This is a genomic window from Mycobacterium sp. NTMscope_MAC_269 (assembly GCF_976985695.1).
The window spans coordinates 2,379,034-2,494,376 of sequence record NZ_OZ335668.1 but is presented as its reverse complement, the minus strand read 5'-3'; the positions used below and the strand labels follow the sequence as shown (position 1 = coordinate 2,494,376).

Annotated in this window: 97 protein-coding genes, 1 tRNA gene and 1 pseudogene (2 of these 99 only partly in view); 51 read left to right on the top strand and 48 right to left on the bottom strand. The window is 67.5% G+C overall.

What is annotated here, in order from left to right:
- Positions 1-55, bottom strand: partial view of an acetyl-CoA acetyltransferase gene (locus tag ACZ50Z_RS11640; RefSeq protein ID WP_464483690.1) — the 5' end (the start) only. 1,091 nt of this gene lie to the left of the window's left edge; only the first 55 of its 1,146 coding nucleotides appear in the window; the start codon lies at positions 53-55; the stop codon falls past the left edge of the window.
- Positions 56-90: 35 nt separating this feature from the next.
- Here ACZ50Z_RS11640 and ACZ50Z_RS11635 point away from each other — a divergent pair, with 35 nt between their 5' ends.
- From ACZ50Z_RS11635 to ACZ50Z_RS11620, 4 genes are read left to right on the top strand one after another with little or no spacing between them, the layout of a single operon-like run.
- The gene (locus ACZ50Z_RS11635; RefSeq protein ID WP_464483689.1) at positions 91-930 is read left to right on the top strand and encodes an HpcH/HpaI aldolase family protein; all 840 of its coding nucleotides are present in this window, start codon (positions 91-93) and stop codon (positions 928-930) included.
- 59 nt (positions 931-989) lie between these two features.
- Positions 990-2,105, top strand: a complete 1,116-nt coding sequence (locus ACZ50Z_RS11630) for a TauD/TfdA family dioxygenase (protein WP_464483688.1) — start codon at positions 990-992, stop codon at positions 2,103-2,105.
- A gap of 28 nt (positions 2,106-2,133) precedes the next feature.
- Complete coding sequence (locus tag ACZ50Z_RS11625) at positions 2,134-3,225, top strand: hydroxyacid dehydrogenase (RefSeq protein WP_464483687.1); 1,092 nt, start codon at positions 2,134-2,136, stop codon at positions 3,223-3,225.
- Entirely contained in the window at positions 3,222-4,046 is an 825-nt protein-coding gene (locus tag ACZ50Z_RS11620) for an enoyl-CoA hydratase/isomerase family protein (protein WP_464483686.1), read from the top strand. The genes ACZ50Z_RS11625 and ACZ50Z_RS11620 overlap by 4 nt, the downstream gene beginning before the upstream one ends.
- Positions 4,047-4,062: 16 nt before the next feature.
- On the opposite strand, the gene ACZ50Z_RS11615 is transcribed toward ACZ50Z_RS11620, so the two are convergent.
- Positions 4,063-5,250, bottom strand: a complete 1,188-nt coding sequence (locus ACZ50Z_RS11615) for an amidohydrolase family protein (protein WP_464483685.1) — start codon at positions 5,248-5,250, stop codon at positions 4,063-4,065.
- Positions 5,251-5,497: 247 nt separating this feature from the next.
- Between ACZ50Z_RS11615 and ACZ50Z_RS11610 the strand changes: the two genes are divergently transcribed.
- The gene (locus ACZ50Z_RS11610; protein WP_464483684.1) at positions 5,498-6,295 is read left to right on the top strand and encodes a TetR/AcrR family transcriptional regulator; all 798 of its coding nucleotides are present in this window, start codon (positions 5,498-5,500) and stop codon (positions 6,293-6,295) included.
- On the opposite strand, the gene ACZ50Z_RS11605 is transcribed toward ACZ50Z_RS11610, so the two are convergent.
- Positions 6,284-7,444, bottom strand: coding sequence for an acyl-CoA dehydrogenase family protein (locus tag ACZ50Z_RS11605; protein WP_464483683.1), 1,161 nt, complete (start codon positions 7,442-7,444; stop codon positions 6,284-6,286). The two genes, ACZ50Z_RS11610 and ACZ50Z_RS11605, sit on opposite strands and share 12 nt — an antisense overlap.
- Before the next feature lie 105 nt (positions 7,445-7,549).
- On the opposite strand from ACZ50Z_RS11605, the gene ACZ50Z_RS11600 reads away from it, so the two are divergent.
- Complete coding sequence (locus tag ACZ50Z_RS11600) at positions 7,550-8,569, top strand: acyl-CoA dehydrogenase family protein (protein WP_464483682.1); 1,020 nt, start codon at positions 7,550-7,552, stop codon at positions 8,567-8,569.
- On the opposite strand, the gene ACZ50Z_RS11595 is transcribed toward ACZ50Z_RS11600, so the two are convergent.
- Both ACZ50Z_RS11595 and ACZ50Z_RS11590 read right to left on the bottom strand, forming a co-directional pair.
- A complete protein-coding gene (locus ACZ50Z_RS11595) occupies positions 8,548-8,964 on the bottom strand; it encodes a PaaI family thioesterase (RefSeq protein ID WP_464486193.1) in 417 nt (138 codons plus the stop codon). The genes ACZ50Z_RS11600 and ACZ50Z_RS11595 overlap by 22 nt on opposite strands.
- 43 nt (positions 8,965-9,007) lie before the next feature.
- On the bottom strand, positions 9,008-9,916 hold the full coding sequence (locus ACZ50Z_RS11590) for an enoyl-CoA hydratase (protein ID WP_464483681.1): 909 nt from the start codon (positions 9,914-9,916) through the stop codon (positions 9,008-9,010).
- A 94-nt stretch (positions 9,917-10,010) separates the two neighbouring features.
- Between ACZ50Z_RS11590 and ACZ50Z_RS11585 the strand changes: the two genes are divergently transcribed.
- From ACZ50Z_RS11585 to ACZ50Z_RS11570, 4 genes are all read left to right on the top strand, one after another.
- Positions 10,011-11,123: an NAD(P)H-dependent amine dehydrogenase family protein gene (locus tag ACZ50Z_RS11585; protein WP_464483680.1), complete on the top strand. Its 1,113-nt coding sequence runs from the start codon at positions 10,011-10,013 to the stop codon at positions 11,121-11,123.
- 44 nt (positions 11,124-11,167) lie between these two features.
- Positions 11,168-11,779 (top strand): nitroreductase family protein, encoded by a 612-nt coding sequence (locus ACZ50Z_RS11580; protein WP_464486192.1) that lies wholly within the window; start codon positions 11,168-11,170, stop codon positions 11,777-11,779.
- A complete protein-coding gene (locus ACZ50Z_RS11575; protein ID WP_464486191.1) occupies positions 11,755-12,714 on the top strand; it encodes a TIGR03619 family F420-dependent LLM class oxidoreductase in 960 nt (319 codons plus the stop codon). The genes ACZ50Z_RS11580 and ACZ50Z_RS11575 overlap by 25 nt, the downstream gene beginning before the upstream one ends.
- Before the next feature lie 379 nt (positions 12,715-13,093).
- Entirely contained in the window at positions 13,094-14,290 is a 1,197-nt protein-coding gene (locus ACZ50Z_RS11570; protein ID WP_464483679.1) for a cytochrome P450, read from the top strand.
- On the opposite strand, the gene ACZ50Z_RS11565 is transcribed toward ACZ50Z_RS11570, so the two are convergent.
- Entirely contained in the window at positions 14,287-15,333 is a 1,047-nt protein-coding gene (locus ACZ50Z_RS11565; RefSeq protein WP_464483678.1) for an Acg family FMN-binding oxidoreductase, read from the bottom strand. The genes ACZ50Z_RS11570 and ACZ50Z_RS11565 overlap by 4 nt on opposite strands.
- A 311-nt stretch (positions 15,334-15,644) precedes the next feature.
- On the opposite strand from ACZ50Z_RS11565, the gene ACZ50Z_RS11560 reads away from it, so the two are divergent.
- The gene (locus tag ACZ50Z_RS11560; protein ID WP_464483677.1) at positions 15,645-17,054 is read left to right on the top strand and encodes a WS/DGAT/MGAT family O-acyltransferase; all 1,410 of its coding nucleotides are present in this window, start codon (positions 15,645-15,647) and stop codon (positions 17,052-17,054) included.
- Positions 17,055-17,081: 27 nt separating this feature from the next.
- On the opposite strand, the gene ACZ50Z_RS11555 is transcribed toward ACZ50Z_RS11560, so the two are convergent.
- Positions 17,082-17,792: a helix-turn-helix transcriptional regulator gene (locus ACZ50Z_RS11555; RefSeq protein WP_464483676.1), complete on the bottom strand. Its 711-nt coding sequence runs from the start codon at positions 17,790-17,792 to the stop codon at positions 17,082-17,084.
- 84 nt (positions 17,793-17,876) lie between these two features.
- On the opposite strand from ACZ50Z_RS11555, the gene ACZ50Z_RS11550 reads away from it, so the two are divergent.
- Entirely contained in the window at positions 17,877-18,644 is a 768-nt protein-coding gene (locus tag ACZ50Z_RS11550; protein WP_464483675.1) for a DUF2249 domain-containing protein, read from the top strand.
- A gap of 93 nt (positions 18,645-18,737) precedes the next feature.
- On the opposite strand, the gene ACZ50Z_RS11545 is transcribed toward ACZ50Z_RS11550, so the two are convergent.
- The 7 genes from ACZ50Z_RS11545 to ACZ50Z_RS11515 form a co-directional block, all read right to left on the bottom strand.
- Positions 18,738-18,929, bottom strand: a complete 192-nt coding sequence (locus ACZ50Z_RS11545; protein WP_464483674.1) for a ferredoxin — start codon at positions 18,927-18,929, stop codon at positions 18,738-18,740.
- A 38-nt stretch (positions 18,930-18,967) separates the two neighbouring features.
- Positions 18,968-19,441, bottom strand: coding sequence for a hemerythrin domain-containing protein (locus tag ACZ50Z_RS11540; protein WP_464483673.1), 474 nt, complete (start codon positions 19,439-19,441; stop codon positions 18,968-18,970).
- A 32-nt stretch (positions 19,442-19,473) separates the two neighbouring features.
- Positions 19,474-19,914, bottom strand: coding sequence for an OsmC family peroxiredoxin (locus ACZ50Z_RS11535; RefSeq protein WP_464483672.1), 441 nt, complete (start codon positions 19,912-19,914; stop codon positions 19,474-19,476).
- A 94-nt stretch (positions 19,915-20,008) separates the two neighbouring features.
- A complete protein-coding gene (locus ACZ50Z_RS11530) occupies positions 20,009-21,130 on the bottom strand; it encodes a mandelate racemase/muconate lactonizing enzyme family protein (protein ID WP_464483671.1) in 1,122 nt (373 codons plus the stop codon).
- A gap of 4 nt (positions 21,131-21,134) precedes the next feature.
- Entirely contained in the window at positions 21,135-21,461 is a 327-nt protein-coding gene (locus ACZ50Z_RS11525) for a carboxymuconolactone decarboxylase family protein (RefSeq protein ID WP_464483670.1), read from the bottom strand.
- A 43-nt stretch (positions 21,462-21,504) separates the two neighbouring features.
- Positions 21,505-24,300, bottom strand: coding sequence for an aconitate hydratase AcnA (gene acnA / locus ACZ50Z_RS11520; RefSeq protein ID WP_464483669.1), 2,796 nt, complete (start codon positions 24,298-24,300; stop codon positions 21,505-21,507).
- 85 nt (positions 24,301-24,385) lie between these two features.
- Positions 24,386-25,366 carry an Acg family FMN-binding oxidoreductase gene (locus ACZ50Z_RS11515; RefSeq protein ID WP_464483668.1) on the bottom strand — a complete coding sequence of 327 codons (981 nt, stop codon included), beginning with the start codon at positions 25,364-25,366 and terminating at the stop codon, positions 24,386-24,388.
- Between the two features lie 130 nt (positions 25,367-25,496).
- Here ACZ50Z_RS11515 and ACZ50Z_RS11510 point away from each other — a divergent pair, with 130 nt between their 5' ends.
- Positions 25,497-26,231 (top strand): helix-turn-helix transcriptional regulator, encoded by a 735-nt coding sequence (locus ACZ50Z_RS11510; RefSeq protein WP_464483667.1) that lies wholly within the window; start codon positions 25,497-25,499, stop codon positions 26,229-26,231.
- Entirely contained in the window at positions 26,224-26,661 is a 438-nt protein-coding gene (locus tag ACZ50Z_RS11505) for a group III truncated hemoglobin (protein ID WP_464483666.1), read from the top strand. Before ACZ50Z_RS11510 ends, ACZ50Z_RS11505 begins: the two co-directional genes overlap by 8 nt.
- 77 nt (positions 26,662-26,738) lie before the next feature.
- Here ACZ50Z_RS11505 and ACZ50Z_RS11500 read toward each other — a convergent pair whose 3' ends face one another.
- Positions 26,739-27,062, bottom strand: coding sequence for a hypothetical protein (locus ACZ50Z_RS11500; RefSeq protein ID WP_464483665.1), 324 nt, complete (start codon positions 27,060-27,062; stop codon positions 26,739-26,741).
- A 52-nt stretch (positions 27,063-27,114) separates the two neighbouring features.
- Here ACZ50Z_RS11500 and fdxA point away from each other — a divergent pair, with 52 nt between their 5' ends.
- Both fdxA and ACZ50Z_RS11490 read left to right on the top strand, forming a co-directional pair.
- Positions 27,115-27,468 (top strand): ferredoxin, encoded by a 354-nt coding sequence (gene fdxA / locus ACZ50Z_RS11495; protein WP_464483664.1) that lies wholly within the window; start codon positions 27,115-27,117, stop codon positions 27,466-27,468.
- A gap of 43 nt (positions 27,469-27,511) precedes the next feature.
- Entirely contained in the window at positions 27,512-27,940 is a 429-nt protein-coding gene (locus tag ACZ50Z_RS11490) for a hypothetical protein (RefSeq protein WP_464483663.1), read from the top strand.
- A gap of 160 nt (positions 27,941-28,100) precedes the next feature.
- On the opposite strand, the gene ACZ50Z_RS11485 is transcribed toward ACZ50Z_RS11490, so the two are convergent.
- The 4 genes from ACZ50Z_RS11485 to ACZ50Z_RS11470 form a co-directional block, all read right to left on the bottom strand.
- Positions 28,101-28,568: a GreA/GreB family elongation factor gene (locus tag ACZ50Z_RS11485; protein ID WP_464483662.1), complete on the bottom strand. Its 468-nt coding sequence runs from the start codon at positions 28,566-28,568 to the stop codon at positions 28,101-28,103.
- 105 nt (positions 28,569-28,673) lie between these two features.
- Entirely contained in the window at positions 28,674-29,945 is a 1,272-nt protein-coding gene (locus tag ACZ50Z_RS11480) for an NAD(P)/FAD-dependent oxidoreductase (RefSeq protein WP_464483661.1), read from the bottom strand.
- Positions 29,946-30,077: 132 nt separating this feature from the next.
- Positions 30,078-30,704: an Rv1733c family protein gene (locus tag ACZ50Z_RS11475; protein ID WP_464483660.1), complete on the bottom strand. Its 627-nt coding sequence runs from the start codon at positions 30,702-30,704 to the stop codon at positions 30,078-30,080.
- A gap of 182 nt (positions 30,705-30,886) precedes the next feature.
- Positions 30,887-32,410, bottom strand: coding sequence for a PucR family transcriptional regulator (locus ACZ50Z_RS11470; RefSeq protein WP_464483659.1), 1,524 nt, complete (start codon positions 32,408-32,410; stop codon positions 30,887-30,889).
- A gap of 221 nt (positions 32,411-32,631) precedes the next feature.
- On the opposite strand from ACZ50Z_RS11470, the gene ACZ50Z_RS11465 reads away from it, so the two are divergent.
- On the top strand, positions 32,632-33,729 hold the full coding sequence (locus ACZ50Z_RS11465; protein ID WP_464483658.1) for a 3-keto-5-aminohexanoate cleavage protein: 1,098 nt from the start codon (positions 32,632-32,634) through the stop codon (positions 33,727-33,729).
- Positions 33,730-33,763: 34 nt separating this feature from the next.
- Here ACZ50Z_RS11465 and ACZ50Z_RS11460 read toward each other — a convergent pair whose 3' ends face one another.
- The 10 genes from ACZ50Z_RS11460 to ACZ50Z_RS11415 form a co-directional block, all read right to left on the bottom strand.
- Positions 33,764-34,534 (bottom strand): slipin family protein, encoded by a 771-nt coding sequence (locus ACZ50Z_RS11460; RefSeq protein ID WP_464483657.1) that lies wholly within the window; start codon positions 34,532-34,534, stop codon positions 33,764-33,766.
- Positions 34,531-35,157, bottom strand: coding sequence for a hypothetical protein (locus ACZ50Z_RS11455; RefSeq protein ID WP_464483656.1), 627 nt, complete (start codon positions 35,155-35,157; stop codon positions 34,531-34,533). The genes ACZ50Z_RS11460 and ACZ50Z_RS11455 overlap by 4 nt, the downstream gene beginning before the upstream one ends.
- 2 nt (positions 35,158-35,159) lie before the next feature.
- Positions 35,160-37,484 carry a nitric-oxide reductase large subunit gene (locus ACZ50Z_RS11450; RefSeq protein ID WP_464483655.1) on the bottom strand — a complete coding sequence of 775 codons (2,325 nt, stop codon included), beginning with the start codon at positions 37,482-37,484 and terminating at the stop codon, positions 35,160-35,162.
- 143 nt (positions 37,485-37,627) lie between these two features.
- Positions 37,628-38,113: a hemerythrin domain-containing protein gene (locus ACZ50Z_RS11445; RefSeq protein ID WP_464483654.1), complete on the bottom strand. Its 486-nt coding sequence runs from the start codon at positions 38,111-38,113 to the stop codon at positions 37,628-37,630.
- A gap of 443 nt (positions 38,114-38,556) precedes the next feature.
- Positions 38,557-39,948, bottom strand: a complete 1,392-nt coding sequence (locus tag ACZ50Z_RS11440; RefSeq protein WP_464483653.1) for a PPE family protein — start codon at positions 39,946-39,948, stop codon at positions 38,557-38,559.
- A gap of 308 nt (positions 39,949-40,256) precedes the next feature.
- Positions 40,257-40,652 carry a hypothetical protein gene (locus ACZ50Z_RS11435; RefSeq protein WP_464483652.1) on the bottom strand — a complete coding sequence of 132 codons (396 nt, stop codon included), beginning with the start codon at positions 40,650-40,652 and terminating at the stop codon, positions 40,257-40,259.
- A 161-nt stretch (positions 40,653-40,813) separates the two neighbouring features.
- Complete coding sequence (locus ACZ50Z_RS11430) at positions 40,814-42,061, bottom strand: hypothetical protein (protein WP_464483651.1); 1,248 nt, start codon at positions 42,059-42,061, stop codon at positions 40,814-40,816.
- Entirely contained in the window at positions 42,061-43,401 is a 1,341-nt protein-coding gene (locus ACZ50Z_RS11425; protein WP_464483650.1) for a condensation domain-containing protein, read from the bottom strand. Before ACZ50Z_RS11425 ends, ACZ50Z_RS11430 begins: the two co-directional genes overlap by 1 nt.
- Positions 43,401-45,047 (bottom strand): ABC transporter permease, encoded by a 1,647-nt coding sequence (locus tag ACZ50Z_RS11420; protein WP_464483649.1) that lies wholly within the window; start codon positions 45,045-45,047, stop codon positions 43,401-43,403. The genes ACZ50Z_RS11425 and ACZ50Z_RS11420 overlap by 1 nt, the downstream gene beginning before the upstream one ends.
- A gap of 33 nt (positions 45,048-45,080) precedes the next feature.
- Positions 45,081-46,472 carry a condensation domain-containing protein gene (locus ACZ50Z_RS11415; RefSeq protein ID WP_464483648.1) on the bottom strand — a complete coding sequence of 464 codons (1,392 nt, stop codon included), beginning with the start codon at positions 46,470-46,472 and terminating at the stop codon, positions 45,081-45,083.
- An 890-nt stretch (positions 46,473-47,362) separates the two neighbouring features.
- On the opposite strand from ACZ50Z_RS11415, the gene ACZ50Z_RS11410 reads away from it, so the two are divergent.
- Complete coding sequence (locus tag ACZ50Z_RS11410; RefSeq protein ID WP_464483647.1) at positions 47,363-49,021, top strand: NAD-dependent malic enzyme; 1,659 nt, start codon at positions 47,363-47,365, stop codon at positions 49,019-49,021.
- Between the two features lie 10 nt (positions 49,022-49,031).
- On the opposite strand, the gene ACZ50Z_RS11405 is transcribed toward ACZ50Z_RS11410, so the two are convergent.
- Complete coding sequence (locus ACZ50Z_RS11405) at positions 49,032-50,663, bottom strand: diflavin oxidoreductase (protein ID WP_464483646.1); 1,632 nt, start codon at positions 50,661-50,663, stop codon at positions 49,032-49,034.
- Positions 50,664-50,773: 110 nt separating this feature from the next.
- On the opposite strand from ACZ50Z_RS11405, the gene ACZ50Z_RS11400 reads away from it, so the two are divergent.
- Together ACZ50Z_RS11400 and ACZ50Z_RS11395 are read left to right on the top strand one after the other, a co-directional pair.
- Positions 50,774-51,565 carry an iron reductase gene (locus ACZ50Z_RS11400; RefSeq protein ID WP_464483645.1) on the top strand — a complete coding sequence of 264 codons (792 nt, stop codon included), beginning with the start codon at positions 50,774-50,776 and terminating at the stop codon, positions 51,563-51,565.
- Positions 51,566-51,821: 256 nt separating this feature from the next.
- Positions 51,822-53,129, top strand: coding sequence for a PPE family protein, SVP subgroup (locus ACZ50Z_RS11395; RefSeq protein WP_464483644.1), 1,308 nt, complete (start codon positions 51,822-51,824; stop codon positions 53,127-53,129).
- A gap of 17 nt (positions 53,130-53,146) precedes the next feature.
- On the opposite strand, the gene ACZ50Z_RS11390 is transcribed toward ACZ50Z_RS11395, so the two are convergent.
- Together ACZ50Z_RS11390 and ACZ50Z_RS11385 are read right to left on the bottom strand one after the other, a co-directional pair.
- Positions 53,147-53,512 (bottom strand): cupin domain-containing protein, encoded by a 366-nt coding sequence (locus tag ACZ50Z_RS11390; RefSeq protein ID WP_464483643.1) that lies wholly within the window; start codon positions 53,510-53,512, stop codon positions 53,147-53,149.
- A 41-nt stretch (positions 53,513-53,553) separates the two neighbouring features.
- On the bottom strand, positions 53,554-54,264 hold the full coding sequence (locus ACZ50Z_RS11385) for an SDR family oxidoreductase (protein ID WP_464483642.1): 711 nt from the start codon (positions 54,262-54,264) through the stop codon (positions 53,554-53,556).
- A gap of 108 nt (positions 54,265-54,372) precedes the next feature.
- Between ACZ50Z_RS11385 and ACZ50Z_RS11380 the strand changes: the two genes are divergently transcribed.
- On the top strand, positions 54,373-55,233 hold the full coding sequence (locus ACZ50Z_RS11380; RefSeq protein ID WP_464483641.1) for a LysR family transcriptional regulator: 861 nt from the start codon (positions 54,373-54,375) through the stop codon (positions 55,231-55,233).
- Positions 55,234-55,541: 308 nt separating this feature from the next.
- Complete coding sequence (locus ACZ50Z_RS11375) at positions 55,542-56,600, top strand: 3-deoxy-7-phosphoheptulonate synthase (protein ID WP_464483640.1); 1,059 nt, start codon at positions 55,542-55,544, stop codon at positions 56,598-56,600.
- A 30-nt stretch (positions 56,601-56,630) separates the two neighbouring features.
- Here ACZ50Z_RS11375 and ACZ50Z_RS11370 read toward each other — a convergent pair whose 3' ends face one another.
- Positions 56,631-58,274 carry a (2,3-dihydroxybenzoyl)adenylate synthase gene (locus ACZ50Z_RS11370; protein ID WP_464483639.1) on the bottom strand — a complete coding sequence of 548 codons (1,644 nt, stop codon included), beginning with the start codon at positions 58,272-58,274 and terminating at the stop codon, positions 56,631-56,633.
- A gap of 95 nt (positions 58,275-58,369) precedes the next feature.
- On the opposite strand from ACZ50Z_RS11370, the gene ACZ50Z_RS11365 reads away from it, so the two are divergent.
- The 10 genes from ACZ50Z_RS11365 to ACZ50Z_RS11320 all read left to right on the top strand — a co-directional run bounded on the left by ACZ50Z_RS11365 (position 58,370) and on the right by ACZ50Z_RS11320 (position 81,043).
- Positions 58,370-61,873, top strand: coding sequence for a non-ribosomal peptide synthetase (locus ACZ50Z_RS11365; RefSeq protein WP_464483638.1), 3,504 nt, complete (start codon positions 58,370-58,372; stop codon positions 61,871-61,873).
- 8 nt (positions 61,874-61,881) lie between these two features.
- Complete coding sequence (locus ACZ50Z_RS11360; RefSeq protein ID WP_464483637.1) at positions 61,882-62,640, top strand: thioesterase II family protein; 759 nt, start codon at positions 61,882-61,884, stop codon at positions 62,638-62,640.
- On the top strand, positions 62,637-63,977 hold the full coding sequence (locus tag ACZ50Z_RS11355; RefSeq protein WP_464483636.1) for a beta-ketoacyl [acyl carrier protein] synthase domain-containing protein: 1,341 nt from the start codon (positions 62,637-62,639) through the stop codon (positions 63,975-63,977). The genes ACZ50Z_RS11360 and ACZ50Z_RS11355 overlap by 4 nt, the downstream gene beginning before the upstream one ends.
- On the top strand, positions 63,977-67,018 hold the full coding sequence (gene mbtD, locus ACZ50Z_RS11350; RefSeq protein ID WP_464483635.1) for a mycobactin polyketide synthase MbtD: 3,042 nt from the start codon (positions 63,977-63,979) through the stop codon (positions 67,016-67,018). Before ACZ50Z_RS11355 ends, mbtD begins: the two co-directional genes overlap by 1 nt.
- 1 nt (position 67,019) lies before the next feature.
- Positions 67,020-73,595 (top strand): amino acid adenylation domain-containing protein, encoded by a 6,576-nt coding sequence (locus ACZ50Z_RS11345; RefSeq protein ID WP_464483634.1) that lies wholly within the window; start codon positions 67,020-67,022, stop codon positions 73,593-73,595.
- Complete coding sequence (locus ACZ50Z_RS11340; RefSeq protein ID WP_464483633.1) at positions 73,592-78,022, top strand: amino acid adenylation domain-containing protein; 4,431 nt, start codon at positions 73,592-73,594, stop codon at positions 78,020-78,022. The genes ACZ50Z_RS11345 and ACZ50Z_RS11340 overlap by 4 nt, the downstream gene beginning before the upstream one ends.
- Positions 78,019-79,305 carry an NADPH-dependent L-lysine N(6)-monooxygenase MbtG gene (gene mbtG / locus ACZ50Z_RS11335; RefSeq protein ID WP_464483632.1) on the top strand — a complete coding sequence of 429 codons (1,287 nt, stop codon included), beginning with the start codon at positions 78,019-78,021 and terminating at the stop codon, positions 79,303-79,305. The genes ACZ50Z_RS11340 and mbtG overlap by 4 nt, the downstream gene beginning before the upstream one ends.
- On the top strand, positions 79,286-79,501 hold the full coding sequence (locus ACZ50Z_RS11330) for an MbtH family protein (protein ID WP_464483631.1): 216 nt from the start codon (positions 79,286-79,288) through the stop codon (positions 79,499-79,501). The genes mbtG and ACZ50Z_RS11330 overlap by 20 nt, the downstream gene beginning before the upstream one ends.
- Positions 79,502-79,724: 223 nt before the next feature.
- On the top strand, positions 79,725-80,258 hold the full coding sequence (locus tag ACZ50Z_RS11325) for an MTB12 family secreted protein (protein ID WP_464483630.1): 534 nt from the start codon (positions 79,725-79,727) through the stop codon (positions 80,256-80,258).
- A 260-nt stretch (positions 80,259-80,518) separates the two neighbouring features.
- Positions 80,519-81,043, top strand: coding sequence for an MTB12 family secreted protein (locus tag ACZ50Z_RS11320; RefSeq protein ID WP_464483629.1), 525 nt, complete (start codon positions 80,519-80,521; stop codon positions 81,041-81,043).
- Here the strand turns inward: ACZ50Z_RS11320 and ACZ50Z_RS11315 are convergent.
- The 3 genes from ACZ50Z_RS11315 to ACZ50Z_RS11305 all read right to left on the bottom strand — a co-directional run bounded on the left by ACZ50Z_RS11315 (position 81,037) and on the right by ACZ50Z_RS11305 (position 82,915).
- A complete protein-coding gene (locus tag ACZ50Z_RS11315; RefSeq protein ID WP_464483628.1) occupies positions 81,037-81,924 on the bottom strand; it encodes a sigma-70 family RNA polymerase sigma factor in 888 nt (295 codons plus the stop codon). The genes ACZ50Z_RS11320 and ACZ50Z_RS11315 overlap by 7 nt on opposite strands.
- Entirely contained in the window at positions 81,921-82,517 is a 597-nt protein-coding gene (locus ACZ50Z_RS11310) for a carboxymuconolactone decarboxylase family protein (RefSeq protein WP_464483627.1), read from the bottom strand. The genes ACZ50Z_RS11315 and ACZ50Z_RS11310 overlap by 4 nt, the downstream gene beginning before the upstream one ends.
- Positions 82,518-82,600: 83 nt before the next feature.
- Complete coding sequence (locus ACZ50Z_RS11305) at positions 82,601-82,915, bottom strand: type II toxin-antitoxin system VapB family antitoxin (protein WP_064933122.1); 315 nt, start codon at positions 82,913-82,915, stop codon at positions 82,601-82,603.
- 215 nt (positions 82,916-83,130) lie between these two features.
- Here ACZ50Z_RS11305 and hrcA point away from each other — a divergent pair, with 215 nt between their 5' ends.
- From hrcA to era, 8 genes are all read left to right on the top strand, one after another.
- Positions 83,131-84,162: a heat-inducible transcriptional repressor HrcA gene (gene hrcA / locus ACZ50Z_RS11300; protein ID WP_464483626.1), complete on the top strand. Its 1,032-nt coding sequence runs from the start codon at positions 83,131-83,133 to the stop codon at positions 84,160-84,162.
- A 56-nt stretch (positions 84,163-84,218) separates the two neighbouring features.
- Complete coding sequence (dnaJ, locus tag ACZ50Z_RS11295; RefSeq protein ID WP_464483625.1) at positions 84,219-85,367, top strand: molecular chaperone DnaJ; 1,149 nt, start codon at positions 84,219-84,221, stop codon at positions 85,365-85,367.
- A 13-nt stretch (positions 85,368-85,380) separates the two neighbouring features.
- Positions 85,381-86,142, top strand: coding sequence for a 16S rRNA (uracil(1498)-N(3))-methyltransferase (locus tag ACZ50Z_RS11290; protein ID WP_464483624.1), 762 nt, complete (start codon positions 85,381-85,383; stop codon positions 86,140-86,142).
- Positions 86,143-86,255: 113 nt separating this feature from the next.
- Entirely contained in the window at positions 86,256-87,314 is a 1,059-nt protein-coding gene (locus ACZ50Z_RS11285; RefSeq protein ID WP_464483623.1) for a PhoH family protein, read from the top strand.
- Positions 87,315-87,334: 20 nt separating this feature from the next.
- Positions 87,335-87,868: an rRNA maturation RNase YbeY gene (gene ybeY / locus ACZ50Z_RS11280; protein ID WP_464483622.1), complete on the top strand. Its 534-nt coding sequence runs from the start codon at positions 87,335-87,337 to the stop codon at positions 87,866-87,868.
- A gap of 50 nt (positions 87,869-87,918) precedes the next feature.
- Positions 87,919-89,136, top strand: coding sequence for a hypothetical protein (locus ACZ50Z_RS11275; protein WP_464486190.1), 1,218 nt, complete (start codon positions 87,919-87,921; stop codon positions 89,134-89,136).
- A 42-nt stretch (positions 89,137-89,178) separates the two neighbouring features.
- Positions 89,179-90,489, top strand: a complete 1,311-nt coding sequence (locus tag ACZ50Z_RS11270; protein WP_464483621.1) for a hemolysin family protein — start codon at positions 89,179-89,181, stop codon at positions 90,487-90,489.
- Positions 90,482-91,381, top strand: a complete 900-nt coding sequence (era, locus tag ACZ50Z_RS11265; protein WP_464483620.1) for a GTPase Era — start codon at positions 90,482-90,484, stop codon at positions 91,379-91,381. Before ACZ50Z_RS11270 ends, era begins: the two co-directional genes overlap by 8 nt.
- 22 nt (positions 91,382-91,403) lie before the next feature.
- Here the strand turns inward: era and ACZ50Z_RS11260 are convergent, their stop codons facing one another.
- Entirely contained in the window at positions 91,404-92,864 is a 1,461-nt protein-coding gene (locus tag ACZ50Z_RS11260; protein WP_464483619.1) for an aminotransferase class I/II-fold pyridoxal phosphate-dependent enzyme, read from the bottom strand.
- Between the two features lie 78 nt (positions 92,865-92,942).
- Positions 92,943-94,445: an amidase gene (locus tag ACZ50Z_RS11255; RefSeq protein ID WP_464483618.1), complete on the bottom strand. Its 1,503-nt coding sequence runs from the start codon at positions 94,443-94,445 to the stop codon at positions 92,943-92,945.
- A 61-nt stretch (positions 94,446-94,506) separates the two neighbouring features.
- Between ACZ50Z_RS11255 and recO the strand changes: the two genes are divergently transcribed.
- From recO to ACZ50Z_RS11240, 3 genes are all read left to right on the top strand, one after another.
- Positions 94,507-95,304, top strand: a complete 798-nt coding sequence (gene recO, locus ACZ50Z_RS11250) for a DNA repair protein RecO (RefSeq protein ID WP_464483617.1) — start codon at positions 94,507-94,509, stop codon at positions 95,302-95,304.
- A 161-nt stretch (positions 95,305-95,465) separates the two neighbouring features.
- Complete coding sequence (locus ACZ50Z_RS11245) at positions 95,466-96,335, top strand: decaprenyl diphosphate synthase (protein ID WP_464483616.1); 870 nt, start codon at positions 95,466-95,468, stop codon at positions 96,333-96,335.
- Positions 96,335-96,763, top strand: a complete 429-nt coding sequence (locus ACZ50Z_RS11240; protein ID WP_464483615.1) for a hypothetical protein — start codon at positions 96,335-96,337, stop codon at positions 96,761-96,763. Before ACZ50Z_RS11245 ends, ACZ50Z_RS11240 begins: the two co-directional genes overlap by 1 nt.
- Positions 96,764-96,766: 3 nt before the next feature.
- On the opposite strand, the gene ACZ50Z_RS11235 is transcribed toward ACZ50Z_RS11240, so the two are convergent.
- Together ACZ50Z_RS11235 and ACZ50Z_RS11230 are read right to left on the bottom strand one after the other, a co-directional pair.
- Positions 96,767-97,159, bottom strand: a complete 393-nt coding sequence (locus ACZ50Z_RS11235) for a Fur family transcriptional regulator (RefSeq protein ID WP_464483614.1) — start codon at positions 97,157-97,159, stop codon at positions 96,767-96,769.
- The gene (locus ACZ50Z_RS11230) at positions 97,156-97,536 is read right to left on the bottom strand and encodes an ArsR/SmtB family transcription factor (RefSeq protein WP_464486189.1); all 381 of its coding nucleotides are present in this window, start codon (positions 97,534-97,536) and stop codon (positions 97,156-97,158) included. Before ACZ50Z_RS11230 ends, ACZ50Z_RS11235 begins: the two co-directional genes overlap by 4 nt.
- Positions 97,537-97,766: 230 nt before the next feature.
- On the opposite strand from ACZ50Z_RS11230, the gene ACZ50Z_RS11225 reads away from it, so the two are divergent.
- From ACZ50Z_RS11225 to ACZ50Z_RS11215, 3 genes are all read left to right on the top strand, one after another.
- Positions 97,767-99,158: a glycine--tRNA ligase gene (locus ACZ50Z_RS11225; RefSeq protein ID WP_464483613.1), complete on the top strand. Its 1,392-nt coding sequence runs from the start codon at positions 97,767-97,769 to the stop codon at positions 99,156-99,158.
- 251 nt (positions 99,159-99,409) lie between these two features.
- Entirely contained in the window at positions 99,410-100,639 is a 1,230-nt protein-coding gene (locus ACZ50Z_RS11220; RefSeq protein WP_464483612.1) for a PPE family protein, read from the top strand.
- Positions 100,640-101,197: 558 nt separating this feature from the next.
- Positions 101,198-101,419, top strand: a complete 222-nt coding sequence (locus ACZ50Z_RS11215) for a hypothetical protein (RefSeq protein WP_464486188.1) — start codon at positions 101,198-101,200, stop codon at positions 101,417-101,419.
- A gap of 49 nt (positions 101,420-101,468) precedes the next feature.
- Here ACZ50Z_RS11215 and ACZ50Z_RS11210 read toward each other — a convergent pair whose 3' ends face one another.
- Positions 101,469-103,445 carry a TPM domain-containing protein gene (locus ACZ50Z_RS11210; RefSeq protein WP_464483611.1) on the bottom strand — a complete coding sequence of 659 codons (1,977 nt, stop codon included), beginning with the start codon at positions 103,443-103,445 and terminating at the stop codon, positions 101,469-101,471.
- 132 nt (positions 103,446-103,577) lie between these two features.
- On the opposite strand from ACZ50Z_RS11210, the gene ACZ50Z_RS11205 reads away from it, so the two are divergent.
- The 3 genes from ACZ50Z_RS11205 (at position 103,578) to dnaG (ending at position 107,504) form a co-directional block, all read left to right on the top strand.
- Positions 103,578-104,843 carry a deoxyguanosinetriphosphate triphosphohydrolase gene (locus ACZ50Z_RS11205; RefSeq protein ID WP_464483610.1) on the top strand — a complete coding sequence of 422 codons (1,266 nt, stop codon included), beginning with the start codon at positions 103,578-103,580 and terminating at the stop codon, positions 104,841-104,843.
- 67 nt (positions 104,844-104,910) lie between these two features.
- On the top strand, positions 104,911-105,528 hold the full coding sequence (gene sodC / locus ACZ50Z_RS11200) for a superoxide dismutase[Cu-Zn] (protein ID WP_464483609.1): 618 nt from the start codon (positions 104,911-104,913) through the stop codon (positions 105,526-105,528).
- 29 nt (positions 105,529-105,557) lie between these two features.
- Entirely contained in the window at positions 105,558-107,504 is a 1,947-nt protein-coding gene (gene dnaG / locus ACZ50Z_RS11195) for a DNA primase (RefSeq protein ID WP_464483608.1), read from the top strand.
- On the opposite strand, the gene ACZ50Z_RS11190 is transcribed toward dnaG, so the two are convergent.
- Positions 107,488-107,766 (bottom strand): hypothetical protein, encoded by a 279-nt coding sequence (locus ACZ50Z_RS11190; protein WP_464483607.1) that lies wholly within the window; start codon positions 107,764-107,766, stop codon positions 107,488-107,490. The genes dnaG and ACZ50Z_RS11190 overlap by 17 nt on opposite strands.
- 143 nt (positions 107,767-107,909) lie before the next feature.
- On the opposite strand from ACZ50Z_RS11190, the gene ACZ50Z_RS11185 reads away from it, so the two are divergent.
- Positions 107,910-107,982: transfer RNA gene (locus ACZ50Z_RS11185), tRNA-Asn, on the top strand.
- Between the two features lie 15 nt (positions 107,983-107,997).
- Here ACZ50Z_RS11185 and ACZ50Z_RS11180 read toward each other — a convergent pair.
- Positions 107,998-108,720 carry an SDR family NAD(P)-dependent oxidoreductase gene (locus tag ACZ50Z_RS11180; RefSeq protein ID WP_464483606.1) on the bottom strand — a complete coding sequence of 241 codons (723 nt, stop codon included), beginning with the start codon at positions 108,718-108,720 and terminating at the stop codon, positions 107,998-108,000.
- Positions 108,721-108,830: 110 nt separating this feature from the next.
- Between ACZ50Z_RS11180 and ACZ50Z_RS11175 the strand changes: the two are divergent.
- Positions 108,831-109,112: pseudogene (locus tag ACZ50Z_RS11175) on the top strand (muconolactone Delta-isomerase family protein); the annotation flags it as partial.
- A 64-nt stretch (positions 109,113-109,176) separates the two neighbouring features.
- Here the strand turns inward: ACZ50Z_RS11175 and cysE are convergent.
- The 5 genes from cysE to ACZ50Z_RS11150 form a co-directional block, all read right to left on the bottom strand.
- Positions 109,177-109,860, bottom strand: coding sequence for a serine O-acetyltransferase (cysE, locus tag ACZ50Z_RS11170; protein ID WP_464483605.1), 684 nt, complete (start codon positions 109,858-109,860; stop codon positions 109,177-109,179).
- 2 nt (positions 109,861-109,862) lie between these two features.
- A complete protein-coding gene (gene cysK / locus ACZ50Z_RS11165; protein WP_464483604.1) occupies positions 109,863-110,795 on the bottom strand; it encodes a cysteine synthase A in 933 nt (310 codons plus the stop codon).
- Between the two features lie 581 nt (positions 110,796-111,376).
- Positions 111,377-112,180, bottom strand: coding sequence for a trehalose 2-sulfotransferase (gene stf0 / locus ACZ50Z_RS11160; RefSeq protein WP_464483603.1), 804 nt, complete (start codon positions 112,178-112,180; stop codon positions 111,377-111,379).
- Between the two features lie 213 nt (positions 112,181-112,393).
- The gene (locus ACZ50Z_RS11155) at positions 112,394-112,693 is read right to left on the bottom strand and encodes a hypothetical protein (protein ID WP_464483602.1); all 300 of its coding nucleotides are present in this window, start codon (positions 112,691-112,693) and stop codon (positions 112,394-112,396) included.
- A gap of 117 nt (positions 112,694-112,810) precedes the next feature.
- Positions 112,811-115,343, bottom strand: the 3' portion of a protein-coding gene (locus ACZ50Z_RS11150; protein ID WP_464486187.1) for a molybdopterin-dependent oxidoreductase. The gene runs 1,709 nt beyond the window's last position; 2,533 of the gene's 4,242 nt are visible here — the last part of the coding sequence; its start codon lies off the right edge, out of view — the gene reads right to left on this strand; it ends in the stop codon at positions 112,811-112,813.

The window sequence follows — 115,343 nt, the reverse complement described above, 5'->3', positions numbered from 1 at the left end:
CCCGGCCGCACTCGGACAGGGCTGCCCCCACGATGGCGACGCGGTTCGACGACATAGCTAATGGTTATCACATTGACATCGCGCCCGATAATGGCCATTGACGATATTGTGGAAACGTTATTCTCGGTCGGCTACCGTGTGCCTATGACAACGGCGCTGCGGGACGCGTTGCGGGGTGAGGGGCTGGTGCTGTGCCTGGCGCTGCTCAATTCGCGCACCCCTGATGTTCCCGCGGTCGCGGCCGCGTGCGGCTACGACGCCATTTACGTCGATCTCGAGCACACGCCCACGTCGCTGGACACCGCGCAGATGCTTTGTGTGAGCGCTCTCGGTGCGGGAATTTCGGCCTTGGTGCGGGTCCCGTCCCACGATCCCAGTGTCATCGCGCGCGTGTTAGATGGCGGGGCGGTAGGAATCATTGTGCCGCACGTTAATTCGAAGGAAGAGGCGGAAGGGATCGTGCGGGCCGCACGCTTCCCGCCGATAGGCAACCGGTCGATCTCGGGCCCCAATGCGGTCAGCGGATACGCGCCGCGGGGAGCGCCGCAATTGGTGGGGCTGCTCGAACGGCGCACCGTCGTGGCGGTGATGATCGAAACGCCGGACGCGGTCGAGGCATCCGACTCCATCGCCTCGGTCGACGGGGTCGACATGATCCTCCTCGGGCCGAGCGATCTGACGGCCGAAATGGGCATCCACGGACAGTATGAGAATGAGGATTTTCATCGTGCGGTAGAATCGGTCGCGGCGGCTTGTCGTAGTCACGGCGTGGCGTTCGGTATCGCCGGAATCAAGTCGGTTGACCTGCTGAATCGGTTCGTGGGATTGGGATTGCGTTTCATCTCGGCGGGCACTGACATCGGGATGATGACCGAGGCGGCGACGACTCGTGCGCAAGCGCTTCGCGGACTGCGAAGCCCCCCGCGATGACCAGTGCGCCGAATGACACCGAGTAGCCGAAAGCGACGCCAACCCAACAGGAGGACCGGATGCCGACAGCCATCTACACCGAACGTGTCACCGACCCCATGGCGTGGACAGGCGCGGACTTCGCGAGCAAGGATGCGTTCGCCTTCGACCTGTCCGCACGCAATGTGGCTGCGCTGGAATCGATCCTGGCCAAGACCGCGAATAAGGACCGCGACGACATCACACCGCAGGACGCGCGACACCCGGACCTCGACGACGATCTGGCACGGCTTTACCAGGACCTCATGTTCGGCAAAGGCCTGGCCTGCGTGCGTGGCTTCCCGGTCGAGCGGCATTCGATCGAAGACCTCGAACGCATCTACTGGGCGTTCTGCACGCACCTCGGCTATCTGGTGTCGAACAACTCCTTTGGCCACCGCATGGTGCGCGTCCAGGAAGAGATCCTGCCCGGCGGAGTCCAACCCGCTCGCGGCACGAAGTCGCGCGCCGAACTCGCCATGCACAACGACGCCGCCGACATCTTGTCGCTGCTTTGCGTCTACCCGGCGGCCCAGGGCGGTGAAAGCCAGTTCGCCAGCGGCCCCGCCGCGCACAATCGGATCCTGGTCGAACGCCCCGACCTACTCGACGTGCTCTATCAAGGCTTTCCACACCACCGGCGCAGCGAACAGCCCGACGACCAGCCCGATATCACCCCCTACGATGTTCCGGTCTTCTCGCAGATCAACGGGCGGATCTGCATCAACTTCACCTACAGCAGCATCTTGCCGGCGATGAAGACCCTTGGCCGTGAGTTCACCCCGAGACAAGAAGAGGCCATCGAGCTGCTCCGCAACATCCTCGTCGACCAACAGGTCGAATTCCGTTTGGAATCCGGGGAAGCGGCCGTGGCCAATAACTTCGCGATGTGCCACTCCCGGTCGGACTTCGTCAGCAGCGACGACCCCAAGAAGGCCCGTTGCTTCCTGCGCGCCTGGATGGAGGTCCCGCGCGAGGATCGCCGGCTGCCGATCGGTCGCGAGTACTTCCACATGGAGAACAAGGATCTGCGCCTCGGATACGACGTGGTGCCCGGACGTGACGGCGCGATCGCGCGTAACGACTACCGCAACGTCGACGCCGCGCTGGCCGACATGTTCAAAGCGGCGCAGGCCAAGCCCAAGGCTCGGCCATGACGGCCGGTGCGAAAGGCGCCCCGAGGAGATGACCGACGCGCCACGGCCGCGGTTGGTCGTCGAGCGGTGGACTGACCCCGCCGCAGGGGACATCCTGGAAGGCTCCGGCATCGACATCGTCAAACTCGATCTCGTCGCGCCGGCCGAACGAGCTTGGGCGGCACTCGAGTCCGCACACGGCTACCAAGTCGCCACGCGAACCGACGTTGCTTCGGTCGCCGACGGGGCGCAGTGGTTGGCCGGCAAGGAATTGGTGGCGCGCTGTTCGTCCCTGCTCGCCGTCTGCTCGGCGGGAGCCGGATATGACGTGATCGATGTCGATGCGTGCACCCGCGCGGGGATAGCGGTGTGCAACAACTCCGGTCCGGGCGCCGAGGCGGTGGCCGAGCACGCGCTGGGATTCATGCTCGACCTCGCCAAGAAGATCACCGTCTCCGACCGGGCGCTGCGAAGTGGTCCGCTGGGCGATCGGCAGTCCCTGCGTGGAAGTCAGCTGCTCGGCAAGACGCTCGGCGTCGTCGGGCTGGGCGCCATCGGCGGCCGTCTCGTCGAGCTGTGCGCGCCGCTGGGCATGGAGGTGCTGGTCTTCGACCCGTATCTCGACGAGGCGGCCGCACAGTCCCGCGGCGTGCAACGGGTGACGCTCGGCGAGCTGGTCGAGCGGGCGGACTTCGTCCAGGTGACCTGCCCGTTGACCAGCGAGACGCACGGACTCATCGGCAGGACGCAGTTCGCCGCGATGAAGCCGACCGCCTTTTTCATCACCACGGCGCGCGGGCCCGTCCATGACGAGGCGGCGTTGTTCGACGCGCTGGTCAACGGCCGGATCGCCGGGGCGGGTCTCGATGTGTTCCACGAAGAGCCGCCGCGCCAGGACAACCCCCTGTTGCAGCTCGACAACGTCGTGGCCACACCGCACACGGCGGGCATCACGGTGGAGGCCGCGCGCGACATCGCCGTGGCGACCGCCACGCAGTGGCAGACCATATTCGAAGGACGGATGCCGCCTCGCCTGCTGAATCCGGATGTCTGGCCTCGCTACTGCGACAGATTCCGTGACATATTCGGATTCAGCCCGAGTGCCACAACGGTTTTGGAGAATGGGAGCCGCGTCAGGTGACACACTACGACACGATCGAGGTCGAGGTCAGGGGACATACCGCCTGTGTGACCCTCAATCGTCCTGAGGTGCTCAACGCGATCAACGACGAAATGATCGCCGAGTTGGCGGTTGCTTATGCGGAAATCGAACGGTCGCAGGATATCTGGACCGTCATCATCACGGGAGCCGGCCGTGCGTTGTGCGTCGGGGCGGATGTCAACAAGGCCGCCGACCACGACATGGAGAACGCGGCGGGGATCGATAACCAGGGCGAGCCCGTTCTCAGTTCGATGCGGCAGTGGGACGCGCCGCAGGAGGCGACGCCGCCGTGGCTTCAGATGACCAAGCCGATCATCTGCGCGGTGAACGGCATCGCCTGTGGTGCCGGAATGGACCTCGTCACAACGGCGGACATCACCGTCGCCTCCGAGCGTGCGACGTTGATGGACCCGCATGTCAGCATCGGCGTGACATCCGGCCGTGAAGGGGTCAGGCTCGCCCGGATACTTCCGCTACCGGTGGCCATGCGGCTGATCTTGATGGGCAAGCACGAAAAGCTCGATGCGCAGCGCGCTTACGACTTGGGTATCTTTACCGAGGTGGTCGCGCACGAGGCGCTCATGGCACGCGCCTGGGAGATCGCCGACGTCGTGAATTCGAATGCGCCACTGGCGGTGCGGGGTTCACGAATGGCCGTCCGCAAGGGGCTGACGATGCCCATCTACGAGGCGGAACTGCTCGCCGAGAACTACCGGATGAAGGTGGCCCTGACGAAAGATGCCGTCGAGGGCCCGCGTGCGTTCCTCGAGAAGCGCAAGCCGGACTGGCAAGCACGGTAGCGCTCGGGCCGGCGCGCTACACCATCCCGAAGAAGTTCTTCGCGTTGGTGGACAGGACCTTTCGCTTGGTCGCCTCGTCCAGGCCTTCCGTCGCCTTGTTGGCGACCTCGGTGCTGTGCGGCCAGTTCGTGTCGTTGTGCGGATAGTCGGTTTCGAACATGAGCTGGTCCTCACCGACCAGATCCAGGATGCGGAAGGCGACCGGATCGCCGAAGGTGGAGAACCACACTCGACCGGGTACCTGGGTGCTGGGCGGTTCGGTCAACAGAGGGTGTATCCCGCCCCATGCCCGCCGGTCCTCCCAAACCTCGTCGACGCGCTGCAGGTAGTAGGGGATCCAACCCGCTTGCGCCTCGGCGAACGCCAGCTTGAGGTCGGGGAACTGCATGAGCTTGCCGGAGAACAGCCAGTCGACCAGAGCGATAGTGCAATTGACCGCCATCAGCGCGCTCGTCACGACATGGGGGGAGTCGGGGGAGGACTTGGTGAGCGACGAACTCGACCCGATGTGCAGCATGATGCCGACCTGGCTTCGTTCACATGCGGCGAAGAACGGGTCCCAGTAGCCGCTGTGAATGGACGGCAGATCGAGACGAGCGGGCAGCTCGGAGAAGCACACGGCGTGCATGCCCTTGGCGGCGACCCTGTCGACCTCCTTCGCGGCGAGTTCGACATCCCAGAGCGGGATGATGCCGAGGGGGATCAGCCGACCGTTCGAGCTGCCGCCCCACTCGTCGATCTGGAAGTCGTTGTAGGCCTCGACGCAAAGCCGCGCGAGCTCTTTGTCCTTGCCGTACAGGAAGCGCTGACCGCAGAAACGGACGAGGGTATTGGGGAAGCATGCCGATGCCTCGATGCCGGCAATGTCCATGTCCGCGAGTCGATCCGCCGCACGATAGCAGCCGGGACGCATCTCGTCGTAGGTGATCGGATCGGTGGTGAGTTCGTCGATTTCGTAGCCGGCGGCCGCGCTGATGAGCGGGATCGGGATCACCGCGTCCTCGTAGCGCCAGATGTCCGCGTCTCGGCCGCCGTCGTCCTCGACAAACGCGACGTCGGATGTCACGGAGGGATCCATGCGCCCGCGGGTGCGAACGATCCGCGGTCCGATGTCGCGATAGCGCTCGGGCAGGCGGCTGGTCCAGAGATCGGCCGGCTCGACGAGATGGTCGTCCGGCGAGACGATTAGGATATCTGCGCTCAACGCTGCACTCCTTCGGGAACGGCCCGTGGCTTCAATTCGCGGCACACCGATACAGAAATGAGAATGACCGTTTCCACGGTACCGCATCAGGTCGGTCTCGCGCGCGGGGCGTCGCCGCCAGCAGCACTCAGGGTCGTCGACAGGCGCGGTCAAAGCCGGCAACAAGCACTTACGGCCAGTGAGAATCAACATACACGTGTAGGTAGATCGCACATTTTCCGTACCGGGCGCGTATTCTTACCGCATTATGCCTACGAAGAAGCCCGCCGGTTCCGACTTCGAAACCGGCTTAGAACTAGTCGATACCGAGGTCGAGGCGCCAGGTACATGGCAGCAGCGCACGATCGAGCGGCGGTTGAGCACTGCCAGAGCGCGCGCCCTCGCCCGCAGTTCGAGGTTTTTGGCCACCGCGCTCGAATTGGTGGAGGAGTCGGGCAAGGCCGACTTCACGATCCAGACGCTCATCGACAGGTCGAATCTGAGTCTGCGGGCCTTCTACCAACATTTCGCGGGCAAAGAAGAACTGATGTTGGCGCTCTACGAGAACGTGACAAGTCAGTTCACCGAGGACATCCGGCAGGATGTCGCCGCGGCCAATGGTCCGATGGAGCAACTCGAGGCCTTCTGCCGCGGCGTGCTGTCGCGCGCCGAGTCGTCGGAAGCGGTCGGCGGCCGGGTCATGACGATCTACAACCTGAGCCTGGAAATCGAGCGGCCCGACGACTTCGCCAAAGTCTGGGAACCGCACCTGAAACTGCTGACGAAGATCATCACGTCGTGCGCTCGGGCCGGACTGGTACGCACCGACCTGACCCCCGCGCAGCTGACCACGTTGCTGAACACCACGCTTACCGCGCTCGCGCAGATCGGTGTTTTTCATCTGGGCGGCAAGGGGTCCAAGCTGACCGAGGACCAATTGTGGGCGTGGTGCAAGCAAGCTGTCACACCGCCTGTCGTGGATGCCAAGACCAAGGCCGCGCGCAAGGCCACCCCGCGTTCGGCGTCGGCCGGTCGGGCCGGGCGGCCGAAGAAACTAACGGGGTAGGCCGAGCCCGCGTTGGGCGATGATCGTGCGCTGGACCTCGCTGGTACCCGCGTAGATCGTGGTGCCCAACGAGAACCGCAGTGAGTGGTCGAACCGCCCGCGTTCGGGGGCGGTCGGCTCGAGGTAGCTGCGTAAGCCGTCGGCGCCGACGAGTTCGACCACGTCCTGGCTGGCGCGTTCGAGCGCCTCGGTGCTGAAGACCTTGGACATCGGCCCCTCGGCCACCGGCGCCTCACCCCGTTCGACCATCCACACGCACCGCCGCTGCAACAGCATCGACACCTCGGCCTCCATTGCGATGCGAGCGAGCCGGCGTCGGACATCGGTTTTCACGATGGGCGGGGAGCCGTCGTCGGCGCGACTGGTGGTGGCCCAATGCTCGGCATGTTCGAGCAACCGAATGAGGTGCGGGCCCCACCCGGATGCGTGCTCGTCCTGCAACGACAGGCCGAGCACCTGCCACCCGCCGTCGACGTCGCCGATCCGCCATTCGTCGCCGATGCGGACATCGCTGTAGAAGGTGATGTTTGTGCGTTCTCCGGAAAGGGTCCACACGGCCTGTGCCGCAAAGCCATCGGAGTCACACGGCACCAGAAACATGGTCAGGCCCTGGTGCTTGGGTTTGTCGGGATTCGTGCGCGCGAGTAAGAACACAAAATCGGCGATGTGCCCGTTGGTGGTGAACATCTTGGAGCCGTTGATCACCCAGTCGTCACCGTCGCGCACGGCCTTGGTGGCAGCCGCCGCGACATCGGACCCACACTCCGGCTCGGTGAAGCCGAGAGCGATGGTGATGTCGCCGCTGATCGCACCGGCCAGGATGCGATCCTTCAACGCCGCGCTGCCGACCTCGCGAATGATCGATGCCACCATCCTGGTCGTCTCGGAGAGGTACACCGGCGCGTCAAAGCGCATAAGTTCCTCTTTGACGACCTGGTCGTCCCACGCGTTGCGGTCCTGCCCACCGAACTCGACGGGCCACGCCGGCGCGAAGTAGCCCTTCTCGACCAGGCTCCTGGCGAACGCGTCGTCGTGCGCGACGCCGCTCCGATAGATGCGTTCCTCGAATTCGGGAGTCAACGTGTCCTGAAGGTGGGCACGGATCCCGTCGCGGTAGGTCGCGGTATCTGCGGCGAGCTGAAAATGCATGTCTACACGCCAATCTGTCGTCGGACGGGCCGGGCGGTGTCACTAGCGGGAATGTTAATCTCAATTTTGAGAGTAACCATATTCGCACGTGATGGGACGACAATCGTGGACCTGAGCCTGACGGGCGAACAGACGCAGTTGGTGGATTCATTCGCCGCCCTGTTTGCGCGTGAGTCGACCTCGCAGCGAGTCCGGGCGGCCGAGCCATCGGGCTTCGATCCCAAGCTATGGAAAGCGTTGCGCGAGACCGGGATAGTGGAGATGGCGGTCGGCGAGGCCGCGGGCGGATGGGGCGCCTCCGAGCTGGAACTCGCGCTGATTGCCGAGCAGTTCGGCCGGGCGGTCGGGTCCGCACCCGTCATCGAAGCCCAGGTCGCCGCCCGACTGCTGACCGAGTCCGGCGAGGCCGCCGCGGGGCTGTTGGGCGCGGCCGTCGCCGGTGATCAGCTGGTCTCGTTCGCGCCACGCGCCGGGCGCGGTGGGCAGCTGAAACTGGTACCCGCCGGGGCCGTGGCGGACCATGTCATCGCCCTTGCGGATGGGCGACTGCTGGCGGTGCCGATCACGAACAACCGCACTGCGGTGGGAAACCTCGCGTCAATGCCGCTGGCGGACATATCTATTGAGAACGAGCCGATCGTCCTCGCCGAGGGCGCTCGGGCGCGCGACCTGTTCGACGCCGCGCTGGACCTCTGGCTCACGCTGACGGCCGCCGCGTTGGTGGGTGCGGCCGCGAAGGCCGTCGAGATCGGCGTCGAGTACGCCAAACAACGTCACGCGTTCGGCGCCGCGATCGGCAGCTTCCAGGCGGTGTCCCACCCACTGGCCGCCAGCGCCACCGCCGCCGGCGGAGCGCGGTTGCTGGGGCTCAAGGCGGCGTGCACATTTGCCGATGAGCCCGGTCGCGTTCGCGAATTGGCCGCCATGGCGTTCGCTTTCGCCTATGAGGCGGCCCGCGACGCCACTCGGTGTAGTCTGCACATCCACGGCGGATACGGGTTCGGCATGGAGGGCGACATCCAGCTGTACTATCGCCGGGTTCGGGGGTGGGCCATGGTGTTCGGCGAACCCGCCGTCGCCTTGGACCGGGTGGCCGACGCGCGCTATGGAGTCGCCGCGGAGTGAACAGCATCGCGACGTTCGAGGATCGCGAAGCTCAGCGTCGCGCGCGCCGCAAGCCGGTCTCGGCCCACGTCGACGACGTCGACGCCGACAACGATCGTGCGTTTTCCCGCGCGGACCAACGTGGCGGTCGCGCGCGCGGGGCCCTCGACGATCGGCGCCAGGAAATGGATGGACATGTCCGCGGTTCCCGCGCCGTCGCCGTCACCGGCATATTTGACCGCCAGGCGCCCCGCGGCGACATCGATGAGCGTGGCTACGAGTCCACCCTGCAGCGCGCCGCGAAGGTTCCGCAGGTCCGGCCGGTTATGCAGGTCAACGACGACCGATTCATCGGTGTCGACGACGTCATAGAACGGCAGCTGGGCGAAGAGATGCCCCGGAACGGTGACGCTCATAGGGCGCGACGCCGCGGGTGAGTTAGTGGTCATCCGCGCAACGTTAGACGTCGGAGCGGACCTGATCTTTGACGGCCAAGGCAACCGGGGAAGCGGTCCGCCAGTTCGGTACCCCTTGCTCCTCGCCCGCGGTCGGCATCTTGTCCTCGCGGATCTGGGCCCAGTGCGAGTGATTCAATTGGTGCAACGCGAAACACGATTGCAGCGCATTGTAAAAACCCATGTTGTCGACCGACTGGTTGACCGACTCCTTGATGAGCAGCGCCGCCATCGTGGGCACCGTCGTGATGCGCCGCGCCAACTCGAGCGTGCGCTCGGCGAGTTCGTCGCGCTTGAAGATCTTGCTGACCATGCCGAGCCGGTAGGCCTCGTCGATCCCGATCGCGTCACCGGTGAGCATGAGTTCCTTGGTGCGCCGCGGCCCGAATTCCCAGGGATGGCCGAAGTATTCCATGCCGCACATGCCCAGGCGCGTGCCCACCACATCGGCGAAGCGCACCTCTTCGCTTCCCACGATGAGGTCGCAGGCCCAGATCAACATGAGCCCTGCCGAGAACACGTCGCCGTGCACCTGGGCGATGGTGATCTTGCGTAGGTTGCGCCAGCGCAGGTTGTTCTGAAAGAAGTAGTGCCATTCCTGCAGCATGGTCCGCTCCGCGCCATCGCGCGTGCCGCCGTTGACGGTCACGGTGGGGTGCTGTCCCGCTCCCGGGCTGAACTCGGCGCGCGCCTGCTCGGAGCCGATGTCGTGTCCGGACGAGAACATCGGGCCCTCGCCGGCGAGGACGACGACGCGGACGGTGTCATCGGATTCGGCGCGCGCAAACGCCTCATCGAGTTCGACCAGCATGCCCCGATTCTGGGCGTTGCGTTGGTCGGGGCGGTTCAGCGAAATCCGGACGATCATGCCGTCGTCGAAAGTCTCCCACTTCAAGAATTCGTATTCGCTCACCGTTTTCCCCTTACGTCTGCATCCGGTAATGGTGTTATCAATATATGAGAAGGTATGTTCTCACGGTCACCGGTGATGACCGGAAGGGGTGCAGATGGCGGAAGGTCAAGGCAGGCCACGAGTAGTCCTGTGGGGTCCGGGCCAGGTCGGCGTCGGTGCGTTGCGTGCCCTCATCGCGCACCCGGGCCTGGAGCTGGCCGGCGTGGTGGTGCATGCCGAAGCCAAGGAGGGCAAGGACGCCGGCGACCTGTGCGGAATGCCCGCGACCGGCGTCATCGCCACACGGGACATCGGTGCCGCACTGTCGATGGACGCCGACGTGGTGGCGTACTTCGCGTCGGGTGACTATCGCTACCACGAGGCGGCGCAGGACATCGCGCGCTGCCTGCGCGCGGGCAAGCATGTGGTGTGTACTTCGTTGGTGCCGATGTGCTATCCGCCCGCTGCCGACACGGAAACGGCCGAACTGCTCGAGGCCGCGTGCGCGGAGGGCGGCACCAGCTTCTTCAACAGCGGCGTCGACCCGGGCTGGGCGAACGACGTGATCGCACTGACGATGACGGGCTTCAGCAGTCGTGTCGATCGCATCACCATGCTCGAGATACTCGACTACGGCCCCATCGATCAACCCGACATCATGTTCGAGTTCATGGGGTTCGGGCATGCCCCAGACCACCCCGCGCCGCTATTCGACCCCGAGCGGCTGGCCGCGTTGTGGGCTCCCACCGTGCACCTGGTTGCCGACGGCGTCGGGCTCCCGCTCGACCGCGTTGACACGTCCATCGAAAAGTGGTTGGCCACAGAGCGATACGAGGTTGCATCGGGCTGGATCGAACCGGGCACCATGGGAGGTATGCGCTTCAAGCTCGCCGGCATCGCGGACGGTGAGGAGCGCGTCGTCCTCGAACACGTCACTCGCATGGGCGATGGTTCCGCGCCGGATTGGCCGCGGCATCCCTCACCGCACGGGGGTTATCGGGTCATCGTTGACGGCCTGCCCACCTACACCGTCGATATCGAGATGCACGGGCGCGGGAACAACATGCGCGGCCTGACCTACGCGACCGTGATGCGTGAACTCAACGCCATCCCCGCCGTGATGGCCGCCCCCACCGGGTTGCTGTCCACCCTCGATCTGCCCTTGGTCACCGGTCCGGTGCGCGGCGGTACATGGCACGGCGTGCTACCCGCGAAGGCGAAGCGGTGAACGGGCGACCGGTCCCGCAGACGTCGGCGGATCTGTGGGAAGTCATGCGGACCGCGTCGGCGGTGCGGCGCTACCGCGACGAGCCCGTCTCGGACGAGGCGATCGACATGTGTCTGCGCGCGGCGAGCTGGGCTCCGTCCGGAGGCAATCAGCAGCCGTGGAGGTTCGTCGTACTGGAATCGAGCAGTTTGCGCGAGGTGGTCACCGCGGCCGCCCACACGACGTGGGATGTGATGACCGAGTTCTATCGGCTTTCGATGCCTGAGCACGAGGCTGACGACCCGAAATCGCGGGTGCTGCGAGCGATGGCTGAGCATATGAGCGTCGGTGGCGCGGCGCCTGTGCTGGTGCTTTTCTGTGTCCAGCCACAGCGGGGGACCACCGAACTACAGCAGGGAGGGTCGATTTTTCCCGCCGTTCAGAACTTCCTATTGGCGGCCCGCGCGCAAGGACTCGGAGCGGCGATCACCCTGTGGCACGGGTCTTGCGAGGATCAGCTGCGGTCCATGGTCGGAATTCCTGACGACTGGAAGATCGCGTCCCTACTGACGGTAGGGTGGCCCAAGGGCAGGCACCACCCGGTGCGACGCAAACCCCTCGGCGAGGTAGCGGCCATCGACACGTGGGATCAATGCTGGCGGAAGACAACCCCATGACGACGCGCAATCCGGAAATTTCCCTGTATCTCCGGACGTTCACCGACGGCCCTCACCACGATTGGCGCGCGACGCTGGCATCGGCGCGGGCCATGGACATCGCGGGCATCGACCGTGTCGTGGTTTCCGACCATGTGGTGTTCGGCGAGAACCTCGAGGCCTACGCCGATCCGTCCGTGGGTGGGTCCTCCGGCGGCCGCCAGCCCACCGGGCCCGACGGAAGCTGGCTGGAGCCCCTTACCGTCCTGACGGCGATCGCGGTCACCACCGAGCGGATCCGGCTCGGGACGTCGATACTGCTGGCCGCCCTGCGGCGGCCGGCCGTCCTGGCCAAACAACTCGCGACACTCGACGTGCTCTCCGAGGGTCGCGTCGATCTCGGCGTCGGGGTGGGTTGGCAGCGAGAGGAATACGACGCGGCCGGACTCTCGTTCGCCCATCGCGGTCGGCTGCTCGACCACACCCTGGACGTTTGCAAGACGTTGTGGACCGAGCAGCGCGCTTCCTATGACTCACCCGAGCTGTCCTTCGACGGGATCCACCAAATGCCGAAGCCGGTGCAATCGGGCGGCGTGCCGTGTTGGATCAGCGGCACGGTGAACGATGCGGTCGCGCGGCGAATCGCGAGATTCGGCAGCGGGTGGATTCCCTGGGGCTCTGCGTTCGCTGACCTTCCCGGCGCAATAAAAGCCATGAAAGACAAGGTAATTGCGCACGGCGGCGACCCCAGTGATCTACAAGTTCAAGGCGCCACGCGTGCCGTCAAGGGCGATGATGGATCAATCGACTACGCGGCGTCGACCGCCCCGGTACCGGCTCTGGTCGAAGCCGGAGTCACCGATATTCGTTTCACCCTGGCAATACCTGCGGACGGCGATCGGGCAGTCGAGGTGCTCTCGCCGCTCGTGGACACGTTCCGCGACGTCACGCGGTGATTCAGCGTCCGTGCCCTTCATCGCCGCGTCGTCGCGCTGTCATACGGATGTCGAATACGATATGACTCGAGGAACTACCTCGGCGAGGCTTCTGCCGACCTCGAAATCGCTTGGACGAGTGCGCTATCCGTTGCCTCGTCGAGGCGGCGTCTGATCTCCGGGGGCACATACGCGACCGTCGATTACGGCGCTCGAGCAAGCCGGCTGGCGTTACATTTGTCTGTGCTAGTGTAACCGCGTTGTCGCAACGGGCCGACGGGAAAGTGATGACCGCTGAGGAAGTCGTGCGTTCCGGGATCCCCGCATGGATCCGCAACGATGCCGACGCCGGCAATGGCCCCAACCAGCTCAACAGCCCCGCAGTCCCGATGGAGTTTTGATGACCGTACCGACCGCCCCGGCGGAATCTGACCTGTACTACGACCCGTACAACATCGACCTCAACATGAATCCCTATCCGGTGTTCGCCAGGATTCGGGAAGAGGCGCCGCTCTACTACAACGAACAGCACGACTTTTACGCGCTGAGCCGCTACGACGACGTCAACAAGGGTGTCATCGACCACGAGACGTTCATCTCCGGGCGCGGGGCACTGCTCGAGATCATCAAGTCGGGCATGGAAATACCGCCGGGCACACTGATTTTCGAGGATCCACCGATCCACAACATCCACCGCAACCTGCTGTCGCGGGTTTTCACACCGCGCAAGGTGCTTGCGCTCGAGCCGCAGATCCGCGAGTTCACCGCGCGGTGCCTCGATCCGCTGGTCGGGTCGGATCGGTTCGACTTCGTCAACGACCTGGGAGAGCAGATGCCGATGCGCGTCATCGGCATGCTGCTGGGGCTCCCCGAAGACCGGCAGCGCCAGATCACCGACCACGGTGAGGAAACCCTGCAGGGCAAGACGGTCGACGCGCTGGCCACCGGTGAGGTGTTCGCGGAGTTCATCGATTGGCGCGCCGAGCACCCGTCCGACGACATCATGACCGACCTGCTCAACGCCGAGTTCGAGGACGAGAACGGCACGGTGCGCAAGCTGCGCCGCGACGAGCTGTTGATGTATTTGACGGTCATCGCCACGGCCGGCTCCGAAACCACCACGCGGCTGATTGGCTGGGCCGGTAAGACGCTGGCCGACTATCCGGACCAGCGCCGTGATCTGGTGGAGAACCCGAACCTGATTCCGCAGGCGATTGAGGAGATCCTGCGGTGGGAACCGCCGGCGCTACAGATGGCCCGCTACGTCACCCGTGATGTCGAGTACTACGGACAAATCGTGCCGGAGGGTTCGGCGATGCTCATGCTGGTCGGAGCGGCCAATCGCGACCACCGTCGGTTCGCACCGGACGGTGACGTCTTCGACATTCACCGGGAACAGCGCTCGCACATGACCTTTGGCGCCGGCACGCATTTCTGCATGGGCAACGCGCTGGCCCGGCTGGAGGGCCGCATCGCGCTGGAAGAGATCCTCAAGCGCTTCCCGGCCTGGGAGGTCGACTGGGCCAACGCGGTGCCGTCGGAGACCGCCGCTGTCCGTGGCTGGGCGGCCATGCCCACGTTGGTTTCCCGTCCCTAACGTGGAGTGCATGTCGCTCGCGCGTCTGACCATTGCACGACGTCGGAGAGCGCGCGCCGCGGCGTGGGCGGCAAGGCGGCTGCGCTGTCCGCAGCCCAACCCACCCGCAGCAGCATCTGTGGATAGCCCCGCGCGCCCCACACGTCGTCGCGGACGGCGTCGCGCGTTTCCGGGATTTCCAGGGGCTCGGTGATCGGGCAAGACGCCAGTCCCATCGCCGTCGCCGTGAGCAGCAGCGCGCTGGTGGCCTCACCGACGCGGAGTTGAGCCAGACGGTCGTCGGCCTCGCTGCCGAGCACCAGGATGACGGCATTGTCGTCGGCGGGTGAGGTGCCCGGCGGCTGCGCCAGGCCTGGTCCGGCGAAGATGCGGCCGGGTATCGGCGCGCCGCAATCGTGTTCGGGGATGTTGCGGGCCGGCACGCCGGCCCGCGACTCGTATCGACCGCTCCACCTGGCTAGTTCGACGAGGTAATCGCGGTCGGTCGCGTGGGCCAGCGCGGCTTGCTTGACGATCTCGTGCAGCCTGTCCCGGGCGTCAACGACGCGCAGCGTCACTCCCATCCGAGCGGCCACGGCAGCCATCGCGACGATTTCACTTGCCGTCACCGGGCGCGCGCTGTAGGTTCGCCGATCTGTTCGGCGCCGCGGGATTGTGTCCGCCAGGATGATCTCGGTGCGATCGGGGGAGTGCGGGGACACCTCGATGGCGGCGAGGTGGCTGGGATCGGCCGGATCGGGTAGGCGGTGCACGTCGGCGCGCCAACCCAGCGCCGCCAAAGCGACCACGCAATGATGAAGTGCTGCACCGCAACTCAAGATCAGGTCCCGGCCGTCTGGGTCGGTGTTGGGTAACTGCATGCCCGGATCGGCGTAGAGGTGCAGGCTCGTGCGGTCCACGCGCCACCGCCACGGCTGCGTGTTGTCGATGGAAGGGGCCCGCGTGGCCAGCGTAAGGACCGCCTCGATGTCCTGAGCGTCGGGGAAAAGCCGAAGGGCGCCGCCGCTTTGCCGATGATCTTGTTCTCTGACCGTGTCCCACACGACTGCCTCCGGGTTTTCGGCGAGCGATCCCTCTTGCGTTCGGGATATATAAATGAATAATATCCTCTAAATAGACGGCGAGCAACTGGTGAAGGGTGTCCGGCACAGATGGTCACCGAGACGGCAATGGCGTCTGAGCGAAAGTCGCTGAGCGCTAATGCGCGGCGCCAGAACATCTTTGACCGGCAATGCCGCCACACCGTTCGGGGGCGACCGCCTCGTTTTGGGGACTTTTGACCCTGCCGTCGCGGCCGCGCCCGGCGGAGAATGGTGTTACGACTAGTTGCAGATAAAGATGGGAGGTGGCGGCCGTGGATCAACTGACAACGCTTGACGCCGGCTTTCTCAAGGCGGAAGACGCCGACCGGCACGTGAGCTTGGCGATCGGCGGCCTGGCGGTGATCGAGGGACCGATCCCGGACCGTGATGCGCTGATGGCGACCCTCGCCGAGCGGATCCGCTTGTGCCCGCGGTTTAAACAGCGCCTACGAACGCGCCCCTTTGACCTCGGTGCACCCGTATGGGTGGACGATCCGGACTTTGATCTCGGTCGTCACGTGCGGCACATCGCCCTACCGCGACCCGGCGACGACCGAGAGTTGTTGCAGCTGGCCGCGGACGTGATCTCCCGCCGCCTCGACCGGGATCGCCCCCTGTGGGAAATCTGGATCATCGAGGGCCTCAGCGACAACCGGTGGGCGATGCTCACCAAGATCCACCACTGCATGGCCGACGGTATCGCCGCCACCCACATGCTTGCCGGTCTGTGCGATGACGGCATCGGCGAGAGCTTCGCAAGTCATATCCGCGGCGCCAAAGAATCTGAACGACAAGGGGTCTCACGCACCAGACAGGGAATCAATCCGTTGAGCATCCTCGGCGGACTGTGGAACACATCGACCGCGATCACGGCCGCCACCGCCCGCACGGCGTTGGGTGCCGCGGAGATTGCTGCCGGTTTGTTGCGTCCCACGACGACGTCGCTGAACGGACCGATAACCACGTTGCGCCGCTACGGGGTCGCGCGGGTTCCCCTGGCCGACATCGCGCAGGTGTGCCAAACCTTCGATGTCACCATCAATGACGTTGCGCTGGCCGCCGTTACGGAGAGTTTCCGCAACATCCTTGTTCAGCGGGGTGAGGCGCCGTTGCCGGACGCGCTGCGTGCGCTCGTGCCGGTGTCGATGCGGTCGGTCGACGCGTTGGACAGGGCGGACAACCGCGTCTCGGTGATGCTGCCGTACCTGCCGGTCGACGAGGAGCACCCGATAGAGCGGCTGCGGGCCGTGCATTCCCGCTTGGGCCGCACGAAGTCTCACGGGCAGAGCCAGGCGGGCCACGCATTCGTGTCGATGGCCAATCGCATTCCATTTCCGCTCACGGCGTGGGCCGTCCGGCTGTTGACCCAGCTGCCGCAGCGCGGCGTCACCACCCTGGCGACGAATGTCCCCGGCCCCCGCCGGCCGCTGCAGCTCATGGGCCGGCGGGTGCTCAGCGTGTTCCCCGTCCCGCCGATCGCCATGCAATTGCGAACCGGGGTGGCGATGCTGAGCTATGCCGAGGATCTGTTCTTCGGCGTCCTGGCCGACTATGAAACCGTCGCCGACATCGATGCGCTGGCCCGCGGGATCGAGCTGGCGGTGGCGCGGCTGGTAGCGATCAGCAAGCAACGCAAACGAACACGCGGTCGCCGGGGACTATCGCTGGTCGTCAACGTCTAGCCCGCACCCGGGGACGGGAACGCACGGTCAGTCGCGATGCCGCACAACCGGATCAGGAAGGAACAAACGGCAGGCACCGGGTTCCGCGAACGGAATGAGGTCCAGGCCCGGCATGTCGGTGACGCCGAGCCGCTCCAGCATTCCCTCGACGATCCCGAGATGGACCTGACAGACGATGGTCGGGTAGCGACGGGCCGCGTCCAGCAGCGGACAGCGGCGCAGCGCGATGCCGCGGCGCGCGTCCGAGGCGCCGGGGTCGTCGTCGGGCGCGAAGCCGAGGCGGGCCAACGCCTCGAGCACCCTCTGCCGCGCATCGCCGCCTGCGTGGCTGCGCTCGTCGAGGAGTTCGCGTCCCCACTCGACGCCTGCGGCGCGCGCGTCGCGCTCGGGCTGGGCACTGGTGCGAGCCAGCTGCCCGGCCAGCGCGGTCGCCAAACCGGCGTAGTCCCGCACCGCCACGGCGGGGTCGGCGGCCGACACCCGATACAACGTGGCCGGACGTCCACGTCCAGCCGTATTGGCGGTGGAGCGTTCGACGAGCCCAAGGGTGACGACCGCGTCGAGATGTTCGCGAACGGTGTTGGCGTGCAAGCCAAGAGCCGCGGCAACCTCAGTGACCCGGACGGGGGAGCGCGCCCGCACGTAGTCGAGCACGCGTAGCCGCTGCCCGGACAGCGCCACGGGCGCCTCCAGCACCGGCGTCGAGCGGGGGCCCAGGACGGCCGGCTCTTTTTTCACGGGATTTATTGTAGTAAATTATTGTGCGTCGCACATTGCAACGAGCTCAGCGCAGCGATCGGGCTCGACGGAGAGGAACCAAACATGCCGGCCAACGATGTGATCGTGGCGTCCACAGCTGCCGATGCCGGCGCCGTCGAAGCCATCACCAGCCACCACGCGCAGCTCGCCGGGCAGCTCGCGGTGCATACCGACGCGATCGTGTCGGCCGCCGAGCGGGGTGCGGGCTTCGAATCGGCGCGGGCCACGGCCCTGGGGTTCCTGGCCGGTGAGCTGCTGCCCCACATCGCTGCCGCGGAGGAAAGGCTGTACCCGGCCGCGACCCGCACCCCACGCGCGCGGCCCCTGATCGAATCGATGATCGCGGCGCACCGCATCATCGGCTCCCTCGTCGACGGCATCCGCACGGAACCGCCGGTGCGCGCGGCCGGTTCCGCCCAAGCCCTGCGGGTGCTGTTCGACGCACACCTGGTCGACGAGAACGAGCGGATCCTGCCGATCGTCGCCGCCGACCCGGATGTATCCCTGGTGGAGGTGACCGAGGGCATCCATGAACTCCTCGGCCACACGCATGCCGCCAACGGCGCCGAGCCATCGCACAATTGCGGCTGCGGCGAAAACGATTCCGACGATCCCGTGCTCGACGTCCGCGAGGTGCCGCATTCGATCCGGCACGCGACGGTGTTCGGCGCGTTCGACGCGGTTCCGGCCGGCGGCGCCCTGGTGCTGGTGGCGCCGCATGACCCGATCCCACTGCTGCACCAACTCAACGACCGGGTTTCGGGGCGGCTCGATGTTTACTACGAGCAGCGCGGGCCGGAGGCGTGGCGGCTGCGGCTGATCAAGCGGTGAGGGGCGACACATTCGAAACGCGGCCCGAATCCCGTTGTTATCAGGTCAATTCGTTAGCCGCGCCTGGACGAGTTAGGCCACGCCTCGAGACCCCTAGTCTTCGCGCGATAGCGCCGCGCGGGGGCACGCGGCGATAGCCTGCTCGGCGAGCGCTTCCTGCCCGGCGGGAACGGGGTCGGTTTTGACCACGGCGTACTCGTCGTCGTCGAGCTCGAACACCTCGGGTGCGATGTTCACACAGAAGGCATTGCCCTCACAGCGATCACGGTCCACTAACACGCGCATTGAGAATCCTCCTTGGGTACTTCAGCGGGCTGAAATCCTCACGCACTGGCCTGCTGACACACCCATCCCTCGGGAGTGCGTCCGGTCTCGATGAACCGGGTCAGCTCCGCGCTCGTGTGCGGCGGCAGGTCGGTGTCGGCGCTCGGATAGATGACCGGCTCCTCTTTGGAGTTGTGCCGGTGAAGCTGGTCCAGCAGCTGCGTGCACGTATCCCTCAGCCGCTGACTGTCTTTCCCGTCAGCGAGCAGCTCGGTCAACTCGCCCATGGTGTGCCACAGCTCGCCGTGCTCACGCATCATCACGAAGATCGGCATCACTATCCCGGCCTCCCGCAGCGGCGGGAACAGGAACACCTCCTCGAGGTAGATGTGCCGGCGCAGCGCATCGAGCGTGTCGGTCATCAGTTCACGCTGCACGCTGCCACAGTCGAGCTTTTCGATGAAAGCCTCAATCGCGTCATCGATTTCGCGGTGTTCTCGCGTCAGTTCGCCAGATAGCGTCAGGCTGGTCATTCGTGGCTCCTCTGCGTCAGGCAGGTTCAGTTCTAGTCAAGTTCGGCGTCGACACTGATCGTGGCGCCGGCGAACAATCGCGACACCGGGCACAGGGCTGCGGCCTGATCGACCACGGCGGCAAACGATTCGGCGTCCAGCCCCGGAACGCTTGCGGTGACTTTCAACTGCGACGTGGTGATGGTCGGAACGCCATCGACCGCGTCCAGGGTCACGGTGGCCGTGACCTCGAGTCGCTGTGGCGGCGTGTTGTTCTCACCTAGCTTCAAGGCCAATGCCATCGAGAAGCACGACGAGTGCGCGGCCGCGGCCAGTTCTTCCGGGCTCGTCTTGCCGCCGGGCTGTTCGGTACGCGACGCCCACGTCAGCGGCAGGCCGTCCAGGGCTCCGCTGCTGCCCTGCGACAGCTTGCCTTCGCCGGAGGCCAGCGCGCCCTCCCACGTGGTCCGCGCGGCGCGTTCTGCGATGCTCATATTTGTCGACCTCTTTCTCTGGTTGGCTGGCATTTATACAAGTCGTACTTGTGTAAACTCTAGACCGTCCCGTCGTGCGTTGGCCAGAGCGTCGTCATGGTGTTGTGCGCCGACGGTAGGCGCTGATGACGTCGGGATCGGGGTCCAGTCCCAGGCCCGGCCCCTGCGGGACCGAAATCCGGCCCGCTTGCGGGATCAGGGCGTCGCCGTAGACCGACGCTTCCAGTTCGAACCAGCGCCACTCGATCATGGAGTCGACGCTGCCCAGCGCAGCGGTCGCATGTAGCGCCGCGAGCAAGCCGGGACCGTCGTAGAAGGAGTGCGTCATCACCGGGATGTTGTGGACGGCCGCCAGGGGAAAGACCTTGCACAACTCGGTGATGCCGCCCATCTTGGCCGGGCTTGGCTGAACAAAATCCACCGCGCCCACGGCGAGCATTCGCTCGAATTCCAGCAGGGTGGAAGCATTCTCGCCGGATGAGATCGGGATCCCGGTGGTGCGTCGCAGTTCGGCGAGACCGTCGAAATTCTCCGGTGGCCACAGTGGCTCCTCGAGAAACTTGAGCCGAATCGTTCTGAGTTCTCCAGCGACAGCACCGGCCTCGGTCAAGGACCAGGGGCAGCCGGCGTCCACGATCAGCTCGACGCCGGGCCCGCCTTCTTCGCGGGCGGCGCGGATCGCCGGCACACCCGCCTCGTGCAGCTTGACCACCTGAAAGCCGGCGTCAACGGCGAGTCGAACCACGACGCGCACCAGCGAGGGGTCGGAATAGCAGGCGAGGCTCGCATAGCACGGCATGGTGGTCGCTCCGCCACCGAGCAGCCCACAGACGGGAGTGTTGGCGAGCTTGCCGGCGATGTCCCATAGGGCGATGTCGACCGCGGAGAGCCCGTAGGTCAACGGACCGCCGCGCCCGAATACGTGCAGCTTCTTTTGAATCTCCAGCATCAGGGGCCCGATTCGCGTGGCGTCCTGGCCAATGCAGAGCGGTGTAATCAGTTGTTCGACAGCGAGTTTGGCCGAGTCGACGGCGCGAAAGCCGAAGGCTTCCCCCCAACCTTCCGTCCCGTCGCGGGTGGTCACCTTGACGAGCAACGAGTCCGCCGCGGACAGCGTGTCTCCCCACAGGGACGCTCCGGGCGTGCTGTCCGCCTTGAGCGGGATACGCAGCGGAATGGTCTCGATCTTGGCGATGACTGCGGCGGGGGAAGGCATGCGGCTATTTGGCGAGTTCCTCGAGGGCCAGTGTGGAGTGGGCGTAGGCGCCGCCGGCCCGCATTTCGGCCGCCACCCAGATGGCTTCCATAATCTCTTCGTCGCTGGCGCCTTTGCGATGGGCGAGCTTGGTGTGGCCCTGAATGCAGTACGGGCACTGGGTGGTGTGTGCCACCGCTACGGCAATGAGTTGTTTGGTTTTCTCCGCCAGGGCGCCCTCGGCGAACACCGCGCGCGAAAACGCCTCGAAAGCCTCGTGGGTGTGTGGGGCGAGTTCCTTGCGACGGTCGTAGATCTCCTGTGTGGCCCGTGGGTATATGCCGTCTGACATGAGCGTCTCCTCGTCGAATTATTGTGTCCGGCAAGCGGTTGGATCACGTTTTGCTGAGCAATTTTCGCAGCACGTACTGCATGATGCCGCCGTGCCGGTAGTAGCCGGCTTCACCGGGTGTGTCGATGCGTACCCTGGCTTCGAACTCGATGTCGCCGGCCTTGACGCGAACGCTGCGTGGCAGCTCATCGTTGAATGCGCTCACCCCGGTGATGTCGAAGGTTTCCTCACCGGTCAAACCCAGCGAGTCGGCATCTTGTCCGTCCGGGAACTGCAGCGGTAACACTCCCATCCCGATCAGGTTGGAGCGGTGGATGCGCTCGTAGGACACCGCCAACACCGCGTGCACACCCAGCAGCAGGGTGCCTTTGGCGGCCCAGTCCCGCGATGAGCCCGAGCCGTACTCTTTGCCGGCCAGGATCACCAGCGGGGTATTGGCGGCGATGTAGTTCACCGAGGCGTCGTAAATGGTGGTGACGGGACCATCAGTTTGGGTGAAGTCACGGGTGAAACCACCCTCGGTGCCCGGGGCAAGTGTGTTGCGCAACCGAATGTTGGCGAAGGTGCCGCGAATCATCACCTCGTGGTTGCCACGCCGCGAGCCGTAGGAGTTGAAGTCCTTGCGCTCAATCCCATGCTGCGACAGGTACTTTCCGGCCGGTGAATCGAACCTGATCGACCCTGCCGGACTGATGTGGTCGGTGGTGACCGAGTCACCCAGCTTGGCCAGCACCCGCGCGCCGGTGATGTCACCGACCGGTTGGGGTTCGGGTGTCATGCCGTCGAAGTAGGGCGGCTGGCGCACGTAGGTGGAGTCGACGTCCCATTGGAAGGTGTCGCTGTCGGGCACCGGAAGCGAACGCCAGTTCTCGTCGCCGGCAAAAACGTCGGCGTAGCTTTCCGCGAACATCTCGGCCTGTAGGTTGTCCCCGACCACGGCGGCGACCTCTTCCGCCGAAGGCCAGATGTCCCGTAGGTATACCGGCTCGCCGTCACTGCCGGTGCCGATCGGGTCGCTCAGCAGGTTGGTGTGCAAGGTGCCCGCCAATGCATACGCCACCACCAATGGGGGAGAGGCCAGGAAATTCATCCGGGTCTCCGGGTGGATGCGGCCCTCGAAGTTGCGGTTGCCCGACAGCACCGAGCACACCGTCAGGTCGTTGTCGGTCACCGCCCGACTCACCTCGGGGATCAGCGGCCCCGAATTGCCTATGCAGGTGGTGCAGCCGTAGCCCACCAGGTTGAACCCGAGTTTGTCCAAATACGGTGTCAGCCCGGACTTTTCGTAGTAGTCGGTGACCACCCGTGAACCGGGGGCGAGTGAGGTCTTGACCCAGGGTTTGCGGGTGAGCCCCTTCTGGACCGCCTTCTTGGCCAGCAGTGCCGCGCCCACCATCACCGACGGGTTGGAGGTGTTGGTGCACGATGTGATCGCCGCGATCACCACGTGACCGTTGTCGACTTCGGTGCTGGTGCCGTCGGACAATTCGACGGCTACGGCGGTCGACGGCCACTCACCCTCGACGCAGTCGGTGTCCGGGGTGCGCGGTCTGCCCGCAGGGCTGCTGGTGTTGCCGAACGCGATCGGGTCACTGGCCGGGAACGAGTCCGCCGAGGCCTCATCGAGTTCGGACAAGGCCTCTTCGGTTGTCTTCGCGCCGCCGAGCAGCGCACCCACGGTCTGCGGCGCCAACCGCAGCGGGATGCGATCCTGCGGCCGTTTCGGCCCGGCGATCGACGGCTCGATGCTGCCCAGGTCCAACTCGAGGACTTGCGAGTAAGTCGGCTCGCGGTCGGGGTCGTGCCACATGCCCTGCTCTTTGGTGTAGGCCTCCACCAGTTTGATCTGATGTTCGGAGCGGCCGGTGAGCCGCAGGTAGTCCAGCGTGACGTGGTCGACGGGGAAGATCGCGCAGGTCGCGCCGTACTCCGGGCTCATGTTGCCGATCGTCGCCCGGTTGGCAAGGGGCACGTTGGCCACCCCGGGACCGAAGAACTCGACGAACTTGCCCACCACACCGGTGCGACGCAGCAGCTCGGCCACGGTCAACACGAGGTCGGTGGCGGTGGTGCCGGCCGGCAGTTCGCCGCTGAGCTTGAGGCCGACGACCGGCGGGACCAACATGCTCATCGGCTGGCCGAGCATGGCCGCCTCAGCCTCGATACCGCCCACGCCCCAGCCCAACACACCCAGCCCGTTGACCATCGGGGTGTGCGAGTCGGTGCCGACCAGGGTGTCGGGATAGGCCAGTGGTCCGGCCGCACTGTCGCGGGTGAACACCACTCGGGCGAGGTACTCCAGGTTGACCTGGTGGCAGATGCCGGTGTCCGGGGGCACCACGGAGAAGTCATCGAACGCCTGCTGTGCCCAGCGCAGCAACTGGTAGCGCTCGGCGTTGCGCTCGAACTCCAGCTCCGCGTTGATCTTGAACGCGTCCGCGCGCCCGAAGACATCGGCGATCACCGAGTGGTCGATCACCAGCTCGGTCGGGCACAGCGGGTTGATCCTCTTCGTGTCGCCGCCCAGCGCGGTGATGGCGTCGCGCATCGCGACCAGGTCGACCACACATGGCACACCGGTGAAGTCCTGCATCAAGACCCGGGCGGGGGTGTAGGCGATCTCCCGGCCGTATTCGGCGGCCGGATCCCAGTCCGCCACTGCCTGGACTTGCCCGGCGGTCACCAGGTGGCCATCTTCATTGCGCAGCAGATCTTCCAGCACAACCTTCAGGCCGTATGGCAGCCGGGCCGAACCGTCAATTCGATCAAGGCGGTGGATGAGGTACGTCTGCTTGTCGACCGTGAGCCGGTCCAGGGTCCCAAAACTGTTCGATGCCATTGCATTCACCTCACCGGTCGTAGGCGATCCTTCACCACCGTAATCAAAGGAAGCCGATCAAAGCGCAGCGGTCGCAGGGCGAGACTCAACTCGTCAGCCGCAATACGTCGGCGAGCGCGCGCCGCGGCGTGGGCGGTGGTGGTGCGTCGAGTGCCGGTGCGACACCTGCCCGGATCAACACCTGCGGGAGGTCGGTGTGGCCCGTGAGTGCCGCGAGCAGCTCACGGCTGACCGATAGCTCGGTCAATTGCGATACGGGGCAGGTGGCCAAGCCGGCCATCGTGCATTCCAAAAGGACGCTCGACAGGACTTCGCCGCACGCCAGCGCGTTGGCGTGGCTGTCGTCTTCGGTGGACAGCATCAGGATCTTCGAGAAATCCCGTGTCACCCTGGCGCGCCTGTCCAGATTGTGGGTGAACGGGAAGTGGCGATTGACGCCCACCCGCTCCGACTCGGCGGCTGATATCAACGAGCTATAGGGGATCCCCTCCGATGTTTCGAACGGCGCTGTCCACCAGTCGAGTTCGAGATGGTACGAGGAGTCGTACAGGCGCAGCGACTCGGTGAACTCGGCGGCTTCGGCCAGGCCCGGGCGCATCTCTTCCGGCAGCACGTCCAACCGCACCGGGCCGGTGTCGATGTTGCGGCGGAGCGAGGCCTCCAACGGGTCCCAGTCGACCGGTGCGAGGAACGGGAGTCGGTCGGTCCGGCGTCGCAGGATCGCGTCGGCGCGGCGACGCTGCTCGTCGGTCACGCCGTCCGCGGGGGCGAATGTCACCCTGGCCAGGTGCGCACGATTGGCCGGATCGGGAAATCGGTCGATTTCGGCGATCCAGCCCGCGGCGGCCATCGCCACCCGAAGATGTTCGAGCGCACCGCCGCAACCGATGTGGGCCTCGCGCATCGATCGATCCGCGTGCACGACGCGGTTCGCGTCGAGAAACAGGTCCAGCCGAGGGCCGTCGGCCACCCACCGCCACGGTTGGGTGTTGTACAGCGACGGGGCGCGGCAGGCCAACTCGACCGCGTTCTCGATGAGCTTGGTTTCCACCATGGCGTCCAACACGGCGCACCTCCGGTTCCTCTGCTGCCCCAATGCCGTTCGCTACTGGCGACATCTGTGGCGTGCGGTGCTATTATTAATGAATAATATCCTCGAAATAGCTGGAAGGCAACCGAACGAGAGGGCGGACGGGGTGGACGAGCACAACGGAGACGAGGCCGGTCGGCCGCACCGCGCGGCGCAGACCCGGCAGCGTCAACGGGTTCTTGAACTGGTGCGCGAGCATGACGAGCCGGTCGATGCGGCCGAACTCGCCGCGCGGATCGGGCTGCACACGACGACGGTGCGTTTCCACCTTGACGCGTTGTGTGCTGAGGGACTAGTCGAGCGGACGCGGATCACGCGAACCGGTGTGGGCCGTCCCCGGACCGGTTACCGCGCGGTGCGCGAGCGGCTGGACTACCGAATACTGGCCGAGATATTGGCCCTGGAACTCGGCGATACCGCCGACAAGAGGCGCCGCCGCGCCGAAGCCGCGGGCCGACGCTGGGCTGAGCGGATCACCGACGACGTGCCACACGAAGACGCTGCGGGACAACGTGTTCCAGCCGGTGCGGCACCGAAGAAGGCCGCTGAGGAGCGCTCGGCGATGATCACGACGGTGTTCGACAGGATGGGATTCGGTCCCGAGCCGGTTCCGGCTCAAAAATCGACCCGTAGCAACCGGCGAACGATTCGCCTGCACAGCTGCCCGGTCCGCGATCTGGCGCGTGACCACCCCGAGGTGGCGTGCGCGTTGCACCGCGGCCTGCTACAGGGCTTGGCCGGCCCGACGAAGCCGGTCGGTTCGGCGCCGGGGATGCACGTCGAGCTGGAGCCGTTCGTCGAACCCGAATTGTGCCTCGCCACGGTGATCGCGCATGACTGAGTTGTGTGTTCCCGTTGGCCAGGCGGACGCAGATCTGGTCACCCGCGCGGACGTCGAGGCGCTGTTGCGCCGGTTTTACGGGAGGGTGATGGTCGACGACATCCTCGCCGAACCCTTCTCGGAGTTGCGCAGCAAGGGCCTTGAGTCGCACATCCCGGTGATGGCCGACTTCTGGGAGACGGCGCTCTTTCGCGCCGGACTGTACCGGGGCAGCGCATTGCACGCCCACCGGCACGTCCATCAACGAATCCCGTTGGGCGACAGTCACTTTGTCCGCTGGCTGACCGTATGGAACCACACCGTCGATGAGATGTTCCGGGGACCCATCGCCGAGCGGGCGAAGATCCAGGGCGCCCGGATCGCCTGGGCGATGCACCGACGGCTGACGGGCGCGGACTCGCCGGAACTTGACAGCCTCGTTCCGCGCTGAACCCGGATAAGACCTACCTCCGGCGAAAGATACTGCGCCCCAGGTGAGTTGTCGTTGGCGCGCTCCTTGCCCGTGATCTACGGGGGCAGGATTCCCCACTTCTGGTTCACAGTCACATAGCGAAGTCCGTCCGCGCCGGCGATGAACTGCGGATGCGCCCGACCGGGCAGCCATAGCACGGTGCCGGGCGCCAGTTGGATCGTGCCCTCGGCGGTGATGAGCCGACCGCTGCCGGACAGCACATGGATCACGGCGTCGACTTCGGTTCCGGTGGTGTCGATTTCGCGATGGGGCGGAAGCGTGACGATGTTCCAGTCCAGGCCGCGTTCGCGCATGCCGGACTTGGGCAGCCGCGCGGCGTCGAGTTCGTTGTCGGCCAGGGGTTTCATGTTCTCGGTCATCGGAGCCCACTCCATCTGGTTTATACAATCGCACTTGTGTAAACTCTACGGCATGGCATATGTGATAGGGAAGCCATGCGTGGACGTGATGGATCGGGCCTGCGTCGAGGAGTGCCCGGTCGACTGCATCTACGAGGGTGGCCGCGCGCTGTACATTCATCCCGACGAGTGCGTGGATTGCGGGGCGTGCGAACCCGTTTGCCCCGTCGAGGCGATCTACTACGAAGACGACCTGCCCGAGGAGTTGCAGCCGTATCAGGCGGACAACGCGGCCTTCTTTTCCGAAACGCTGGAAGGCCGCGACGAGCCCCTCGGGTCGCCGGGTGGGGCCGCCAAGATCGGCCCCCTCGGCGTCGACACACCGCTGGTGGCCAACCTGCCCAAGCAGGAACCCGAGCAAGCGTGAGCGCGGTCGTCATGCCACGCGAGGAGCCGCTGGGAATCTCGGGGTGAACGCCGAGAGCGCAATCGCCGTCGGCTTGACCTTCGTGTGGTTGGGAATGGTGCTGGCGATCTCTTTTCTGGAGGCGCCGTTGAAGTTCCGGGCGCCCAATGTGACGAGGCAGATCGGGCTCGGGATCGGGCGACTGGTCTTCCGCGCACTCAACAGCGTCGAGGTCATCTTCGCCATCGTGCTCGCGGCGCTGATTCTGGCCAAGCCGCCGCCGGCGGGCGTTATCGCGGCACTCCTGACCGCCGTCGCGATGCTCGCCGCGCAGTTGATGGTCGTGCGACCATTTTTGAACCAGCGCTCCGCCAAGGTCCTCGCCGGCCTGAATGCACCGCGCTCACGCGGTCACTATGCCTACGTGGGCCTGGAGACGGTCAAGGCGATCGCCTTGGTAGTCGCGGGCGTGCTTCTCCTTGTCGCCTCGTGACGTGAATCCTCGCCTCGGAGCGAGGTTTTGACAGGCGCACGGACGCTGCCCCGGGTCTCACATCCGCCCGTACGCCACGGCCATCAGGAGGAAGATTCCCGCGACCAGAAGAAACATCGTCGCCAGCGGGTCGATCACATCGAAAATCATGGGATCGCCGTCAGCTGAGGCCCGCGAGGTGAACACCGTAGGGGACGGCCTTCAGGAGGGTGACGCTGAGCGCGACACCGCTGGGCAGGGTGTAGGTGCGCTGCTCGCCGGGACGCGCACCGGCGATGGCGGCGCCCAGCGGTGATCGGATCGAATAGACCTCCATGCCACCGTATTCGGCGCCCCGCACGCTGAACAGAAACGTTTCGACCTCGCCGGTGTCGTCGTAGCGGATGGTCAAGACCATGCCGGGCTCGGCGATCCCGTCGTCGGGTGGATCCTCACCGACGACTGCGTCGACCAACAACTCGTGAATCCGTCGAATGCGCACCTGCCACGCACGTTGGACAGCGATCGAATTGTCGTCATTGGCACTGCCGACGGCGTTGGTGTCACACAACTCCCGCAGCGTCGCCAGTTCCCGTTGGAGCCGCTCGTAGGCCTGCGGCGAAATCCATGCGGGTTGAGTGCTGGTCATATCTTTTCCCTTTCTTCTGACAGCGTTCGAGTGCGCAAGAATGTGGGGCCGGTCCCGACGACGCGGCGCTCTCGCGGGTGAGCCGCGGAAGGGTTGATGTCGGGGCTATCGGGCGGCGTTGCGGAGCGTTCTGTTCCGCGGGTCGAACTCGGCGAGAGCTTGGGGCTGCTTGCCGGTGGTGATTTGTTCCGCCAGCAGCCGCCCGGTCACCGGCCCGTGCGCCAAACCCCACATGCCGTGCCCGCCGGCCACGTAGACGCCACGCGCCAGCTCACCGATCAGTGGGCGGCCATCGGGGGTGACGGTGCAGGCACCGACCCACACGTTGCTGCGCGCGGCCCAATCCACTCCATCCAGCAGGGAACTGGCGGCGGTGGCGATGGCCTCCACCCGCTCGCGCGGGTGCGGCTGGTTGCGGCGGCGGAATTCCAGGGCACCTGAAACGCGCAGCGCGCCTTTGTAGGGCGTACACGCCACCCGGATGTCCGGCAGGTAGATGGGCGCCAGTATCGGGCGTTTTACGGGCGCGGTGAACGAGTAGCCGTTCTGGGCCTGGACCGGGACGCGCAGCCAGCGACCGGCCAACCGCGATAACCGATCACCGGTGGCGATGACCGCGGCATCGGCGGTCAGGGGGTCACCGCGGCGCGGGTGCACCGCGGCGCCATTCGAAAAGCCGTGAACGTCGTCGACTTCCAGCCTGTGCATCGCCGCCCCGCGGGCCATCACCGAGCGGCCCAGGGCTTCGACGAATCGTCGGGGATCGACGAATCGCTGGCCATTGATGTTCAGCCCCGCGGTGACTGCCGGCGAGGCCAGGGGCACCTGCTCGCGCAACGCCGCGCCGGAAAGTGCGGTGACATACATTGGCTGTCCGGCGTTTTCGATCTGCCGCAGCATTTCCAGCATGCGCTGCGCTTCTTTGGTGCTGCGAAACAGCGCGGTGATCGGCGCGTCGGTGACCGGTGTGTCGACCCCATTGGCGATCAACACATCGAAGGCCTCGATGCAGTCCTCGTTGAGCGCCACGCCGGCCCGCAAGACCCGCCGCGGCGACGAACTCCGATAAGACCGCGACAGCTGCATGAAAAAAGCCCCCAGGTGCGCGCCCACGCTCGACGGCGTCTGTGTCGGCGCCACCGGATCGCGAAGGGCCTGCAACTCGTCGCGCAGCCCACCCGACGGCGGCAGCGTCAGTGCCGGAGCAATCCATCCCGCATTACCCCACGACGCACCCGCGGCAACCCCCGTGCGATCGATCACCGTGACGTCGACGCCACGTTCCTGGAGGAACCACGCCGTGGACAGGCCGACGATGCCGGCGCCCACGACGATCACCGATCGGGGTCCGCCGTCAATCGGTTCGACGCCACCCATCCCGCACCTCCGCAGCTGGTCTTGTGATTGGTGAAGTCCATGGTGGTGTGGGCGGGTGCCGCTGTGTTTGCCGGAATCCGACAACGCGGGCGTGGACCGTTGTTCGGACCCGACAACGCGGTTGCCGTTACCTCACCGATGCCCGACCAGGCTGTCGAAGTCCCGTTGCCATCGGGCGTAGCGCGACCGGTCGAGCGCGACGCGGACGGCGCCGAATAAGCCCGCTGCCAACAAACTCATGGTGGACCAGGTCGCCACGGCGAACGCCACACCCGCGTCGACGGCGGTCCGGACGGGCGGGCGCACCGGTTCGCCCTTCTCGTCGACCCAAACCTCAATCGCGTCACCGGTTTTCACGTTCAAGGGGGCGGTGACGTCGCCGGTGTGCTCGATGCCGTCGACCGACCATCGCGCGGGCACCGTCACCGTTGGGCTTTCGAGATCCCTGCGCGGGTGGCTGTCCCCGATAGACGTCGCCGTCACCTGTCGGTGAGGCTGGGCCTGTTCAGCGTGAACGCGACTGGTGGACTCGTGGACAGCGGTGCCCACGGCGGCCCCGATAGGTACCGCCAGCAGCGAGATCGCTATGGCCAACACCAACATCAGCGCCTCCAGCCGGTCGCTGGCGCGGATCAGCGGGTTGCGTCCGAACAACCGCGACGACAGTCTCCGCGGCAGCGGCACGGTGAAGCTCTCCATGGCGGCGCCGTCGTCCGGGTCGCCGGCGGGCCGAAGATGATCGGGACGTTGGGTGCTCATCGGATGTTTCCTATCGACGGGTCGGCGCGGTTCGAGGTCGCACACGGCGGCCGGAAACACGCCGCCACACGAACCCGGCCACACGTGGACAACCCCATGATCGCGAGGACGATCGCCACGAGGTTTGCCGATACGAGACAACCATGCTGCGGTGCTTTGTCGGATCTCGACAGCGCCGTCGCTCAATCGATGTCGGTGGCCGCGAGCTCGATCATCATCGCCAGCCGCTTTCTCGCGTCGTCCAACGACAGGTTGGTGATCTCGGCCATTTTGCGCAGCCGGTAACGGACGGTGTTCTCGTGCACTCCCAGACGTTCGCCGGCCTCGGTCGGGTCGCCCTGGGCCTGTAGCCACGCCCGCAGCGTGAGCACGTAGTCGGTGCCGTTGGCCTGGTCATGGCGACGCAGTTCGGCCACCGGCCCGCGGGTCGGCGCGCGCCCTGAGCGTGCCGCGGCCCGCAGCCGCTGCAGCAGGATGTCGTCCCACGACTCGTCGTAGGCCGGGGGTGCGGCAGCCGGTGACATCTCGTGCAACGCCAGGCATTCGTCGGCCTCCTGGCGTGCGGCGGCCAGGTCTGCCACCTCAGCCACACCGCTGACCCCGGCGATCACCGTGACCTGCTCGGGCAGGGCCGCTTGCAACGTGGTCACCCAGCGTCGCGCCGCCGCCGCGTCCTCGCCGGGGAGCACGGTGTAGACGATGTTGCCCGCCAAAGCGCTGCGCCCCGGCCGTGACCAACCGAACCCCGTGGTGGCACGCTCGAATGCCAACAGCAACGCTGCATCGCGGTCGATGCCGACGAACGCCTGCACCGCGATCACGCGCAAACCGTTGTGCGCCAGGCCCAGCCTGCTCGCCACCGTGGGCGCGTCGGCGGCGCCCTCCAGCAACCGGATCACCAGCTCGGATTCGACCTGTCGCTCCAGATCGGCGCTCGCTCGTGACCGCAGCAGGTGCAGGGCCACGGTCTGCGCGCCATCGGCCAGGGCCCGCCGCGCAGCGTCGTCCAGCGGGGCCGGGCACGCCACCCACACCGACCCGATCAGTTCCGCGCCGGATCGCACCGCCGCCACCATGCGCCCGGTCAAGCCCTGGTCAGGGGCCTCGGCGATGAACAGTGGTTCGTCGGAGACGGACAGGTGCGCGGGCACCCCCCGCGCATCGAACAGCGCGCGTAGCGGTTCCGGTGTCTGCCGTCCGAGGATCGTCTCGACCCGGGCCGGGTCCGCGTGCTGCTGCAGCCTCGAGTACGCCAACACCCGCAACAGCCGATCGTGGATGACGACGGCGCTGCCGATCGCGTCTGCCAAACTGTCGGCCAACGCGAACAGGTCTGTTGGGCCGCGCCCGGATTCAGTCTCGCGGCCTTCCAGCACCAAGCCGTAGACCACCGCCGCGACCGCACTCCATGACACCTTTTCATCGAGGACCATCACCGCGCCGACGTCGCTGTTGCTGTCGAACGTCACCGGTATCTCACCGTCGCGCACCACCACCACGACCGCGCGCGCCGCCGCCGCCCAGCGCACCGCCTCGTCGAGTGAGGCGGCGCCGATGGCCAGCAATACGTCGCCCACCACCGGGCGTTCCGTGGGCGGCTCGTGGACGACCACGCTGCGCAGCTCAGTCGACCGGGGCACCGACGACCAACGCAGTCGGACGCCATACCCACCCAGGACGTTCACCAGGCGGTCCAGTGTGATCATGCGCCGGCTCCAACGATGTTCAAGAAGCGAGTGGTAGGTGGTGCTTCGTATTGTGCCCCCGGATCGCGAGCGCCAAGACGTTTGTGGCGTTCTGGTCAACGCGCACGACGACGTCTAGACTTTTCACAATTTGACTTGTAAAAACATAGGACGGGATACCGCGCGGCCACGATCAGCCACCGGCCGGCGACGGGTCCCTGCCAAGAAAGGGCAGCAACGCAATGAGTTTTCGCGACGACGGCAAGGTGTACCTCGAGGTCGGGGTCAACGACGACGTCAGCAAGGACGAAAACCCGAACGTGCCCTACGGCGCCGAAGAGACGGCCCGCGATGTGGTCGAGTGCATTCAGCGCGGCGCCACGGCCGTCCAATTCCATGCGCGCTACGACGACGGTCGACAGGCGTGGTCCGACGACGAGGTCTCGCGAACCATCCTGGCCACGGCGGCTCGAGACGTCGACCCGTTGGCCTACCCCGGATACTCCGGAAGCCTGGACCACATCTGGGCGCTGACCGAACACCCGCCCGCCGGCACCGGACTGCTATTCGCGCCCTTCGACCCCGCTCAACACGTCAAGCGCGTGCTGTGGCAGGAGGACGAAAACCAGTTCAAGGTGGTCGATTCCGACGATTCGAACGGCTCTGCGCCGTCTTACCCGCCCGAGCTCGACCGTTTCACCAAGCTGGGTCTGGTGCCCAGCATCGCCGTGTTCAACGACGTCGACCTACGTTGGGTGATACTTGCCGCCCGCGTCGGGATCTTGCGGCAGCCACTGAACATCAAGTTGTTCTTCTCCGATCGCTGGGTCTCGTATAGCGATCCCGACCCCGACGTCCTCGACTTTTTGGTCTCGCGCATCCCGAAGTGGATCGACCACGAGATCGTCGTGGTGCCGTATGGCATGAGCTCCGCCGAACGGCGCCAAGAGCTTTGGGAGCATGCCCTCAACCGCGGGCTCGGCATCCGGGTGGGCATCGGGGATTGCCCATCGATATCGCGGACCGCCACCAACGCCCAACTGGTGGATCGCGCGGTCAATCTCGTGACCAAGCGGGACCTCGCCCCGGCCACGCAGCAGGACGTGCGCTCCCGCTTCGCCCCACCCGAGGTGGACGAAAGCGAGTTGGTAAGGGTGGTCGTCAACCGGAATCGGTGCATGGGGTGGGGGGTCTGCTACTCGCATGCGCCGGAGATCTACCAACCCGATGCCGAGGGTTACTGCGTCGTCGTCAAGCCCCACGTCGACCCCAGCCTGCTGGAGAAGGCCATCGAGGGCGCGGCGAGCTGCCCGGAACGGGCGATCCGCGTCGAGTTGTGACACCGTCTCGGCCGCGGACGCTGCTGCGCGTGCCTTACGACGGGGGCGTGACCGAGCGCTGCAGGAAAGGCGTGAGGATGTCGACGGGCAGGGGGAACACGACGGTCGAGTTCTGGTCGGCGCCCAGTTCCAAAAGTGTTTGCAGGTACCGGAGTTGAAGCGAGGCCGGATTCTTCGACAGGGTCTCGGCGGCCTGGCGCAGCTCGTCGGACGCTTGTAGTTCGCCGCGGGCGTTGATGACCTTGGCGCGTCGTTCGCGTTCGGCCTCGGCCTCGCGGGCCATCGCCCGCTGCATGGATTCGGGGATTTCGACGTCCTTGATCTCCACGACGCGGACCTCGATACCCCAGGGTAGGGTCTGCGCCTCGATGATGGTCCGAAGATCGTTGTTGAGATCCTCGCGTTGGGCCAGCAGGGTGTCCAGGTCTGCGCGGCCCAGCAGTGAGCGCAGGGTGGTCTGGGCGATCTGTGAGGTGGCGACCGCGTAGTTCTCCACGGCGAGAATCGCTTTGAGGGGCTCGACCACCTGGAACATCACCACCGCGTTGACCCGGGCGGGGACGTTGTCACGGGTGATCACCTCCTGCGGGGGGATGGTCAACGTCACCACCCGCTGATCGACCCGGATCATCTTGTCCACCAGAGGAATCAAGCACCGCAACCCCGGCCCGTAGAGCGGGCGGGCATGTCCCATCCGGAACACCACGCCACGCTCGTATTCGCGCACCACGGCCAGCGAAAGAAATGCCAGCACGATCAGCAGCACCGCCGTCGTCACCCCGGCGACGACCAGCAGCGCGCTCACGGCGCGGTGTCCTTGTCCGATCGGCCTGTGCCCCAGCGGGTTGAATAACGGTCGACCGCGATGGCCACCTGCTCTTCCATCCCGGAGCGGTGTGCCACCTGCTCGGGAGCGTTGGACGGGGTACGCCACAAATGGCCTGCCAGCGGCAACCCTGCGGCCGCCACGACGGTTACGACGCCGATCAGCACCAGCAGGTCTGCGGGGGAGTGCAGCCTGGCAAGCATCACGAGCGGCATCACCACTCCCAAAGCGGCTACACAGCAAGCGATGCCGCGGTGAAAGCGTCCGGCTTCGGAATGCGGCCAGGGGTCGATCTCGCGGCTGATCTCGCGCCCGTGCTCTGAGGTCGTACACGTCGATTTGACCGGGCAGCTGTTGCAGACGCTCGGCTTCGCCCGATAACGCATCACCCGATGCTTCGGATCGAAGGAGCTCGGCCACAGCCACTGGTCCTCGGGGCACACCCACGCGTCATGGTCGGCGTGGTAACGGAATTGGCCGCTGCGCCATTGCGCGGCGCGCTGCGACACGCGCCGCGCCATCACGTCGACACCCCAAGCGGTGGCCACCAGCGCCAGTGCATACCCGGCAACCAGCCATGCGGCGACGGTAGGGGATGCCATCGTCAACCTTTCTGCGATGCCGCGGGGACCGCGTCGAGTTCGTTGTAGAGCGGGTTTTCGTCCAGTTCGTCGGTGGCCGGCGCGCGGCGGACGTTGCGTATCGCGGTCCACGCGATCCAGACGAACGGCAACACACCGCCGAGAATGAAGACGAAGTCGCCAGGCAGTCGCAGCCACTCGATCAGCGAGTTGCCGGGCCGGGTGATGTAGCCCAGCGAACGTGCCTCGAAATACCCTGTGCTCACGGAGTGGTACAGCTGCAGGACCCCGAGCGGCAGCAGGGTGGCGAACACCATCCAGGCCAGCCCGATGTTCATGCACCAAAAGGACAGCCGCGCCCACTTCTCCGGCCACTTGGCGGCGGGAATCGCGTAGCGGAAGGCGAACATCGCCAGCCCGACGGCGAGCATCCCGTAAACCCCCATCATCGCTCCATGGGCGTGGTTGGCGGTCAGCGCCGTGCCGATCTGGTAGTAGGACACGATGGGCAGGTTGATCAGGAAGCCGAAGATGCCCGCTCCCAAGAAGTTCCAGAAGCCGACCGCCACCAGGAACATGACCGCCCAGCGGTGCGGGAACGGTGTTTCGTGGCTTTGTTGGCGAGATCCCAGCTGCAGGAACGCCCAAGCCTCCACGGTCAGGAAGGTCAGCGGGATCACTTCGGCCGCCGAGAAGAACGCGCCCAGGGCCATGTGCTCCACGGGGGTTCCAGAGAAATACAGGTGGTGCATCGTGCCGATCACACCGCCCGCGGAGTACAGGATGATGTCGAGGAAAATCACTCCCAGTGCGATGCGTTCGCGCACCACCCCGAGCAGGACGAAGATGTAAGCCACCATCACGGTGGTGAACAGCTCGAGGAAGTCCTCCACCCACAGGTGGACCACCCAGAACCGCCAGAAGTCGGCGACCGAGTAGTGGGTGTCATGGCCGGCCAACAGGCCCACGGCGTAGAAAGCGGGAATCGCCAGCCCGGTGAAGAAGAACATCCACGGCAGGTTCATCTTCGACGTACCTCTGAGCTTGCCGCGGATGCCGCGCCAGATGATCGCGATCCACAAGAACAGGCCGACGGTCAGCAGGATCTGCCACAGGCGCGGCAGGTCGAGAAATTCCCACTGCTGGGAGAACAAGCCCCCCGCGGGGATCACCCCGTAGATCGAGAGGGCCTCGCAGATCAGTGAGCCGCCCACCACCAGGACGAGCGCGCCGAGCAGGCCGTAGACCAGCCAACTCTGCCGCCGCGGTTCCCGGCGGCTGATGAAGGGCACCAAGAAGATCCCGCCCGCCAGAAACGCGGCCGCCGTCCAAAACAGCGACAGCTGCACATGCCAGGTACGCGCGAGGTTGAAGGGCAACAGCTTGGCCAGATCCAGCCCGTAAAACGCCGACAGGTCGGCCCGGTAGTGCTCGACGGCGCCACCCATCAGGGTTTGCGCCAAGAAGAGCACCGAGACGATCGCGAAGATCCAGATCGCGGCGCGCTGCGAGGCGGTCAGGCCCACCTCGCCGGGCTGGCGGAACGACAACGTCGATGCCTCGGCGCTGTGCCACCCGATCTTCTGGCTCCACCGCCCGTACACGGCGAACATGATTCCGGTCCCGCCCAGCAAGGTGACCAGCGACAACACCGACCACACCACGATCGATGCGGTGGGACCGTTGTCGACGCGAGGCTCGGCCGGCCAGTTGTTGGTGTAGCTATAGCTGTGACCCGGCCGCTCGGCCGCGGATGCCCACGCCGTCCACGCGAAAAACGCAGTGAGGTCATGAATGTCGGCCTTGCTGGTGATCATCTGCGGCAGGAGTCCGTACTTGGTGGAGTTCTCGCCGAAGTAATCGGCGTAATGCTGCTGGATGTGGTCGAACGCGGCCGCCTGCTTGTCGGTGAACACCAACGTCTTGGTGTCGGCGTTGTAACGGTTGGTGCGAAACTCGGCCACCACCCGTTCTTTTGCGTCGGCCACCCCCTGCGCCCGCCATTGCTCGGCCACATCGTTGGTCGACATGCGCAGATATTCCGCGGTGTAATCCGGTCCGAGGTACGCGCCATGCCCCAGCACCGAGCCGTACTGCATCAGGCCGCGCGCCTGATAGAGCTCCTGGCCTCGGGTGATCTGGGCGCCGGTGAACAGCACCTCGCCCGACTCGCTAACGACGTTGGCCGGCAACGGCATTGAGGCGGTGTAGGTCCGATACACCAAAATGCCCATCACCAGGAACCCGAAGATCATCACCAGGGCCACGCCCTGAGCCCAGCCCTTGCCGATCAACGACGTGGAGGGTGCTGGTGTTGTAGTTCGTGATGGTGCTGATCGGATTGCCATGTGCCGGTGCGCTCCTCGGGCTGAAGGAAGGAGGGAAACGTGTCCGGGTAATTACACAATGGCGATTGTATAAATTCACTATGAGCTGCATCACGCCCGGCCGACGGGGTGCATGGTTGAGCCCCGGGACCTCAGTTAGCCGACTATCGAGCGCGTTTCGTGCCTGCCTGCTGGCAAACCCATCCATCGGGTATGCGGCCCGTAACGACAAACCGTGTCAGCTGCGCGCTCGTCGGCGCCGGCAAATCGTAGTCGGCATGCAGATATACCACCGGCTCCTCTTTGAAGTTGTGCCCGTGTAGCTGGTCCAACAGCTGGTCGCAGGTGGCGTCGAGCCGCGGACCGCCTGTCCGGTCGGCGAGGAGTCGTGTCAGGGCTTCCATCGTCCGCCACAGCTGCCCGTGTTCACCCAGCATGACGAAGATGGGCTTCATGATCCCGGCCTTACGAAGGGGCGGGAACAGGAACGTCTCTTCCAGGTAGATGTGCCGACGCAGCGCATCCATCGTCGCCCTCAGCAGCTCCGTCTGCCGGTCGCCGCGGTCGAGCTCTCCGACGAAACATTCTATGGCAGTGCCTATTTCGCGGTGTTGCCGCATGAGTTCGGCGGATAACACCCGGTCGGGCATCACGTGCTCCTCTACGTCAGTCTGCAGGTCGGGTAGGTCAGCTTCGTAGAAGGCAGTAGGTCAAGACGGTGGCCTTGCCGGCGACGAAGCGAGGTTCTGTTCCCGTTGCCCGACAGCAAGTCCCTGCCGCATTCCGCCGATGAGCTGCTGCCGTTGGCCGGGGCTGCCGCCGGGGATGGTTTGTGCGCAGCTGCAGCTGAGGCCGCCGAAGGGATTCGGGCCGACGTCATCCGAATTCGGGTCGGCGCCGGCCCGCGTCGGTGGCGACGCCCCGAGCGCCACGATGGCCGCAGCGCACATCAATGCGTTTGTGAGGTGCGCCAGCGGTTTTCGACGCTGCGGGTGGCGGGTAGACCGCCGCGGCTTTCGTGTGGCCATGGCGATCTCGTTCGGACTCGAGGGGCGTGCACCTCCCGTGACGGTCTGCTCACGGACTCGGCGCATCACCCGGCCACCGGCGAATGCGGAATGAGTGAGACACGCAAACCGACGCGCTGAACCGCACCCTCGGACTCGCGCCCGACCATGCCGCCCAGCGGCAGCTTGGACACGGTGGGGCCGGGGGTCGGCGCTGCGGCCCATCCGCCCGGCATCGCGCTGGAGTGCAACGCCTGCAGCGGCGTGACCGACGAGACGGTGGCGGCCCAACTCGGGGGCACGGACAACGTGCTCAGTGAGCTGGCTTGGCCCACGCCCGCGGCGACGCCGTGACCCAGTCCTGCGATCGGCGGGATATTTCCCAAAGCCCCTGCGGCGCCGGCTCCTCCCATGCTCGCTATTCCGCCGGCGCCCTCGGCCCCCAAGATCGAATCGGCGCCCGCGTAGTCCAGCGCCAGTCCCTGGTAGTCCAAGCCGAGCCCCTGGTAATCCAAATCGAGGCCGTAAAGGTCTATACCGATTCCTCCGGTGTCGGCGATCAGGCCGGCGCCGTCGGCGCCGAACCCGGCCGCCTCTCCGGCCAGCGCGCCCGTACCACCGTCGAGCGCCGGCGCGGCGGCCAGCGTCGAGGCCAGCCCCGTGGCCGCGCCCGCGCCCGTGCTCGCGCTCTTCGTCGCGCCCTTGCCCGAGGCGTTGGTCAGACCCGACAGCGCGCTGAGCGGGGCGGTGGCCCCCGAAGATCCCAGCGAAGCGCCCGTGCCCATCGCCGCCTGTGAGAGTCCCGTGCTCGGGGATGAGCCAGGTGTCGAAAGTCCTTGCAGGGTCTGCGGCACCGAGGAGGCCCATTGCGTCGCCGTTGTGTGCGCGGTAGTGCCCGCGTGGGCCGCTGCGTGCGTGATGGCGCCGAGGTGGCCGGCGGCGACGGTCGAGGTAGCCGTTTGCGGTGGCGGCGATGCCACGGGCGAAAGCGCCGAGGCTGACGCCGAACTGGCGGCGTAACCGTACATCGCAGTCGCGTCTTGGGCCCACATTTCGCTGTACTCGGCCTCGGCGGCCATGATCGCCGGCGTGTTCTGCCCGAAGATGTTGGTCTGGATCAAAGCCAGCAGGCGGACGCGGTTGGCCGCGATCAACGGAGGGGGGACCGTCATGGCGTACGCGGTTTCGAAGGCCGCCGCGGCGGCGGTGGCCTGCGCGGCAGCCTGCTGACATTGCTCGGCGGTCGCCGTCATCCACGCGATATACGGCGTGACCGCGGCCGCCATCGACATCGAGGCCGGCCCCGACCAGGACTCGTCGGTGAGGCTGGCGATCACGGCTTGATAGCTGCCGGCGGCATCAGTCAGCTCGGCCGCCAGTGTCTCCCATCCCCCCGCGGCTGCCAGCAAACTTGCGGGCCCGGGCCCCAAATACATCCGACCAGAGTTGATCTCTGGTGGTAACGCGCCAAAATCCATGCCTATCTCTGTCCCTTGTCAAATCTTTGGGCGGACCTTGCTGATGCCGCGGCGGTCGCACGCGACATCTGGCCAGCAGTCGAAGTTGTGATGAAAAGTCCAAGTCCCCAACGCATCGCGCGAAGCGGGCCCGCATGACCGGCGTTTTCGACGTCGCCGTTCCGCGAGATGGGTGTGGTGGCCACAACGCAGCGCTGAAACAGCCGCGGCGAACCGGTCAGCAGATGCTGAGGGCGCCGGAGCTGGTAGCGGTTAGCGTTTGACCGGCCGCGCGAGGGTGCTACGCGCCGACGAGATGAGCTGCCCGATCAGCAACGGGCGACGCAGAATTGAATCAAAATATTGTGCTCGACAGGGCTGGACGCGGGCGCGCGGGCGGCAGTGTCGATGCGTTGCTGCGACCACATTATCCCCAACGTGGGCGGGGTCGACGAGCCGGACTGCCGTGGGGTGGAAAGTGCGAAAGTGCTTCCACGATCACGCTTTAACGCGATGCTCTTGAACGCCTTGTCGTCATTCACCGTGGAGCCGACGCCGAGGCGACGTACCGGAACCGACTCGTGGTCCGGGTGCACCGGGTTGGAAAGCGGGCTGACCGACGAGGCGGCCACCTCCGGCGGCGCGGCGTTGGCGGCCATTTCGGCTCGCAAAGCCCCGAAACCGAGGACAGCTGCAACGAGGGCCAGCGCAGCAACGATGGCCAACGCAGATTGTCGACGCGACCACCGTGAAAACATTCCAACTCCGAAATTCACAGTGCCACGCACTCTACCAGCCGCGATACAGCACCAGCCAACGCGTCACGTCCAGCAAAACCAAGATCGACAGAGGTTGTCGGCGGGCCACCGCGAATCGGACGGTGGCGTCAGACCATCCGCGGTCCGCCGAAACCCGGAACCGCGCCTACCGGGATCAGCGCGAACGTGATGACGAGAAGGATGAACAATCGCAACGTTTTTGGCGTGGGCCGCTGATCGATCTCTGGCCTGCACGCGGCGAAAAGAAGGAAAACGATCGCGACGTCGAACGCCACGATCGTCAGCCAGCGGGTCCAGTCGAAGCCGGTCAGAAAGACGGGGACGACCAACAACAGGCCGGTGGTTACCCAGGAAGTTCGCGCCCGCAGCGCCTCGGTGAACGCGCGCAACGGTACGCCCGACAGGGCGCTGAGACCCCACAGCGTCACCGCGGCCGCACCGGCACCGAAGACCAATGAGACGGTGAGACCGAGCGCACCGATGTGGCCAACGGTTCGGATCGCGTCCGTGATTCCGTTGTCGTAGTTCGGCATCACGTTGCGGCACACCCAGTCGTGATAGTCGGTTTGACTTGGTTGTTCCGCAAGCACGTAGTGCATCAGCGTCGCCGGTGATGTGACCGTGGCAAAGGGGTTGGGCACCAGGTGGTGCGGCACCGCCGCACACAGTTGAGGGGCGATGTCGTGGCGACCGAACGCCGCCACGGCCGCCGTGGTGAGGACTCCCGGCAGCACGGCCAGGAGCATGCCACGACGCTGGGCGGTCTCCAAAGCTCCACCGAGGACGATGATTGCCAGGAAGGCCCCCAGGGCGAACTGCAGCCCTATCGCCTCGTGCACCAGCGTCAACGTCGCGATGACGGCGCCGTAGGCGGCGCACCATCGCATCGCGACGGCCCGGGATCGTGTGAGCGCCAACGCCGAGCTGAACGCCGCAAGCGCCGCCCCGCCGAACAGGTCCGGCCGAGCCGAGAAGGCCGCGAACGGGACACCGAATGGCAACAACGGCAACAGCGTCGCGACCATCAGTCTTCGTTCAGACGGACGGCGACCGAAGAGCACCACACCGGCAACCGTTGCCAGGCCGCACAAATAGACCACCGTGGACAGCCACCGCAGGCTGAGGGTGGCCGTGAAGTAGTGGCTCGGGGCCAAGCGGACCAGCTCGCCGGCGAGCCCACGGCGGACGAAACCGTGTGTGTAGTCCGCGGTGTAGTACGACATCCAGTACACGTCGAGGGGAACGATCTTGATCGCGAACCACAGCACGGCCGCCGCCCACGCCGCGATGGCGATCGCAATACCCACGTAGAGGCGGCGCGCGCGTTGATTGGCCACGAGGCCGAGGTCCACCATCAAATCCCGTCCGCGTAGGCCGTGGTGGCGGACAGATGCAGGTCGGCCAGCGCGCTACACGCCAGCTCACGCGTGGCCGCGGTGGTGCCTCCGCTCTGGTAGGCGACGATGGTGAGGAATCGGCTGCCGTTGACGGTCCCTGTGCCGCAGAACAATTGGCCGTGCGTGAGCTCGATGCGCGACCGGGTGATGCCCTGCTCGGCCAACCGCATCGAGAACTCTGTGGCGTCGCCTCCGTCGATGCGGCCGACGGCGGCATCGAGGCTGCCCAGGTTGGAGCAACCCACTGGCAGTTGGCCGGACGACATGGCGATGCCTTCGGCGCGACGGACCAGCCATTGTGGCGTGAACGGGATGAGTGGCAATCCGGCGAGCATCTCGTTGGGTTGGTGAGTCAGGGATGTCAGCAGCCCTTTGACATCTGCACGCACCCCGCTCAAATCGCCCGCCACCGCATCGCCGTCGACGGCGAGTGTGATCGAGGTCAGCGCGTTGGCACGGTCGTCACCGACGGCGCGATCGCTGACTGGAAGCACCACCGTCACGGAGTTCCCGTCGGGAAGTACCCTGCCCATCCGGTGCGCCAGGCGCGCGGCGAACGCGACGAACAGCGTGTTGCTGCTTCCGCCGAGGCTGCCCGCGCGTGCGTCCCATGCCGTGGCATCGGTTTGTATAGTCACCGACCCGAATGCATTCTGGCCCTCGCCCATTGGGTCGTGCGGTTGAGGCGCCCACGCGTGGGGCTGAACCCGTCGATCCGACGAGGCCTTGACCAATATCGCCAGAGTCGCGATCAGCGCGCGGATCGCTGCCGGCAGGGCGAGAACCGCGTCGACCAGGTCCTCGCGCATCGCGCGCCACCGGCCACGCGAATTCGGTTGTGGGTAGCCGCGATTGCGCGGTTCTCCCTTGATTGCCTCGGTGATGGCCGCCGCCATGGCGAGCCCGTCGACGACGCAGTGTGACGCTACCAGGGTGACCGCCGCCCCACCGTCGTCCAACGGCAGCACGCCGAGGTGAAACGTCGGGCCGTGCTCGGGGTCGACGCGCACCCGCGCGCGTCTTTCGATCCATGCGCCGATCTCCCGCCGCGGTTGCGGCGGTTCGCGCGCGATGTCCGGTGCGCGGGCGTCGACCACCCACCGATGACGCCCGAACGGCAGCGGGGAACGCTCGATCCGGCGTCCGAGCAGGCCGGCAGCGAGATTGTCTCTAAAGGAACGTAATTCGTCGGTGTTGACGTCGCGGTCATAGACCCACGTGCATTGCACCGTGCTGCCTTGACCGGTGGCGCGCAGCCGCAGAAACGCTGCCTGGTCCAACAGCGCCAGCCTCGTCACTAGCACCCCGCCTCGGCCGCCGCGCGATACCCCCGCACCGCGGCCGGCGCGAACACCGCGACCAGGACGCCGGCCCACAGGCCCGCCTGCCACAGCGGCGAGAGCACGGGCCCGCCCTCTGCGAGCGCGCGCATCGCCTCGATCGTCGGCGATATGGGTGAAAAACGCACCACCGGTTGCAGCCAGCCGGGAAACACCCCGGCAGGCGCGACGCCGGTGTTGAGGAACAGCAGCAGCACGCAGCCCGCACCCAACCAGGTCACCATCGCTTTGCCGTCCGCGCGGGCGGCGATCGCGATGACCAACGTCGCCATCCCGGCCGAAATCGCCACGGGCACGAGCACAAAGGCCAGCGCCGCGATCCAGCCGTAGCTGAATCGCAGACCCAGGGCGATGCCGAAAATAGTGAGCACAACGGCCGACGCAGTGGTGCGGGCGGCCTCGGCGACCAGCCGGCCCGCCACCGTGCTGGCCCGATGAACGGGCTGCACCCACAGCCTCGTCAGCACGCCCGACTCCCGTTCCGCCGGCAAAGCCAAACCCGCGCCCAGGGTTCCGAACACGGCGCCGACCACCGCACACATGGGGACCAGGCCGTACAGGCTGTCGTGCCCCGTGACGGCCAGAACGGCTTTGCCGATCAGCAACTTGTACACGATGAGCAGGAAGGTCGGGAACAACAGCGCCTGCACCGCGACGATCGGGTCGCGCCGCCAACGGCGCAGGAGCCGCCCCGCCTCCGAAACGCTGTGGCTGACGAAGGCCGCCCATGACGGTGTACACGGAACCCCTTGCGGTGCAGGGGTGGTCGCCGCCTCGACGTCCTGCTCCGCAGACGCATCGGGCGTCTCGCCGGCGTCCCGAAGTGGAACCCGGACGGCTCGGGGTGCGCGAAAACGCCCTGCGGCCGCGCGCCTCTGCATCCGCACCGCCAGAACGCCGAAAAGCGTCAGCAGCCCCACGCACCACGCCGATGCCAGCGCCAGATCCCTGCCCGTTACGTGACCGGCCGCCAGTCCGCGCAAGGTGTCGGTGACCCGGGAGACGGGCTGGTGGCGGACGAACGGGCCCAGCCATGCCGGAAACGATTCCGCGGGAGCAATACCCGTGGATAACAGAACCAGGACGAGTTGGGGCAGCAACAGCAATTGGCTTGACGATTCGACGGAGCCGACTCGCGAGCCCAGCGCGTCGGCGCCGAGGCACACCGCCATCGCGAACGCCACGACGATGATCACGAACAAGCTCGTGTCGCCTACTCCGCCGGCCATCCGGAAGCCGAACGACCACCCGACGGCAATGGCGGCGGCGAGCGCGATGACCGAGCGTATCAAGCAGTAGAGCATCCGCGCGGCCAGCGGCACCCCCGCGGGAACGGGCAGAGTTTTAAGGCGAGACCCGAAGCCGGACAGTCGGTCTCGTGCGGCACGGTCGGCGGTGGTCATTGCGCCGAAGAGCATCGCCTGCACGATGACCACGGGAAGAACATATTGCGGGTAGGTCATCGACCCGGTATGGATGAGACTGCCCAACACCAAGGTGAACCCCAGGAAGCAACCCACGGGCGCCAGCGCCGCGAACAGGAGGTCGGCATCGCGCCGGGAGCCCGACAGTGTGCGCAAGGTGAGCGCCGCCAGGGCACTCATGCCGAGGCCTCCGGCGGCGGCACGGAATCCGCATCACGCATCGGTGTTCAGCCCGGCGTCGGCCACCCGGGTGAACTCGGCGCGCATTGTCTCGACGTAACGCGAGACGGACCTGTGGGCGGCGTCGGTGCCCGGGTAGGCGACCACCAACTGTGTTTTGTCGTGCATGCGATTGACCCACATGCACACCGTCTCCGACAGTCGGTTGTCGCCCCACACACCGGCACGCAGGCCGTCGAAGTAGTCGCCGAAGGGCAACTTGCGAATGTCGATGTAGGACAGCATCGGGACCGGGCGGTCCGGAACCTCGATGGGTCCTGCTGATCCGTCGGGCGACTCGAGCAGGTGGTAGTAGGGCACGGCGCCCAGGGCCGTGTTCGCGTCGAACGATGCCTGGGCGGCATTGACAACCTCGTCGAAGGAGGCCCCGGCGGTCGGGATTGCCAACGGGACGAAACTGGCCAACCATCCGACCGCGGTGGCGTGGGCGGGATCGCGCCGGTTATCGAACGGCGTGAGGCCGAAATATGTTGCAGCGCCGGTCAATCGATGTTCGGCCAAGGCGGCGCAGGCGAACACGCCACCGCTGAAACGCGCCCCCGCAGCGCGGCAGGCCGCCTCGAACCGTCGGCCCTGGTCGTCATCGATGAGGTCGAACACCTCGATGGCCCCCGGCGTATCCGCGGCCGCCTCGCCCAGTTCCAGTGGAAATTTCGGTAGTGCCCCGTTGTTCGCCGCGAGAAAGGCTCGCCACGAACGGATCTCAGGCGACTCTTCGTTCAGGGTCCTGGTGTACGCGTGCTGATTCGCGCTGTATTCGCGATGGCTTGCGGCGGGCGCCAGCGGATTCTGGGCCTGCTGCAGCGCGCTGAAGTACATCGTCTGGATGTCGAGGAAGATCACGCCGGCCGACATACCGTCGGCGCGGAGGTGGTCTACGGCGATATAGACGGTGAAACGATCGTCGCCCTGGATGACGCCGAAGGTGAAGCAATCCCATTGCAGTGGATCGGGCGTATCGAGAAGCAGCTTGCGGATCTGCGGCGGACCCATCCTTCCGAGATCCGTTGGCGCCAAGGTGATGACCTCCGGGTCGGCAATGACGTAGCGAAGGACCTCGTCGTCGTCGCCGAAGGCGAACCGGTCGTGATAGGTGTCGTGTCGCCGCAGATGCGTATTCACCGCGTACGTCATCGCATCGATATCGCAGACACCGCTGATTTCCCAGGCCCCGATGCACAACCGTGGGATATCGCGGCCGCGGCTGACCTGGCGCCGGTAGTATCGAAGATGCTGCGACTGCTGATAACTCACCGGCGCCGGATGGTATTGCGCTTCGGCCGCGCGCCGATAGGTGGTCGCGGTGGGATACCAGGATACGACGGTGCCCTCGGCCGTCCAGTCCTCAACCGTTCCCAAGAACATGCGCTACCTTTCGTCCGTCAGCTGGTGACGCCAGTTCGGATGACCTTAACGGCACCGCGCATGAGTTGCTGAACAAGTTGAGGGCCCGAAGAGACCCGCTAGGCGGGCCCGGCGACTGCCGCACCGCCGGACGCGCCGGCCAATGCGCACGAGAGATTAATTTCACCGTGGTGTGAGTTGACGACCCGCATGTTGTCAAGCGGCGCAAAGTGATGACTCGCCGGCGTACCCGCGGCGCAATCATAGAATTCCCCTCTCGGGCCCGAGCAATCTCTCAGGAACTTCTGACAACCCATCGCGTGCCCGTGTGAGGTGGTCGACGACAGCGAGTCATTTAAATCGCGCGCGGTTAACGGAGAACTGTTGCCCGAACAAGCATTTATCTCGACGCGATGACCCAATCTGTCGATTCCCACCCACAGAGCGGCGCTGTCTTGGCAAGGCCACCCGAGACGATGCTGGGCCTGCCGAAACGGCGCCTCGGTTACCATATCGTGATGTATGGCCGTATTGGAATAGTGTCAGCGGAACCTTTCTCGCGTCGATGAGCCGGGCAAACAATCAGGCCATCCCCAAAAGCGCCGCGGCACTGCATCACACGCTCCTGCCAATACGAAGCCGCGCACGGGATTCGGTGGGATTCTCGACGTCGGTAGCAAACTGCGGTCGGCACATCTGAGAACGCGTCGTTCCTCTTTGGTCCGCAAGGGATTCAACGAATCCGAGTTTGTTGAAGTCGAAGACCCTCTCGTCTTTTGGCAGCGCACTGACACTTCGACGGCGCCCATTGACGCCGGGTTACGCGCAGACAAACCGCCGCAGATCATCGATGATGGGTTGGACAACCCGTCGTTCCCTCCCGCGAGATTCGTACAGAAGGGACGCCGACGATGCCCGATGAGCTCCGGGGACCGGCCAGGCTCTTCGATGCCCTGACCACCAAGGGCACCGCGTTCACCGAGGACGAGCGCCGACGATTGGGCCTGATGGGTCTGCTGCCGACGACGGTGAAGACCCTCGAGCAACAAGCCGAGCATTGCTGGCACGAATTCTCCACTCGCCGCGATGATCTGGACAAGCACATCTACCTGCGGGCGCTGCAGGACCGCAACGAGACCTTGTTCTACCGGGTCTTGCTCGACCACATCCCCGAGGCTCTGCCTATCGTCTACACACCCACCGTGGGGGAGGCCTGTCAACGCTTCAGTGAGATCTATCGGCGGCCCCGGGGGCTGTTCGTGTCGTACGCCGAGAGGGACTGCCTCGACGAGGTGCTGAACAATCGGCCCCAGCGCGAGGTCGACGTGATCGTGGTGACCGATGGGCAGCGGATCCTCGGCCTGGGCGATCAGGGCATCGGCGGCATGGGTATCCCGATCGGAAAGCTGTCCCTCTACACCCTCATTGGCGGTATCGACCCCGCTCGCACGCTCCCGATCGTGCTCGATGTGGGAACCGACAACAGCGAACTGCTCGATGACCCGCGGTATCTGGGATGGCGGCACCGGCGAGTCGACGACGACGATTACTACGCATTCGTCGACAAGTTCGTCGCCGCGGTGCGCAGGCAGCTGCCCAATGTGCTGCTGCAGTGGGAGGACTTCGCAACGACACATGCGTTGCCGATCCTCGCCCGCTACCGCGACGAACTCCTGACCTTCAACGACGACATCCAGGGGACCGCCGCCGTCACCGTCGGAGCGCTGCACGGCGCCGCCAAGGTCGCGGGCCGCCCCCTGTCGCAGCAACAGGTCGTCATGCTCGGCGCCGGCTCGGCCGGCATCGGCGTGCTCGACATGATTCGCCGTCAGATGGTGAACGAGGGGTTGTCCGAAGAGGCTGCCTCGGAGCGCATCTGGGTCGTCGACGTGGACGGGCTTCTCAGCGATGACCGCACCGACCTCTCCGACGCGCAGCGTGGGTTCGCCCAGCCAGCGGCCCGGGTGGCGGCCTGGGGCGTGTCCGGGCGCGCCCGGCTCGCCGATGTGGTCCACCATGTCGACGTCGGTGTGCTGGTCGGCCTGTCCACCGCCGCGGGCGCGTTCACCGAAGCCATCGTGCGCGAACTCGCCGACAAGACCGACCGACCGATCGTCTTCCCGCTGTCCAATCCGACGAGCCGTGCCGAGGCGCACCCGGCGGAACTGGATCAGTGGACCGACGGGCGCGCCCTGATCGCCACCGGATCGCCGTTTGCGCCACTGCACCGCGGTGGGTTGGAACACACTGTCGCCCAATGCAACAACGTCTATATCTTCCCCGCGATGGGTTTGGCCGTGATAGCGGCCCAGGCGACCCGCGTCACCGACGAGATGATGCGCGTCGCCGCGGAGACCTTGGGCGAGGCGTCGCCCGCCCTCACGGATCCCGGCCAGCCGTTGCTGCCCGCGTGGTCGGATGTGCCCGATGTCTCCGTCGCCATCGCGCACGCCGTCGCCGTGCAGGCCGTGGCGGACGGGGTCGCCCCCGCGCGCAGCGACGCCGAACTCTCCGAACGCATCGCCGAGGTGCGTTGGCGCCCGGAGTATCCCGCGGCAGCGAGCCCGTGAACACCGGTTGTCAATAGACATCGCGCACATACCGGTGATCCTTGATCAGCTCGTTGACGTACGCGTGAGCGGCCTCGGCCTCCATCCGGCCGGCGCGGGCCACGAGGGCGCGCAGCGTCTCGTCGACATCCTTGGCCATTCGCTCGGCGTCGCCGCACACGTACACGTGCGCACCCTCCTGGAGCCAGCCGAAGACTTCGTCGGCATTTGCCCACATGCTGTGCTGCACATACTGTTTGACGGCGTGGCTGTCTCGGTCGCGAGAAAATGCCAGGTCGAGTCGGGTGAGCACGCCCGATTCGCCGAAGCCGTGCAGTTCGTCGGCGTAAAGGAAGTCCGTGGCCCTATTCCGCGCGCCGAAGAACAGCCACGCGCGGCCCGGCGCTCGGGTGGCCTGGCGTTCCTGCAGAAAGCCGCGGAACGGCGCGATGCCCGTCCCCGGACCAACCATGATGATCGGGACGTCAGCGCCTGGCAGGCGGAAAAAGTGATTCGGTCGCAGGTGCACGCGTGCCGTCTCGCAGCGGTCGGCCAGGAAGGTCGAGGCTACTCCGCCGTACCGGCGATTGCGGGCGGTGTACCGGACCGTCGCCACCGTCAAGTGCACCCGATCGGGATGGGCCAGGGGGCTCGATGCGATCGAGTAGTCACGGAACTGCAAGGGGCGCAGGGTATCCACCAGTTCATCGACACTGAGCTCGCCCAGCCTGATCAGGTCGAGCACGTCTCTGCCATACAACCACGAACCCGGCTTCACGGCGCCGTCACCAGCGAGGGCGGCGACCGCGTCGGCGTCGCTGGCGCGCGATGCCACCAGCGCCTGCAGCGCCCGCGACGGCGTCCGGATATCGAGACGCTGGGCCAACAGGACGCCGAGTGGCTCGTCGTAGCCGGAGACCTCGTCGCCGGGGCCCACATCGAGTTCGGCGAGCACTTCGTCGACCAAGTCGGGATCGTTGGTGACATGCACGGCAATCGAATCGCCTGCGCTGTAGGTGATTCCGGCACCGGTGAGGTCCAACTCGTAATGGCGAACCTCCTTCTCCGATCCGGGCGCGCTGAGCAGCCGGTTGACCACTATCGGCGCGTCGAAACGGTGCGGGCGATCCCGGCTCGGCGGGGGAGGCTCGGGTAGCGTCGCCTCCGCCGCCGTCACGGCAACTGGTGCGGCTGGAGCGTGGTCGGCGACCAGCAACTTGACCAGGTCGGTCGTCCATGCCCTTGCGAGTTGTTCGTAGGCGCCGTCCACATCGACACGCGGGGTCAGCCTGATCGCTCCCAGCGTTTCCAGGCGCTCGTCGAGGAGACGGCCCGCGTTGCAAAAAAGCTCGTAGCTGCTGTCGCCGAGGGCGAACACGGCGAACTTCAAATGGTCGAGCCGGTCGGCGGTTTCGGCGCTGAGTGCCTCCCAGAACAGCGCTGCGCTATCCGGGAACTCGCCTTCGCCGAAGGTCGAGGTGACCACGATGAAATGGCTCGCCGATTGCAGGTCGGCGATGTCGACCTGGTTGAGCTCAATGGCTTCCGATTTGATGCCCACGGCTTGCTGGACGGCCTCGGCGAATGACATGGCCGCGTCCTCGGCGTTACCCATGTCGGTGCCGTAACCCACGATCAACGAGAACTTCGGTTGGGCGGTCATGGTCGCTTCCTCTGTGTGCGCGGACCTGTGTCGCGGGCCGGGCGGGGACGCGGGCCCTAGCCCAGTGCATTAGGGTAGCCTAACCTAATCACAATCGGGAGGTTGTCCGCATGCGCACCGCGATTCACCATCCGCTGATAGCGGGGATGGACATCCGCCGGGAGCTGCCGGTGCATGAATCCAGCCGTCGCCTGCGCGCCCTGTTTCCCGCGTGCCCGTTGGTGTATGGCATCGCCGTGCTCGACGATGTCGCGCGACATCGCTGGTGGTGCCTCGATTCGACGCGGACCGACATCGTGTTGCAAGCGATGTTCGACGAAGCCGCGGGCACCATCGGTCCCCACGCCGCCGCGCGGCAGTTGGTGGCCAGCCTCATCCACGAGGTCATCGGGCGAATGCTGCCGCTGGTGCTGCTGGAGGGAAGAGCGTGGGACGTGGGCGTGGAGAATCTTTGGTTGCACCGCGATCGAGACGGTGGGATCGATTGGGCCGCCGTGGTGGATCCCACCCTGCGCGTGCTGCCCGACGATCCCTGCGTGGCCGCGCCCCGTGGCGACGCCTTGGGGTGGCGCTCGCGCCGGGAGAGCGTACTCACGGTGCCGAACGAAGCGGCGCTGGCGATTTGGGTAGCGCATCGCTGCCACCGAAGCCTGACGCGGCTGTTCGACTCGGTGTACGCAATCAGCAACGGCGTCGTCGCGGTCGCGGCGATGTGGCACATCGTGGGCTCGGCGATCATCGGGATCGCCGCCCAACTTCCACGCCCGGCCTCCGTCGACGACCACGTGATCACCCGCCGGAGCCAAGCCATCCTCGACGCAATGGTGGGATTCGGGCTACCGGTACGCCGATCACGCTGTGGCGCAGCACCTTTGCTGACTACGCGTGTCGGCTCGAACTGATAGGCACAGTCGCGACCCGCAGTCCCGCGGTGTGAACATGAACACTATTTTGCGCGGTTACCGGCGGCGGGGGAGGGCGGCGGCTTGTGGCAGACCCAAAAGTGCCAGCGCAGCAGCATCATTGAGCGAGGCGCTCCGCGGTCAAAGGCGCTGGGCGCACCCGTTGATACAGGATTAAGAATCGGGAGCGCGTGGTACGCGGAGGACCGTGTCCCGGGGCGGACGGATGGCCGCCCCACGATCCCAGGGGAGCTGAATGGATTTCGCGGTGCTGCCGCCGGAGGTCAACTCCGGACGCATGTACGCGGGCCCCGGCTCGGGATCGATGCTGGCGGCGGCGACGGCATGGGATCAGCTGGCCAACGAGCTGCACGCCACGGCGGCCAGCATCGAATCGGTGATCTCGGGGCTGACCAGCGAGCCGTGGCAGGGGCCGACGGCCGCGACGGCGGCCGCGGCGGCCGCACCGCACATGGCATGGCTGAGCGCCACCGCCGAGCAGGCTACGCAGGCCGGTGCCCAAGCCAAAGCGGCTGCGGCGGCCTACGAATCGGCCCACGCGATGACCGTGCCGCCACCAGAGATTGCGGCGAACCGTTCCCAGCTGACGTCACTGGTCGCCACCAACTATCTGGGCCAGAACATGCCGGCGATCGCGGCCACCGAAGTCGCCTACAGCGAGATGTGGGCCCAGGACGTCGCCGCGATGTATGGCTACGCCGGTGCCTCGCGAGCGGCCTCGCAGGTCACGCCCTTCACCCCGCCGCGGCAAACCACCAACCAGGGCGGACTTTCCGCGCAGAGCGGCGCCGTCGCCCAGGCCGCCGGCACCTCGGCCGGACAGGCGCAGTCGGGATTGCCGACCAGCAGCGCGATGTCCGCGGTGCCGAATGCGCTACAAAGCCTGACGTCGTCCGGGGGTCTCAACGACTTCTCGAGCTTCATGAATCCCTACAACCTGGTCTCGCTCGGCTCCGGGTTTTTGGGAGACGGTGTTGGGCTGATCGGGGTATCGGGTGCCGCGGGGTTTATTTCTGAGGCGGAACACGAACTTGCCGAGTCGGGTGCCAATGTGAAGACAACGGCGGCGCCGGACAAGGTGGGCAATCCGGCGGTGTCGCGCGCGCCGGGAGCGGCGACGACGGTGTCGGCCGGGATGGGTCGCGCGCCCTCGCTGGGCGGCTTGTCGGTGCCGCAGGGATGGTCCACAGCGGCCCCCGAATTGCGCCTCACCGGGTTCGAGGCGCCCAACGCCATCCCGGCGAGCCGCCCTGGCCCTGGACTGTTCGGCCAGATGCCCTTGTTGGGCGGTGCGCCGTTGATGGCCATGCCCGGGCGCGCAGATTCCAGGGATCGCCGCCCAGCGGACAAGGACCACGCTGCCGGCCATCAAGCGCCCGCGGCGGCTCTGCAAGAGCGCGGCCAGGTCAGACGCGCCGGATCGGCTGCGGAGTTGCGTGAGATCACCGACGTGCTAGGCAAACTCGCCGAACTGCGCGCCAGCGGAGCGTTGACGGACACGGAATTCACCGAACAGAAGCGACGACTTCTCGGCGCGCGCTAGCGGTGGTACTCGGCCATCTAGTCGGTCGCCACGTGCGGCGGGTCGTAGACGACGAGGAACACAAGGTCGTCTGCGCCCGTGTTGGCGAGACTGTGCACGACGTTGGCCGGGACCTTGACGAAGGTGCCCGGCTCGGTTTCCCAGAACTGGCCGCCTAACTGCACGCGGCCGGTGCCGCTGAAAAAGTAAAAGGCGTGGTTGTAGTCGTGGTGATGCGCCGAGGATCCGCCGCCGGGACCGAACTTCGTCATTTGCGCACTGAACATCCTGGAGTACGCGGCGCCGACCAACTCGTCACTGATCCAGAAGTTGGGACCCAGATCGGTCTCGTGCCAGACGATCTCGTCCGGTGCGAAGACATTCTGTAACACGGTGTGGCTCATGATGATCCTCTTTCTGGTTAGAGCCTCGGCGCCAAGCGGCGTCACGCGGCGATGCTGCCGCCGCCGTCGGCGCGAATGATCTGACCGGTGATATAGCCGGCGTCCCGGTCCAGCAGAGCGCAGATAGCGTGCGCGATCTCCCGCGGTGTGCCAAGCCGGCGCAGCGGAATGGTTTGCAGGAGACGGGCTTCGCGCTCGGAACCGGCCGGACTGAGCTCGCGATACATCTCGGTTTCGATGGGTCCGGGTGCCACCGCGTTGACAGTGATCCCGGACTGCGCGAGCTCGCCTGCCCAGATCCGCGTGCACGCTTCGAGCGCCGCCTTGGTCGCGGCGTAGGGCGTACGCTCCGCGGTGCCCAGCGTCGTCATGCTGGTGACGTTGACGATGCGCCCCCACCCCGCGGCCAGCATCCCGGGCAGCGCCGCTTGGACGACCTGCACGGCGGTCCGGACGTTCAGGTCGTAGGTGGTGAACAGGTCATCCAGATCGATCGAGCCGATCCGACCGAACCGTGCCACGGCGACATTGTTGATCACGGCGTCGACGCGTCCATCCCGCAGGACTCGCTGGAGTGCCGCGTCGGTGGCTATCTGGTCGGTGAGGTCCACTGCGTAGAACTCACCCGGGAAGCCGTCCGGACGGGTGCGCGCGAGGCCGACCGGTTCGTCGCCGGACGCCGCGAGACGGTCGGAGACCGCGCGCCCGATGCCCTTCGACGCCCCGGTGATCAGTACCCGCTTTGCGGTCATAGTGGCCCTCCTTCAAGTCGCCTTTGTATGATTACTCAAACGTTTTGGAAGTCCAAGAGTGCATAACGTTATTGATATGTCTGATGGCCTTGGCCTTATGGAGGATCGATGACGACGTTGTCGCAGCTCACGACGTTCGTCGCGGTGGTCGACCAGGGTGGCTTCACCGCGGCCGCCCACCGGCTGGGGCTGTCGCAGCCGGCTGTCAGTCGCACCGTCGCCACACTCGAAAAGGAATTGGGGTTGCCGCTTTTCCTTCGCCGCCGCGACGGCCTCGCGCTGACCGAAGCCGGAACCGTTGCGGTGACGCACGCGCGAGAGGCGGTGCGGCAGCTGACGTTGATGCGCACCGAGGTCGCCGGATTGGCGGGCGACATCACCGGGACGCTGAGCCTGGCCAGCCTGCCGACCGCGACGGCCACGCTCGTGGCGCCGCAGCTCCGGACGTTCGCCCAGCGGCATCCGGCCGTCACCATCCGGTTGCTCGAGGGCAGCGGGCAAGAAATATTGGATTGGCTCGATCAAGGCGCCGCCGAAGCCGGCGTGGTGAGCTTGCCGAGCAAGGGCCTCAACGTGGCGTCCCTTGGCGTGCAAGAGATGGTCGCGGTGGTGCCGGCCGACAACAGGCTGGCATCCCAGGACACGATCACCTACGCCGACCTGGCCACGGAGCCTTTTGTTCGCGGAACCGGCGGCTGCGCCGACGTGTTCATGCCGATTGCGCGGCGGCAGGGGATCGAATTCGACCTTGCCTTCGAAGCGCGCGAGATCGGGGCGACACTCGAAATCGTGCGAGCCGGGCTCGGGGTGAGCATTCTGCCCAGCGCCGGCCTGCCCGATCTGCCCGGTGTCGTGGTGCGGCCGCTGGTGCCCCGCACGGTGCGACGTCTGGGCGTCGCGGTCTCCGCGAGTGCGTCCGCGCCCGCGCGGGCGTTCCTCGAGCAGATCGCCGCACTCGACCTGGATTAGGTGCGGCGACAACGGCTTTGCGCCCACGCCTGATTGCGCGCCGACCTGTGTCCCCTCGCGCGCCGTGGCGGGCTGTCAACCGCCCGGATCCCACATGGTATGTTCGCCCACGTGAACATCGGCGTGCGCGCCTATTGGCGCTTTATCGTGGCTCCGGGTGGAGTCGGCGATGGGGCGTCTGGTTGACGCACCCGCACGACTGAGACCCGGAGCCCAGCAGTGACCACAAGGTCGCTGCTTTTCGCTTTTCAGGGCATCGGGAACCAGCGGGCGTGCCCTGGCAGCCAACACAGAAAGACACACCCACCATGTCCCTGACCGACTTCCCCACAGCTGTCGACACGTCCGACCATCGGATCGTCTCGTTTCGCGAACTCTCGGCTCCCGCCGCGATCCGCACCGAACTTCCGCTGACCCCGGCGCGCGCGCAGGCCGTCCAGCGCGACCGCGACGAGGTATCGGCAATCCTGGCCGGCCACGACGACCGACTGCTCATCGTGGTCGGCCCCTGTTCGGTGCACGATCCCGTCGCCGCGCTCGATTACGCGCGCCGGCTCGCCCCGCTCGCCGCCCAGTACGCCGAGCGGCTGAAGATCGTGATGCGCGTCTACTTCGAAAAGCCGCGCACCACCGTCGGCTGGAAGGGCCTGATCAACGACCCGGCCATGGACGGCAGCTTCGACGTGGAGCGCGGCATCCGCACCGCGCGAGGGCTGCTGCTCGACATCATCGACGTCGGCCTCCCCGTGGGCTGCGAATTCTTGGAGCCCACCAGCCCGCAGTACATCGCCGACGCCGTCGCCTGGGGCGCCATCGGCGCCCGGACCACCGAATCGCAGGTGCATCGTCAGTTGGCGTCGGGGCTGTCGATGCCGATCGGATTCAAGAACGGCACCGACGGCAACATCCAGGTCGCCATCGACGGCGTCAAAGCCGCTGCGGCAGCGCACCATTTCTTCGGAACCGACGATGTGGGCCGCGCGGCCGTCGTCGAGACCATGGGCAACCCCGACTGCCACGTGATCCTGCGGGGTGGTACCGCAGGCCCGAATTACGATGCGGCCTCGGTGGTCGCGGCCATCGAACGGTTGGGCAAGGCCGGACTGTCCGAGCGAGTCATGATCGATTGTTCACACGCCAACTCCGCCAAAGATCACGTGCGACAGGCCGAGGTCACCGCCGAGGTGACCGCGCGCATCGCGGCGGGCGAGCGCGGTATCGCCGGCCTGATGCTGGAAAGCTTCCTGGTGGCCGGCGCCCAATCGCTCAGTGGCGAACTGACATACGGCCAATCCGTCACCGATGCCTGCATGGACTTCGCGACCACGGCGCGGTTGCTGGCGGAGCTGCACGCGGCGCTGGGCTGAGCGCGGGTAGCGCTCCGCACGGCGTGCTGATTACCTCGCCGAAACCTGGCCTGCGATCGCCTTTTTGTCGATCTTGCCGATCGGCGTGGTGGGCAGCGTGGCCATCGGAATCAGGACGTCGGGGCGCGCGTGCGCGGCCACGCCACGTTCGTCGAGGTAGCCGTTCAGCTCGGCAAGTGAAAGCACGGGCCCCTTGAAAACTACCGCGGCGCAGATCTTTTCGCCGAGATACGGGTCGGGCAGCGCCACCGCGGCCGCCGAGAAGATCGCCGGGTGGCTGTGCATCTGCTCCTCGAGGTCTGCCGCGGAGATGGTTTCGCCGCCGCGGCAGATGACGTCTTTGACGCGGCCGGTGACCACCACGTAGCCGTCGTCGCTGATCCGGACCAGGTCACCGCTGCGGAAGAAGCCGTCGGGGTCGAAGCAGCGCTCGTTGTCGCGCTCGGCGCGAAAGTAGCCGTTGAACGTGTAGGGTCCGCGGACCAGCAGCTCGCCTTCCTTACCCGGGGGCACCGGCGCACCGGCCGCATCGACCACGCGCAATTCGTCGGCGCCAGACAATGGGCGTCCCTGTGTGTGCTCGGTGAGTGCGGACGGATCATCCAGGCGCGTGTAGTTCAACAGCCCCTCGGCCATCCCGAACACCTGCTGCAGGCCCGGCGTCAAGGCGGTGCGCACCAAGCGGGCATCCTCGGGCTCCAGCTTGGCGCCACCGACCTGCAAGAGCCGCAAGGTCTTTGGAGTCACCGGTTCCCACTCGCAGGCCTGCGCCCACAGTTTCGCCAGGGCCGGCACCAGGGCGGTGACCGTGACGCCGTGGCGGTCGATGGCGTCAAAGGCCGCCTCGGGGCTGGGATCGGTGCCGAACACGGTGGTGGCGCCCACCGTCATCGCGCCGAGCAGACCGGGGCAGGAGAGCGGAAAATTGTGGCCGGCCGACAACACCGCCAGATACACGTCGTCGCGGGTGAGCCGGCACAGTTCGGCGCTGGCCGTCGCGTTGAACACATAGTCGTCGTGGGTGCGGGGGATGAGCTTGGGTGTGCCCGTGGTGCCACCGGAAACCAGAAGCAGCGCGGGCGATCCCGGGTCGCCCGGCGAGCGCGGCGGGCCGGCGGGCGCGTGTTCACACAGCTGCGCCCATGAGGTGAACGGCCCGGGGTCGCCGTGGACGACGACGTGCTGGAGCGTCCGGTGTTCCTCGATGAGTCCGAGCGCCATCGTTCGGTAGTCGAAACCGGCTGCCGTATCGGCGATCAGCAGCCCGGTGGCCCCGCTGACCGCGGCAAAATGCCCGAGCTCGGCGGCCCGATGTCCCGGCAGGCACATGACCGGGATCGCTCCCGCCCGCAGCAGCCCGAACAACGCCACCGCGAACTGGCAGCTGTTCGGCAACTGCAACAGCACCCGGTCGCCCGGTGCGATACCCAGTGCCCGCAGCCCCCCGGCGGCGCGGTTAGCCTGGTCGTCGAGGTCCGCATAACTGGAGCCGGTACCGCCCACGGCGTCGCGCACGGCGATTCGGTCGGGCCACTGCCGGGCCGCGTCGGTCAGGATCGTGTCCAGCGTCCGTCCCGTCCAGTAGCCGGCCGCCCGGTAGGCGGCGGCGCGATTCGCGGGGAACGGCACGAACCCGTCGAGGACTGCGGCCGGCGGCGTTGTGTTCGGGGTCATGGCTCCTTAGGCGGGGGCTTAGTAGCGGGGATGCAGGGAGTAAGGATAGGGTAACCAAAAAATTAGGGCAGCCTGTGCTAATTCAGGGAGGGTCTGTGGTGCACGCCCCGGCACGCTCGGAGGACATCCGGGCGGAGGTGGCCGAACTGCTCGGCGTCGACGTCGAGGCAGTTCAGCCGAGTAGCAACCTCATCGGTCAGGGCCTGGACTCGATACGGATCATGACCCTGGCCGGGCGCTGGCGCCGCCAGGGCGTTGCCGTCGACTTCGCCACGCTGGCCGAAACGCCGACCATCGAGGCCTGGGCGCAATTGGTCACCGCCGCCGAGCCGAGCGCCGATCGTCCGGCCGGGCCCGCCGATGTGCCCGCGGATGCGCAGCGGACCGGGGAGGACGAGCCCTTTGCGCTGGCCCCGATGCAGCACGCGATGTGGGTCGGCCGCCAAGACAACCAGCAGCTCGGCGGCGTCGCGGGGCACCTCTACGTCGAATTCGACGGCGGAGCGATCGATCCCGAACGCCTGCGCACGGCGGCCACGGCGTTGGCGCGGCGCCATCCGATGCTGCGGGTGCGGTTCTCGCCCGACGGCACCCAGCGCATCGCCCCGGCCGACGAGTGCGGCGCCTTCGCAGTCCACGTCGAGGACCTGCGCGAGCGCGGCACCGACGAGGTCGATCAGCGCCTCGCCGCCATCCGCGCCGCCAAATCACACCAGCAGCTCGACAACGCCGTGTTCGAGCTGGCGGTGACGCTGCTACCGGACCAGCGGTCCCGGCTCCACGTCGACCTGGACATGCAGGCCGCCGACGCGATGAGCTATCGCACCCTGATGGCCGACCTGGCGGCGCTCTACCGCGGCCGCGAGTTGCCCGAACTGAACTACACCTACCGGCAGTACCGCCAAGCCATCGAGGCCGACGACGCACAGCCGCAACCGGCCCGCGACGCCGACCGCGCCTGGTGGGCACAGCGCCTTCCGGAGCTGCCGGACCCGCCCGCCTTGCCGACCACCCGGGGCCTCGGCTCGAATCAGAGCACCCGGCGCTGGCACTGGCTGGACCCGCAGACCCGCGACGCGCTCTTCGCCCGCGCCCAGGCGCGGGGATTCACCCCGGCGATGGCGCTGGCCGCGGGGTTCGCCAACACCCTGGCCCGCTGGTCGACCACGTCGCGCTTTCTGCTCAACGTCCCGCTGTTCGGGCGCCAGGCGCTGCACCCCGACGTCGACTCGCTGGTCGGTGACTTCACCTCCTCGCTGCTGCTCGACGTCGACCTCGTCGGCGCGGACACCGCGGCCGCGCGGGCGCATGTGGTGCAGGACGCGATGCGCACGGCGGCGGCCCATTCGGCCTACCCGGGGCTCTCGGTGCTGCGCGACCTCAGCCGTCATCGCGGCACCCAGGTGCTCGCGCCCGTCGTCTTCACCAGTGCGCTCGGACTCGGCGAGCTGTTCAGCTCCGAAGTGACCGGCCAATTCGGCGCACCGGGATGGATCATCTCCCAGGGGCCGCAGGTGCTGCTCGACGCGCAGGTCACCGAGTTCGACGGCGGCGTCCTGGTGAATTGGGATGTGCGCGAAGGCATCTTCCCCGCCGGGGTCATCGACGCGATGTTCGCCTACCACATCGACGAGCTGCTGCGGCTGGCCTCCGCCGACGACGCGTGGGATGCGCTGGGCCCCTCGGCGCTGCCCGAGGCTCAGCGCGCGGTGCGTGAGGCGGTCAACGGTCGCACTGCCGAGCCCAGCGGAGAAGCCTTGCACGACGGGTTCTTTCGGCGGGCCGAGCGGCAGCCCGATGCGCCGGCGGTCTTCGCGAGTTCGGGTGACCTCAGCTACGCGCGGCTGCGCGACCAGGCGCTGGCCGTGGCGGCGTCGTTGCGTGCGGCCGGCGTCACCGCCGGCGACACCATCGCGGTGATGGGCCCCAAAACCGCGGAGCAGATTCCGGCGCTGCTGGGCATCCTGTCCGTCGGCGCCGTCTACCTGCCGATCGGCGTCGACCAGCCGCGCGACCGCGCCGAGCGCATCCTCGAATCCGGGGGGGTGCGCCTGGCGGTGGTGTGCGGCGGGCAACGGCTGTCCATGCCGGTGCCCGAGGTGCTGCTCGCCGACGTCCTTCGCGACGCCCCCGCGGATGCCGAGATGCAATCGGTGAGAATCGATCCCGCCGGGCTCGCCTACGTGTTGTTCACCTCCGGCTCGACCGGGGAGCCCAAGGGCGTCGAGGTCACCCACGACGGGGCGATGAACACCGTGGAATTCATCGCCCGCCACTTCGAGATCGGTTCCGCGGATCGATGTCTGGCCCTGTCGACCCTGGAGGGCGACATCTCGGTGATGGACATGTTCGTCACCCTGCGCACCGGCGGGGCCATCGTGGTGGTCGACGAAGCGCAGCGGCGAGATCCCGATGCCTGGGCCCGGCTCATCGACACCCACCAGGTCACCGTGCTGCATTTCATGCCGGGCTGGCTGGAGATGCTGGTCGAAGTCGGTCGCGGGCGGCTGTCCTCGGTGCGGGTGGTGCCCACCGGTGGTGACTGGGTGCGGCCCGAGGTGGTGCGCCGGTTACGCGCCGAGGCGCCCGGCGTGCGGTTCGCGGGCCTTGGGGGAGCCACCGAAACTCCGGTGCACAACAGCATTTTCGAGGTGACCGAGGCGATACCGGAGGACTGGACGGCGCTGCCCTTCGGCGTTCCGCTGCCCAACAACGCCTGCCGCGTCGTCGACGACACCGGCGCCGACTGCCCCGACTGGGTTCCCGGCGAGTACTGGGTGTCCGGCCGCGGCATCGCGCGCGGTTACCGCGGACGGCCAGACCTCACCGCGGAACGCTTCGTCGAGCATGAGGGCCGAACCTGGTACCGCACCGGCGATTTGGTCCGCTACTGGCCGGACGGCACGCTCGAATTCATCGGCCGCGCCGACCACCGCGTCAAGATCAGCGGGTACCGCGTCGAGTTGGGCGAGGTCGAGACCGCGTTGCGGCGCGTGCCCGGGATCCGCACGGCGGTGGCCGCCTTGATCGCGGTGTCAGGGGAATCCGACGTGCTGGCCGCGCAGGTATGCGCGGACGACGCTGCACTGACCGCCGAGGGAATCCGGCAGTCTCTCGCAGACCTCGTTCCCGCACACATGATCCCGCGCCACATCACGGTGGTGGAGCGGATCGGCTTCACCGATGCGGGAAAGCTCGACCGGCGCGCCGTGGCGCGCGAATTGGAAAGCGCCGTTTCGCAATCGCAGCGGCCGGGCCACCGCGCGCCGACCACGCCGCTGGAATCCGCGCTGGCCATGATCGTGGGTGATCTGCTCGGCCGGCAGAACGTGGGCATCGACGACGACTTCTTCGCCCTCGGCGGTGATTCGGTGCTGGCCACACAGGCGGTGGCGCGAATTCGGGCCTGGCTGGATGCGCCGGACATCATGGTCGCCGACATCTTCGCCAACCGAACAGTGTCGGCGCTGGCCGCGATCCTCAGTGCCGCCGAGGGCGACCCCGGCCGGCTCGACCAGGTCGCCGAGCTATACCTGGAGGTTGTCGGCATGGACGCCGAGTCGGTTCTGGCGGCCTCTCAGCAACCCGCGAAATCGTAAACGGCGCAATGACATTGAATAATCTGATCACCGTGTCTACCACGTTCCCGTCCTGGATCAAGCTGACCCAGGGCCGCAGCGACGGCTCAGTGGGTGCCACCGTGGTGTTCCCGCACGCCGGTGCGGCCGCCGCGAGTTATCGGGTGCTGGCAACGGCGCTGGCCGCCGGCGGTGATACCTACGTCGTGCAGTACCCCCAGCGGGCCGACAGACTCAGCGAACCCGCACACGAAAGCGTGCACGACCTCGCGGCCAGCCTCTTCCAGGCCGCACCCTGGCTCAGCGTCGCACCACTGACGTTGTTCGGCCACAGCATGGGAGCCGTCGTCGCCTTCGAATTCGCGCGCGTAGCCGAGACGCACGGAGCGGCCGTGCGCAAACTCTGGGTGTCGGCGGGCCCGCCGCCATGCGTCGTCGCCGACATGCCTGAACTGCCCACCAGCGACGACGGGGTGCTGGCCGACATCGCCGATCTGGGCGGCACCGATCCGGAACTGCTTGCCGACGAGGAGTTTTCGGAACTGCTGACCACCGCGGTGCGCGCCGATTACCAGGCCTTCAACCGTTACGACCCCAGCCCGGACGTGCGCATCCGCGCGGACATCCACGTGTTGGGTGGCCATGACGACCACCGCATCGGGACCGGTGTGCTGCGCCAGTGGGACAGGCACACAGCCGGATCCTTTGCCATGTCGCTGTATGACGGCGGGCACTTCTACGTCTACGACCACGTCGAGGCGGTCGCCGCGCAGGTGAATGCCGGATGATGCCGATGTCGGAGAACGGGTTCGACGGCCGCCCCGAAATGGGGGCCGCCGACCCTGTCGTGATCGTGGGGATGGGTGTCGAGGCGCCCGGCGGCATCGAAAACGCCGAAGGTTACTGGGATCTGCTGGTGCACGGCCGTGAGGCGCTGGGGCCGTTTCCCACCGACCGCGGTTGGGCGGTGCGCGAACTGCTGGCCGGATCGCGCCGAAGCGGTTTCAAAGAGATTCACGATCGCGGTGGATTCCTGCGCGGGGCAGCCACCTTCGATCCCGAATTCTTCGGCATCTCGCCGCGCGAGGCCGTGGTGATGGACCCTCAGCAGCGAGTGTCGCTCCGGGTGGCCTGGCGGGCCCTGGAAAACAGCGGCATCAATCCCGACGACCTTGCCGGGCACGACGTGGGCTGCTTCGTGGGCGCCTCCGCCACGGGCTACGGGCCTGAGATGGCCAGGTTTTCCGAACACAGCGGCCATCTGCTCGCCGGGACCGCCCTCAGCGTCATCTCGGGCCGCATCGCCTACACGCTGGGGCTGGCCGGTCCGGCGCTGACGCTCGATTCCTCATGCGCGTCGGCGCTGGTGGCCTTCCACGTCGCGGTGCGTTCCCTGCAGAACGACGATTGCGACATGGCCATCGCGGGCGGGGTCAACGTGCTCGGCTCACCCGGTTTCTTCGTCGAGTTTTCCAAACAACACGCCCTCTCCGACGACGGGTACTGCCGCCCCTACAGCGCGCAGGCCAGCGGAACCGTATGGGCCGAGGGGGCGGCGATGTTTGTGCTGCAACGCAAATCGGCCGCGCTGCGTGCCGGCCGACGGATTCTGGCCGAGGTGCGGGCCACCGCCATCAACCAGGACGGGCGCAGCGCCGGGCTCAGTGCGCCCAGCGGAGACGCCCAGGTGCGCCTGTTCCAACGGGCCATCACCCAGGCCGGGGTCAAGCCCGCCGAGGTGGGCATGATCGAGGGGCACGGCACCGGCACCCGGCTCGGCGACCGCACCGAATTGCGCTCGCTGGCACAGACCTACGGTGACACCGAAGCCGGCGCGGGGGCCCTGCTGGGGTCGGTGAAGTCGAACGTGGGGCACTCGTTGGCCGCCGCCGGCGCGCTGGGACTGGCCAAGGTGCTGGTCTCGGCAGAACACGGCGCCGTCCCGCCCACCCTGCACGCCGAGAACGCCAGCCCCGAAATCGAGTGGGACAAACAGGGTTTGCGGCTGGCGCAGACTCTGACGCCCTGGCCCGCGACCGACGGTCAGCGCATCGCCGCGGCGTCCGCGTTCGGGATCGCCGGCACCAACGCGCATTTGATCGTCTCCGCCCCTGAGGTCGCGTGATGCTCACCCATCATCTGCCGGACGGGCGCGTCCCGGTGCTGCTGAGTTCCCACGACCCGGAGCTGATCCGCCAAGACGCGGCGGCGATCCTCGATTATGTGGGCCGCATCGACTCACCGAACGCGGCCGCCGCGGTCGCATCCACCCTGCTGCGGCTGCGCCGCCCGCGACGGCACCGCGCCGTGCTGCGGGCAGCCGACGGTGCCGAGCTCGCCGCCGGCCTGTCGGCGATCGCGCGCGGCGAAGAACACGAGATGGTCACGCGGTCCGCGAAGACGACGCCGCCCCGCATCGCGTTCGTGTTCCCCGGCCAGGGCAACCAATGGCAGGCGATGGGCGCCGACGCCTACCGGCAGTTGCCCGCCTACCGCGAGGCAGCCGACCTGTGCGCGGAAGCGTTCCTGCTCGCCGGATTTGCTTCGCCGCTCCCGTATCTGGTCGGGCAGGAAGAGCGCAGCTGGTCGCGTCCCGAGATTCAGGGAGCGCAGTTCACCCACGCGGTCAGCCTGGCCGAGGCGTGGCGATGCTGCGGGGTGCTGCCCGATATCACCATCGGCCACAGCCTCGGTGAAGTGGCGGCGGCCTATGTGGCCGAAGCGATCTCGCTGCCCGACGCCGTCGCACTGGTCGTCGCCCGCGCGACCGTGGTCGGCCGCCTGACGGGCCGCTACGCGATGGCGGTGCTGGGCACCGGCCTCGATATCGCCGAAGCGCTGCTGGCCGAGGCACCCGGCTGGGTGGAAGTTTCGGCGGTCAACGGGCCGTCGTCGACCGTGGTCGCCGGCGACCACGACGCGGTGGCCGCCGCGGTGCGGCTCGCACAACAGCGCGACATCTTCACCCACCAACTGTCCGTCGACTATCCCGGACACACCAGCGCACTACGCCCGCTGCGCGCCGGCCTGGCCGAGCTGACCCCGCAGTCAAAGTTCCGGGACGGGCCGGTGCGCTTCGTCGGCTCCACCCTGGGCGCCGAGCTGGGCGAAGCGACCGATTTCTCGGAATACTGGTATGAGAACCTCTGCGGCACCGTGCGATTCGATCTCGCCGTGCAGTACGCCCGCACCTGCGGGGCCGATACGTTCGTGGAACTCTCGGCGCACCCCTCACTGCTCTATCCGCTGGGCGACATCGTCGACGACGAGTCGGTGATGGTCGGCTCGGGGCACCGCGACAGGCCGATCACCGAATCGCTCTCGGCGAGCATCGCCGCCGTCGCGACCGCCGACCCCGGCTGTCGCTGGACCGATGCAGTCCCGGCGGGTGACCAGGCCACGCTGCGGGGGTTCCCGAATGCGCCGATGCGCGCGGTGCACCTCTGGGCGGCCCCGGAACGAGCGAGCGAACCCGCCTCGGGGCCCGCGCTCACCGTGGCCGTCGAAGACTGGCACCACACCACCGCGCCCCTCGCTGCGAGCGCGACCCGTCCCGACATCGGCTTCGTCGGTACGGACGCGCTGACCCGGCCGCTGGCCGACGCCGTTGCGGCACACGGCGACTGCCGCGTGGTGGCGCCGAGCGAGGCGGAGGTCCTCGCAATAGTGGCGCCCGGCCTCGACCAGCTCGACGCCACCGCCGCGATCGAGGAAATCGCCGCCCGGCCCGATGCCGGGCTGCCCGATTACCCCGCGCTCATCGGCCCGCGATGCCGGGCCGTCTGGCTCCTGACCGTCGGCGCCGAACACATCGATCGGGATGACGCGAACGTCTCGCCGGCGCAGGCGGCCCTGGCGGCGATGCATCGCAGCGTCGGATTCGAATTCCCGGACCAGGCCTTCGGGCATCTGGACCTCGAGCGCCGAGACGTGGACGCCGCGACCGCGCGGGTCGTCGCCGACGTGTTGTCGGGCGAAGCGGCCGAGGTCGCGCTGCGGGGCGGCGCATTACCGCGGCACCACGTCCGAACATTCCGCGCCTGCCACCAATCCGCGATAAGCCGGCCCCTGGATGCCGCCACCCTCGACCACGTGGTGATCACCGGCGGCAGCGGGGCGATCGGGCTGCAGTATGCGCGGTACTGCCTCGAACGCGGGGCGCGGACCGTCACCCTGTTGAGCCGCAACGGCGTGGACCCGGTCGCGCTGCGCGAGCTCGCCGACATCCACGGGGCCGACGTGCGCGCCCCACAATGCGATATCACCGACCGCGCCGCGTTGGCCGCCGTGGCCGACACCCACGCGGGTTCGGGGGCGTCACTGCTGATCCACACCGCGGGCATCGCGCAGGCGCGCTCGCGCTCCGACCTCACCGGTGGTGATGTGGCGGTGGTGTGCGCCGCCAAGGTCCGCGGATTGGCGTCGATCGCCAAGGTTTGGCCACTGCGGCCGGACTGCCGAATCCTCGCCTGCTCCTCGGTGTTCGGGACCTGGGGCGGCTACAGCCATGCGGCCTACGCGGCGTCCAACCGGATGCTCGATGTGCTCGCCGCGCAGTTGCGTCGCGAAGGCCGCGACTGCACGGCGATCCGATGGGGGCTATGGCAGGGCGCCGGGGTGGTGGTCGGCAACGAGATCACCCGCACCGAACGCTCGGGTCTGGTGGCGATGGAGCCGGAGGCGGCGATCGAGGCCAGCCTGTACCGCTACGACGGCGATCCGCTCATTTTCGACGCCGACTTCGACCGGTTGCAGGTGTTCTTCGAAAGCCAGGGAATGCCAATGCCGTTCAGCGCTGCGCAGGCCGGTGAGCAGGGCGCGACCGACGACGTCGTTGTGGCGAAGCCGCTCGCCGACGTGGTGCGGGCCGAGTTGGCCGCGACGCTGCACCTGGACGATTTGTTGTCGATCGATCCGGGCGCTCCGCTCATCGACCTCGGGGTGGACTCGTTGCTTGCCCTCGATTTACGTAAGCGGCTGCGCCGGACGGTGGGGAATTCGGTTCCGGTGGCCCGCATGCTCGGTGGCATCACCGTCAACGAGCTGATCGACGCGCTGCGCGCCGACTCACCCGGCGGCCCAACGCCGCCGCCCATCGAGCGCACCGGCGCCGCCAACGGCGCGCACCACTCAACGCTCGCGATGCTCGAAAGGTTGGACTCCTAGCGTGACAGACACCACCGGCGCCGGCACCCATCTCGACGATGAGCGCCTGGAACTACTGCGCCGCAAGCTCGCTGAACGCGGCCTGGCCAGGTCGACGGGCGCGGCATCCGTGGCCACCTACGACGAGCCCCGCATGTCCGCCGGCCAGCACCGGATGTGGTTCGTCCAGTCGGTCGATCCCGACAGCGCACTGCTCAACATCTGCGTCTCCTATCGCCTCACCGGAGCCGTCGACGCCACGCGGCTACATCGGGCCGTCGATGCCGTCGCCGCGCGACACCCCGTACTCCATACGACATATGACACCGACAGCGAGGGCGACCCGCGCCCCGTCGTCCGCGACGACCTGCACCCCGAATGGACCGAACACGACCTGTCGGGGTTGGCCGAACAAGCCCGCCGCTTGCGGCTGGATGTGCTGGCGCAGCGCGACTTTCGCCGGCCATTCGACCTGGGCAAGGATTCACCCCTGCGGGTCACCGTGGCGCACGTGGCCGCCGATGACCTGATTCTGCTGATCACCGCCCATCACATCGCCTGGGACGACGGCTCGTGGGCGCCGTTTTTCACCGATCTGACGCGTGCATACATCGACCCGGACGGCTTCGGCGCCGCGCCGGCGCTGCCGGATCTGTCCAACGACCCGACCGCGATCCGCCAGGCGGATCTGGACTACTGGCGGCCGCTGATGGCCGATCTCCCGGAGCCGCTGGAACTTCCGGGGCCCAACGGGTCGGTGGTGCCCAGTACCTGGCGCGCGCAACGTGCGACCGCGCCGTTGTCGGCGGACGTCGTCGATCGGGCGGCCGCGCTTGCCCGCGAAACGGGCGCCACGCCCTACATGGTGTTGATGGCCGCGTTCGGTGCCCTGGTGCACCGCTACACCCAGTCGACCGACTTCCTGTTCGCGGCCCCGGTGCTGAACCGCGGCATGGGAACCGAAGATGTCATCGGGTACTACGGCAACACCGTGGTGGTTCGGCTGCGCCCGCGGCCACACCAGACGTTCCGCGAACTGCTCGCCCAGACCCGTGACGGCGCGGTGGGCGCCTTCGCCCATTCGCGCGCCGACCTGGACTGGCTGGTGCGTGAGTCAAATCCCGACCGCCGGCACGGCGCCGACCGGATGACCCGCGTCAGCTTCGGGCAGCGCGACCCCGACGGCGCCGGCTTTTGCCCGCCGGGCGTGCGCTGCGAGCGCGCCGAGTTGCGCGGTCATTTCAACCAGCTGCCGCTGAGTCTGATGGTCGAACTGAACCGCACCCCGGATGGCCTGAGCGGCGGCGTGATCGAGGCCGAGTACCTCGTCGAGGTGCTGGATCAGCAGTTGGTCCAGCAACTTCTGCGCCACTACGCAGCCCTGCTGGACAGCGTGCTGTCCGACCCCGACGCGACGCTGTCGGCGTGCGCGCTGATGAACGGCGAAGACGCCGAGTGGCTGCGGACCGTGTCAACCGGTGAAGAATTCGTCACCCCGGCCAGCACCCTGTCCGAGCTGGTCACCCGGCGGGCGGCGCGCACACCCGATGCCGTCGCCGTCGTCTACGAAGGGCGCGCCTACACCTACCGCGAAATCGACGAAGAGTCGAACCGGGTGGCGCACTGGCTCATCGAGCGAGAAATCGGCACCGAGGATCGCGTGGCGGTCCTGCTGGACAAGTCACCCGAACTGGTCATCACCGCGCTGGGCGTCCTCAAAGCGGGAGGCGTCTACCTTCCCGTGGATCCCACCTACCCGGAGGACCGGCTGAGCTTCATACTCGGGGATGCGGACGCCAAACTCGTGCTGCGCGAACCGATTTCCGAAGCGGCGGATTATCCGACCACGACGCCCACCGCGTTGCTGCGGCCGCTGAACCCGCAGAACACCGCCTACCTGATCTACACCTCGGGTTCGACCGGACTGCCCAAGGGCGTACCGGTGCCCCACGCGCCCATCGCCGAGTACTTCGTCTGGTTCGGCGACGAGTACCGGATCGACGAAACCGACCGGCTGCTGCAGGTCGCGTCGCCCAGCTTCGACGTGTCGATGGGTGAAATCTTCGGCACGCTGATCATGGGCGCCCGGCTGGTGATTCCGCGGCCCGACGGGCTGCGCGACATCGGCTACGTCACCGATCTTTTGGCCCGCGAAGGCATTACGTCGATGCACTTCGTGCCGTCGCTGCTCGGTCTGTTCCTGTCGTTGCCCGGCGTCAGCCAGTGGCGCACGTTGCGACGCGTGCCCATCGGCGGGGAGGCCCTGCCCGGCGAGATCGCCGACAAGTTCCACGCCACCTTCGACGCGTCGCTGCACAACTTCTACGGACCGACCGAGACGGTCGTGAACTGCACCAGTTACCCGGTGGAAGGCGCCCAGGGCACGCGGGTGGTGCCGATCGGCCGGCCCAAGATCAACACCCAGGTGTACCTGCTCGACAACGCCCTGCAGCCCGTTCCGGCCGGGGTGATCGGCGAGATCTACATCGCCGGAACACATGTCGCGCACGGATACCATCGCAGGCCACAGCTTACGGCCGAGCGCTTTGTCGCCGATCCGTTCACCTCCGGCGGGCGGATGTACCGCTCCGGCGATTTGGCCCGGCGCAACGCCAATGGCGACATCGAGTTCGTCGGCCGCGCCGACGAGCAGGTGAAGATCCGCGGCTTCCGCATCGAGCTGGGCGAGATCGCCGCCGCGATCTCGGTCGACCCCAGTGTCGGACAAGCCGTCGTGCTGGCCATGGACCTGCCCCAGCTGGGCAAGAGTCTGGTGGGGTACGTGACTCCCGCCGAGGGCGCCGACACGGAATCGGTTGACGTCGAACGTATCCGCGCCCGGGTGGCCGCCGCGCTGCCGGACTACATGACCCCCGCCGCCTATGTGGTGCTCGACGAGATCCCGATCACCGCCCATCAAAAGATCGACCGCGCCGCCCTGCCGCAGCCGCAACTGGCGGCCGGCACCGAGTACCGCGACCCGACGACCCCCACCGAAATTCGGGTCGCCCAACTGTTTTCGGGGCTGCTGGGTCACGAGCGGGTGGGTGTCGACGACTCGTTCTTCGATCTGGGCGGCCACTCGCTGGTTGCCACCAAGCTGGTCACCGCGATCCGCGCGGAGTGCGGAGTGGAACTCGGCATCCGCGACGTGTTCGAGCTCGCCACCGTGGGCCTGTTGGCCGAGCGCGTCGACCAGCTGAGTTCGGGCCAACTGATGCAGTCGCGCCCCAGGCTGATCGCGACCGCACACGACGAGCCGATGCCCCTGTCGGCGTCGCAGCTGCGCAGCTGGTTCGCCTATCGCCTGGACGGACCCAGCCCGGTCAACAACATTCCCTTTGCGGCCAAGCTGACCGGCCCGTGGGACATCGATGCGCTGATCGCCGCCGTCGGCGATGTGCTGGCCCGCCACGAAATCCTGCGCACCAGCTACGTCGAGTTGGACGGCGTGCCCTATCAGGTCGTGGGCCCGGCCGGCGTCGAGGTTCCGGTGCGCCGCGCGGAGGGCGCGGGCGAGGCGTGGCTGCAGGAGCAGCTGGACGTCGAGCGGCGCCACTGCTTCGAGCTGGACGCGGAATTGCCGATCCGGGTCGCGGTGCTGCGCACCGAAAACGCGGCCGAGCACGTGCTGTCGGTGGTCGTGCACCACATCGCCTCGGACCACTGGTCGGCGGGCGTGCTGTTTTCCGACGTGATGACGGCCTACCGGGCCCGGCGCGGCGGGGAAGCGCCGTCCTGGGCGCCGCTGCGCGTGCAGTACGCCGACTACGCGGCATGGCAGCGCACGTTTTTGGGTGACGACAGCGGCGAGGAGTCCGCGATCGCCGGCGAGCAGCGCGAGTACTGGACCCGCAAGCTGGCCGGGCTGCCGGAGGACACCGGCCTGCGCCCGGATTTCCCGCGCCAGCCGGTGCCCAGCGGTGAGGGTGAATCCGTAGACTTCCACATCGACTCGGCCACCCGCGCCAAGCTCGGCGAGTTGTGCCGTGAGCTGGGCATCACCGAATTCATGCTGCTGCAAACGGCGGTGGCCGTGGTGCTGCACAAAGCCGGTGGCGGCGTGGACATTCCACTGGGCACCCCGGTCGCCGGCCGCACCGAAGCCGAATTGGACCAACTGATCGGCTTTTTCGTCAACATCCTGGTGTTGCGCAACGACATGGACGGCAACCCGACGTTGCGGGAACTGCTGAAACGGGCCCGGGAGACGGCGCTGGCCGCCTACGCCCACCAAGACCTGCCCTTCGACCGGGTGGTCGACAGCGTCAGCCCGGTGCGTTCGCTGTCGCGCAACCCGCTGTTCCAGGTCGTCGTGCACGTCCGGGATCACCTGTCCGCCACGCGCGTCATCGAGACCGCGCCCGCGGGCGGCGACGGACGCGACACCGTGTGCACATCGCTGGATCCCATCTTCGACATGGCCCACGCCGACCTCAGCGTCAACTTCTTCGGCACCGACGGCAGCGACGACATCGGCTACAACTGCAATGTCATCTTCCGCACCGAGCTGTACGCCAGAACCACCATCGAGCGGCTGGCGCACTGGCTCGCCCGGGCGGTCACCGCGTTCGCCGAGGACCTCGACCAGAACCTGCGCGACGTTGCGCTGATCGATGCCGACGAACAGCACCGCATCCTGCGGGACTGGAGCCGCGGCGCGCCGGCGCCCCACGACCGGCCGCGCACCATACCCGAGCTGCTGGAACCCAGTCGGACATGGGGAGCGGAGCGGATCGCGGTCCGCTGCGGCGGCGAGCACATCGATTACGCTGCGCTGCACCGCCGTTCGGACAACCTGGCGGCGCTGCTCGCCGAAAACGGGGCGGGCCCGGGCGCGCTGGTCGGGTTGTCGACGCGCCGCAGCATCGACCTGGTGGTGGCGTTGGTGGCCATCATGAAGGCCGGTGCCGGTTACTTCCCCATCGACCCCGGTTACCCGTCCGCGCGCAAGCAATTCATGCTCGACGACGTCCGGCCGCCGGTGGTGGTCGCCACGACCGAAGCGGTGGCGACCATGCCGCACGTTCCGGGAGTCGAGCTGATATCGCTGGACGACCCCCGCGTGCGGACCCTGGTGGACAGCGACGACGTCGACCCCCGGTCGAACGATTTGCGGCGGCCCCACCCCGACGACCCGATGTACCTGGTCTTCACCTCCGGATCGACCGGCACGCCGAAAGGCGCGGTGGGCACCCATCGTTCGATGGCGGCCCGCCTGGATTGGCAACTGCGGCACTATCCGCCGAGGACCGAGGACGTGCGGTTGGCGCAGGCGTCGATCACCTTCCTCGAAGGCGGTATGGAGATGCTGGCCGGCCTGGCCGCCGGCGCGACCATGATCTTGGCCGACGACGCCGAGCATCGCGACCCAGAGGCCCTCGGGGAGTTGATGAACCGGTATTCGGTCGCCCAGGTGACCGCCGTGCCCAGCCTCGTCTCGGCGTTGGTGGACAGCCGTCCCGACGCCGTGCGCGCGCTGTCGCGGCTGGTGTGCGGTGGCGAGCCGGTCAGCGCGTCGCTGCTGCAACGGCTGGTGTCGGTGTGCGCCGACGATGGCGCCACCGAGTTGCTCAACAACATCGGTTCCACCGAGACCTCCGGCGCGGTGTCCCGCGGGATGTTGGGCTTGCCGAATCCGCTTGTCGGAAAGCCGGTCCCGGGCGCGCAGGCCTACCTCCTCGACGACGGGCTGCGTCCCGTGCCGGTCGGCGTGGTGGGCGAGCTGTACTACGCCGGCGACCAGCTGGCGCGCGGGTACTGGAAACGCCCCGGTCTCACCGCGACACGGTTCGTCGCCAACCCGTATGGCGAGCAGCCCGGTTCGCGGTTGTACCGCAGCGGTGACCTGGCCCGGTGGACCGAGGACGGTCGACTGGAATTCGTCGGACGCTCCGACCACCAGGTGCAGGTCCGCGGCTTCCGGGTCGAGTTGGCCGAGGTCGAGGCCGCCCTGGCGGCGGCCGGCGGCGTGGCCGCCGCAGCCGCCCGCACCTGGGAGGTGCACGGCGGCACGTCGCTGGCCGGATATGTTGTGCCGCAACGGCCGATCGTCGATGATGTCGAGAAGGCCGCCTTCGCGGCCGAGGTGCGCGCCGCGATCGCAGCGACCCTGCCGGGCTACATGATGCCGTCGTCGCTGACCGTCCTCGACGCATTGCCCAAGACCGAATCCGGCAAGTTGAACCGGCCCGGGTTGCCGAGCCCGTCGGTCAGCACCGGTGGCCTGACCGAACCGGCCCGCACGGACACCGAACGGGCGTTGGCCAAGGTGTTCGCCGAACTGCTGTCGACCCCCGAAGTGGGGCGGTTCGACGACTTCTTCGCCCTCGGCGGCGACAGCATCCTGTCGGTCCAGCTGGCCTCGCGTGCACGGGCGGTGGGCCTGGCCGTCAGCCCGCGGATGATCTTCGAGAATCCGACGGTGCAACAGCTGGCCGCCGCTCTGGACGCCCGGGGCGACGGGGAGGCGGACGCCCATGGGGACGACCAGCCGACCGACGTCCGTTTCGAGCCGATGAGCACCTCCGGTCTCTCGTCTACGGATCTGGCTGCCGTGACCCAACTTTGGTCGTCGTCGCGCGAAGGCACGACATGACGGCTACCGAAACCGACGTCACGCCCGACATCGAGGACGTGATGGCGCTGAGCCCGCTGCAGGAGGGCTTGTACTCGCTGACCACGCTCGCCGAGTTCGCCGACGGCGAAGCCGCGGACGACCCGTACGTGATCGGCATGGCGGCCGACATCTCCGGTGCACTCGACGTCGCGCTGCTGCGCGAGTGCGCAGAGAAGATGTTGGTGCGCCACCCGAACCTGCGGGCCAGCTTCTTCAGCCGGGGCATCCCGCGGCCGGTGCAGATCGTGCCGTCGCGCGTCGAGTTGCCGTGGCGATCCGTCAGCGCCGCACCCGAGGACGTGCCGGTGCTGGAAACCGCCGAGCGCCGCCGGCCCTTCGACCTGCAGCACGGGCCGGCGATCCGCTTCCTGCTGATCGAATTGCCCGGCGCGCAATGGCGTTTGGTGCTCACCGCCCATCACATCGTGATCGACGGCTGGTCGATGCCGGTCTTCATCAACGAGATGATGATCCTGTACCAGGCCGGCGGCGACCTGTCGGCGCTGCCCGTCGCGCCGCGACCCTACCGCGACTACATCGGCTGGCTGGCCGGTCGAGACCCGGAGGCCAGCCAGCAGGTCTGGCGCCGGCACCTCGCCGGCCTGTCCGGCCCCACGCTGCTGGCCGCCGCCCTGGGCTCGATGGACACGACGGAGGGGCGGCAGACGGCGCTGCCGCGCACCACCGAGCTGCGGTTGGCGGCCCAGGCCACCGCGCGGTTGGTCGACGAGACGCGTTCGCGCGGCATCACCGTCAACACCCTGATGCAGATGGCCTGGGCTCTGGTGCTGTCCCGACTCACCGACACCGACGACGTGGTGTTCGGGGTCACGGTGTCCGGCAGGCCGCCCGAACTGACCGGCGTCGAGACCATGGTGGGTCTGTTCATCAACACCGTGCCGCTGCGGGTGCGGCTGGCCCCGGCCGCCAACGTCGGCGAGCAATGCCGCGCCGTGCAGCGCGATGCCGCGCTGCTGCGTGAGCACAGCTACCTCGGGCACGCGCAATTGCGCGCCCTCGGCGGGGTCGGGGAGATGTTCGACACCCTGCTGGTCTACGAGAACTTCCCGATGAACGGACTGTCCTCCGGTGGCGAATTGACCTCCGGCGGTGCGACATTCCGGCCGTCGGCCCTGCAAACCCTGTCACATTTCCCGATCGCCATCGCCGCCCACATGGACGCGGGCGAACTGGTGGTGCTGATCGAGGTGATCGACGGGGCGCTGGGCGCCAGTTCCGCGGCCACGTTCGGGCAACGGGTGCTGTCCACCGCCGAGCGGCTGCTGCAGGACTGGGAGCGTCCGCTGCGTGACGTCAGCGTGCTCTTCGAGGACGAGGCGGCCCCGCTGCGCGCCGCCGGCGCGCCCTCCTCGACGTCACCGCGGTGCATCCACGCGCGGTTCGCCGACGTCGTGGCCCGCACGCCGGAGCGCCCGGCGATCAGCTGGGCGGGTGGCGCGCTGAGCTATCGCGAGCTCGATGACCGGGCCACCCGACTGGCCGCCGAGCTCGCCGAGAGAGGCGTCACGTCCGAAACACCGGTCGGCATAAGCCTTTTCCGCGGACCGCAATACGTCGTCGCGATGCTCGCGGTGCTCAAGGCCGGCGGCATGTGCGTGCCTCTGGTGCCCGGCATGCCCCCGGAACGGGTGACCTCGATCCTGCGCCAATCCGGGGCGTCGATCGTCTTGGACGAAGAGACGACCGCGCAGCTCCTCGGGGACGGCCGGCCGCGCGACGACTTCGAACCGGTCGACGTCCCGCCCGAGCAGGCCGCGTACGTCGTGTTCACCTCGGGCACCACGGGAGAACCCAAGGGCGTCATCGGAACCCACGCCGCGGTGGGGGCATACGCCGACGACCATCTGGACCGCGTGCTGCGTCCCGCGGCCGCAAAACTGGGCCGGCCGCTGCAGATCGCCCACGCGTGGTCGTTCGCGTTCGACGCCGCCTGGCAGCCGTTGGTCGCCCTGCTCGACGGCCATGGCGTGCACGTGGTCGACGAGCACACCCAGACCGATGCCGAGGCGCTGGTCGCGCTGATCGCCGAGCACGGCATCGACATGATCGACACCACCCCCTCGATGTTCGCCCAGCTGCAGGCTTTCGGCCTGCTCACCGACGTGCCGCTGACGGTGTTGGCGCTCGGGGGAGAGGCGCTCGGCAGCGCGGCGTGGAACCGAATCCGCAAGGCGTGCAACACCACATCGATGACGGCGTTCAACTGCTACGGACCGACCGAGACCACGGTCGAGGCAGTGGTCGCCGCGATCGCCGAGCACGACGAGCCCTGCATCGGCCGGCCGACCCGGCACACCGGCGGGTATGTGCTGGATTCCGGGCTGCGCCCGGTGCCGTGCGGCGCGACGGGCGAACTGTACCTGGGCGGCGACCAGCTGGCCCGCGGCTATATCGGCCGCGCCGCAGAGACCGCGGCGCGCTTCGTCGCCGACCCGTTCGCGCCAGCGCAGCGGATGTATCGCACGGGCGACCTGGTGCGCCGGTTGCCCGACGGCACACTGCAATACATCGGTCGCGCCGATGCCCAGGTGAAGATCCGCGGCCACCGCGTCGAGCCCGGGGAAATCGCGGCCGCCCTCGAATCGCATCCCGCCGTCCGGCACGCCGGGGTGCTGGTGCGTGAGCACCGTGGGGCTCCGCGCCTGACCGCGTACGTGGCGGCCACCGACGCCGCGCCGACGATCACCGACCTGCGTGCCATGCTCAGCACCCGGCTACCGCGTTACATGGTGCCCCAGCGCATCGTCCTCGTCGACGAAATCCGGTTGACTCCCAACGGAAAGCTGGACGAATCCGCGTTGGCCGCCGTCGATGTCGCCGAGTCCGTCGGCGGCGTGGCAACGCCTCAGACCGCCACGGAAACCGCGCTGGCCGACCTGCTCGCCGAACTGCTCGGGCAACCGAGCGTCGACGTCACCGCGGACTTCTTGCAGCTGGGACTGGACAGCATCATGGCGTTGTCGGTGGTGCAGGCGGCCCGGGCGCGTGGAATGGCGCTGCGCGCCAGACTCGTCCTCGACTGCACCAACGTCCGCGAACTGGCCGAAGCGATCGACTCGGAAACCGCGGCCGCCGCCCAGCAGGTGGACGAGGCAACCGGGCCGATGCCGTTGCTGCCCAACGGTCGATGGCTCTACGAACACGGCGACCCGCGCCGGCTCGCCCAGACCGAGGCCATCCGGCTGCCCGAGACGCTGCGCCGCGAACAGCTCGACGCCGCGTTGGCAAGCATCATCGACGGCCACGAGGTGCTGCGCACCCGGGTGGAGCGCTCCACCATGACGCTGGTTCCGGTACCGACCGCGGACGTCCTGGGCGAACTCGAAGAAGTCGAGGTGGACAACGATCTGAGCGCGGCGGTACCGGCCTATGTCGCCAAGGCCGTCGACCGGTTGGACCCCGAACGCGGAACGCTGCTGGCCGCGGTGTGGCTGCGGCCCCCGGCCGGCGAGAGCGTGCTGTTGCTGGCCGCGCACGTCGTGGCGCTCGACCCGGCGTCGTGGCGGGTGATCCTCGGTGAACTCGGTGCCGCCCTGACGGCCGCGTCGACCGGTCACTCACCGGCACCCGTCCGAGAACACACCAGCTATCGGCGCTGGGCCGAGTCGCTGACCGCGCGAGCGCACGAGTTGGACACCGTGCAGTACTGGGCGTCGGAGTTGGACGGTGACGATCCCGCCCTGGGCGCGCGGCGGCTCGACCCGGGCCGCGATCGGGCCCGCGATCTGATCGTCCGCAACGTCGCGACCGACGCCGACCTCACACGGCGGCTGCTGAATTCGGGTCGGCCGTTGCCCACGCTGCTGGTCGCCGCCACCGCGGCGACGGTGACGCGCTGGCGCCGGCTACGCGGCCAGGCGACTCCGCCCCCGCTGCTGGCGCTCGAAACCCACGGCCGCGCGGACAGTTTGGTCGACGGGCCCGGTGCGCACACCATCGACACCGGCGACACGGTAGGCCTGCTCAGCTCCATCTACCCGGTGCGGTGCGACTCGGACGACCCACACAAGGTGGCGGAGAAACTGGCCGCGATCCCCGGCGATGGACTCGACTTCGGGTTGCTGCGCTATCTGCGCGATGACACCGCCGAGCGGCTCGCCGGTTTCGCGCCGCCGCAGCTGTTGCTGAATTACCTTGGCGCCGCCCACACCGACGGCGGCACCGGGCTGAAGCTCGAACGCGAGCTGCTCGCCGGGGTGTCGCCGGTGCCGGAACCCGAGCTGGCGGTGCGCCACGAGCTCACCATCGCGGCGATGGTGCTGACGTATGGCGGGGAGCGGGTATTGGCGGCGCAGTGGCGCGTGCTGCCCGACATTCTCAGTGATGCAGACATGACTGCGCTGCAAGGACTTTGGATCGATTCGTTGCGGGAGATGGTGAAATGAGCACACTCGCGATCGTGGGCGCCGGCGCCAAGGCGGTGGCCGTCGCCGCCAAGGCGTCGGTACTGCGCGACATGGGCGTCGAGGTTCCCGACGTCGTCGCAGTGGAACGCATCGGCGTCGCGGCGAACTGGCAGGCCAGCGGCGGCTGGACGGACGGTGCCCACCGGCTTGGCACCAGCCCGGAAAAGGACGTCGGCTTTCCCTACCGCTCGGCGCTGGTGCCGCGCCGCAATGCCGAGCTCGACGAGCGGATGACCCGCTACAGCTGGCAGTCCTACTTGATCGCCACGGCATCGTTCGCCGAGTGGATCGACCGCGGCAGGCCGGCGCCGGCGCATCGCCGGTGGAGCCAGTACCTGAGTTGGGTCGCCGACCACGTCGGCATGAATGTGGTGCACGGCGAGGTCGAACGACTGGCCGTCACCGGAGACCGCTGGGCGATCCACACCCACGAAACCACCGTGCACGCCGACGCGTTGATGATCACCGGCCCCGGCCAGGCCGAAAAGTCCTTGCTCCCCGGCAATCCGCGCGTGCTCTCGATCGCCCAGTTCTGGGACCGCGCCGCCAATCACGACCGGATCAGCGCGGAGCGGGTCGCGGTGGTCGGCGGCGGTGAGACGGCCGCGGCGATGCTCAACGAGCTGTTCCGGCACCGGGTCTCGAGCATCACCGTGATCTCCCCGCAGGCGACGCTGTTCACGCGCGGCGAAGGGTATTTCGAGAACTCGCTGTTCTCCGATCCCACCAACTGGCCGGCCCTGACCCTGGCCGAACGTCGTGATGCCTTGGCCCGCACGGACCGGGGAGTGTTTTCGTCGAACGTGCAGGAGGCGTTGCTGGCCGACGACCGCATTCATCACCTGCGGGGCCGCGTCGCCCACGCGGTCGGTAGGCAGGGGCAGATTCGCCTGACGTTGTCCACCAACCGCGGCACCGAAAACTTCGAGACGGTCCACGGGTTCGACCTCGTCATCGACGGCTCCGGCGCCGACTCGCTGTGGTTCGCACCGTTGTTCAGCCAGGACGCGCTTGATCTGCTCGAACTCGGGCTGGGTGGGCCCCTGACTTCGGAGCGGCTGCAGGAGGCGATAGGTTATGACCTGGCGGTCACGGACGTCGCCCCCAAATTGTTCCTGCCGAACCTGTCAGGACTCACCCAGGGGCCGGGATTCCCCAACCTGAGTTGCCTTGGGCTGCTATCCGATCGGGTGTTGGGTTCCACTGTCAGCCCGTCCAAGTATCCCCTGAGAAGGAGACATGATGAGCGCCAACCCCTTTGACGACGACACCGCGACCTTCGTGGTGCTGGCCAATGACGAGAACCAGCACAGCCTGTGGCCGACCTTCGCTGACACGCCGTCCGGCTGGCGGGTGGTCTTCGGGGAGGCCAGCCGCGCGGACTGCCTGCAGTACGTCGAACAGAACTGGTCAGATATCCGCCCCAAGAGCCTGATTGAGGCGCTCGCGGGGGAGTAGCCGCCGGCGCAGGACCAATTCGAGCCGCTACACCCTTGCGGCACAGACTATTCAAGGTGTTTCACGCGTCGCTGCCGTAGCGTCGTCGTAACGTGACCAACCCGAGACACAAATGCCGGTGTCACCAGGCACACTTACACCATCTTCAATCATGAAGACGTGTGACCGTGTGCGGCGCAACCGCGGAATCCCGCCACGGTCCATACGCATCGAAGGGGGACCTGTGAAAACCGTGAAGTCCATTGCCACGGGCGCGGCGGCGCTGACCGCCATTGGCGGCGCGGCCGCCGGTGTGGCTTCTATCGCAGCGCCGGCCGGCCTGCACGACGTGCAGCTGGCGACGTTCGGAGCGCCACTGCCGCAAGACCCGCCGCCTCCGCCCCCGCCGCCCGGAGCGCCGGAGCAGTTGCCGACGGCGGATCAATTGGCCAACCTCTGCAACCAAGTCACCGACCCCGGCGTCAACTACCGGGAGAAGAACAACTTCGTTGAAAACGGCGTCAGTCAAAACGAGGGCATGGTGGCCGACCACGACCTGCGAAAGGCCTACCGCAACGGGAACTTTCCCGAGCAGTTCAACGTGACCAACATCGCGCCGGCGGGTCCGAATATGGCCCAGGCCGATGTTGCCATCACCGGCCCGAAGTTCGCCGGCCCGGTCACCAAGCACCTCGCGTTCGTCAACCAGGGCGGCAACTGGGTGCTGCAGCACGACGCGGCGATCGCGCTGATTCAGGCCGCGACCGCCACCAACTGATCACCGCGCGTAACCCCGGTGCCAATCGGGCGGACACGCCAGATGTTCCAACGCACCCCATGCGTCGCCCTGCGGAGGCGCATGGGGTGTGGCATCTGCGGCGACCCCGGCCATGCCCGCACAGCCGGCGCACAGGTTACTCATGTTGTGTGCACAACGGGTGGTCGTAACGTATCGGTGCCGAGACACGAAATAAGAGACGCAACGGGCACGCTGACACCACCCGAGCGTCCATATTCGTGCCCACCGAAGGGGGAACCATGAAAACCGTTAAAACGCTTGCCACCGGCGTGGCAGCCTTGGCGATCGTCGGCGGCGCGGCCGCCGGCCTGACCTCGATGTCGGAGCCGAGCCCGAGCCCCCAGGTCGGGGTGCAACTCGCCACGGTCGGCGCGCCGCTTCCGCAGAATCCGCCGCCGGTGCAGCCGGTCGTGGGAGCCAACGTCCCGACACCCGATCAGCTGACCGGCCTGCTCACCAGCCTGGCCGACCCGAGCGTGTCCTTCAGCAACAAGAGCAACCTGGTGCAGGGTGGTATCAGCGGCATCGAAGCCCACGTCGCCGACAAGAAGCTGCAGAAGGCCGCGAAAAACGGTGACCTGCCGCTGTCGTTCGACGTGACGAACATCCAACCGACCGCCGCCGGTTCGGCGACGGCCGACGTGTCGGTTTCCGGCCCGAAGCTGACCTCGCCGGTCACCCAGAACGTCACCTTCGTCAACCAGGGCGGCTGGGTGCTGTCGCGGGCCTCGGCGATGGAATTGCTGCAGGCCGCCGGTCAGTGATCGGCGCCGAGCGCGCGCAGCCCTAATTTCGCGAGGCGTGCCGGATCCGCGAGCACATCGATGGCCCGGATCCGGCCGCCGCGCACCACGAATCCCATGACCGACGCCGCGCGTCCGGCGACGACGATGACGGCGCCGGCGGCGCCGTTGACGGTCGCCGCGCGCACCTCGCGGTCGGGGCCCGCGTAGCCGCGGGCCAGCCTGGCCACCGAGGCCGCACCGTCGGCCCGGAACGCCGGCGCGGCCGGCCCGAAGTCGCCCCGCAGCACCACCTCGGGATGCAGCACCGCCACCAGGCGCTCGAAGTCACCGCTGCGGCCCGCCGCGAAGAAGGCGTCGACCACCTCGCGTTGGGCGGCGAGGTCGCCGTCGGGAACCGGGTCCGCCCGCTCGATCCGTCGGCGCGCCCGGCTGGCCAGCTTGCGCGCCGACTCCGGCGTCCGGTCGACGATGGTGGCGATCTGATCGAACGGCACGCTGAAGGCGTCGTGCAGCACGAACGCCAAGCGCTCCGCGGGCCGCAGCGTGTCGAGCACCACGAACAGCGCCAGCCCCACCGCGTCGGCCAGCATCGCGCGGTGTTCGGGATCGAACTCGTCGTCGGCTTGCACGATCGGGTCGGGCAGGTGGGCGGTCAACTCCTCGCCGCCGCGGGTTCGGCGCTCGCGCAACATGTTCAGGCAGATGCGGGCGACCACGGTGGTCAGCCACGCATCGGGGTTGGCGATCGCTTTCCCGGAGCTGCCGCTCAACCGCAGCCAGGCCTCCTGCACGGCGTCCTGGGCGTCGTCGATCGAGCCCAGCATGCGATAGGCGATGGCGCCCAACCGCGGCCGGGCCGCCTCGAAGCGCGCCGTCAGTGTCGGATCCGGCTGTGTCACGGCCGATCGGTCTCGGGCAGCGCGCACACGCGGTCACCGGAAAAGCCCGACGACCCGATGCCGAGTGCGATGTTGAAGCGGGCGCGAAGGTTGCCCAACGTGATGACGTGGGTCAGGCCGACGAGTTGGGCGGTGTCGAAGTGCGCGCGCAGCGCATCGAAAAGCTGATCGCTCACCTCGACCGGAGTGCGGCTGATCGCGGTCGCGTAGTCGAGGATCAGTTTGTCGACGTCGGAAAAGCATGGCGCGTCACGGTAATTGGCCATCCCGAGCAGCTCTTCGTCGGTGATGCCCCATTGCCGGGCGATCTGGGAGCCCAGGTCGATGCAGTATTCGCAGCGCACCGTCGTTGCCGACTTCAGCTCCGCCAGTGCGCGGTGGCGCGGGCTGAGAACGTCCAGCTTCGACTCGGCCTGCTCCAACTTGCCGTAGGCGTTGAGCAGCCTTGGGATGTGGGCATACATCCGCAGCGGTTCCAGCATTCCGGCGGTGTGAAGCCCGGTCATCTGCGCGAGCTTGCGCCTGGTGAAGAAGAAGGCGATCTTGGCGCCCAGGCCGGCATCGCGGTCGGAGACTCCCTGTAGCCGTGGCATGGCGATCCTCCTGGCAAGTTGTGGTCGTGAACCAACGTCCTCACTAGGTCGACACGCGGGAGCGCCCGAACGTGACCACTAACTCACCCCGGCTGGCCCAGCGGCATATCCATGTCGAACACCCGGGCGTGCAGCACGGTGCGGTTCCGCAGCGCGGCGCGCACCGCGCGGTGCAGGCCGTCCTCGAGATAGGTGATGCCCTTCCACCGCACCGCGTGCGGGAACAGGTCGCCGTAGAAGGTGGAGTCCTCCGAGAGCAGGCGGTCCAGCGCGAGCACCGTTGTGGTGGTGACCAATTCGTCGAGCCGGATCTGTTGCGGCGGTATCTGGGACCAGTCCCGATAGGACAGGTTGTGCTCGGGATACGGTTTGCCGTCGCGCACACCCTTGAAAATCATCGGCCGATCTCTCCGTACGCATTGCTGTGGCCCGACCGGTTCATGCTGGAAAGGCTAGTCGGACACCGGCCGCCTCGGCGAGCAGACGCAAACACACCCCGACACGCCGTCGGAGAGGGGTTTTTGTGTCTGCTCGCGCTCCGCCGTCGAAGTCGGCGGCGCCCGAGACCGTAAAATGAACCGGGTTAACGCGGTATCGAAGGAGGTGACGACCAGTGGGAACTGCCGATGACCGTCGGTTCGAGGTGCTGCGGGCCATCGTCGCCGATTTCGTCGCGACCAAAGAGCCGATCGGTTCCAAAACGTTGGTGGAACGCCACAACCTGGGTGTCTCGTCGGCGACCGTCCGCAACGACATGGCGGTGCTCGAGGCCGAGGGCTACATCACCCAGCCGCACACCAGTTCCGGGCGGGTGCCCACCGAGAAGGGCTACCGCGAATTCGTCGACCGGCTCGACGACGTCAAGCCGCTGTCCTCGGCCGAACGGCGCGCGATCCAAGGCTTCCTGGAGTCCGGCGTCGACCTCGACGACGTCCTGCGCCGCGCGGTGCGGCTGCTCTCGCAACTGACCCGGCAGGTGGCCGTCGTGCAGTACCCGACGCTGTCGTCGTCGACCGTGCGCCACCTCGAAGTGATCGCCCTGACACCCGCGCGGCTGCTGATGGTCGTCATCACCGACTCCGGCCGGGTGGACCAGCGCGTCGTCGAACTCGGCAACGTCATCGACGACCACGAACTTTCGCAGCTGCGGGAGATGCTCGGCCAGGCGCTGGTGGGCAAGAAACTCCCGGCCGCCTCGGTCGCGGTGGCCGACCTCGCCGGCCAGCTGAGCAGCCCGGACGGCCTGGGTGACGCCGTGGGCCGATCGGCGACGGTGTTGCTGGAATCTCTCGTCGAGCACACCGAGGAACGCTTGCTGATGGGCGGTACCGCCAACCTGACCCGCAACGCCGCCGACTTCGGTGGCTCGCTGCGCTCCATCCTGGAGGCGCTCGAGGAGCAGGTGGTGGTGCTGCGGTTGCTGGCGGCCCAGCAGGAAGCCGGTAAGGTGACGGTTCGCATCGGCCATGAGACGGCCGCCGAGCAGATACTGGGCACTTCCATGGTGACCACCGCCTACGGCACCTCCGACACCGTTTACGGGGGAATGGGTGTGCTGGGGCCCACCCGGATGGACTATCCGGGAACTATCGCCAGCGTTGCTGCGGTTGCCCTTTATATCGGCGAAGTCCTGGGTGCTCGATGAACGCGCACCCGCTGGGTGGGTAGGCGCGGAGAAGACCAGGTATAGGAGAGTCAGGCGTGGCACGCGATTATTACGGGCTGCTCGGCGTGAGCAGAAACGCCGGTGACGCGGAGATTAAGCGCGCGTACCGCAAGTTGGCGCGCGAACTGCACCCCGACGTCAACCCCGACGAGGCCGCGCAGGCGAAGTTCAAGGAGATCAGCGTCGCCTACGAGGTGCTGAGCGACCCCGAGAAACGACGGATCGTCGATCTGGGCGGCGATCCGATGGAGAACGCGGCCGCGGCCGGCGGCGGGTTCGGCGGCGGGTTCGGCGGCCTGGGCGACGTGTTCGAGGCCTTTTTCGGCGGCGGCTTCAGCGGCGGCGCGACCTCGCGCGGTCCCATCGGGCGGGTCCGGCCGGGCTCGGATTCGCTGCTGCGGATGCGACTCGATCTGGAGGAGTGCGCGACCGGCGTCACCAAGCAGGTCACCGTCGACACCGCGGTGTTGTGCGACCGCTGCCAGGGCAAGGGCACCAACGGCGACTCGGCGCCGGTGCCGTGCGACACGTGCGGCGGTCGCGGCGAGGTCCAGACCGTGCAGCGCTCCCTGCTGGGGCAGGTGATGACGTCGCGGCCGTGCCCGACCTGCCGCGGCGTCGGTGTCGTCATCCCCGACCCATGCCACCAGTGCATGGGGGACGGGCGGGTGCGCGCCCGCCGCGAGATCAGCGTCAAGATCCCCGCGGGTGTCGGCGACGGGATGCGCGTGCGGTTGGCCGCCCAGGGCGAGGTGGGACCTGGCGGCGGGCCGGCCGGCGACCTGTACGTCGAGGTGCACGAACAAAGCCACGACGTCTTCGTCCGCGAAGGTGACGACCTGCACTGCACCGTTTCGGTGCCGATGGTCGACGCGGCGCTGGGCGCCACGCTCACCGTCGACGCCATCCTGGACGGCGTCAGCGAAATCACCATCCCGCCCGGCACGCAACCGGCTTCGATCATCACGCTGCGCGGCCACGGGATGCCGCACCTGCGGTCTGGCACCCGCGGCGACCTGCATGTCCACGTCGAGGTGGTGGTTCCCGCCCGCCTGGACAGCCGCGACAGCGAGTTGCTGCGCGAACTGAAGGCCCGCCGCAGCCGCGAGGTCCCCGAGGTGCGCTCGACCCACGCCGGCGGCGGACTGTTCAGCCGGCTGCGCGAGACGTTCACCGGCCGCTAGTCAAGGCGCGCCGATGGTCGCGACGCTGTTCTACACCGACGATCTGCCCGAGACCGGCGCGCTGGCCGTCCTGGCCGGCGACGAGGGCTTTCACGCCGCCACCGTGCGGCGGATCCGTCCCGGGGAGCGGCTGGTACTCGGCGACGGCGCCGGAGGCTTGGCGCACTGCGAGGTGGAACACGCCGGGCGTGACGGGCTGCGGGCGCGGGTGCTAAAGCGCTGGAGCGCGGCACCCGGATCTCCGGCGGTGACGGTGGTGCAGGCCCTGCCGAAATCGGAGCGTTCGGAGCTGGCCATCGAGCTGGCCACCGAAGCCGGCGCCGACGGGTTCCTGGCCTGGCAGGCCGCCCGTTGCGTGGCCAACTGGCACGGCGCCCGGGCCGACAAAGGTCTGCGCCGCTGGCGCGCGGTCGCCCGCGCGGCCGCCCGGCAATCCCGCCGGGCGCACATCCCGCCGGTCGACGGGCTGCTGTCCACCGCGGCGCTGACGTCGCGGATCCGCGACGAGGTGGCCGGCGGCGCGACGGTGCTGGCCCTGCACGAGTCGGCCACCGATCGGCTCGCCGACGTCGACCTCGCGGGAGCGACGTCGGTGTTCCTGGTCGTCGGCCCCGAGGGCGGCATCGCCGACGACGAGATGGCGGCGTTGTCCGACGCGGGCGCCGTGGCGGTGCGGCTGGGACCGCAGGTGCTGCGGACGTCGACCGCCGCGGCCGTGGCGCTCGGTGCGCTCGGGGTGCTGACGCCGCGATGGGACCATCCGTCGAGCCTGTAAAGACTCGACGCGCGCCGCACATTGGGGCCAGCGTCGTCCCGGCGGTAGGATAAAAACGCTAGAAAACGCCGGAATCGGCGAGTACTTCACACAAGGCAGGCATCGAAAACCACGTGACGCCCCGCGAGACCAGCGCTGCTGACGCAGCCGGACCCCTGTCGGCCGACGCTCAAGTTCGCAGCAGCATCAATGTTCCGCCCGATTCCGTCATGGGCCTGCTGGGTTCGGCAGACGAGAACCTGCGCTCGCTGGAACGCACCCTGGACGCCGATCTGCACGTGCGCGGCAACACCGTCACCATCTCCGGTGAGCCCGCCGACGTCGCGCTCGCCGAACGGGTGATCTCCGAACTGATCGCGATCGTCGCCGGTGGGCAGCCGTTGACCCCGGAAGTGGTCCGGCACAGCGTCGCCATGCTGGCCGGCACCGACAACGAGTCACCGGCCGAAGTGCTGACGCTGGACATCCTGTCGCGGCGGGGGAAGACGATCCGGCCCAAGACGCTCAACCAGAAGCGCTACGTCGACGCCATCGACGCCAACACCGTCGTCTTCGGGGTCGGCCCGGCCGGCACCGGCAAGACGTACCTGGCGATGGCCAAGGCCGTCAACGCCTTGCAGACCAAACAGGTCAGCCGCATCATCCTGACCCGCCCGGCCGTGGAAGCCGGTGAGCGCCTTGGCTTTCTGCCCGGCACGCTCAGCGAAAAGATCGACCCGTACCTGCGGCCGCTGTACGACGCGCTCTACGACATGATGGACGCCGAGCTGATCCCCAAGCTGATGTCGGCGGGGGTGATCGAGGTGGCGCCGCTGGCGTATATGCGGGGTAGAACGCTTAACTCTGCCTTCATCGTGTTGGACGAGGCGCAGAACACCACCGCCGAGCAGATGAAGATGTTCCTCACCCGCTTGGGCTTCGGATCCAAGATCGTCGTCACCGGCGACATCACCCAGGTCGACCTTCCCGGCGGGGCAAGGTCGGGCCTGCGCTCGGCAATCGAGATCCTCGACAGCGTCGAGGACATCCACGTGGCGGAGCTGACCAGCGTGGACGTCGTGCGCCACCGGCTGGTCTCGGAAATCGTCGACGCCTATGCCAAGTTCGAAGAACCCGACCTGACGATGAACCGGGCGGCGCGGCGGGCGTCGGGCTCGCGCGGTCGCCGATGAGGGTGCGGTGAGCGGGTCCCATGAGCATTGAGGTATCCAACGAGTCGGGCATCGACGTCTCCGAGGCCGAGTTGATCAGCGTCGCGCGGCATGTCATCGCCAAGATGGACGTCAATCCGGCGGCCGAGCTGTCGATGGTGCTGTTGGACACCGCGGCGATGGCCGACCTGCACATGCGCTGGATGGACCTGCCCGGCCCCACCGACGTGATGAGCTTCCCGATGGACGAGCTCGAGCCGGGCGGGCGCCCGGACGCCCCCGAGCCTGGCCCCTCGATGCTGGGCGACATCGTGCTGTGCCCGGAATTCGCCGCCGGCCAGGCCGCCGCGGCGGGGCACAGCCTGGGGCACGAGCTGGCGCTGTTGACCATCCACGGTGTGCTGCACCTGATCGGTTACGACCACGGCGAGCCGGATGAGGAAAAGGAGATGTTCGCGCTGCAGGACCGGTTGCTCGAAGAATGGGTCGCCGAGCAGGTCGAGGCCTACCACCAGGACCGCCAGGAAGAGCGCGACCGCCGATTGCTGGACAAGTCAAGGTATTTCGACAATTGAGGCGACTTTGGATTTTGGTGGCCGCGGCCATCGCGTTCGCGCCGATCTCGATGATCGTCGCCGTCCCCGGCACGGTCGCGCAGGCGGCTCCCTGCGCCGGGGCGGGCTCGAACCCCGTGTCCTGCCAGCGCTGCATGTTCTACGTGAACGCCTATCACACGGCGAACGTCTGCAACGAGGACAAGCGCGGTGTCCAGGGACCGCCGAGCAACGCGCCGACACCGGTTCCGGAAGTGCCCATCCCGGTCTACGAGCCGCCGCCGGCCCCGCCGCCGGTGCAGAAACCCGTGGTCCTTCCGCCGCCGAACTCGGGGCAAAACACCGTCCCGGTGCTGGAGATCAATCCGCCGGGCCCCGATGCGCCGCGAAACGCCCCGGTGGTGGCGCCGCCGCGAGGGTTGGACGCGCCCTCGCTGGCGATCGCGGCGGCCAAGGCCGCGCCGGTGACCCGCGCCGACCCCGCCAACCCGCCGAAGCCGCCGACCGAGGTGGACTTCAACCAGCAGGTGCAGAACGTGGTGAATTCCCACCGGCAGAACGTCGACATCCTCAAGGTCGACGAGCACCGGTTCGTCCGGCCGCGCCACTGGGAGTACATCGACTACGACGACGCCTATCGCCGCCCGACGCTGTACAACCCGCTCGATCAGGCGATGACGTTCCGCTACTTCTATAACGGCGCCTACCAGCAGCTGTACCTCCCGCGCGGGGCGCGGATGGTGCTCGACGCCACGACCGTCGGCGTCATCCCCTTCACCGCGGTCGGCGACAGCTTTGTGGCCTCAGGCAGCTTCTACGGCGGGGGCTCGATACCGCTCAACGGGTACAACGGGCCGCCGCCACCGGACTACAAGCCGCCGGCGCCCCCGAAGCTGTACGAGAGCGTCGTCGTGTCGGTTCCCGCCAAAGGCGAGACCGTGGAGGTGGGCCACGTGGCGATCGTGGGTCACGACGGCAGCCAACCCGCGGGCAGCCAGGACACGTTCCTGCTCGACGACTCCACCCTGGCCTGGGGGCAGATCGACAACTCCAGCAGCGCTCCCGCACAGATCCGGGTGATCAAGACCCAGCCGACGCCGGGCGTCGGCCTCACCGACGACGGCGGCTTTCTGGTGCTGCTCGCCGTTCACCACCAGGAGCCCGGCCAGCCCCACCAATCCGCCTGGACCATGGCGCTGCGCTTCGGTGGGTTCGCCGTGGTGGTGGGCCTGGTCGCCTGGCTCCTCAATCGCCGCAACCGCAGCGAGGACGACGCCGCTGAGTCCTAGCGAAGCCATAGGGGAGTCAGTGGCCAAGCCGAGGTGTGGCCGTTGACCGGCTGGTCCGAGCTGCTCGGTGCGGTCGCGTTGATCGCGCTGGGCGGGCTTTTCGCCGCGATCGACGCGGCCATCAGCACGGTGTCGCTGGCTCGCGTCCAGGAGATGGTGCGCGACGAGCGGCCCGGCGCGGTCGCGCTGTCCAGGGTGATGTCGGAACGTCCCCGCTACATCAACCTCGTTGTGCTGCTGCGGATCACCTGCGAAATCACCGCGACCGTGCTGTTGGTGGTGTTCCTCTATGACAACTTCGGACTGAAGTGGGGCCTGTTCGGCGCGGCGGCCATCATGGTGGTGACCAGCTTCGTCGTGATGGGAGTGGGCCCACGCACCCTCGGCCGTCAAAACGCCTATTCCATCGCCTTGACGACGGTGCTTCCGCTGCAAGCGATCTCGTGGTTGTTGATGCCGATCAGCCGGCTGCTGGTGGTGCTGGGTAACGCGGTCACCCCGGGGCGGGGATTGAGGAACGGGCCGTTCGCCTCGGAGATCGAGCTGCGCGAGGTCGTCGACCTGGCCCAGCAGCGCGGCGTGGTCGCCGCCGAGGAGCGCCGGATGATCCAGTCGGTCTTCGAACTCGGCGACACCCCCGCGCGCGAGGTCATGGTCCCGCGCACCGAGATGATCTGGATCGAGAGCGACAAATTCGCCAGCCAGGCGATCAACCTCGCGGTGCGCAGCGGTCACTCCCGCATCCCGGTGATCGGCGAGAACGTCGACGACATCGTCGGCGTTGTGTACTTGAAAGACCTTGTCCAGCAGACGTTTTTGTCGGGTGGTGGCGGGCGGACCACGCCGGTCGCACGGGTGATGCGGCCCGCGGTCTTCGTGCCCGACTCCAAGCCCTTGGACGCCCTGCTGCGCGAGATGCAGCGCGACCGCAACCATATGGCTCTGCTCGTCGACGAGTACGGCGCGATCGCCGGCCTGGTCAGCATCGAAGACGTGCTGGAAGAAATCGTCGGTGAGATCGCCGACGAGTACGACCAGGCGGAAACGGCGCCGGTAGAAGACCTGGGCGACAAACATTTTCGGGTCTCGGCGCGACTGCCGATCGAAGACCTCGGCGAACTCTACGGTGTGGAGTTCGACGACGACCTCGACGTCGACACCGTGGGCGGCCTGCTCGCCTTGGAACTGGGCCGGGTGCCGCTGCCGGGTGCCGAGGTCATTTCGCACGGGTTGCGGCTGCATGCCGAAGGCGGCACCGATCACCGGGGGCGAGTACGCATCGGCACCGTCCTGCTCAGTCCCGTCGAATCCGATGGCACACCCGACGGCGAGGAATCCCCGCAGCATGACTGAATTCCGTTCCGGCTTCGTATGTTTGGTCGGCCGACCCAATACCGGGAAGTCGACCCTGACCAACGCGCTCGTCGGCACCAAGGTCGCGATCACCTCGAAGCGTCCGCAGACCACCCGGCACACCATCCGCGGGATCGTGCACCGGGACGACTTCCAGATCATTCTCGTCGACACCCCGGGTCTGCACCGTCCCCGCACCCTGCTGGGCAAACGGCTCAACGACCTGGTGCGCGACACCTACGCCGAGGTCGACGTGATCGGGCTGTGCATCCCCGCCGACGAGGCGATCGGGCCGGGGGACCGGTGGATCGTCGAGCAGATTCGGGCGACCGCACCCAAGGCGACGCTGGTCGCCATCGTCACCAAGATCGACAAGACCCCCAAGGACAGGGTCGCCGCGCAGTTGGTCGCGGTCAGCGAGCTGGTCGGCGACTCGGCCGAGATCGTCCCGGTGTCGGCGGTGGCCGGGACGCAGGTGGGCGTCCTGATCGAGGTGCTGGCCGCGGCGCTGCCCCCCGGCCCGGCCTACTATCCCGACGGGGAACTGACCGACGAACCCGAAGAGGTCTTGATGGCCGAGCTCATCCGTGAGGCGGCGCTGGAGGGGGTGCGCGACGAGCTTCCCCATTCGTTGGCCGTGGTCATCGACGAGGTCAACCCGCGGGAAGACCGCGACGACCTGATCGACGTGCACGCGCTGCTCTACGTCGAACGCGACAGCCAGAAGGGCATCATCATCGGCAAGGGCGGCGCCCGGCTGCGCGACGTCGGCACCGCCGCGCGCGCCCAGATTGAGAAGCTGCTGGGCACCAAGGTGTACCTCGACCTCCGCGTCAAGGTCGCCAAGAACTGGCAGAGCGACCCCAAACAGCTTGGCCGACTGGGCTTTTAACGCCTGGACGAGCGCAGCGGCCTCACGTGGCGAGGACCCGGATGGTGTTCAGCGACGGATCCGCCGCGTCGGGCAGATTCATGCCGGCCTTGACGCCCGAGCACAGATATTCCAGCACAGCATCATTGAGGCACTCACCGGGCACGACGGCGGGAATGCCCGGGGGATAGGGGGTGATCTGCTCGGCGGCGATGCGCCCGGCCGCGCTGTCGCTGGGCACCGCCTCCACCCGCCCGAAAAACGCGTCGCGCGGCAACTCGACGGACTCCAATTGCAGCTCCTCGGGCGACGGCAGCGCGATGCGCGGCGCCGGTTCGAAGTCATCGGCGGCGGTCCGCCACGCGCGCAGCGCGTCGGTGAGGCGTCCCAAGGTCTCCTTGTCGTCGGCCATCGACAGGGTGGCCAGGATGCGGCGGTGGTCGCTCATGCCCACATCGATGTGCGCGTGCTCCCGCAGCCAGTCGGCGGCCTGATAACCCGATGTGCCCGTTGCCGATACATCGATCAAGACCTGCATCCGATCCAGGTCGTGGGAGGCCTGCGCGCCGAGCAATTCGTCGTCGAGCACCTCCACATCGGGGATGAGTTCGAGCTCCTCGCGCACGCGTCGGGTCAAATCGAGTGCGGCATCGAGCAATTCATGCCCGCGCTCCACCATCTGCCGACGCCATCCATCCATGGCCGCGTACAGCAGGACGCTGGGGCTGGTGGTCATCAACTGATCCGCGCAGGCCGACAGGCGGTCCTGATCGATCAGATCACCCTGCAGATGAAACACCGAACCCTGCTCGAAACCGGCGCCCATCTTGTGCACGCTGACCACGCAGAGGTCCGCGCCGGCGTCCATCGCCCAGGTCGGGAGGTCCTCATGAAACGGCAGGTGCGCGCCCCACGCCTCGTCGATGATCAACGGCTTTCCGCGCCGATGGCATACCTCGGCGATCCCGGCGATGTCGGCGCAGGTGCCGTACGGGCTGGGGCTGACGACGAGGGCACCCGCGGCCTCGGGATGCTTGTCCCACGCCTCTTCGACCTGCTCCGGTGAGGGCGGATGGGAAAAGTGGTGCTCGGCGTCCCAGCGAGGGGTGATCCACCGCGGCTGCACGCCGGAGAAGATCAGCCCCGCCACGATCGACTTGTGGCTGTCCCGGCTGACCAGCAGGCTGCCCTCGCCGCCGGCCACGGCCATCATCGCGGCCCGCACCGACAAAGAACTGCCGCAGGTGGAGAACCAGGCGGTGTCCGCACCCACGGCGTGGGCCATCAGGTCTTCGGCGCGCTTCAGGTATTTGTTGCTGGTCCTGCGGTCGTCCAAGCCGCCGCTGGCCAGCACGTCGTCGAGGAAAGGCTCGCGGCCCAGGACCGCGAGGACCCGATCGTCGGTGCCGCGGCCCTGCCGGTGGCCCGGCGGCGTAAACCCGTATCGGTTCTTTGCGCGATAGTCGGCCAGCGCATCGAGCAGTGGGGCTTCGGATTGGTCCATGCCGAACGTGTACCCGCGTTGTCAGCAGGAAATTCACCGCCCCGACCTGCCCAGACGGCGGAACGCGCGGCCGGTGCGTCAGCCGCCGGGGGCGGGCGCCGGCGGCGTGTCCTGGGCCTGATTCCACCAGGGCTGGGGCTGCTTGCTCGCCCATCCGCACACAGCTTCCAGCTCGGCGGCCAGCGAAATCAGCATGCCCTCGCTGTTCGCCGGGCCCATCAGCTGCACTCCGATGGGCAGGCCGTCCGACGTGAAGCCCGCGGGGACGTTGATGGACGGCCAACCCAGGACGTTCCACGGGAACGTGAGTGGGCAGGCCGCGATCATCGCCCGGTCGGTGCCGAAGCTGCTCAACCGGTCGAAGGCGCGCGCCAGCGGCGGGGGTTGGGCGGTGGTCGGCGCCAGCACCACGTCGACGATGTCGAAGATCGAGCCCACCCGGCGCTGGTCGGCCGTCTCGTGACGGCGCGCGCTGCGCAGGATCGCCTGCCCCAGGGCGGCTCCCATGCGCAGGTTGGACAGGGTGCGTGGGTCCAGCGCGACGCCGTCGCCCAAGCGCTCCTCCCAATCGCGCAGACCCGCGGTGGACCGGGCGAGAAAGTCCCACGACAACCGCATGCCGTAGTCGGGGTTGCCGGGCACCACGGTGTGACCCAGCAGTTCGAGCTGGTTGCCCACGGCGCGCGTCGCCGCCAGGATCTCCGGATGCAGCTTGGGCCGGAAACCGGTGTAGGGGAACCGGGTTGACAGCGCGATGTTCAGCGGGCCGGGTGCCTTCCCGACGTAGTCGGAGGCGGTGAGCGCGGGCGGTTTGTGCCGATCGCCCTCGACATTGCCGGACGCGGCGTCGAGCACCAACGCCGCGTCGGCCACCGTGCGGGCCAGCACGCCGTTGACCGTGATGCCGTTGAACGCCTCCGGCAGCGGCCAGGTCGAGATCCGGCCGCGCTGCGGCTTGATGCCCACCAGGTGCGTCCACGCGGCGGGGATGCGGATACTGCCGGCGCCGTCGGACCCGATGGCGGCCGTGACCAGGCCCGCGGCCACCGCCGCGGCGCTGCCACCCGACGATCCGCCCGGGGTGTGCCGCCGCGACCAGGGATTGCGGGTGTGCCCGAAACCGGGCCCGCTGGTGAACGGCCACTGGCCGAGTTCGCAGGTGTTGGTCTTGCCGACGATCACCGCGCCGGCGGCTTTGAGGCGGCGCACCACCTCAGCGTCGTGCGTCGCCGGCGCGACCGACCCCTCGGTGCCGAACGCGGTGGGCACGCCGGCGACGTCGACGTCGTCCTTGACGGCGATCGGAATCCCCAGCAGCGGGGCGGTGTCCCCGGCCGCGCGACGCCGGTCGGCCTCGGCCGCGTCGGCCAGCGCCGATTCGGTGAGCACCACCCGGAAGGCGTTGAGGGTGGGCTGGCTGGTGTGGATGGCGTGCAGCGAGCGACCCACCAGTGTGGTGGACGTCACCGAGCGGCTGGCCAGCTGATAGAGCAGGTCGGTCAGCGTGGGCAGGCGCCGGCGGCCGGATGCGGAACCCGGGCCGGAAAGGGCCCCGAAGCCCGACCCAGAAGCGCCAATCACGGGGTACGAGACTAACGGCGCGGATACCCGCAATGTCGCGGCGGGGTGCAAAACTATGGGGATGCGGCTATACCGAGACCGAGCTGTTGTGCTGCGCCAGCACAAGCTCGGCGAAGCCGACCGAATCGTGACCCTGCTGACCCGTGATCACGGGCTGGTCCGCGCGGTGGCCAAGGGCGTGCGTCGCACCCGCAGCAAATTCGGCGCGCGGCTGGAGCCGTTCGCGCACATCGACGCGCAACTACATCCCGGCCGCAACCTCGACATCGTCACCCAGGTCGTCTCGATCGACGCGTTCGCCACCGACATCGTCAGCGACTACGGCCGCTACACCTGCGGGTGCGCCATGCTGGAAACTGCCGAACGCCTCGCCGGTGAGGAGCGGGCACCCGCCCCGGCCCTGCACGGGCTCACGGTGAGCGCCCTGCGCGCGGTCGCCGACGGCCGCCGGTCCCGGGATCTCCTGCTGGACGCCTACCTGCTGCGGGCGATGGGCATCGCCGGATGGGCGCCGGCGCTGAATGAGTGCGCCCGCTGCGCCACGCCCGGTCCCCATCGTGCGTTCCACGTCGGCGCCGGCGGCAGCGTCTGCACACACTGCCGCCCGGCCGGTTCGACGACGCCGCCGCCGGGGGTGGTGGACCTGATGTCGGCACTGCACGACGGAGATTGGGACTTCGCCGAAAAGACGCCGCAGTCGCACCGCAACTACGTCAGCGGTCTGGTGGCGGCGCACCTGCAATGGCATTTGGAGCGGCAGCTCAAGACGTTGCCGCTCGTGGAGCGGTCGTATCACGTCGACCGCACCATCGCCGATCAGCGCGCGACGCTGATCGGGCAGGATATGGACTGTGGCTAACGGGAGGGCTGACGGGCGGTGATCACATTCGTCACGCCCGCGACTGCGTCAGTCGCCATGTGTTGTGCCCGCCCCCGAGCGACAAACGCAGGGCATCTCCTGCTGTCGCTCGAAGGCGGGCACAAGACACCTACGCCCACGCCGAGGCCGGTGGGGCGCACGTGACAAACCGCGGTTTCCCGCAGCTGCCCCCCGCGCCCGACGACTATCCGGTCTTCCCCGACAAGTCGACCTGGCCCGTCGCTTTTCCGGAACTGCCGCCATCCGCCGACGGTGGCCCATCCCGGCCGCCGCAGCACGTCTCGAAGGCGGCCGCGCCCAGGATCGAGGCCGACCGGCTGCCCAATCATGTGGCCATCGTCATGGACGGCAACGGCCGTTGGGCCACCCAGCAGGGGCTGACCCGAACCGACGGCCATCGCGCGGGGGAGGCCGTCGTCATCGACATCGTCTGTGGCGCAATCGAAATCGGGATCAAGTGGCTGAGCCTCTATGCCTTCTCGACCGAGAACTGGAAGCGTTCGCCCGAAGAGGTCCGCTTCCTGATGGGCTTCAACCGCGATGTGGTGCGCATGCGCCGGGTGAACCTGAAGGCGATAGGGGTCAAGATCCGGTGGGTCGGTTCGCGGCCCCGCCTGTGGCGCAGCGTGATCAATGAATTGGCGATCGCGGAAGACATGACCAAGGACAACGACGTCATCACCGTCAACTACTGCGTGAACTACGGTGGCCGCGCGGAAATAGCCGATGCCACAAAGGAAATCGCACGACTGGCCGCCGCTGGCCGGCTGAACCCGGAGCGCATCACCGAGTCGACGGTGGCGAATCATCTGCAGCGGCCCGACATCCCCGACGTGGATCTGTTCTTGCGGACCTCGGGGGAGCATCGGTCCAGCAATTTCATGCTGTGGCAGGCGGCGTACGCCGAGTATGTCTTCCAGGACAAGCTGTGGCCCGACTACGACCGCCGCGACTTGTGGGCCGCCTGCGAGGAATACGCCTCGCGCAATCGTCGGTTCGGGAGCGCATAGTGCCATCACTGCAGGCGCGTCTGGCGTCGATCCTCGGCGATGTCCTTGCGCTGCAGGAGGAGTCCGACGGCGCGCTGACGGTCCACCACGACGGCACCATCGCATCGCTGCGGGTGGTGAACATCGCCGAAGGCCTCGACCTGGTGTCGCTCACCCAGATATTGGCGTGGGACCTGCCGCTGACCAAAAAGATCAGTGACCAAGTCGCCAAGCAGGCGCGCGACAGCAACTTCGGCAGCGTCAGCCTGATCGAGAAGGTCAATGACAAAGCCGTGCAGCGCAATTCGGGCAAGGGCGCGGCCAAAAGCGCCGACGTGATGCTGCGCTACAACTTTCCCGGTGCCGGCCTCACCGATGAGGCCCTACGGACCTTGATCCTGCTGGTACTGGACAGCGGAGCCCAGATACGCCGCACGCTGACAGTGTAACGGTCAGGCCCTGCACTCCGAACAGGTGCCAAAGATTTCGATGGTGTGGCTGACGTCGGAGAAGCCATGCTTGGCGGCCACGGCCGTCGCCCATTCCTCGACCTCGTGATCGCCCACCTCGATTGTGGATCCGCAACTGCGGCAGACCAAGTGGTGGTGATGGTGCTCCGAACACCGTCGGTAGACCGACTCGCCGGTGTCGGTGCGCAGCGTGTCGATCATTCCCGCCGCGGCCATCGACTGCAGCGTCCGGTAGACGGTGGTCAGCCCGATGTTCTCGCCGCGCCGGCGCAGCTCGTCGTGCAGATCCTGCGCCGAGCGGAATTCGTCGAGTGTCTCCAACAGCGTCGAGATCGCCGCGCGCTGACGGGTCGAGCGGACGCTCGCTCCTGTCATTGGTGCGGCTCCTCGCTCGCGTGCGCGACGGCGTCGACCACGATGTGCGCGAGGTGATGATCGGCCAGGCGGTACAGCACCTCGCGCCCGGACCGCTCGCCGGCCACCACGCCCGCCGCCTTCAGGATTTTCAGATGCTGGCTCACCAGCGGCTGGGGCACGCCGAGCGCGTCCACCAGCTCGTGCACGCAGCGATGCGACTCGCGCAACTGCAGCACGATGGCGATGCGCACCGGTGCCGCCAGCGCCCGCAACAACTCGCCCGCGGCATCGAGGATGTCCCGCGGCGGCGGGACGGGGTAATCGGCCGGTCCGGAGTGCCCGCCGGCGCCGAGTGCGCCGTGGTCGTGGGCGACCGCGTCGAGGTCCGTTCCCATGTCGCCGTCGGTGGCGGGCGGCATCGAGGCAGAGCGTGAGGGGGACATCATGGGAGCGGCATCACCTCGAGAAGTGCCAGGTAGTGGGAAAGTATCCGCCGTATCGGCTGCCTCCACTGTCACATGCATGATGACGCATGTCAAAGACCGCGGGGCCGATCGCTACCATGACTGATGCTCTGCGCGCGGCGGCCGGCCGCTAAGCGCGCCCACCCAACCCCGGAAAGGGAGTGCACCGCCCCGTGGCGTCCGTCATCGACACCGTAGTGAACCTGGCCAAGCGGCGCGGCTTCGTCTTTCCCGCGGGGGAGATCTACGGCGGAACCCGCTCGGCGTGGGACTACGGCCCGTTGGGTGTGGAGTTCAAAGAGAACATCAAACGCCAATGGTGGCGCGCGGTGGTCAGCGGACGCGACGACGTCGTCGGCCTGGATTCGTCGATCATCCTGCCGCGGCAGGTGTGGGTGGCCTCCGGCCACGTCGAGGTCTTCCATGACCCGCTGGTCGAGTCGCTGATCACCCATAAGCGCTACCGCGCCGACCATCTCATCGAGGCCTACGAGGCCAAGCACGGTCACCCGCCGCCGGGCGGGCTGGCCGACATTCGCGACCCGGACACCGGCGAGCCCGGCCAGTGGACCGAGCCCCGCGAATTCAACATGATGCTCAAGACCTACCTGGGCCCCATCGAGACCGAGGAGGGCCTGCACTATCTGCGGCCGGAGACCGCGCAGGGCATCTTCGTCAACTTCGCCAACGTGGTGACGACCGCCCGCAAGAAGCCGCCCTTCGGTATCGGCCAGATAGGCAAGAGTTTTCGCAACGAGATCACCCCGGGCAACTTCATTTTCCGCACACGCGAGTTCGAGCAAATGGAAATGGAGTTCTTCGTCGAACCCTCGACCGCCAAGGAATGGCATCAGTATTGGATCGACACCCGGCTGCAATGGTATGTCGAGTTGGGTATCGATCCGGAGAACCTGCGGTTGTTTGAACACCCGGCCGACAAACTGTCGCACTACTCCGATCGCACCGTCGACATCGAGTACAAATTCGGCTTCGCCGGTAACCCGTGGGGTGAGCTGGAGGGCGTCGCCAACCGTACCGATTTCGACTTGGCGACGCATTCCAAGCATTCCGGCGTCGACCTGTCGTTTTACGACCAGGCCACCGACGCGCGCTACATCCCGTATGTCATCGAACCGGCGGCCGGATTGACGCGGTCGTTCATGGCCTTCCTGATCGACGCCTACGTCGAGGACGAGGCCCCGAACGCCAAGGGCGCGATGGAAAAACGCACCGTTCTGCGGCTGGACCCGCGGCTGGCTCCGGTCAAGGCGGCCGTGCTCCCGCTGTCCCGCCACACCGACCTGAGTCCCAAGGCCCGCGATCTGGCCGCCGAACTGCGCCAATTTTGGAATATCGATTTCGACGACGCCGGCGCGATCGGGCGCCGCTATCGGCGACAGGACGAGATCGGCACGCCGTTCTGCGTGACGGTGGATTTCGACTCACTCGAGGACAACGCCGTGACGGTGCGCCGGCGCGATGACATGACCCAGGAGCGCGTCGCGATGAACACGGTGTCCGATTATCTGGCGGCACGGCTCAAAGGCTGCTAATCGCCGGCCCGGCTTCGAGGCGGTAAACCGGGTCCCGTTGCGTCGGTGCACGTCTGGCCTACTCGCGTGCGAGTGAATGCTGCGCGGTCACCGCGTCGCATTTGCGAAATAAGGTTTGCTTAAAAATCGGGTCGCGTCGGTGGTGGTGCCTTAGGATCTGCTCTGGGGCATAAGTAGATAGCTAGTTGAGCCGCGGGCGGATGTCGGGCCGCTTGTTGCTGGAGCCGTTGACTCGGTCGGTTGGGGTGTGAATGATTCCCGCGTTTCTGTTCTTCCCTCCGGAAATCAACTCGGCCTTGATAGTCGGTGGCCCCGGTTCTGGACCTCTATTCGAGGCGGCCTCGGCCTGGGACGGATTGGCGGTTGAGCTGTCATCCTCGGCGTCCTCGTTCAACACCGTGGTGACGGATCTGGCGGCGGGGGCCTGGATGGGCCCGTCGTCGGTGTCGATGACGGCCGCCGCGGCGCCCTACGTGCAATGGCTGCTGATCGCCGCGGCGGAGGCGGAGGTGGCGGCGATCCGGGCCCGGCTGGCGGCGCTGGCGTTCGAGGGGGCGCTGGTCGCGACGGTGCCGCTGCCGGCCGTGCTGGCAAATCGTGCCCGGCTGCTCATCCTGATCGCGACCAACTTCTTCGGCCAGAACACCGCGGCGATCGCGCAGACCGAACTCGAGTACGTCGAGATGTGGGCGCAGGATGTGGCCGCGATGGCGGGCTATCACGCGGGGGCCCAAACGCTGGTGGAGACGTTGCCGGCGTTCACCGCGCCGCCCGCGGGTCTCGGCGCCGGCGCAGCGTCCTCGGGCCTGGCGGGCCTGGCCGACCTGGTGACCGCGCCCCTGACCTTGGCGTCACAGTTTTTCCAGGGCCTGTCGTCGCTGGGGACCGCGTTCGCCTCGCAGCTGCAGTCGGTCTTCATGGCGCTCTCGCCCGCCGTCTCGTCGCTCACGTCGTTGATGACGTCGACGCCGGTGGCGACCTTGACGACGGTGGCCCAGGCCGGAATGTATCCGGCAAGTGCGCTGATGCCGCCCATGGTGGCGCTGGCCCAAACCACGGGGCCGGCGGCGGTCACGCCCGCGGCGGCGCCGGCTCCGGTAATGCTCAGTACCACCAACGTGACCGCGGAGGCGCCGCACAGCGCGCACAGCCTGCTGTCCGACCTGCAACCGTTGACCGGCGGAGGCCTCGGCGCCCTCGGCGTCGCGTCGGCGGGCCTCGGGAGCGCGCGCTTCGTCGGGGCTATGTCGGTGCCCGCGGCGTGGCAGGGATCGATGCCGGCTTACGTCCCCGCACCGGCGATGTCGGGTGTGGCCGCCGGGGCGCCGGCGACCGCGGCGACGGCGAGCGCGGCCGGGCCGGGCAGCGGCGTGCCGATGACGGCGATGCCGGTGGGCGAGAAGGGCCCCGAGGGGGAGGACCGCGGGACCAAGGCGGAGGTGGTGCGGTCCCGTCCGAAAGTGGTGCCGCGCACCCGATAATCAGCGGTGCCGCTGTTGCGGGTGTGCATGGAGTGCACGGCGGGTGAGAAAACCGAAATGATTATGTCGGCTGGGACGGCAGCCGGCGTCGTATCGCACCGCGCGAATTCATCTAATACGTCCCGGAAAAACAGCGCGCTCGCGCGCGTTGTCCCAGCGGGAATCGGTACGAGAACCTCACCGGCATCCGGGACCGGCCGCGCGATCCGATTGCCGGCACCTATCGTAAAGCACTGCGCGGCAAGGGCTTCGCCATTCGGGGCCAACTCCAAGTGGTCGGGGCAAAACGTAGGGCCCGGCAGTCGACGGCGCGCGCGGCGGATGCCCTGACAGGTTCGGGGCGGGGCCCGCGCCGACCGATACACGCTCATATAAAGGAAAATTGGCAATTCCCGCATATTTTCTTCAGTTTGTCTTACGATGTGAACCGGTTGGTGTAAATAAGTTCGCCACAGCGCCCGAACGCTAGATCGGCTGTGGAAGGGGGCAGGGGTGCTTTTGCCTCTCGGTTCGCCGTTACCCGATGACACGGTGGCGGCAGTACGCGGTGAGTCCGGTGTGCTCGGTGGTCTATCGGTGCCACTCAAGTGGGGAGTGGCCGTTCCGCCGGACGACTACGACCATTGGGCGCCGAAGTCGGAAGCGAGCGCCGACACCGCGGAGGAGACGCTCGACGCGCCGCGACCGACAGCGGTCGCCGACAACGTCTGGAGCGGGTGGGAAGGCGAAGGCGCGCCACGGCCCGTGGGCGTGATCCCGCATTCCCCGGCAGCCGGCTGAAGGCCGGCAGGTAGAGAAGCGAAACGCGCCGCGGTGATCCCGCGGCGACTCAGAATCGGCCGCCGCCACCCATGAAACCGCCGTCGGAAGAACCCGGGGCGCCACCGAACGAGGTCGGGCTCCAGCCACCGAACCCGCCCCGCATGCCCCCGCTGAGCAAGTCGCCGATGATGATGCCGCCGAGCATCGCGCCCATGTCGCTGCCGCCGCGACGGGTGTAGGCGCGCTGCATCGTTTGCACGTCGCCGTTGGCCAGCGATTGCGCCTGAGCGGCCAGCGTCGATGCCGCATCGGCGTGGGCGATCGCGTCGCTCGGGTTCGTCGGGCCCTTGTCCTGCGCGGCCTGTAGGTGGCGTTTGGCTTCGGCCAACCGGGTGCGCGCGTCGGGGCCGATGCTGCCCCGGCGGGTGTCGATGTAGTCGGACACCGCGCGCACCCGCGATTGCGCGGTGAACAACGCCTGCTCCAGCGATCGGTTGAGTCGCTCCGCGGCGGCCTGCTCTGCGGCCAGAGTGGCCAGCAGCCCGCTGAGCGCGGCGTCGGCCTTGGTCAGCTCCCCGAACGCGCCCAGCGGATCTTCGGAACCGCCGGCGCGGGCGCGCTCGACGGCCCGGGCGGCCGCGTCGCGGGCCGCCACCAAATCGCTGGTGTGCGCGGATTTTTTCTGCAGCAGTTCGTTGGCGCGGGCGATGTCGTTGGTGATGTCGGCCATGGCCGACGGCAGTCGGTCGGTCGCGTGCGCAATGTCGCTGGCCGCGTTGTCGACCGCGTCGAGCAGCGCTCGCGCCTGCCCGAGGGCTGACTCGGCGGCCCGGACGGCGTCGACCAGGCCGGCTTGCCCGCCGGTGACGGCGTGGGCTGCCTGCTCACGGGCGCTGCCGATGTTGCGGTCGGCGAACGCCAGCCGCTCCTTGGCCGTCGTGACATTGCCGGACACCGAAGTCAGTGCGGCAGCGCTGAAGTCGTGATGCAGCGCCGCCAGCCGTTGCTCCGCCGGCGACAGCCGGGTGGTCAGTTCCACGTACTGCTGCGTCAGCGTGTCCAGCCGCGTCGCGGCGTTGATCACCAGGTCGCGCAACTTCTCGAAGGCCTCGGTCTGTGACTCCAGCTCGCGGTCGGCCCGCGCCGCCGAGACGATCACCTGGGTGAGCATTTCGCGGCGCTGCGAGGGCGTTTCCGGGGTGCTGTCGTCGAGCTGTTGACGCACCGTGAACGCTTGGGACAGAGCGGCTTTGGCGTTGGCCACCGCGCTGGTGAACGGTTGGGTGCGCTCTTCGCCGAATTCGCCGACCGCCAGGTCCAGTTCGTTGGCGCTGGTGCGTAGCGCGTTGTCGACGTCCACCACCAGCGCGCGGGACAGGTCGTCGAGCGTCTGCAACGGCAGCGCGGCCAACGCGTCGGCGTCGGTGGGATCGACGCGGCGCGCGGCGGCCAACGCCGCGGTTCGCCGGCGCTGGCCGCGGTGACGCATCACCAGCAGCAGGCCGGCCAGCGCGATGAGAATGCCCGCCAGCGTGGCCAGCAGGACCACCCGCCCCGACGAGCCGGGCGACACGTCGAGCCCGTTCGCCGCCGCCACCGCGGCGCCGCTCCAGTCACCGTTGTGCAGGGCGGGTTCGATCTTGTTGCGCCGCAAGCTGTCGACCTGGCCGGCGTTGACGCTCTTGACCGTGGACGGCACCAGGAAGGCATAAGAGCGGCTGGTGGTCGCGACGGCCAGCAGCGCGTCGTAGCCGCCCAGGTCGCTGGCGCGCACGGTGCGTTGTGCCCACCCGGTCGGGGTCTGCCCGGAGAAGTCGTCGACGTAGACCACCCAGAGCCGGATGTGGCGGTCGGTGTAGAGCTTGTTGAGCGCGGCAGCCACGGTGGTGCGACCGGAATCCGTCAGGGCCCCCGCGTTGTCGGTGACATAGTCGGCCAACCGGAAGGGCGGTTGCGCGCCGACGGGCGGTGCCAGCAGCAGCCCGCCGCCGAGGCCGACCGTGAAAAGCGTCGCGAGCGCGGCGAGCAGGCGAGCGGTGCGCATAGGGCCAATCTAGCTCCGTGGCAGTGCGCCCGATGCGGAGCGGGGCATCGCGTGCGGCCCGGGGACGACACAGCCCAACAGGCCTGAGCCGAGCCAGGCTTCGGCACGCATTCCCTGGCAGACTGTGCGTCGGTGACCAGGAAACAGCACGACCCCTACGACGACTTCGACCGTCAGCGACGGGTAGCCGAAGCGGCGAAGACCGCGGGTCTGCCGGGCACCGAAGGGCAACACCGCACCGACTTCGCCCGCGACCGCGCCCGCGTCCTACACAGCGCCGCCCTGCGCCGCCTGGCCGACAAGACCCAGGTCGTCGGGCCGCGGGAAGGGGACACGCCGCGCACCCGGCTGACGCACTCCCTCGAGGTCGCCCAGATCGGGCGGGGAATGGCCGTCGGGCTGGGCTGCGACCTCGACCTGGTCGAGCTGGGCGGACTGGCCCACGACATCGGCCACCCGCCCTACGGCCACAATGGTGAAAAGGCGCTCGACGAGGTCGCGGCGAATTACGGCGGCTTCGAGGGCAACGCCCAGAATTTCCGGATCCTGACCAGCCTCGAGCCCAAAGTGCTTGACGCACAAGGCAATAGCGCGGGGCTGAACTTGACTCGCGCGTCGCTGGACGCGGTCACCAAATACCCGTGGCCGCGCGGCGAGGGGCAACGCAAGTTCGGGTTCTACGACGCCGACCGCGAGCCCGCGGCCTGGATGCGCGCGGGCGCGCCGGAGGGCCGGATGTGCCTGGAGGCGCAGGTGATGGACTGGGCCGACGACGTGGCCTACTCGGTGCACGACGTGGAGGACGGCGTCGTCTCCCAACGCATCGACCTGCGGGTGCTCGCCGACGACGACGAGGCCGCGGCACTGGCCAAGCTGGGCGAGACCGAATTTTCCCGCGTGCGCGCCGACGATTTCTTGGCGGCCGCGCGACGGCTGTCCGGGTTGCCGGTGGTCGCCGCCGTCGGGAAGTACGACGCCACGCTGGCGGCATCGGTCGCGCTCAAGCGGCTGACCAGTGAGCTGGTCGGCAGGTTCGCCTCGGCCGCCATCGCCACCACCCGCGCGGCGGCCGGACCCGGACCGCTGGTGCGCTACCGGGCCGAGCTGCAGGTCCCCGATCTGGTGCGGGCCGAGGTCGCCCTGCTGAAAATCCTGGCGCTGCAGTTCATCATGTCCGATCCGCGGCATCAGGAGACCCAGGCCGGTCAGCGTGAGCGCATCCACCGGGTGGCGCACTGGCTGTACGCGGGAGCGCCCCGAACCCTCGACCCGGTCTTTGCTGCGGCCTTCAACACGGCGGCCGACGACGCCGCCCGGTGGCGGGTCATCGTCGATCAAATCGCCTCCTACACCGAAGGCCGGCTGGAACGGATCGACGCCCGCCAGGCCGGTCCGTGATGGATTGCCGCCCGCAACTCGTCCGGTCCGGGAATCGACGCGGCCGCCGCGAGTTAGGCTGCCCGGCATGAAGAAATTCAGCGGCTCGCCTTTGATGGCCTCCCTCGTGATGGGCCTTCCCGTCGTCGCCATGACTGCCTGCAGCTCACCGCAGCATGAGAGCAGCCAGCCGGGCACCACCCCTCCCGTGAAGACCGCCGCACCGGCGTCCTCGGCGGAGGCGACGACCCCGGCGCCCGGTGCCGGCTCGCTCACCGCGGAATTGAAGACGCCCGATGGTCGGACGGCGGCCACCGCGACCTTCGACTTCACCGGCAACTATGTGACCGTCACCGTCAAGACGGTGGCGACCGGCATCCTGACTCCCGGCCTGCACGGCATGCACGTGCACGAGATCGGCAAGTGCGAGCCGAACTCGGTGGCCCCCACGGGCGGTGCGCCCGGCAACTTCTTGTCCGCCGGCGGTCACTACCAGGCTCCCGGACACACCGGTAAGCCCGAGAGTGGCGACCTGGCGACCCTCGAGGTGCGCCGGGACGGCGCGGCCTACCTGGTCACCACCACCGACTCGTTCACGCGGGACGACCTGCTGGCCGGTAACAAGACCGCGCTGATGCTGCACGGGGCCCAGGACACCGAGAACGCGATGGATCGCGTCGCCTGCGGTGTCATCGGAACCGGCTAGCCGTCCGCGTCGCGCCTTAGACTGACCCGATGGCAAGCCCGGCAGGTTCACGCGCGGAGGGCGACGGGCGTGCCCGGGGTCGCGGGCGGATCCCCGACCGCGACATCGCTGCCATCCGCGAACGGGTGCGCATCGACGAAGTGGTCGGCGACTACGTGCAGTTGCGCCGCGCCGGCGCGGATTCGCTCAAGGGGCTGTGTCCGTTTCACGACGAGAAGTCGCCGTCGTTTCACGTCCGCCCCAACCACGGCCACTTTCATTGCTTCGGTTGCGGTGAGGGCGGCGACGTGTACGCGTTCATCCAGAAGATCGAGCACGTCAGCTTCGTGGAGGCGGTAGAGCTGCTCGCCGACCGGATCGGTCACACCATCACCTACTCCGGGCCGGCGACCAGCGTGCAGCGCGACCGCGGCAGTCGCAGCCGGCTCGTCGCGGCCAACGCGGCCGCGGCGGAGTTCTACGCTGCGGCGCTGGAATCCGACGAGGCGGCACCGGCACGCCAGTATCTGACCGAGCGGAACTTCGACGGCGGCGCGGCCCGGCATTTCGGTTGCGGCTTCGCGCCGTCCGGCTGGGACTCACTGACAAAGCACTTGGTGCGCAAGGGTTTCGAGTTCAAGGAGCTGGAGGCGGCCGGCCTGTCGCGGCAGGGGCGCCGCGGGCCGATGGACCGTTTCCATCGGCGCCTGCTGTGGCCCATCCGGTCCTCGGCCGGCGAGGTGATCGGTTTCGGCGCCCGGCGGTTGTTCGACGACGACCCGATGGAAGCCAAGTACATCAACACCCCCGAGACACTGCTGTACAAGAAGTCGAACGTCATGTTCGGCATCGACCTGGCCAAACGCGACATCGCCAAGGGGCACCAGGCCGTCGTCGTCGAGGGCTACACCGACGTGATGGCGATGCATCTGGCCGGGGTCACCACCGCCGTGGCGTCGTGCGGCACCGCGTTCGGCGACGAGCATCTGGCGATGCTGCGCCGACTGATGATGGACGACAGCTTCTTTCGCGGCGAGCTGATCTATGTTTTCGACGGCGACGCGGCCGGGCGGGCCGCCGCCCTCAAGGCGTTCGGCGGCGAGCAGAACCTGGCGGGGCAGTCGTTTGTGGCCGTCGCGCCGGACGGCATGGACCCCTGCGACTTGCGGCTGAAGTCCGGCGACGGGGCCTTGCGCGACCTGGTGGCCCGGCGAACGCCGTTGTTCGAGTTCGCGATCCGCTCGGCGCTCGCCGAGGTGGACCTGGACAGTGCCGAGGGCCGGGTGACCGCGCTTCGCCGGTGCGTGCCGATGGTGGGCCAGATCAAGGACCCGACGCTGCGCGACGAGTACGCCCGCCAGCTCGCCGGGTGGGTCGGCTGGGACGACGTCGCGCAGGTCATCGGGCGAGTTCGCGATGAGGCCAAGAAGCCCCGGGTTTCGGCGGACCTCCGCGGGCGCGCTCGGGCTTCTGCCCCCGAGCCTTCCGCCGCGGCCCAGCCCGCGGCCAGCCGCCCCGACCCGCGCGACCCCACCCTGTGGCCGCAACGGGAGGCGCTCAAGGCGGCGTTGCAGTACCCGGCGCTGGCGGGGCCGGTCTTCGACACGCTGACCGTCGAGAGCTTCACCCATCCCGGGTACGCGGCCATCCGCGCGGCCATCGAGACCGCCGGCGGCACGTCGGGCGGGGTCACCGGGGCGCAGTGGCTCGAGGCGGTGCGCGATCGCGCGTCGTCGCCGTTGACGGCGGCGCTGATCAGTGAGCTCGGTGTCGAGGCCATCCAGGTCGACGAGGAGAAAATGCCGCGCTACATCGCCGGCGTGCTGGCCCGGCTGCAAGAGGTGTGGATGGGCCGCCAGATCGCCGAGGTGAAGTCGAAGTTGCAGCGCATGTCGCCGATCGAACAGGGCGACGAGTATCACGCGTTGTTCGGCGACCTGGTGGCGATGGAGGCCTACCGGCGCAGCCTGCTGGAGCAGGCTAGCGGCGACGAGTAGAGGGCGTCAGCGCGTCGTCGTCGACCGGCTCGGCGTCGCGCTCCATGATGGCGGTTTGGTCGTCGATCTCCGCCAGCGTCACAAAGCCGGTGTCGGGGGAGATCCGATTCGCGACCTTGCGCCGGCCTCCCTCGATCATCGACTTGGCCACGGGGCTGCTGGTCAGCGCGCGATAGGTGCCGACGATCTGCTCGTATCGCCGGCGACCGGCTTTCGAGCCCAGCACGTAACCCAGTCCCAGCACCACGACATACCGGATCAAAGCGTTCCTCCCGACTATCGATGGCTCCATCCTGCCTCACCGGTCGGGGTGTGCGCGCGGTCGATCCCCGGCGCGCTGCGGGTGGCCGCGCCAGTTGGGCGTGGTCGTGCCAGTACGCTAGAGTCGTCCCGCGATCGGGTTAGTCCCCTGTAGCTCAATTGGCAGAGCATTCGGCTGTTAACCGAAGGGTTCCTGGTTCGAGTCCAGGCGGGGGAGCAATACTTTTCGGATTCAGTGGCCGGCGCTCTGCCCGCCGTCGATGTGCAGTGTCTCGCCGGTCACAAACGTCGCGGCCTCCAGGTATCGAACCCCCTCGAGAATGTCGGCGATCGAACCCATCCGGCCTAGCGGATGCATGGCGGCCAGCGCGGTCGTGTCGTCATCGGCGTGCATCGGCGTGGCGATGTTCCCCGGGGAGATGGCGTTGACGCGGATCCCGTCACGGGCGTACTCGATGGCCAGCGACTTGGTCACGGCCGCCAGACCGCCCTTGGTGAGGGCGGTCAATCCGGCGGGAACCGCGGCGTTGGCCTGCTCGAGCAACGAGGTCGTCATGTTGACCACGTGCCCGCCGTCGCCTTGCGCCAGCATCCGGGCGATGGCCCGCTGGGTGATGTGGAAAAAGCCGGTCAGGTTCACCCCGGTCACGAACTGGTAGTCCGCGACCGTGTACTCGGTGAACGGCTTGGGGACGAAGACTCCGGCGTTGTTGATCAGCGTGTCCACCCGGCCGAACCGGTCGAGCGCCGTCGCGACGATGCGGTCGGCGGTCGCGGGATCGGCGACGTCACCGGCGACGGCCGCCATGCCTGCGTCATCGCTCGGGGCGATCGATCGGGAGTTGGCCACCACCGCGTAGCCGAGTTCGCGGTAGGCATCGACCAGGGCGGCGCCCATGCCCTGCGAGGCACCGGTGATGATCGCGACTTTTCGATTGGCCTGGTTGGCGGTCACTGACTGTCTCCTTGCGTGCTCTGCTGGCCGGCGCATCGTTTCGGCGCGCCATCCCTGTGGCGCGCTTCATCTCTTGAATTTACTGTGAGCACAACCTATTAGGAGGGCGCATGGAGTTCCTGGTGACGATGACGACGCACGTTCCCGACGGCACGCCGCCGGAAGCTGTCGACGACGTCCGGGCCCGAGAGGCCGCGCATTCCCGCGAGCTGGCGGCGCGGGGACACCTGCTTCGCCTATGGCGGCCGCCGCTGCAGCCGGGTGAGTGGCGCACCCTGGGCCTGTTCGCCGCCGACAACGAGCAACGGCTCGAGGAGGTGCTCGCGTCGATGCCGCTGCGCGTCTGGCGTACCGATGAGGTGACGCCGCTGAGCCCGCACCCCAATGACCCCGCCGCCACGACGGTGAATTAGCCTGATGCGCAGCGGCTTTCGCGGTCGGCGGCCGTCGTCGTCGTCAGATGGAGAAGTCCTCGCCGTGCCAGACTCCAGCCTCGGGCGGTCGGATGATCCGGCCAGATTGCTGCCCGTCGCTTAGCGCCTCCAACTTGTCGACCCTCGTCAACAACGATTGCAGGCTGACGCCCACGAGGTCGGGCATCATCGAATCGTCTGGACTGTTCCGCCCGTGGCGGCTGATGACCTGTCCGGGGACTCCGATGACGACGGCGCTGGATGGAACCGGTTTGACCACCACGGCATTCGCGCCAATCCGGCTATCGTCACCAATTTTGATCGCGCCGAGGACTTTTGCGCCGGCGCCGATGATTACCCGATCCCCGACGGTGGGGTGACGTTTCCCGGTGTCCGAACCGCTACCACCGAGGGTGACGCCGTGGTACAGCGTGACGTCGTCGCCAACCTCTGCCGTTTCCCCGATCACTACGCCGGTCGCGTGGTCGATGAATAGTCCGTCGCCCAGGACGGCACCCGGGTGGATGTCGACCCCCGTCACGATGCGAGTGAATTCGGCCAACGTCCGCGCCACCACCCGCGCGCCGCGGTTCCACAGCCAGTGGCTGATCCGGTGGCCCCAGATGGCGTGCACGCCGGGATAGGCGAGGATCACCTCCAGTGTGGTGGGGGCCGCCGGATCCCGCTGCTTAGCAGCCTGGATGTCACGCCGTATGGCTGCGAGCATGGCTACTCCGCCAGGTCGGCGTAAAGCGGTGTGCTCAGATACCGCTCGCCGAAATCGGGCAGCACCACGACGACGAGCTTGCCGGCGTTTTCGGGTCGCCGGGCCACCTGCAGGGCCGCCACGACAGCCGCCCCGGAGGAGATCCCGGCCAGCAGCCCCTCTTCTGCGGCAAGCCGCCGGGCCAGGGTGAGGGATTCCTCGTTGCCGACGGTGATGACTTCATCGACCAGATCCTCGTCCAGCACCGGCGGGACGAACCCGGCGCCCAGACCCTGAATCGGGTGTGGTCCCTTCTGGCCACCGGACAGGACGGGTGAGGCGGCCGGTTCGACCGCAATGATTTGCGTCGATGGCTTGCGCTGCTTGATGACCTGGGCGACGCCGGTGATGGTGCCGCCGGTGCCCACTCCGGCCACGAAGATGTCGACCTGACCGTCGGTGTCGCGCCACACTTCTTCGGCAGTGGTTGCACGGTGGATCGCCGGATTGGCCGGGTTCTCGAATTGCTGCGGCACGAAATATCGCTGGTCGGACTTGGCCAGTTCCTCCGCTTTCGCGATCGCGCCAGGCATGCCGTCGGCGCCCGGCGTCAGGACGATCTCGGCGCCGTAGGCCCGCAGCAGCATCCGCCGCTCAACGCTCATCGTTTCGGGCATCGTCAGCACGCAGCGGTAGCCGCGCGCGGCACAAACCATCGCCAGGGCTATGCCGGTGTTCCCGCTCGTCGGTTCGAGGATGATCGTGTCGGGCTTGATCAAACCTGCCTTTTCGGCCGCATCGATCATCGCCACCCCGATACGGTCCTTCACGCTGTTGCCCGGGTTGAAGAATTCCAGCTTGGCGACGACGTCGGCGACAGCCCCGTCAGTGACCCGGCGCAGCCGCACCAGGGGCGTGTTCCCGATTACCTGTGTGACGTCTTCGGCGATGCTCATCTGTTTTCCTCAACGATGTCAGAACAGGGCGTTTCGGCCTGCCAGCGGATGCCACTGTTGGTTGTGGACTCGGATGGGACCCGGCTCGGTGTAGACAAATCGATCATTGCTGGTTGATCTTCCTGAATGGCTTGTGAGCAGCGCCTGACTTGGCTTGGCCCCGCGAACTGGTGATGCTGTCCGCGTCTGGCGCCACACGTCGTTGAGCGTCGGAAGGCGTCAGGAAATCAACGACAACAACAGCCCATGGTGGGGCGGCGCGTAAGGACAAAGCGCGGCTGTGCGGCCTGTTGCATAGCCCCACTATAGGACATTCGTCCTGCGTGGCGATCCGGCTCATCTGCGCGGTGACCTCGCTCCCAGGCGTTAGCCTATTTGAGCTGTTAACCGGGTGAAGCGCGTGGTTAATTCCGGCGGGTGGTGGCGGGGTTGCGCGGCATGGGTGGCGTGCAACCGAAAGCATGCGCGGACGCAGCGTCCGGGAGTGCGCCGGGGCGTCCCTCGTCCAACGCGACGCCCCGCAGCGTGCCGTTCAACCCGTGGAACGGCGTGGCGGCCGGCCGATACAGTTCGCCCGTCGATCAGGTTGGCAGGCCGAGTTTTTCGGCATCGGCACGGTAGCGGTCCACCCACTCGTCGGAGCGATGGTCCGCTTGGCGCTCCAGCACCGGTTGGGGCGCAAGTTGGGGGTCCAGCCCCAGCGCCTCGAGGATGGATCCCACCACGTGAGTCAGGTTGCGCCACAACACCGGATACGGGATCTCCATGGGTTCGATGTTTTCCTCGGCGAACCAATTGCGCCAGCCCGCTTCTTGCGCGCGCAGCATCGTGACCACGTGGGCGATCGCTCCGGCGTGGTAGGTGGCACGCGCGTCGCGGGCCGGGTCGGGCCTGCCCCGCCAGACCCGGGTCTGCACGGCGCGCCAGAAGGAGACCGCCTGCGAAATCACATCGGGCCGGTAGACGTGAATCAGGAGCGGATCCTCGCCGATCACGTCGCGGATCGCCGCCAGCAGGCCATCGCCGCTACGATCCGGCAGGTTCTTGGCGCGGTTGAGCAGCAGCGGTGTTTGGTTCCACATCAACTTGCCGCCCCACACCCCGTTGGGCGTTCTTCCGACCGTGCGGATGTACGCGCGCCAGATCTCCGGCGGCGCGAGGTCGGGAGTCCCGACGTCCAGAGGATCAAGCAGGGAGAGGATGGACTCGTCCTCGACGCCGGCGAACCACTCCCGTGGCTGCGGCGACTGGCTGGTGGACGGCAGGTACTGAAAGAACTCCTGGGGCTCCCCGGCCACGCCGGTGGCGCGCAGCGATTCGACCAGTAGCGTGCTGCCACTGCGCTGCGACGCCAACACGAGATATGACGACGGGGTGTTTGTCACCGCCAGAGTCTACCCAGAATCTTCAAATCCCAGTCTGTCATGCACGTTTAGTGTCAGCACGAATGAATATCTTGCGCTGACATGGATTTGCCTGCAGTGCGGCGTCACGCGACGCACGTGGAGACGCTGCGATCACCGTATGTACAAGGGGCGCCGGGACATTCGAGGATTCACCGGTGTTCGCGTCACCGAGCAAGGACTCCGGCCCGTCGATCAGACAGTGTCCGAGACGATCCGCGATGCTTCCGCGCCGTCGGTCGCGGTCTCGCAGACGCACACGTACGCGCCGCGCCGCCACGGCCCGAACCGGGTGCCCCGCCTGCGCATCAGGTGCTGCGCGTATACCTTCTCGCGCTGATCGCGCGAGAAGGCGAAGTCCAGATTGACGGGCAGGCCCGCCCAATCCACCTGCTCGTCGAGCGGCTCCTCCGTCACGTCGCCGTGCCGCAGGCGGCATTGCAGCGGGCACCCGTTCTTGACGACCCGATCGGGCCCATCACACTCCGGAGTCATACGACGGCCCCTTCAGGCGCGCGACCTTTTGAGTGCATCCTGCGACTCGGATGTTTCATCGGCGGATGCGCAATGTTTCCGCCGTATTACAAGTTCGACGTCCGCGGCGAATCGGTGCTAGTAGACGTCGCGGTGGTAGCGCTTGTCGGCGCTCAACCCTTGGACGTAAGCCTGCGCCGCGTCCGGGTCGAGATTGCCGAATTCGGCCGCGATGTCGCACAGCGCGCGGTCGACGTCCTTGGCCATAGGGTCGGCGGTGCCGCAGACGTAGAGTTGGGCGCCGTCCTGCAACCAGCTCCACAGCTGTGCGCCGCGGTTGCGCATCAGGTGCTGCACGTAGACCTTTTGTTGCTGGTCCCGGGAGAATGCGAGGTCCAACTCGGTGAGGAAGCCGTCGGCACGCATCTGTTCGAGTTCGTCGCGATAGTAGTAGTCGGTGGCGGCGTGCTGTTCGCCGAAGAACAGCCAGTTGGGTCCGGTGTGGCCGAGCGCGCGCCGCTCCTGCAGAAAGCCGCGGAAAGGCGCGATGCCGGTGCCCGGGCCGACCATGATCATTGGCGTGTCCGGGTCGCTCGGCGGCCGGAAATTGCTTGACGCCTGCAGGTAGACGGCGACTCGGTCGCCGGGGGAGCGGTCGGCGAGGTAGGTCGAACACACGCCACGGCGTGGGACGCCCTGGAAGTTGTAGCGCACCGGGGAGACCGTCAGATGAACTTCGCCGGGGCACTCTTTGGGGCTCGACGAGATCGAGTACAGCCGCGGCTGAAGGCGTTTGAGCACCCGCAGCCACTCGTGGGCGGACGCGATCACCGGCAGCTGCGCCAGCAGGTCGATGGATTGGCGGCCCCAGGACCAATCCGACAGTGCGCGCTTGTTTTCCGGCTTCAGCAGCTCCGCGAGGTTCGCATCGCCCGTGCGCTCCTGCACGAATCGCACCAGGTCCCGGCTGATGTGCGCGATCTCGATGCGCTCGGTGAGCGCGGAGCGCAACGACATCAGCCCGTGCTCGCCGACCTCGACCGGGGTCTGTGCGTCCAGCCCGGTGACGGACAGCCATTCGTCGACCAGCTGGTCGCTGTTGCGCGGCCACACCCCCAGCGCGTCGCCGGCCTCGTAGGTCACGGTTTCTTCCGGCAGGCTGAACACCAAGTGCCGCACGTCTTTTGCCGATTTCGGCTGGCTCAACATGGTGTTGCGGACCATGCCGGTGATCAGCGGATGTTTCTTGCCGTACGTGGTTGCCGCGGCCGTGTTCGGGCGCGACGGCGTCACCACCGCCGAAGCGCGGGCAGGCGCCGCGGCCCTGCGATCGGTGCCGACCGACGTGGGGGTGCGGGTGAGGGCGTCGATGATGTCGCCCAGCCACCTGGCCGCGGAGTCGTCGTAGTCGGGTTCGCAGTCGACCCGGTTGGTGAGGCGAGTCGCTCCCAGCTCGGCGAGCCGCGCGTCGAGATTGCGTCCGTGGCCGCAGAAATCGTCGTAATTGGAGTCACCCAGCGCGAGCACGGCGTAGCGGGTGTCGGTGAATCGCGGCGCGGCCTCGGACGTCAGCGCCCGCCATAGGCCGGCACCGTTGTCGGGTGCGTCGCCGTCGCCGGTGGTGCTCGTGATGAGCAATAGCTCCCGCGTCGTCGTCAGCTCGGCCACCGGGAAGTCGTCCATGCTGTGCAGGGCGACCGGCAGTTTGGCGTCGCCCAGTCGCGCCGCGACGTCGGCGGCGAGCTCCTCTGCGGTCCCGGTCTGCGATGCCCACAGCACCACGATGGGGGCACGGTCGGGCGCGGGTGGGGTATCACCCGGCACGGCGGGTGGTTGCTCGACGGTCGGCATCGGAGCCGATCCGGGCGCCACGGGCAGCGCCCACGGCTGGGGGCTCTCGACGCGCGAGAACAATCCCGCCAGTAGACCATCCACCCATAGCCGGGTGCCGGAATCGAACGGCGCGCTCGCCGGCAGAGTGGGCACCCCGGCGGTGCGGCGGCCGGCATCCGAGCGCAGCCCGGTCAGCATCCCGGCAAGGTAGGCGCGGCCGAGCTCGTTGAATTCGGGCTTGGGTAGCGTTGTCACACCGAGCAATTCGCCGAGTACGTCGATCTGGGACACGCTGATTTCTCGTACCTCCGTGGGCGCGGATTCCGGTGTGCCGGTGAGCGCCGTTGTTGGGGTGTCCGAATCAGGTTGGGAGACTGCGATCTTCGTCAGGGTGACGGCGCACGCCTTGAATTCGGGCTGGTTCGAGATCGGGTCGACGGCGTCATTGGTGACCGCGTTGATCGACAGGTATTCGCCGAAGGCGTCATTCCAGTGAAATGGCGCGAAGCAGTTGCCGGGGCGCACGCGGTCGCTGACGACCGCGGGTAGCACGGCGCGGCCGCGGCGAGAAGCGATTTCGATCGGGTCGTCGTCGGCAATGTGAAGGCGGGCGGCGTCGTCGGGGTGGATCTCGACGAACGGTCCGGGATTGAGCTTGTTGAGTTTGGCGACCTTGGCGGTCTTGGTCATCGTGTGCCATTGGTGCGGTAGGCGCCCGGTGTTCAGCAGGAACGGGTAGTCGTCGTCCGGCATTTCCTCGGGCAGCAGGTGCGGGCGGACGAAGAACGCGGCGCGGCCGCTCGGTGTCGGAAAGGCCAGCCGCGGCACGCTGCCGTCG

Bases quoted from the DNA above. Each gene is read 5' to 3' on its own strand.
- ACZ50Z_RS11635 (WP_464483689.1), top strand. From the start codon at position 91: ATGGCCATTGACGATATTGTGGAAACGTTATTCTCGGTCGGCTACCGT.
- ACZ50Z_RS11630 (WP_464483688.1), top strand. From the start codon at position 990: ATGCCGACAGCCATCTACACCGAACGTGTCACCGACCCCATGGCGTGG.
- ACZ50Z_RS11625 (WP_464483687.1), top strand. From the start codon at position 2,134: ATGACCGACGCGCCACGGCCGCGGTTGGTCGTCGAGCGGTGGACTGAC.
- ACZ50Z_RS11610 (WP_464483684.1), top strand. From the start codon at position 5,498: ATGCCTACGAAGAAGCCCGCCGGTTCCGACTTCGAAACCGGCTTAGAA.
- ACZ50Z_RS11605 (WP_464483683.1), bottom strand. From the start codon at position 7,444: ATGCATTTTCAGCTCGCCGCAGATACCGCGACCTACCGCGACGGGATC.
- ACZ50Z_RS11595 (WP_464486193.1), bottom strand. From the start codon at position 8,964: ATGAGCGTCACCGTTCCGGGGCATCTCTTCGCCCAGCTGCCGTTCTAT.
- ACZ50Z_RS11585 (WP_464483680.1), top strand. From the start codon at position 10,011: ATGGCGGAAGGTCAAGGCAGGCCACGAGTAGTCCTGTGGGGTCCGGGC.
- ACZ50Z_RS11580 (WP_464486192.1), top strand. From the start codon at position 11,168: ATGCGGACCGCGTCGGCGGTGCGGCGCTACCGCGACGAGCCCGTCTCG.
- ACZ50Z_RS11575 (WP_464486191.1), top strand. From the start codon at position 11,755: ATGCTGGCGGAAGACAACCCCATGACGACGCGCAATCCGGAAATTTCC.
- ACZ50Z_RS11570 (WP_464483679.1), top strand. From the start codon at position 13,094: ATGACCGTACCGACCGCCCCGGCGGAATCTGACCTGTACTACGACCCG.
- ACZ50Z_RS11550 (WP_464483675.1), top strand. From the start codon at position 17,877: ATGCCGGCCAACGATGTGATCGTGGCGTCCACAGCTGCCGATGCCGGC.
- ACZ50Z_RS11545 (WP_464483674.1), bottom strand. From the start codon at position 18,929: ATGCGCGTGTTAGTGGACCGTGATCGCTGTGAGGGCAATGCCTTCTGT.
- ACZ50Z_RS11540 (WP_464483673.1), bottom strand. From the start codon at position 19,441: ATGACCAGCCTGACGCTATCTGGCGAACTGACGCGAGAACACCGCGAA.
- ACZ50Z_RS11535 (WP_464483672.1), bottom strand. From the start codon at position 19,914: ATGAGCATCGCAGAACGCGCCGCGCGGACCACGTGGGAGGGCGCGCTG.
- ACZ50Z_RS11530 (WP_464483671.1), bottom strand. From the start codon at position 21,130: ATGCCTTCCCCCGCCGCAGTCATCGCCAAGATCGAGACCATTCCGCTG.
- ACZ50Z_RS11525 (WP_464483670.1), bottom strand. From the start codon at position 21,461: ATGTCAGACGGCATATACCCACGGGCCACACAGGAGATCTACGACCGT.
- acnA (WP_464483669.1), bottom strand. From the start codon at position 24,300: ATGGCATCGAACAGTTTTGGGACCCTGGACCGGCTCACGGTCGACAAG.
- ACZ50Z_RS11505 (WP_464483666.1), top strand. From the start codon at position 26,224: ATGACTGAGTTGTGTGTTCCCGTTGGCCAGGCGGACGCAGATCTGGTC.
- ACZ50Z_RS11500 (WP_464483665.1), bottom strand. From the start codon at position 27,062: ATGACCGAGAACATGAAACCCCTGGCCGACAACGAACTCGACGCCGCG.
- fdxA (WP_464483664.1), top strand. From the start codon at position 27,115: ATGGCATATGTGATAGGGAAGCCATGCGTGGACGTGATGGATCGGGCC.
- ACZ50Z_RS11485 (WP_464483662.1), bottom strand. From the start codon at position 28,568: ATGACCAGCACTCAACCCGCATGGATTTCGCCGCAGGCCTACGAGCGG.
- ACZ50Z_RS11480 (WP_464483661.1), bottom strand. From the start codon at position 29,945: ATGGGTGGCGTCGAACCGATTGACGGCGGACCCCGATCGGTGATCGTC.
- ACZ50Z_RS11475 (WP_464483660.1), bottom strand. From the start codon at position 30,704: ATGAGCACCCAACGTCCCGATCATCTTCGGCCCGCCGGCGACCCGGAC.
- ACZ50Z_RS11470 (WP_464483659.1), bottom strand. From the start codon at position 32,410: ATGATCACACTGGACCGCCTGGTGAACGTCCTGGGTGGGTATGGCGTC.
- ACZ50Z_RS11465 (WP_464483658.1), top strand. From the start codon at position 32,632: ATGAGTTTTCGCGACGACGGCAAGGTGTACCTCGAGGTCGGGGTCAAC.
- ACZ50Z_RS11455 (WP_464483656.1), bottom strand. From the start codon at position 35,157: ATGGCATCCCCTACCGTCGCCGCATGGCTGGTTGCCGGGTATGCACTG.
- ACZ50Z_RS11450 (WP_464483655.1), bottom strand. From the start codon at position 37,484: ATGGCAATCCGATCAGCACCATCACGAACTACAACACCAGCACCCTCC.
- ACZ50Z_RS11445 (WP_464483654.1), bottom strand. From the start codon at position 38,113: ATGCCCGACCGGGTGTTATCCGCCGAACTCATGCGGCAACACCGCGAA.
- ACZ50Z_RS11440 (WP_464483653.1), bottom strand. From the start codon at position 39,948: ATGGATTTTGGCGCGTTACCACCAGAGATCAACTCTGGTCGGATGTAT.
- ACZ50Z_RS11430 (WP_464483651.1), bottom strand. From the start codon at position 42,061: ATGGTGGACCTCGGCCTCGTGGCCAATCAACGCGCGCGCCGCCTCTAC.
- ACZ50Z_RS11420 (WP_464483649.1), bottom strand. From the start codon at position 45,047: ATGAGTGCCCTGGCGGCGCTCACCTTGCGCACACTGTCGGGCTCCCGG.
- ACZ50Z_RS11415 (WP_464483648.1), bottom strand. From the start codon at position 46,472: ATGTTCTTGGGAACGGTTGAGGACTGGACGGCCGAGGGCACCGTCGTA.
- ACZ50Z_RS11410 (WP_464483647.1), top strand. From the start codon at position 47,363: ATGCCCGATGAGCTCCGGGGACCGGCCAGGCTCTTCGATGCCCTGACC.
- ACZ50Z_RS11405 (WP_464483646.1), bottom strand. From the start codon at position 50,663: ATGACCGCCCAACCGAAGTTCTCGTTGATCGTGGGTTACGGCACCGAC.
- ACZ50Z_RS11400 (WP_464483645.1), top strand. From the start codon at position 50,774: ATGCGCACCGCGATTCACCATCCGCTGATAGCGGGGATGGACATCCGC.
- ACZ50Z_RS11395 (WP_464483644.1), top strand. From the start codon at position 51,822: ATGGATTTCGCGGTGCTGCCGCCGGAGGTCAACTCCGGACGCATGTAC.
- ACZ50Z_RS11390 (WP_464483643.1), bottom strand. From the start codon at position 53,512: ATGAGCCACACCGTGTTACAGAATGTCTTCGCACCGGACGAGATCGTC.
- ACZ50Z_RS11385 (WP_464483642.1), bottom strand. From the start codon at position 54,264: ATGACCGCAAAGCGGGTACTGATCACCGGGGCGTCGAAGGGCATCGGG.
- ACZ50Z_RS11380 (WP_464483641.1), top strand. From the start codon at position 54,373: ATGACGACGTTGTCGCAGCTCACGACGTTCGTCGCGGTGGTCGACCAG.
- ACZ50Z_RS11375 (WP_464483640.1), top strand. From the start codon at position 55,542: ATGTCCCTGACCGACTTCCCCACAGCTGTCGACACGTCCGACCATCGG.
- ACZ50Z_RS11370 (WP_464483639.1), bottom strand. From the start codon at position 58,274: ATGACCCCGAACACAACGCCGCCGGCCGCAGTCCTCGACGGGTTCGTG.
- ACZ50Z_RS11360 (WP_464483637.1), top strand. From the start codon at position 61,882: ATGACATTGAATAATCTGATCACCGTGTCTACCACGTTCCCGTCCTGG.
- ACZ50Z_RS11355 (WP_464483636.1), top strand. From the start codon at position 62,637: ATGATGCCGATGTCGGAGAACGGGTTCGACGGCCGCCCCGAAATGGGG.
- mbtD (WP_464483635.1), top strand. From the start codon at position 63,977: ATGCTCACCCATCATCTGCCGGACGGGCGCGTCCCGGTGCTGCTGAGT.
- ACZ50Z_RS11340 (WP_464483633.1), top strand. From the start codon at position 73,592: ATGACGGCTACCGAAACCGACGTCACGCCCGACATCGAGGACGTGATG.
- mbtG (WP_464483632.1), top strand. From the start codon at position 78,019: ATGAGCACACTCGCGATCGTGGGCGCCGGCGCCAAGGCGGTGGCCGTC.
- ACZ50Z_RS11330 (WP_464483631.1), top strand. From the start codon at position 79,286: ATGAGCGCCAACCCCTTTGACGACGACACCGCGACCTTCGTGGTGCTG.
- ACZ50Z_RS11320 (WP_464483629.1), top strand. From the start codon at position 80,519: ATGAAAACCGTTAAAACGCTTGCCACCGGCGTGGCAGCCTTGGCGATC.
- ACZ50Z_RS11310 (WP_464483627.1), bottom strand. From the start codon at position 82,517: ATGCCACGGCTACAGGGAGTCTCCGACCGCGATGCCGGCCTGGGCGCC.
- ACZ50Z_RS11305 (WP_064933122.1), bottom strand. From the start codon at position 82,915: ATGATTTTCAAGGGTGTGCGCGACGGCAAACCGTATCCCGAGCACAAC.
- ACZ50Z_RS11290 (WP_464483624.1), top strand. From the start codon at position 85,381: ATGGTCGCGACGCTGTTCTACACCGACGATCTGCCCGAGACCGGCGCG.
- ybeY (WP_464483622.1), top strand. From the start codon at position 87,335: ATGAGCATTGAGGTATCCAACGAGTCGGGCATCGACGTCTCCGAGGCC.
- ACZ50Z_RS11275 (WP_464486190.1), top strand. From the start codon at position 87,919: ATGATCGTCGCCGTCCCCGGCACGGTCGCGCAGGCGGCTCCCTGCGCC.
- era (WP_464483620.1), top strand. From the start codon at position 90,482: ATGACTGAATTCCGTTCCGGCTTCGTATGTTTGGTCGGCCGACCCAAT.
- ACZ50Z_RS11260 (WP_464483619.1), bottom strand. From the start codon at position 92,864: ATGGACCAATCCGAAGCCCCACTGCTCGATGCGCTGGCCGACTATCGC.
- recO (WP_464483617.1), top strand. From the start codon at position 94,507: ATGCGGCTATACCGAGACCGAGCTGTTGTGCTGCGCCAGCACAAGCTC.
- ACZ50Z_RS11235 (WP_464483614.1), bottom strand. From the start codon at position 97,159: ATGACAGGAGCGAGCGTCCGCTCGACCCGTCAGCGCGCGGCGATCTCG.
- ACZ50Z_RS11230 (WP_464486189.1), bottom strand. From the start codon at position 97,536: ATGGGAACGGACCTCGACGCGGTCGCCCACGACCACGGCGCACTCGGC.
- ACZ50Z_RS11220 (WP_464483612.1), top strand. From the start codon at position 99,410: ATGATTCCCGCGTTTCTGTTCTTCCCTCCGGAAATCAACTCGGCCTTG.
- ACZ50Z_RS11210 (WP_464483611.1), bottom strand. From the start codon at position 103,445: ATGCGCACCGCTCGCCTGCTCGCCGCGCTCGCGACGCTTTTCACGGTC.
- sodC (WP_464483609.1), top strand. From the start codon at position 104,911: ATGAAGAAATTCAGCGGCTCGCCTTTGATGGCCTCCCTCGTGATGGGC.
- dnaG (WP_464483608.1), top strand. From the start codon at position 105,558: ATGGCAAGCCCGGCAGGTTCACGCGCGGAGGGCGACGGGCGTGCCCGG.
- cysE (WP_464483605.1), bottom strand. From the start codon at position 109,860: ATGCTCGCAGCCATACGGCGTGACATCCAGGCTGCTAAGCAGCGGGAT.
- cysK (WP_464483604.1), bottom strand. From the start codon at position 110,795: ATGAGCATCGCCGAAGACGTCACACAGGTAATCGGGAACACGCCCCTG.
- ACZ50Z_RS11155 (WP_464483602.1), bottom strand. From the start codon at position 112,693: ATGACTCCGGAGTGTGATGGGCCCGATCGGGTCGTCAAGAACGGGTGC.